Source organism: Blochmannia endosymbiont of Camponotus sp. C-003, from assembly GCF_023585685.1.
Classification (GTDB): Bacteria; Pseudomonadota; Gammaproteobacteria; order Enterobacterales; family Enterobacteriaceae; genus Blochmanniella.
Map to the genome: position 1 here is coordinate 634,384 of NZ_CP097764.1, position 115,343 is coordinate 749,726.

Genomic DNA, 115,343 nt, shown 5'->3' on the forward strand with positions numbered 1-115,343 from the left:
AGGAATGAGATCCGGTTGACGCGCAGCTCCCTCCAAAAATTTACTACCTAAAATTCCAATACCAATAGCTGCTCCTATTGCTGCTAATCCCATCATTATCGCTGCAGCTATATACAACATATCAAAATTTAAATGTTCCATAATTAATAACCTCTTTACATCTTCTGTATTATATTATTCATTTCAACACCGATCATGGGCTGTAGATAAATAAATCACCGTTAAAACCATAAAAATAAAAGCTTGTAATATAACAATTAAAATATGAAAAATAGCCCATGGTAAATTTAAAATCCATTGCCCCCACCACGGCAATAAACCAGATATCAAAACAAAAATCAACTCACCAGCATACATGTTGCCAAATAACCTAAGACTAAGCGATACCGGTTTAGATATCAAACCAACAACTTCAAGAATAAAATTAATAGGAATACATGTTGGATGGTTAAATGGATGATACACTAGTCCTTTAAAAAAACCACGAACACCATTAGTATAGATATTGTAATACACAACAAGTACAAATACATTTAAAGCTATCGAAGAAGTAATATTTACATCAGCAGATGGCACAACACGTAAAACAGGCAATCCTAATATATACTGAGCTATAACAGGCAATAAGTCTATAGGAAATAAATCCATAGCATTCATTAAAGAAATCCAAACAAAAACTGTCATAGATAACGGCGCAATTAGTTTATTTTTTCCATGAAACATGTCTTTCACGTTGTCATCAATAAACAATATCACTAACTCGATAAACACTTGGAGTTTTGTGGGTGCTTCATAAGTTGCCACTGTAGCCAAACGACCGAAAATCAATAAAAATAAAACAGCTAATAATATTGAAAAAAACATCGAATCTACATTTAATACCCAGAATGAAGAAATGTTTTCCGATCCTACTAACGAAAAAGTACTTAAATCAAATTGTAGATGATATAAATGATGTCCAATATATTCCTGGGAAGTGCCTTTGATTCCTGACATAGTCTACCTTTCAAAAAAAATATTGGTTACAATATCTTATATATACAAGAATACTATATTTAATAAAGTTATATACATTATATAATGTTTAAAAATGATGTTGTATTCGAATAAAAACAATAGAGCCTTCAATTAATATTATGAAATCAAATACTATCAGAAAATAATAAGAACACTGGTTTTTATACAAACCCACACTAATGTAATAAAAAAGAATTATAATAACACTATGAATTAGTTAATAAATTTTCATGTGACACACTACAATTTATAAAACAAAAAAAATCAAACTACAAGTTTGATGTGACATAAATAATCCTGTAACTTATTTTTGATAAATATTAATTAAGGTGTATTCATTAAAAATTACGAAATAATGAATCTGCTACATATAACTAAAAAATTTTGTATAATTCTGTTTTAAACAAATTCAAGACACAAAATTTAAACATATACCAAAAACAACCACATAGAACCTACAAACTAATGTCGTATATAACCAACTTATCTTAGTAGTATATCTACTACCATTACTTTATCCTATAGAAATGTTGAAAAAACATCACCATGTCACACTCTACACTCCCATTATCCTCTACATAATAACCACAACAAACACACGGTAATGAACAAGTATTACTTATATCAATAATAAAAATCCATTATTTAACAAAATTCACATGGTCTATACTTAACAAACCGTGTTTTTTTAACCAAACCAATAAATTAGAAATAGCGGCAGGAGTTATACCAGAAATTCTAGAAGCTTGCCCAATAGAATAAGGTTTATAATTATTGAGCTTTTCAATGACTTCCTTAGATAATCCAGTAACAAGATTGAAATCTATATCAATCGGTAATAATGTATTTTCATTATAAATATGTCTTGCTATTTCTTCTTGTTGATGACGAATATAGCCTTCATATTTTATTTGAATTTCAATTTGCTCGAATACTTGATGATCCAATATAGATGGACCAAAAGTACTTAGTTGGGATAACTTTATGTAATTAATTTCTGGTCTTCTTAATAGATCTTCACCATTTACTTCATGTATTAAAGGTGTTGTAAGAAAATTATTTAACTGAGCAACATCTACACTATACGGAAAAATATAAGTATTACGCAATCTCTGACGTTCTTTTTCAATATTTTCTTTTTTGCAACAAAAAGATCTCCATCTTGCTTCGTCAATTAAACCTAATTGTTGCGCTATTTCAGTCAATCTTAAATCAGCATTATCCTCACGCAAAGACAAACGGTATTCAGCACGAGAAGTAAACATACGATAAGGCTCTTTAGTTCCACGTGTACATAAATCATCTACGAGCACTCCTAAATACGCCTGATCTCTTCTAGGATACCATCCTTCTTTATTTTGAAAAAATCTAGCTGCATTAATTCCAGCCAATAATCCTTGGGCAGCTGCCTCTTCATATCCAGTAGTTCCATTAATTTGACCAGACAAAAATAACCCAGAAATAAACTTACTCTCTAATGTTAACTTTAAATCACGAGGATCAAAAAAATCGTATTCGATAGCATATCCTGGCCTAATTATATGAGCATTCTCTAATCCCTGAATTGATTTAATCATTTGTATTTGCACACAAAATGGTAAACTGGTAGAAATACCATTAAGATATATTTCAGGTGTCGTCAAACCTTCAGGTTCTAAAAAAATCTGATGAGCACTACGATCTGAAAAACGGATTATTTTATCTTCTATAGATGGACAATAACGAGGCGATATTCCTTTGATTAAACCTGCATGCATAGGACTTTGATGTAAATTCGATCTAACTATTTCATGTGTTTTATTATTAGTATGAGTAATAAAACAAGGCACTTGTTTAGGATGTTGTTGTTCCGATCCTATAAATGAAAAAACAGGGATGGGACTATCGCTATACTGTGCTCTCAAAGAACCAAAATTTATTCCTTTGGTGTGCACGCGAGGAGAAGTACCTGTTTTTAACCGGTTAACCCGAAAAGATAACTCTTTCAACCTCTTTGATAAAAACGACGATGACTCCGCATCTCCAGATCGCCCTCCTCTAAAATTATTCATCCCAATATGAATCTTACCATTAAGAAACGTTCCTGTTGTTAACACCACGGACGTACCAAAAAATTTCATTCCTATTGTTGGAGCAATTACCCCAACAACCTTGTTACCATTAATTATTAGATCTTCTACTGACGCCTGAATAATCAACAAAGATTCTTGATGCTCAAGAAGATTACGTATTGCTTGGCGATATAATATTTTATCTGCCTGAGCACGTGTTGCTCTAGCAGCAGCGCCTTTACTACTATTAAGGACTCTAAATTGAATTCCCGATTGATCTATAGCATAAGCCATCGCCCCACCCATAGCATCAATTTCTTTGACTAAATGTCCTTTCCCTACTCCACCAATAGCCGGATTGCAAGACATCTGACCAAGAGTATCGATATTGTGAGTAATCAAAAGCGTATTACATTGCATCCTAGCAGAAGCCAAAGCTGCCTCTGTCCCAGAATGACCTCCTCCCACAACAATAACATCAAAGTGAGTAGAATAAAACATACGCCAACCTCATTGCACAGTTAACAACAATCCCCAAAACTATTCCAAAAACTTTTCTTTTTAGAATAAAATCGTATACCTAATTATACTTACTAACATACAACTCCAAACGAACCTTTTTTATATCCTTCTATATCCTTAAAAACAATCCGCCTCAATGATCAAATATTTTTATAATTGTACTTGAAAAATTAAAAAATTCAATGAAAAAAATAGATTAAATCACTTGTTTATTGAGGACATCTGAAGTAATACTGATTACTGTAGGTAATTAGGATTATATTAGTGAGATTATTGTAATAGTATATAAGATTCAAAAATAGAATTTGAAACAATTGTTATTATTTATTAATTTTACTGCAATGACAAAGCTATGGAAACGCTTGAATTAATATTTCTAGTTATGCTATCGTAAGATGTGGTATTTTTACTATGTAAATAATAAACACGTGAGTTTAACTATACATTTCATTTTCAATAAAAAAAGCGGTTAAGCAATCAAAACTTACATATATCTCATGTGTTATGATTAAAAATTTTAAAAATTGATACATTTTATCATTGATATTACAGGCTTGTAGCTCAGGCGGTTAGAGCGCACCCCTGATAAGGGTGAGGACGGTGGTTCAATTCCACTCAGGCCTATAATAAAATCAATGCATTGAACTTAATTTAGATAGATAATGGAATGGTTAATATGCAATAAAATTTGCATATTTATGCATGCCTATAATACGTATATGCGATTGATCATTACAATCATTTTAACTATCTTAAATATATCGAGCGCAGATATCAGTAATCTTTAACTATGATTTTTCATTTTTTAAATTGTATTGAATATGTGTTAAATAAAAAAATCGATTTTTATGATTAAAATTTCATCTTTATAAGAAATAAATAGGAATTTGTGATATATATAGGTAATTAAACAATCTCAAATCAAATAAACTTAGCACATATGTATCCATATTAAGGTCGCAAACACTATGCCAGTTCGGGTATTAAGAAAATTGCCTGCGATAAAAATTTTACAGAACGAAGACATTTTTGTTATGCAAAAATCATGTAATACTTTTAAAGAACGAAATTCTTTAAAAGTATTGATTCTTAATTTAATGCCAAAAAAAATTGAAACAGAAAATCAATTCCTACGCGTACTATCAAATTCTCCTTTACAAGTTGATATTCAATTATTACGCATAGATAATCATGTTCCCAAACACACACCTGTCGAACATCTAAATAAATTTTATTGCAGTTTTCCAGATATCCAATATAAAAATTTCGATGGTTTAATTGTAACCGGAGCTCCTTTAGGGTTGATTGATTTTGAAGATATAACCTTTTGGCCTCAAATTAAGCAATTATTTTTATGGGCAAAAGAGCATATTAACTCAATATTATTTGTTTGTTGGGCAGTACAAGCAGCTTTAAAAATACTATACAATCTTCCTAAATTTACTCGACAACATAAATTAGTAGGAATTTACCAGCATAATACTATTAATTCACATGCACTTTTAACCAAAGGATTTGATGAAATATTTTTAGCACCTCATTCTCGTTATTCGGATTTCCCTAAGGATGTAATTTATCGGAATACAGATTTAGAAATTTTAGCAGAATCTGATGAAGCAGGCGCATATTTACTTATCAGTCAAGACAAGCGTTTAATATTTATCACTGGACATCCAGAATATGATGCGATGACTTTACATCAAGAGTATTATAGAGATTTAAAATTAGGATTAAGTCCGATGCTACCAGATCATTATTTTCCTCAAAACAATCCTAATTTAGCGCCTAAGATCAACTGGAGAAGTCACGCGTATTTATTGTTTGCCAATTGGTTAAATCATTATGTGTACAACATAAATATCACAAAACATTTCAGTTCTGTTTGAACAAATTGAATAAATAATAAATCATATTTTCTATTTTTAGAAAATCAACTTACAAAATCTAAGCTCAAAAAATTATAAATATTTCACACTCGTACAATTTATTCAAAACTACAGTTTTGTACTTATTGTTACTATAAGTGTAAAATAACTACGTATTTCAACTTTTATATGAAATTGATGATATCAATTAACTAAAAAATTATATTTATATATAGACAAGAACTCTTTAATTTATATAAATATGTGTGGAGATATGTATTATATTTATAAAAAAATAAATAGTTTTTCGTCATATTTATACATGATGCATAAGGTATGATATAGTTCTTTATATACATTACCCAACTCAATAGATATAGTAACGTCAACAAAGTATGTTGCGCCGAATAGCTTACTTTAAATTAAATTCTTATGCACTTACTTTTTACAATAGAACATAAGAAAATAAATCATGAAAAATATAAATCCTAGTCATACTAAATCCTGGCAAGATCTCAAACGTCATTTTGACGATATGAAGGACACATCAATTATCGATTTGTTCAATCAAGATAAATATAGGTTCAGTCGCTTCTCTAAAACATTTAACAATGAAATTTTAGTAGATTATTCAAAAAACTTAATTACAAACAAAACTATCATGAAACTAATATCCTTAGCTATTGAATGTGATCTGATAGCAGCTATTTCAGATATGTTTCGTGGTGAAAAAATTAATCGCAGTGAAAATCGTGCTGTACTACATATAGCTCTAAGAAACATAAAAAATACACCAATTTTAGTAGATGGATTTAACGTAATGCCACAAATAAATGTAGTACTAAATAAAATGAAACAATTTTGTAATCGGGTTATTCAAGGTAGTTGGACAGGCTATACAGATAAGATAATTACAGATATTGTTAATATAGGCATTGGAGGTTCCAATCTTGGGCCCTATATGGTCACTGAAGCATTAAAACCATATCAAAACCATTTAAACATGCATTTTGTTTCTAATATTGACGGTACACATATTTTTGAAACATTAAAAAATTTAAATCCAGAAAATACACTATTTGTAATAGCATCAAAAACTTTTACCACTCAAGAGACTATGACCAATGCGCTTAGCGCACGTAATTGGTTTTGTAAAGTTTCTTCCAATGCACAACATATATCGAAGCATTTTATAGCATTATCTACAAATACTATAGAAGTGCGTAAATTTGGTATTAATCCGTCAGACAATATGTTTAAGCTTTGGGATTGGGTAGGCGGACGTTATTCATTATGGTCATCAATTGGTTTACCGATAATGCTATCGCTAGGAGTTAGTAATTTTGAATTATTACTGACCGGAGCTCATGATATGGATATGCATTTTCATAACACACCGTTACATGAAAATCTGCCAGTAATTTTAGCGCTTATTGGTATCTGGTACAATAATTTCTTTCAATCAGAAACTGAAGCCATTCTTCCCTATGATCAATACATGCATCGTTTCACAGCATATTTGCAGCAAGTAAATATGGAATCTAATGGAAAATGTGTAGATCGAAATGGACGCCCTATTACTACATATCAAACTGGTCCTATTATATGGGGAGAACCTGGGACTAATGGACAACATTCATTTTATCAATTGCTTCATCAAGGTACTAAAATGGTTCCATGTGATTTTATAGCTCCAGCAATCAGTCATAACACTATATCTGATCATCATGAAAAATTAATATCAAATTTTTTGGCTCAAACTAAAGCGTTAGCTTTCGGAAATACACATGCAACATCAATTCAAAAATATATAAAATCTAAAAAAAATTACAGAAACGAACAATATGTCGCTCCTTGTAAGTTATGTAAAGGAAATAATCCTAGTAATTCTATTTTAGTTAAAAAAATCACCCCTTATACTTTAGGAGCTTTGATTGCTTTATATGAACATAAAATATTTACACAAGGTATTATTTTTAATATTTATACTTTTGATCAATGGGGGGTGGAATTAGGAAAGCAACTGGCTGACAGTATTTTACCGGAATTAAAATATGAAAATATCACCTCTAAACAGCATGACAGCTCAACTCGCGGTTTAATAGATTCTTACAAATTTTGGCGTAATCAATGTGGTTCTTGATTCATAAAATCGTGTTCAATTATATAGTTAAGACATTAGGAATAATTTGTCTTTATTAGTATTTTGTCATATTTAAAACATTCTATGATCTTCTCAGAAAAAGATAATACATGACATTCCGAGTAATTTTTTCACGATATAAAACCCAATGATTTGGAATTATACTAGCATTAAAAATATTTCTATTTTTAGAGGTTTCTATATAAATCCAAGATTTTTTTTCCAATAGATTACATGTTTCTAATAAAAAAAATAACCTCAGGTATGATATTGTCCTGAAAAGGAGGATCAAGAAAGATTACATTATAAGTCATAATTGATTGTTGTAACCAAGAGCGACAATCAGTATATATTATCTCACTGTTATATGCTGAAAAAGACTGCGTGACTTCCATCAACGCAGTGGTACAAATACGATTATTATCTAAAAAAGTTACTTTACTAGCCCCTCTAGATAATGATTCTAAACCTAATGCGCCGCTTCCAGCAAAACAATCTAAACATACCGCATTAGAAATAATAGGATTAAGCCAACTGAATAACATTTCACGCATACGATTAGTAGTTGGTCGTATCTTAGCATTCCGAAGGATTGGTATATTCCTTCCTTTCCATTTACCACCAATAATCTTGATTTTTCTGGATACACCTAAATGTAGTTTATTTTTCATGTATTCGCTATATGTCTAAGTTTAACAATAACGATTCATAAGATATCTTTATCTTTTAAAATAAATATTTTTATTATGAACCACAAATCATCAACTTGTTTTATTCCATATAAATCTAATTACTTATACATAAACTATAAAAATATTACAATTATAGTTTTTGATACTTCTTCATATATCTACCACCCATTTATTTTTGTTATACTTTCTATTAGTTGCATTTACGTTATATAATCATATGTGGCGTATTACATCTAAATATTTCGTGTTTTTAAAAATACAAAATAAACAATATCAATTAAAATTAATTAACAAAATATCTAAAAAAACATAAAAAATAATGAAAACAAAATCACATATGTTGATAATAATCATGAGGTAAATATATATATGAATCGTGCATATAATTTATTTAGCAAACTGAAGCAAAGTTTATTAAATACTCGAAAAAAATTAGGTGATAATATCATGGATTTAGTTCATGATAAAAGAATTGATACAGCTACGCTGGATAAAATTAAGAATCAGTTATTAATTGCAGATATAAATATACACACTACAAAAAAAATCATTAATAATTTGAGAAATTATATTAATGTTAATGGAAACTGTGATGAAAAATCTTTTCACGATACATTACGTAACGAAATGTTAAAAATAGTTACACTCGTCGACAAACCGTTTTTTTTACAAGAAAAAAAACCATTTATTATGTTAATAGTAGGAGTTAATGGTGTGGGAAAAACTACTACTATTGGAAAATTAGCACATTATTACCGATTAGAGAATAAAACTGTAATGTTAGCAGCAGGAGATACCTGTAGAGCAGCAGCTGCTGATCAATTAAAAATTTTAGGAGAACGTAGTGGTTGCGTTACAGTCATCAAAAAAAATACCACTGCAGATTCTGCTTCAATAGTTTTTGATGCTATTAAAATAGCTAAAATAAAATCTGTTGATTTACTTATTATAGACACCGCAGGAAGATTACAAAATAAAATACATGCTATGGAAGAACTAAAAAAAATTATCAGAGTAATAAAAAAAATTGATACAGAAGCACCTCATGAAATCGTATTAGTTCTTGATGCCAACATCGGACAAAATTCTATAAATCAAGTACGTATGTTCAATGAAGCTATTAAAATTACAGGAATAATTATGACTAAATTAGATGGTAGCGCTAAGGGAGGAACTCTTTTATCTATTGCTGATCATTTTTCAATACCAATAAGATATGTTGGAATAGGGCAAAATATTGATGACTTACAACCCTTTATATCACACAATTTTGTTGAAGCTATTTTAAAAGAGCAAACTCAATAACAAAAATACTCATAATTTATATTAGTATCTATTGAGAACAAGATACTAATATAAATAACAATAAAAATAATTACATCAACAATTATTAAAAATAATGTCATTAATATTTATTATGCTTACAAGCAGTTTCATCCAAACAGACCAATTTATAAGAATTAAAATCAGCACTTGTCATGCCTTTAAATAGAAAAAAAATCATAACACTAGCATATTGATTCAAAGACATCATTTAATACAATAGCACAAATTAATAACAATGAATCAAAAAATATAACCTCTAGGATACTGGATACTTTATACATAATCTACAATCATCAATGTTAATTGAAATTCAGATTTCATTGCTAAAATGATTTAACGAATTATTGGATGGGATTAAATGGGAAATAATTAATGATAACAGGTAATTTTATGATATTATATATATAATTTAAATTAATAATAGCATCAAATGATGATTGTGTTATTGCATATAATATTTAGTGTTATGTATCAGTTCTATTGTCGACACAAAATTTTTTAATAAAAGTTCTAATGCAATTGAATATGTGTGCATTAATGCACATATATTATCAGCATACGCATGGTTATTTTAGGAGAATAAATGCCTAAATATATACAAAAAAATATAACTTTAGTTCCTCAAGGGAACTTAGAAGCATATATAAGAGCCGCCAATGCCTACACTATGTTAACAGCAGAAGAAGAAAAAACGCTAGCTCAACGCTTATATTATCATGGAGATTTAGATGCTGCAAAAAAACTCATTGTATCGCATCTAAGATTTGTTATTCACGTTTCTCGTAATTATTCTGGTTATGGCTTAGCGCAGGCCGATTTAATACAAGAAGGTAATATTGGATTAATGAAAGCTGTCCGGAGATTTAATCCAGAATTAGATGTTCGTTTAGTATCATTTGCTGTGCACTGGATTAAATCAGAAATCCATGAATATGTTTTAAAAAACTGGCGTATTGTAAAAATCGCTACTACTAAAGCACAGCGTAAACTATTTTTTAATCTACGCAAAACTAAACAACGTTTAGGTTGGTTTAATGCAGGAGAAATAGAAGTAGTTGCAAAAGCACTAAATGTAACTAGCAAAGACGTACGTGAAATGGAATCTCGAATGTCAGCACAAGATATGAATTTTGAACAATCTTCAGATGACGATAATCGAGGAATATCAATAGCACCTATGTTATATTTACAAGATAAAATCGTTTCTTCTAATGAAGAAGATGAATGGATCGATCAGGTTGGTAATAAACTAAATGCAGCTATAAACACTTTAGATAAACGCAGCCAACACATTATTCGTGCCCGATGGTTAAATGTAGACAATAAAAGTACATTACAAGAATTAGCTAATCAATACGGTGTTTCCGCTGAACGAGTACGTCAATTAGAAAAAAATGCAATGAAAAAAATGAGATTAATCATACAAAATTAATTAGATTTTTTTAATTTGATTTACAAAACCAAACGATATAAAAAACCATTAGCACGTGTATATAATTTATTAATTTTAATTATTTGACTATAAGCTAAATTATTTGATACAATTCGCGATAATTAATAATTGCAATGTTGTGTATATTAAGTTTATAAAGTAATCATATAACTATATAATACAGAATCAACTGTAAATTTATTTTTCAATATCCAGATTGATTATTAGCACCTGACGCTTTTTTTAAATATTTTCTACTCTACATTTTTATGAACACCTCATATAATCAAATATGATCATGGAGTAAATTATGACAATTATCGGTCATACATTGGGATTTCCCCGTATTGGATTACATAGAGAACTAAAGTATGCTCTAGAATACTATTGGAATGGGAAGATAAAAGAAAATAAATTACTAGAAATAGGTCGTACATTACGCAGACGTCATTGGAAACAACAGAAAGATTCCGGTATCGATTGGATCCCAGTAGGCGATTTTGCATGGTATGATCATGTTTTGACTACTAGCATGATGCTCAATAATATTCCAAATAGACACCGAACTGATCAAGAAAATGATAATTTAACAACATTATTTAGAATAAGTCGAGGATATTCTTTCAACAAAAAACTAATACCGCCTGCAGAAATGAAAAAATGGTTCAATACAAATTATCATTATATAGTACCCGAATTTGTTCACACTCAAGAATTTAGATTGAATTGGATGCAATTATTCGATGAAATAGATGAAGCTTTGTCTCTAAAATATACAGTAAAACCAATACTACTTGGCCCAATTAGTTATCTTTGGTTAGGAAAAGTAAAAGGAAAAAAATTTGATCGATTATCACTATTACCTAATTTATTATCAGTATATCAAGAAATATTAGATATATTATCATCAAAAAATATTGATTGGGTACAAATTGATGAACCCATATTAGTTTTAGAGCTACCGTTCCAATGGCTAGAAGCATATCTAAGCACATATGAACAACTTCATGGTACAGTTAAATTGCTGTTAACTACTTACTTTGATAATATATATCATCAATTAGATATTATTACACAATTAAAAATAGATGGTCTACATGCAGACCTAGTTTCCAACTCTGATAACATACCTTTACTTCATGCACAATTACCAAAACATTGGGTACTATCAGCAGGAGTAATTAACGGACGTAATATATGGAAAACTAATTTACATAACTGGTTTACAAAATTATCCCCTTTAGTAGGAGAGCGTAAATTATGGATAAGTTCTTCCTGTTCTCTTTTACATAGTCCTATCGATCTCAATATAGAGACAAAACTAAAAAAACACATTAAAGAATGGTTTGCCTTTGCAGTACAAAAATGTTGCGAAATAAAAATGTTATGCACTGCTTTGAACGCTAAATACGAAGACGACTCGACACACGAAGATATACTTAATGAATATTACGTGTCCAATAATTTGAGATCTGGTTCCAGTACAATTCATAATATACAAGTTAAAAAACGTCTCGAAGATATCAATGAAATTGCACATTCTAGATGTGCTCCATACGCAACACGAGTTACATTACAGCATAAGAAGCTTAATTTACCATTGCTTCCAACAACTACTATCGGTTCGTTTCCTCAAACTAAAGAAATTCGTAAACTTCGTTTTCGTTTCAAAAATAATCAAATCAATAAAGAAGATTATCATCTTAATATCAAGAATTATATTAAAGAAATTATTATAGAACAAGAAAAATTAGGTTTAGACGTTTTAGTGCATGGAGAACCAGAACGAAATGACATGGTAGAATATTTTGGAGAAAATTTAAATGGATTTATATTTACTCAAAATGGATGGGTACAAAGTTATGGTTCACGTTGCGTAAAACCTCCAGTAATTATTGGAGATATTAGTCGCTCAAAACCCATTACTACAGAATGGATCAATTACGCTCAGTCATTGACTAAAAAACCAATAAAAGGTATATTAACTGGGCCTGTCACTATAATGTATTGGTCATTCCCACGCGAAGATATACAACGAAAAACAATAGCACTACAATTAGCATTATCGATACGCGATGAAGTAATCGACTTAGAAAAATTTGGCATTGGAATCATACAAATTGATGAGCCAGCCTTACGAGAAGGATTACCTTTAAAACATTCTGATCAAAAAAAATATTTAGAATGGGCAATTGATGTCTTTAGGATAACTGTATCGTCGGTGAAAGATGAAACTCAGATTCATACTCATATGTGTTATTCTGAATTTAGTGATATCATGGATAGTATTCTAGCATTAGATGCAGATGTAATCAGCATAGAAGCATCTAGGTCAGACGAAAAAATGTTACAATCTATACAATATGTAACCAAGAATTTAAACGAAATTGGACCAGGAATATACGATATTCATTCTCCAAATGCACCAACTCAAAACGAGCTTATCACAAAAATTAATCAATTGTTAAAATATATCCCAAAACAACGTTTATGGATTAATCCTGATTGCGGGTTAAAGACGAGATCATGGCCTGAAACTAAACAATCATTGAGTAATATGGTGTCTGCGGCTAAATTATTACGCAAACAATCATATTTACCATAAATTATCGCAATAATCTTATTCATTGATTGTATACAATTAATATCCAGATAAAAATTACCATTTTTACTAGTGAAATCATGGTCATTGAAATTATCTATTTAAAGAACGATTATTAGATAAGTTACAATTAATATTATTTAATTTATAAAATAAAAATTTGGAAAAATATTCCACTAATTTTAAATACTTGACAATAGCTCTTAAAAAATCACGCAATTAGATTTATTATGACTATAATTAATACATTTCACTTAGGTTTAAAGATCAGGGACCTTCAAGGAGCGACTTTAGCTATTCTTCCAGGCGATCCTAATAGAGTAAAAAAAATCGCTTCTTTAATGGACGAATCAAAATATATTTCTAGTCATCGAGAATTTACTACTTGGTCTTCAAAAATTAACGGAGATACAATCATTGTTTGTTCTACAGGTATAGGTGGTCCATCTACTTCCATTGCAGTGGAAGAATTATCCCAATTAGGCATACGCACATTCTTACGTGTAGGTACTGCAGGAGCTATTCAAAAACACATAAAAATAGGCGATATATTAATTACCACTGCAGCCGTTCGCTGTGATGGAGCAAGTCAACATTTTGCTCCATTAGAATTTCCAGCAGTAGCAGATTTATCGTGTACTATGGCTTTAATTAAAGCAGCTAAAAACATTGGGATTAAATCACATTTTGGTGTAACCGTATCTTCAGATACATTTTATCCTGGACAAGAAAGAGAGGATACATATTCTGGACGAGTTATTCAAAAATTGCGCGGATCCATGGAAGAATGGAAAAACCTGGGAGTTATAAGTTACGAAATGGAATCTGCAACACTACTAACTATGTGTTTAGCTCAAGGATTACGGGCAGGAGTGGTTACAGGTGTTATTGTAAACCGTACACAAAAAGAAACTCCAAACATTGATTTGATACACCATACTGAATACATGGCAATTAAAGTTGTAATAGAAGGTGCTCATATTCTTATGAATAAAAACAATACTTTACATAATTATTTAAAATAATATTAATTGTCACTTTTGAGATCTTTTAATTCATTCAAAATATATTTCATAACTTGAAAAATTTTTGAACAACATATTTTCTTTAAAATCAAAGAATCTTAAATAAAATTTAATATGTTGTATTATCTAAGAAAATATGTTGTTTAAAACATAATATAAACCTTATGTCGTCTAGTTGTATTCCTAGATTATTGATATATTGCATATCAATAATAATGCATAATTACTATAAGATTATGTATCAATATATTTTATAACAGAGAATATATGCCAATTACCTCATTTCACTTATATAACATAATTAGCATGTTCATAGGTTTCTTAATATCTGGAATATTTTTTCAGATTATAAGAAAAAGTTACATTAAAAAATACCATAATGACTACGCAGCTCATAAGAACGCCTTATCTGTCATGACACAAAATTTAAAAAATGAGTCTGCTTCACGTTATAATATAGAACAGAAATTGCAAAAAGAATCACAAATAGTATATGAACTACATGGTAAATTATCTACCGCCGAAGAACGTTTGAAATTATTAGATCATTATCATCAAAAATGTGAAAAACTAAATCACGAATTACATATGCAATTAAATTTAAATCATGCTCAAGAATTAAAACTACAGGAATTAAACATTCGGTTAGAAGAACATAAATTAGCAACAGAAGAAAAACAAAAATTATTTATCGATAATGAAAACCGATTAACTATGCAATTTGAAAATTTAGCAAATCGTATCTTTGATCAAAGCGGATATAAAATAGATAAGCAAAATCGAATAACTCTTGAAAAAACATTATATCCATTGCGAGAACAACTAGAAGGATTTAAAAGTCAAATAGAAAACAATTTCTCAAAAGAGGAGCAATCGAGACATGCTCTGACATATGAAATTCATAATTTACATCAATTAAACACGAAAATTACTCAAGAAACTATTAATCTAACACAAGCATTGAAAGGAAACAATAAAACACAAGGCAGTTGGGGAGAAATAATTTTAACTCGCGCATTAGAAGCATCTGGTATGCGTGAAGGTCATGAATTTCATGTACAAGTCAGCATAAAACAAACTGATGGAAACAAATTACAACCTGATGTGATTATACATTTACCCCATGGTAAAGATGTAATAATTGATTCTAAAGTATCCCTAGTAGCTTATGAACGTTATTTCAATAGCGATAACGAAGAAGATCAACGATCAGCTATTATTGAGCACGTACATTCATTACGTGCTCATATAAAATCATTAAGTAAAAAAGATTATCAAAAATTATCTGGATTAAACACATTAGATTATATTTTAATGTTTGTTCCTATCGAATCAGCTTTCATGTTAGCTATCAAAAAAGAAGCATCATTATTAACAGATGCTATGCGATATAATATTATGTTAATCAGCCCTACAACACTATTAATAGCTTTGCGCACCATAAATAATTTATGGCGTTATGAATATCAAAATTGTCACGCTAAAAAAATTGCTGATAAAGCAGGACGATTGTACGATAAACTACGGTTGTTTATGGATGACTTGAATAAAATTGGCCTCTATCTGAATAAAGCAGAAGTTATTTATAGCGCAGCAAAAAATAAATTTTCTGAAGGAAAAGGTAACATTATAAGCCAAGCAGAAGGTTTTCGAGCACTTGGAGTACAAATAAAACAACCAATTGTTGCTAATGTGATGTCGTCACATGACATATTTTTATGTGATAAACAAAATAATTCTTCTGATCCATCCAATTTTGAAGATAATCTCACTAAAAATACATCTCATAAATCTTTATCAAATCCTTGAAACAAGCATATTTACATATGTGACTTGATAAAACTATAATGCTATTTTAGTGAAATCAATATTTTTGATAAATAGAAATGTAGTTGGTAAATATTACGATATATAAACGAATATGAATAATAAATATGAAAAAGACATAACTCATTTTGGTTTTAAAAACGTTTACAAAAATAAGAAAGCATCATTAGTGTCTAATATATTCCACACTGTAGCATCGCAATATGATTTAATGAATGATTTAATGTCATTTGGGATACATAGAATATGGAAACAATTTGTGATTTATCACAGTGAAGTATATGTTGGATGCAATGTACTGGATCTAGCTGGAGGTACTGGAGATTTAAGTATTCCATTTTCCAGATTAGTAGGTAACACAGGAATAGTAGTATTAGCAGATATCAATTCTTCCATGCTACATATAGGACAAAAGAAACTACGCAATTTAGGCATACTAAATAATGTGTTATACATTCAAGCTGATGCTGAATCTCTGCCTTTTTCTGAAAATACTTTTGATTGTGTTGCTGTTTCTTTTGGATTACGTAATTTTACAAATAAAGAGCAAGCATTATTTTCAATACATAGAGTACTAAAACCTAAAGGAAAATTATTAATTTTAGATTTTGGGGTACCCGTGTTTAAAATATTAAATAAAATATATGATTTATATTCATTTCATATTTTACCAAAAATAGGTGAATGTGTAACTCAAGATATTAATAGCTATCGTTATCTTGTAGAATCTATTCGTATGCATCCAGATCAAGAAACTTTAAAAAATATGATAATAAAAGCAGGATTCAAAAATGTCGAATATTTCAACATGACTTTCGGAATTGCTGTATTACATTACGCTTATAAATGTTAAAATGATTTATATTAAGTAAGTTATGAAGATCAATAATATTGCTATTCGTTTATACTATTAAAACAATGAATATTTATTCGAATCTTACAAAAGTATTTCATATCGAGTTCACAAACCTATAATATCCAATTGTTTTATATATTAATAAAAAACAAATTATTTGTATCTTTATGTTTATAACAATAACATATAAAAACAGTGATACCATTACCGTATGAATACACACCCTACAATACAGTGCATGAAAAATATATTCATATTAAAATTAAATGAGATCTATAATAGGATGTGTAATAATAATAATAAATAAATAAATACGAAATTTAATTAAATAGGAGTACCTAATATTTAGTTTAAACATTACTAATATTCATTGTATGTACATCAAACTGATATTTCATAAGACAAATTAAATTGGCATTCAATACTCATAAGCTTCTATTAAAAATAAATATTAATTAAAAATATTTTCAATATAACTATATTTGATAGTAGTGTAGGAACACGAGATAAATTTATTGAACCGAAAGTAACCCTCATAAAGAGATATGCTTAATCATTTCAAACAAATTATAGGAAATCTGATGTTTTTTGATGAACTATATCGACTTTTTTCCATAATAAAAACAATATTAAATTATGGATTGAGTGATTTCGTTCCCACTCATCGACTAATTTTTCCATTAAGAATAGGTAATAGATTTCTTTTGCACTCTTTAAATAAACATTCCCAACTGACTTTAGGGGAAAGATTGCGTTTAGCATTACAAGAGTTAGGTCCAATATGGATCAAATTTGGTCAAATGCTTTCCACTCGACGAGATATCTTTTCAGATGCCGTTGCAGACCAACTATCAATATTACAAGATCGTGTGGCTCCTTTCGACGGAATTATTGCTAAAAGGTATATAGAACAATCTATTGGAAATTCATTGGAAACATGGTTTAAAGATTTTCAAGAGATACCATTGGCATCTGCATCTATTGCACAAGTACATTCTGCCAGATTAAAAAAAAACAATAAAGATATAGTAATTAAAATTATTCGACCAGGTCTTTTACCTATTATTAAAGTAGATATATGCTTAATGTATAGATTGTCCAAATGGATTTATAAATTTCTACCAGAAGGACGTAAATTTAAATTTTCAGAAGTTGTTGCAGAATACGAAAAAACTCTGTTTAACGAACTGAACTTACTAAAAGAAACAGCTAATACTATTCAATTAAGAAGAAATTTTAAAAAAAGTCAAATATTATATATACCCAAAGTATATGTAGATTTTTGTAATGAAAATGTTATGGTTATGGAGCGTATTTATGGTATACCTGTATATGATTTGGTTGCGTTAAAAAAACAAAAAACTAATATGAAATTATTAGCGGAACGCGGAATAGAAGTATTTTTTACTCAAGTATTTCGAGATGGTTTTTTTCACGGAGATATGCATCCTGGTAATATCTTTATTAGTTATAAACATCCAGGAAATCCAAAATATATTAGTGTTGACTGTGGGATTATTGGGTCTTTAAATAAAAAAGATAAATACTATTTAGCAGCAAATTTTATAGCATTTTTTAATCGTGATTATCGTAAAATAGCTGAATTACATCTTGATTCAGGTTGGATACCCGTTGATACCAAAATTGAAGATTTTGAATGCGCCATGAGAACAGTATTCGAACCAATTTTTGAACAACCATTAGAAAAAATTCCTTTTAGTAAAATATTGTTGTACTTATTTAATACCGCACGACATTTTAATATGGAAATACAACCTCAATTAATTTTATTACAAAAAACTTTATTATATATCGAAGGAATAGTTAGACAACTATATCCAAATCTGAATCTTTGGACATCTGCTCAACCTTTTTTAAAAAAGTGGATGCGGGACCAATTAAAATTATCAAAAACAGTATGTACTTTAAAAGACAAGATACCTTATTGGATAGATAAAATACCGGAATTACCTACATTGTTATCTAATGAATTTAAACGTTCTTATATCTTACAAGAAAAAATAGAAACATTAATAAGAGAATTAAGCATTCAGCGAACTAATCACGGTCAAGCATTATTTTTATTCGGTGTTGGCGCAATGTTAATTACTAGCAGTATTTTCTTATACATACAAGATAAATACTTAAAAATTTTTTCTATTTTTTTATTTTCAGTTGGCATCTTTATTTGGATAATAGGTTGGAAACGCATTATTTAAATCCACAATAATACTGTTACTGTTTTATTGAATTGTATTTTCTAATACAAGTTCATGTGAACATGCAAATAAATATCTTATTTTAAATAAATGTTAAAATAGAAAAATATAGCTAATTTCAATCATAAATTTAAAACTATATTTAATGACATCATGCAATATTTTCAATATTATTAATTGCAACAATATTTAATGATTATTAAAAAACTATGAAATATAAAGATTTACGTGATTTTATAACAATCTTAGAACATAGAGGAGAGTTAAAAAGAATTAAATTTCCTATTAGTCCTGATTTAGAAATAACAGAAATTGCTGATCGTACTATTAAATCTGGAGGTCCAGCGCTCTTTTTTGAAAATCCTAAAGGATATGCAATACCTGTTCTTTGTAATTTATTTGGCACCCCTAACAGGATAGCCTTAGGGATGGGAAAAGAAAACATTTTATCTTTACGTGATGTTGGAAAATTACTTGCATTTTTAAGAGCACCTGAATTACCGACAGGAATGCATGATTTTTTTTCTAAAATACCTCATTTTCGTCATATCCTACATATGCCCATTAAGCGTGTCAGTACAGCTCCGTGCCAAGAAAATGTTTGGTGCAACCAAGATGTAGATATCACACATATGCCAATAATGCGTTGTTGGCCTCAAGATATATCCCCTGTAATTACTTGGGGTATCACGATCACCCGTGGTCTAAAAAGTAAACGACAAAACCTTGGAATTTATCGTCAACAAGTACTATCTAAAAACAAAATCATTATAAGATGGTTATCTCATCGTGGTGGCGCATTAGATTTTCAAGAATGGCATAAAAATACTTCAGAAAAAAGATTTCCAATCACTATAGCATTAGGAGCTGATCCAGCTACTTTGATAGGAGCAGTAGTTCCTATTCCCGATACGTTATCAGAATATGCTTTTTCTGGTTTACTAAGAGGTTGTAGAACTGAAGTGATCAAATGCATTTCATGCGACTTAGATGTTCCAGCTAATTCTGAAATTATATTAGAAGGATATTTAGAACGAGATGAAATGGCAATGGAAGGTCCTTTTGGAGATCATACAGGATATTATAACACTACTAATAAATTTCCAGTATGTACTATTACCCATATTACCCAACGGAACAACCCAATTTATCATTCTACGTATACTGGGCGACCACCAGATGAACCTGCAATTCTTGGAATGGCGATGAATGAAGTATTTATCCCCATTTTACAAAAACAATTCCCGGAGATTATAGATTTTTATTTACCTCCTGAAGGTTGCTCATATAGATTAGCTATTGTGACTATAAAAAAACAATATATTGGACACGCTAAACGTATAATTTTCGGAATATGGTCCTTTTTGAAACAATTTATGTATACTAAATTTATTATTATATGTGACGACGATATTAATGCTCGAGATTGGAATGATGTAGTATGGGCGATAACCACACGAATGGATCCTGATCGAGATACCATAATAGTAAAAAATACTCCAATTGATTATCTTGATTTTTCTAGCCCAATTTCTGGTTTAGGCTCTAAAATAGGTATTGATGCAACAAATAAATGGTCAGGAGAAACTGAAAGAGAATGGGGTATTCCTATTCAAATGAAGGATACAGTGCGACATTATATTGATAGTATTTGGGACAAATTAGACATACTACTTTATAATAAAAAATAATACAGTTCAAATACACCAAATTAAATACATAGCAATATTTATAAATATTTAGCGATACAAATAAAAGATATACTGCAATTTATATGAATAAATCATCGCATATACATATGTATTGCTATATTAAAATAAATTTATATAAGCTCTCCATTCATCATAACATATAATCATTGCTCTGAAGTTCCAAGTATAATATTATGAATAGGTTTGTAATTATGTACTTTGTAACTACGAAAATATCCATGTATGCATACACATAGATAATAAATTTTAATTAAAATTATTATATAAAATAATCCATTTGCGAATATTACATTCTATCTCGACAATAAAATGATTTTTAACAATCATATTCAAACAAATACAAATATAATTTACTGTCTATATTTAGTTCATGCAACAGTCACATAAACTCTCATACAATACTACAAATAAATGTATTATACACAAAACCAACATCAATAATTAAATTAATTTAAATATTAAATAAATTAAAATAGTATTCTAATCATAATATTACAATATTTATATTTTTATATGAAATATTCATATACTTATTAGGAGGGGGTATGAAAAAATTGCATCTCATTTTGATAGTAATTTATTTGATATTTTCATTCAAAAGCATTGCCTCTTCAATTACAGAAGGCAGGCAATATGTTCGACTAAATAAACCTATTCACAATGCACCGCAATTATTAGAATTTTTTTCTTTTTACTGCCCACATTGCTATCAATTCGAACAAATTTATCATATTTCCAATAATATAAAACAAACATTACCTAAAAATGTAAATTTTTATAAATATCATGTAAATTTTTTAGGTAACTTAGGAAAGCAATTAACACATGCTTGGGCTGTAGCAATAGCATTAAGAATAGAAAATAAAATCAGCCCTATATTATTTACAGCAATACAAAAACAACAATCTATTCGCACTGTAGAGGATATTCGTGCAATATTCATTAAATCTGGTGTCAAAGAAGAAGAATTTGATATCGCTTGGGATAGTGTATTAGTAAAATCTTTAATTTTGGATCAAGAACAAGCAGCAATAAATTTTCGTTTAAAAGGAGTACCATCAATATTCATTAATGGTAAATATATGATAAAAAACGAGAAATTAGACATATCATCCGTTAATGCTTATATAAAACAATTTTGTGAGTTGCTAAATTTACTTATAGATAAAACATAATCCTTATATATTGCACATCATCATTACGCTAACATATATAAATAAGTATTTTATTTGTATTAAAGTTATTTCGAAAAATGACTTCATTGATTTTATTATTTTGTTGTTTATAATAACCTTACAGTTAATAGTTTTACTAAGTAACAATCTAATATTCTCTTTATTTTTCTGTAAAATTAAGTCGTATACAAACATTATTATGGCTACAATCATAAATAGTCCGATAATTCTAGTGGATGGATCTTTTTATATACACCGTGCATATCATGCCTTTCCCCCATTAATCACTAGCTCTGGCACCCCAGTGTGGGTAATATACGGGGTAATCAACATGATAAAAAGTCTATTGATACGATATCAACCTACTCACATGGTAGTTGTTTTTGACACAATAGGAAAAACCTTTCGTAATAATTTATTTGAACAATATAAAGCTAATCGTATTAAAACCCCTAAAAATTTATATACTCAAATTGATCCATTATGTGAAATAATACAAGCGATGGGGTTACCAATTCTGAGAGTGCCTGATGTAGAAGCAGATGATGTAATAGGTACATTAGCTGTATCTTGCGCGCGATCAGGAAATTCTGTATTAATTAGTACAGGAGATAAAGATATGGCTCAGATAGTATCCTCTCAAATAACTCTCATAAATACCATGTCGAATATTATTCTCACTCCTAAAGAAATAGAAAAACAGTTTGGGGTACCACCAACTTTAATAGCCGATTATTTAGCATTAATAGGAGATCGATCTGATAATATTCCTGGAGTTCCTGGAATAGGAAAAAAAACTGCTCAGATTTTATTAAATAAAATAGGTAACTTAAAAAAATTATACGATCATCTAGATAAATTTGATATATTAAATTTAGGTCTACGTGGTGCTAAAGCAATACAAAAAACATTGCAAATCAACAAAGAAGTAGCATTTCTTTCTTATAGGTTAACAACTATTCAAACGAATCTATCTTTAAATATATCTGATTATCAACTGTTAATACAACGGATAAATATGAACACTTTGTCATCTTTATTCACACAGTATGAATTTACAAATTGGTTAATAGATTTACAATCAGGAACATGGCTGGATAAATATCACCATTTTAAAAATACCCCATCACACCGACAATCCAATAATACACTGTTCTCTCAAAAAAATAATTTATTATTAAATTATTCCAAAGAACAAAAAACTATCAAAATAATACACAATATTGAAATGTTATATCATTGGGTTGAAAAAATTAACACATCCAAATTTTTCATATTTAGTATACATACAGATATATTTCATGTTTCTACAGCTAATATCATAAGTATATGTTTATCTATAGATACTAAAGAAAACGCGTATATCCCTATAAAAACTGATTCAATTAATAATCATCAGAATTTTTTATATCTTGAGGAAATATTATCAATTCTACAACCAATTTTAGAAAATGAAAAAATAAAAAAAGTTAGCCAACATCTAAAATTTAGCTACTCTGTTTTTAAACGTTATAATATAAATTTAGTTGGTATGGAATTTGATGTTATATTAGAATTATATACACTGTATGGTACTTCTAATTATCACGATATAAAAAAATTTTTAGATAAGGATACATTTGATGCTGTTACAAATTTTAAAAAAAATTATGAAAATTATAATAAAAAAAATATAATTTCAGATCTTCAAAATATACAATTACAGTCGCTATATGCCTCAAAATTCATCAAATCCTTGTTTAATCTACACCATACTTTATGGCCAAAAATAGAGGAAAATGACAAACTAAAAAAAATATTTGAAGAAATAGAAATGCCTTTAATATCTATTTTATCCCGCATTGAAAGTTATGGTGTATTGATTGATAAACAACTACTTAATACACATTCAGAAGAGTTAGATTCGCGAATTCATGCATTAGAGCTAGAAGCATATCAATTAGTAGGCACTCCTTTTAATCTTGCTTCAACTAAACAATTGCAAGAAATATTATATCATCAGCAAAAGTTACCAATTTTAAAGAAAACACCTAAAGGGGCTCCTTCAACCAATGAAGAAGTATTAAACAAATTATCAAAAAAATATCCAATTCCAAAAATTATTTTGCAGTATCGTGCTTTATCTAAATTACAATCTACTTATATCAACAAACTAATCGCTATGATCAATAAAAAATCAAATAGAGTACACACTTCGTATAATCAAACTAGAACTTCTACGGGACGACTTTCCTCTACTAGTCCTAATTTGCAAAATATTCCAAATAGAAATTACGATGGAAGAAAAATACGTCAGGCTTTTATTGCTCCTAAAAATTTTTTAATTGTAGCAGCAGATTATTCTCAAATAGAATTAAGAATTATGGCGCATCTTTCTCAAGATACTAAATTAATCAATGATTTTCTTTCTGAAAAAGATATTCATACTGCAACAGCTTCTGAAATATTTGTTACTGCATTACACTCAGTTACTGATGAACAAAGACAACGAGCTAAAACTATTAATTTTGGATTGATTTATGGAATGAGCGCATTTGGATTAGCACGTCAATTATCAGTAACATGTAAAGAAGCTCAAAAATATGTAGATCGTTATTTCAATCGTTATCCTGGTGTTATGAAATATATGCAACATATTCGAGAACATGTTAATAAATACGGTTATGTATCTACATTAGACGGACGAAAATTATATTTACCAGACATTTATTCCACTAATATTTCACAAAAGAAAAGCGCTGAAAGATCAGCAATTAATGCTCCTATGCAAGGGAGCGCCGCTGATATTATTAAAAAAGCAATGATATCCATCGATAATTGGTTGCAAAAAAATGAAATTCCAGCACGGATTATTATGCAAGTACATGATGAATTAGTATTCGAAGTACACCATGATCTTATAGACCCGGTTATAAGAAAAATTAAAACATTAATGGAAGAATGTTTTATTATGGATGTACCACTAAAAGTAGATATTGGTGTTGGAAAGAATTGGGAGCAAGCACATTAATACATAAATTTACATCAAATTAATATTAAAAATACAATGATAAATATCACTACATGTTGCATAACAATCACATTATAATAATTTATTTATGTAAATTATATTTTAAAAAATACACTATTTTAACCAATTATTGAGGACTTTTTTCAATGATTTTATTCCATATTTTCTTACGACAGAAAAAGGTTCAACCTGTATATGTGTTTCAAATATCATCTGCATATCTTGTTTTATTTTTTTATATGTAATTTGCAAAATATTTCTAGAAATTTTATCTGATTTGCTTAATAAAGCAAAAATAGGAACGTTTAGGGAAAGCGCACTTTCAATTGTTTTTTGATCTAAATCTTTTATTGGATACCTAATATCCATTATTAGTATTAATCCTCTTAAATTTTCTCTCTTTTTTAAGTATTCGCATATAGCATCGTGCCAATAGTTTCTTCTTTTTTTGCTTTTTTTAGAATAACCATAACCAGGAAAATCAATAAGACGAATACCCGGACTAATTTCAAATAAATTAATCAATTGTGTGCATCCTGGTGTTTTACTCACTTTAGTTAATTTTTTTTGATAAGTTAAAGCATTAATAGCACTAGATTTTCCGCTATTAGAATAACCAACGAAAGCTACCTCCATACTTGTTGTTTCGTTAGGTAAACAATAAACCGCAGGTACACTTATTAGAAAATAAGCAACACGATAATTATATGTCATAACACAGTAAATATTAAAATGAATTATTTAAATTAATATAATTTTGTTCATTCAAAAATCAAATAAATTAACAAAATTTATTTGATAAACCCTTCAAACAACCAATTTATATATGAATATGAAAATAATTGTTTTGTTCCTTGATAAAATTTTTTGTAAATTACTATCTATAGTCAATAAATAATGTTGTATTTTTATTTTTTTCACATATAATACAAAAAATTTTTAAACGCTATAATACAGATCAAATTCTACAGGATGTGGTGTAGCAGATACTAGTCTACTGTCTTCTTGACACAATGAAATATATGTATTGATATAATCTTGGGTAAAGACGTTCCCTCGGGTTAAAAACATATGATCTTCGTATAAATATTTTAGTGCTTCATCAAGAGATGAAGCCACATGTGGTATAGATAATGCTTCTTTTTTAGAAACAGTATATAAATTTTTATCTACAGGTTCTCCAGGATGGATGTTATTCATGATGCCATCTAATCCAGCCATAAGCAACGCAGAAAACGCCAGATAAGGATTGGCAGAAGGATCAGGAAAACGAACTTCAACACGGCATGATGCATCATTTCCTAATTTTTCCACAAACGATGGAATACGAATGGCACTGGACCGATTACCAGCAGAATAAGTCAACATTACTGGAGCTTCATAATTTGGAACTAAACGTTTATACGAATTGGTAGTTGGATTAGTTATAGCATTTAATGCTTTAGCGTGACGTAAAATACCTCCAATATAAAATAAAGCGATATCGGAAAGTTTGCCATATTGCAAACCTGAAAACAAATTAGTATCTTTTTTATGCAAGGATATATGACAATGCATTCCTGACCCATTATCATTTATAATAGGTTTAGGCATAAAAGTTGCGGTTTTTCCAGAATTATGAGCAACATTGTGGACCACATATTTGTATATTTGTATTTCATCAGCTTTTTTAGTAAGAGTGTTGAATCGAGTTGCTATCTCATTTTGGCCCGATGTTGCAACTTCATGATGATGAGCTTTTACGATTAACCCCATTTTTTCCATTGTTAAAGACATAGCAGATCGTAAGTCTTGAGAGGAATCTATTGGGGGCACTGGAGCGTATCCACTTCTTATTTTAGGACGATGACCTTTATTTCCGTCTTTATAAACCCTACCACTGTTCCATGAAGACTCTCGATCGTCAACAACTACATAAGATCCTGATATTGTTGTCGAAAAACGCACACTATCAAATAAAAAAAATTCTGGTTCAGGACCAAACATAACGTTATCAGCAATACCAGAATTATACAAAAACATTTCCGCCCGTTTAGCTATAGACCGTGGATCCCTATCATAATTTTTCATAGTATTAGGGTCAATTACATCACAACGAATAATTATTGTGGCATCTTCATAAAATGGATCTATCACGAAACTATCAAGATCAGGCATTAATATCATATCTGATTTATTAACATCTTTCCAACCTTTAATAGAAGACCCATCAAAAATTTTGCCATGATTAAATAAATGATCATTAACCTGTGTTGTAGGAATAGTAATGTGTTGTTCTTTTCCTTTGGTATCAGTAAAACGCAAATCGACAAATTTTATTTGATTCTCATTTATAACAGAAAAAATTTTTTCAATATTTTTCATATTTATTCTCTCAGCTATTATAGATCACATGATAATGATAATATTACTTGTATAAAGGCATTTAACAATACTCTTGTGAATAAGATTCTTGCGATCAAACAGTTTTCAAAACTTTATTTGATTAAGATATCTATATTCAAACTATACCATATTTTAGTACATAAAATATTTGAATCAGATCTGTTAATCCTTTATTGAAACCTAAAATTTGTTGGATATAACACTGATTTCTTATATTACTATTATCTTGATAAATAATTTAATATAATAAAAACAAACACACTTATATGCATAACGACTATCAATTATTTTTATCATTTCTATAATTCAACATAAAAAACAGTTAAAGCCCAAACATGCTATAATCATTTTTATGTATTTATATACTTCATGATATTTATAAAGTACACAAATATATATACATTTTTATTTTCATATAAATTTAAAAAATTCATCTATATTGTAAGCAGCATTGTCAATATCAACAATAGTTTTAGAGAATTAAACATATATTAACAATGATAACTGTTGTTTTATAAATAAAAAAATTATATATACTACATGCGATAATACAAACTTACATAAGAACAACATAACGATCTTATATTTTGATAGACTTTTATAATTATCATATTAGACATTCCTTTTGTCTTAAATATCAATTTCATCACTCAAAATAATATTGATTTTTTAATTGTATACATAGTCAATATTCATTTTTTGGTAATTAAATCTTCTTCTATTTCCCTTAACGCAAGTACGGTATGCTTATCATTATTATTTTTTTTAATCAACGTTTCTTTTCCACCAATTTGCAGTTGCCGCGCGCGCCGCGCGGCAACTAATATTAAATCAAATATATTACCAACTTTTTCTACAGCATTCTGTACAGTTATACGTGCCATTTTAATTTACCGCATATTAAAAATTTATTTATTAGTTTAAATTAATATTGATTGGGTATATATACTACTTTATTCTTTACATATCTGGTAATAATAAATTATTTATTAATGTTGCATAACGTATTTCTTGATGTGCTATTCGTAATTGTTCAGATAACATAATTGATTGTAAATGTATTAAAGCGACATCAAAATTATCATTTACAACGACATAATCATATTCTTTAAAATGGCTAATTTCATCCATTGCTTGCTTCATACGTATAGCGATCACTTTCTTTGTGTCTTGTCCTCTCAAATACAAACGGTGTGCCAATTCTTTTTTTGATGGAGGTAAAATAAAAATAGTATAGATGTTTTTTGATATTTTATTTCGAATTTGTTGAGCTCCTTTCCAGTCAATATTTAGTATAATATGTACCCCAGTATTTAGCATCATTTCAATATTACTTTTTGCAGTACCATAATAATAATTAAAAATTTTAGCATATTCAAAAAACATATTTCTATCAATCATATATTTAAACATTTTTTTTGAAACAAAATAATAATCCTTCCCATGTATTTCTCCAGGCCTTTGAATACGTGTGGTATAAGAGATAGATAATTTAGTTTGATAAATAAAACGATTATATTGTATTACAGTTTGAATCAATGTAGACTTTCCTGCTCCACTAGGAGCAGATATGATGCACAATATTCCTGAATTCTTTGTCATAAAATGATCATGTATATATATACATATATATATATTTAATTATATAAATAGTTAAAATTTATAAATATATATCGTATTAATATGTGTACACATATTTTTATTAAATATCAATTTAGTTCCCATTCATTTTCAAACCATTGTTTGCATGAATATATTGATATTATCTCAAAAGAAGATCCTTGATCAAAACATTTTCGTAATTTAATTATACTAAAGTATACATTGTCACCATGAAATTACTGAAAATTATTTAGTTTCATCGCGGATCTTCTTTGAATTAATAAAAATTTATAGCATAATATATGTATGTTGTATTGTTATTTTGTGACATTATTTTTTTGTTGTGTTTCAAGTAAATTACATACTTCTTTGAAACTTTTAAGTTGTACATCAGATAAAAGGGAAAATATACGGTCTAAAATAACATTGTGTGTATCTTCAGCAACACGTAATTTATCACGTCCTTTTTCTGTAATATAAACGTATTTTACTCTACGATCTGTAAGACTCTGTTGTCGCCGTAACATTTCATCTTTTTCTAATGCATCGAGAACTGTTACTACAGTTCTTGATGAAAATCCCATATAATTTTTTATGTCTGTTGCGCTGGTTTTGCCAGTAGTAATAAGATGTAAAATTTTCATCTTAGACATTGAAAGACCTTCATTAATTAATTGACCATTTATTTCTTTGCGTAAACGGTGATAAATACGAGATAAGGATTCTACCATGTTTGAAATATCTGTTGATCTATTCATAATTATTTGTCTCTATATTGAATCAATAATGATAATAGGACTGTATTTGGCAGTATCAGTTAATAATAGTCTAAAATAGTAATCATTATTTGAAGTATTGTTTACTAAGAACAATAAACTTTATAGACAATTATTTATATCTGATAATCAATTATATATTTAATTAACTATTACAGTGTACACCTCCTAACTTATTGCAATTTTACTAAATTAAAATTTTGATTTTATTAAAAAATAGAAAACATGATTCATTCAGAATATATATATATTCTGGTATTTAATTTGTTTTGTTTTCTATTTTTATTTTATCGGAGTTTTTTTAAATTTGAAATATGGCTATTGGAAAATAAAACTTCTTGTAGATTTATTAAAAATAATTTTTTTTATATTTTATGATTTATTTTTAATTTTATAATTTTATACATCTGTAAGTAAACAGATCTAAATCAAAAAAAAACAATATTATTATAAAATATAAAATAATTTTTTATTTTTTATAAAAATAAAAATAAAAAATTATTTTATATTTTATAATAATATTTTTTATTAAATTATATATTCTTTCTTTTAATTCACATGCACTCTTAAAAATAATAATATTAAAGGATATATATCAGTTTTTTTATAGTAAAATATTAACTATATAAATTTATGTAGTACTTAAATAAAATAAATTTGAGTATAAAAATTATTATAAAAATTTAAATTTTTAATAATTGAATCCACTCTATAGATCAGAGAATCTCCATAAAATTAAAATTTTAAGTACATTATATTTTTAGTATCAATTAATATGTTTAATCAAATTGATTCATCAGACTAAATTTCATGTGATGAAAATAAAAAATAATTAAGAATTATAAAATTGGAAGGTTATACAACAAATTCAGATTTTAAATATAAAAATTTTAAAAAGCAGATAGATATCTTATCTAAGAAGATATATTATATCATTCAATGTTCTGAGTTTGTTCTCGTATTTGTTCAATAAATATTTTTAAGGAGATTGCTAATTGAGTAATGTAAGAATTGATAGATTTGGAAGTTAATGTATTAGCCTCCCTATGTAGTTCTTGTATTACAAAATCTAATCGTCTACCAACAGCTCCGTTTTCATCAAGAATACGATGCATCTCTTTAATGTGAATCGTTAGACGATCTACTTCTTCTGAAATATCAATCTTTTGAGCTATCATTAATAGCTCCTGCTCCAGTCGTGCTGGGTCAGTATAAACGCAAACATCTTTCATGTATTCCAAGAGTTGTTTTCTTTTACACTCTAATACATTAGGAATATACTGGCGAATTTTATTCACTTCAGAGTACATTAGATGTAATCGTTCTATAATTTTATTTTTTAAAAACACACCCTCTCTTTTCCTATCTTGTATTAAATTATCTAATGTTTTTTTAAAACATATTAATAATTCAGAATGAACATTATTCTTCATATTATCCAAATTATTTTTTTCATACGTTATTACTCCTGGCCAAGATAAAATATCTATTGGATTAATTTCCCCTTCATTAGTTAATGTTTTTATCCATTTTGCATATAAAACGAGATTGTTCACTAATGGTTTATTAACAGAAACCGTCTCTGTATTACTGTCACAATTCTTATTTATTTGAATATGTAAAACACATTCTACTCTCCCTCTAATAAGAGAATCTTTAATATTTTTACGAATTACCCATGACAAACCATAAAGATATTTAGGTAAATCGATATGAATATCTAAATAACGTTGATTTAAAGAACAAATTTCCCAGGTAACATTACCCCATGTATATTTTTCTTCATTCTTTGAGAACGCAGTCATACTATGAATCATAATAATCACCTACATTTGTTAATATGTATAATTTAAAAAATACAATAATTTTATTTTGTCATCTATCCTGTCATTAGAATAGCCTCTCCACACACATATATCGGTGTAATTTTAAAAATTTTCAGAATTTATTTAATACCCATTCAATTTTTATTAAATTAATTGAATAGATAGTAGTATCTACAACACTATAATGGACTTATAATTTATAAAACTATTGTTCGTATCCAAAAATAAAAAAACTACAATTAAAATGCTTAATTTTTTTTCAAAAAATTTATTTTGCTATATAATATAGCATATATATAAATACTAAACACAATGGATTTAAAATATATAAAATAAAATCTGCATACGATATATACACATATATAAAAAGTATATTATGTTTATTTTTTTATGATCTTTTATCATTAAACTATTTGTGAACTTGTAAAAAATTATTGAAAAAATAAACGACTATTTAAAAATTTATATTAATAAAAGTTGCTATAAACATTCAGCATAATATAACTATAAATACTCTATTAATATGTATATAACTATATAAATTAAATAATTAAAGTTGTTTATTTGAATGACAATACACAAAAATTGCTATGTATAATTAACAGTATTTTACATTGAATGTCCAAAACCATTCGACCCACGTTCGGTAGGTATAAACGATTTAACTACAGAAAGCTTAACTTGAAGTATTGGTATAAAAATTAATTGTGCTATTCGTTGTCCGGGATATACAACATACTTTTTTAAACCACGATTCCATAAAGACACCATCAATTCTCCTTGATAATCTGAATCAATCAGTCCCACTAAATTTCCCAAAACAATACCACATTTATGGCCTAAACCTGAACGAGGTAAAATAACACCTGCTATTTCTGAATCAGCAATATGTACCGCAATACCAGTAGAAATCAAATGAGTTGTTCCAGGACAAATAGTCAACGGTTTATCCAAACAAGCTGATAAATCCAACCCAGCAGATCCTAATGTAGCATATTTTGGCAAAGAAAAATTCTTATAAACCTTATCATTAATAATTTTAATATTAATTATTTTCATTATAACGATTAATAATTTCATTAATAAGTTGTTGTGCTAATAATTTTTTTTTTCTTAAAGGTAATACAACACTTCCTTTATTCCAAAATAAATATAAAGCATTATCATCACTGTTAAATCCTTGGTTCATACGAGAAATATTATTGGCACAAATTAAATCCAAATGTTTACTAATTCGTTTGTCTTGAGCATATTTTTTTATATTATTAGTTTCAGCAGCAAATCCTACAACATAAGGACGTTTTTCAATTAAAGACCCCACTTCTGCTACAATATCAGGGTTTTTAATCATAATTATTTTTAAAGTATTTTTATTTTTTTTAATTTTTTTAAGAGAAGCATGACAAATACGATAATCTGACACCGCTGCACAACCAATGAAAATTTGTTGATTACAAATATCTCGCATAACTGCTTCTTTCATCTCTAATGCAGAGATAACATTAATACGATGTACTCGAATAGGGGTGCGTAGATTTACTGGACCTGCAATCAATGTAACTTTCGCTCCCTTATCTGCAGCGGCTTGCGCGATAGCAAATCCCATTTTTCCCGAACTATAATTAGTAAAAAAACGAACAGGATCTAAAGCTTCGTGAGTCGGACCAGCAGTAATCATGATACTAAGATGACTCAAAGAACTATCGCAATAGAAATAATGCTCTACATATTCAGCAAGTATTTTTGGATCTGTCATACGCCCATACCCAATATCATGACAAGCTTGACATCCATAATCTGGGCCCCATATTAAAACTCCTCTTTTTTTTAGAATGTTTAAATTAGTTTGAGTTGCAATAGCTTTGTACATTTGTTGATTCATAGATGGAGCAACAGCAATAGGAGCTGTTGTAGCTAAACATAAACTACATAGTAAATCATCAGCTAATCCTACAGCTAATCTAGCCAATAGATTAGCTGTAGCCGGAGCTAGTAAAACTAAATCGGCCCACTTAGCTAATTTTATGTGAGGCATTGTAGTTTCTATTTGAGTGGTTAAACGATTGTCTAATACTGGATGACATGATATTGTTTGAAGACTTAAGGGAGTAACAAATTTTTTTGCAGATTTTGTCATAATCACTTTAACTTCTGATCCTCGTTCTTTTAAACATCGAACAAGATCTATAGTTTTATATGCCGCGATACCACCGCTTACTCCTAATATGATATGTTTGTTAATTAATCCCGTCATATTACATTTCAAAATAAAATACTTAAAAAATTCATAATTACATTGTAATATAACATAAAAACTTCATATAATATATCTTAACTATTATATATAACAGCTAAGATATATGCGAGAATGTATATAGACAATGATGAAATAAAATTTCATAAATAAATCTACTATTTTACAACATATCTAGTGCTATAAATAATTTTTAAAAATTATTTAATTTTCTTATTTTAAATTGTGCAAAAATAAAACAAGTAAGTAATTATAATTATGTTTATAATCCTAAATTTAGGTACCTTAAGCAGTATCAAAACTAAAAAACCAAAAAATAAGAATAAATAAAAATATTTTATTTTAACTTTAAAACAATTATTCGTGACAAAAATAAAAGGAGAACGTATGGCGCGAATGTGTCAAATTACAGGAAAACGTCCCATGAACGGAAATAAACGATCTCACGCAATGAACGCAACGAAACGTTGGTTTTCACCTAATATTCATTCTCATCGTTTTTGGGTAGCAAGTAAGAAACGTTTCGTTGCGTTACGGTTATCTGCTAAAGGAATAAGATTAATTGATAAGTTTGGGATTGAACATTTTTTACTAAAATATATTCCAAAAAATAAATAATATTCAACAGGAATAATCTAATGGCCAAAGAAACACGAGAAATAATCCGGTTATTTTCTTCTTCTAAGAATGGACATTTCTATAGCACCACAAAAAACAAACGCACTAACTCTGAAAAAATGACACTAAAAAAATTTGACCCCGTTGTGCGAAAACATGTAAAATACATAGAAGGTAAGAATGGTTAAATAAATAAAAATCAAAACTCAACAATATATAACAACCCTGCACAGCCTCAATGTTTTTTGAGGCTGTGCAGGGTTGTTTAGTTTAACTATTATTTAAAATATCGCTATATGCATCTATCTGTATTTTGCATATTTATAGAGTAAAATGTTAAATCAAATCACATTATATTACATGTATAGAACTTTAGACCTACACAATTTTCTCTTTTTTAGAGAAAGAAGTATTGCTGTGTTTTTTTTCAGTAATACGTAGTTTTTCAATAACCTTCTTAGCAATAAAAGAAGGCATAAAACGATCTAATTCACCACCATATTGAGCAATTTCTTTCACTAATTTAGAAGAGAGTGACGCCCATATATCTGTGGATACCATAAATATAGTCTCTACTTCATTTGAAAAATAATTATTAATTTTTGCAAGTTGTATTTCATATTCCAAATCTGATCTACTTCTGAGACCACGAATTAAAATATTCACTTTTTTTTTTTCATCACATTTATGGTTAGGTCATTGAAACCAAACACTGTTACATGATCTAACATTGCAGTCGCCTGCTTCGCAAATATTACGCGTTCTTCAAGACTAAATAAAGGATGTTTTTGTGAATTTTCAGCTACAGCTAAAAATATTTTATCAAAAATTTTATGAGCTCTAATAATTATATCTAAATGTCCATAAGTTAATGGATCAAAAGTCCCTGGATACATAACCTGAATTGTCATGAGAATATTAATAATTATGTTTTATTACAATAAAAAGACCACAATATATATACGTATACATATTATATACCAAACATGGAAAACTCAACTTCGTCTATGTAGACTATAATTCTCAAATAAGAATAATAAAAAAAATGACTTATTCAACAATTGTTAACAATCGATACAATAGATATAAAAATAAATTATAACAACGTTTACAAATTAAATTATTCTCAATTTATATTTTTATGAATAAAAATATTTTTTAAAATTATCCATTGATAACAGCTATACCCCATGCAATATATAATAATACTTTTATCTATTATATTTTAGTATAATTTCATATCATAGTTAGAGTATAATGCTCTATCATTCATAAATATTTTAATATTAAAAATCTCAACTATCATAATCCAATTTATAACCATTATAAAATACCGCATAATAGGTTATCTTGTGCACTAATAAATAGTTTTGTCTAACAAATACAATAGTTGTTGTAGTGCTCCTTGATTATTTTGTAGTACTTTCATAGCTCTACAGCCATAACTTAAACGACATTGTTGATTTACCAGTAACATAGCAATAGCCTTCACTAAAGATTCCGTATCAGTTACTGTAATTAATCCATTTGATTTATATAATTTAACACAAATATCATTAAAATTAAAAGTGTATGGCCCCATAATCAATGGAATAGAATGTGCCGCTGGCTCCAACGGATTATGTCCTCCATGTTTTACTAAGCTACCCCCAATAAACGCTATATCTGAAACACCATATAATAACATTAATTCTCCTATAGTATCATTAATAATTACTTGTGTCGCTTTAGATGGAATAATCCCACTACTTCTCATGATATAAGAAAATCCAGCTTGTTCAGTAATGTTTTTAACATCAACAAAACGCTCTGGATGACGTGGAGCCAGAATCATCAATAAATCAGGAAACCTTGCCAAAAGATGTTTATGCGCTTTCAGCAATAATATCTCCTCTCCTGCATGAGTACTGCTAGCTATCCATACCTTCCGTTTTTTGATCCAATTTTTTTTTAAAAATGAAATTTTGTTTAATAAATCCTGATTCATTTCAATATCACATTTTAGATTACCCATAACAAACAATTGATTTTTTTTTAATCCTAATTTAAGAAATCGAGAAGCATCTTCTTTATTTTGAGCAGCAATTAACGTAATACGTTCCATAATTAGTGAAATAAAATGACTAAATCTTTTATATTTAATAAAAGAACGAAATGATAACCGAGCATTAGCAATAATGAAAGGAATCTCACGTTGATATAATATATTAATGAGATTTGGCCATAATTCAGTTTCCATGGTAATAACTAATCGGGGCTTAACTTGATCAATAAATCGTTTCATAGCACCAGGTAAATCATAAGGTAAATAACTGCAGTGTGCGTTATGATGAAACTTAGATCGTGCTAATTCTATTCCTGTAGGAGTCATCGCAGTTAATGTAATTGCTATTTCTGGATAACGCTGCTGCAAAGCACGTATCAAAGGGATCGCTGCTAATGTTTCTCCTAAAGACACAGCATGCAGAATAATACCATCAGATTGAATAGGTTTTTTGTAAAATCCATAACGCTCCAACCAATGTTTACGATACGATGGCGATCGTCTGCTACGCCATAATAATCGTATCCATATTATAGGTTGAGCAACATACATAATAATACTATATATTGCAATATATAGTTTAAACATATAATATCTCAAGTTAATTATTACATTTATAATTACTAATTTAAGCATTTTACATGTATTTAATTACATATCAATAATCATTGATGTCTTATATTAAATATTTTAATAGTTAATTCTTAAAAATTTAAAATAATTTTGTTTAAAAACTATCTCAAATAGACTACTATTTTCATTAATTATATTTATGAAATATTTTTTTATTTTATATTAAAAAAATAAATTATTAAAAATATATTTTAGAACTAAATATTATATTTTATATGTACAATTATTAATTACTGATTCAATATTTGTTTATCCATTCAAATAAATTTTTTTAATAATGATTAAAATTTAATTATCCACATCATTTTATACATGATGCTTATAATAAATAAATTATATAAATTAAAAAATCTAATTAATTTTCCGTACAACTAAAAAATAAATATTTATCCAGATAAATACACATAATAAAAACGCATCATTCTTTACTTGAAAGAATTTGTATTAACATCAATTTATTTTTTTTAAAATTAAATTTAAAAAAATCTATTCACTAACTATTATTAATATATAATAATCACAAATTGAAAATTTGTTGGCATATATCAAATACATTTAATAGAAATTTACATATATAATACATTTACTTATTTTAAACATTGATTAAAATTTAAATATCATAAAACCATTTTTTTTTAATATTAAATAATAGGATTAAACTAACGTAGATACTCTATTCTTCAATACTATCACACATTTGCCTAATTTCACCGTAATGATGAATTAATTCACTCTATTCAAAAAAATAAAAATCATGTTAAAAACAATTTTTATTTCTATAATTTTAATATTTTGAAGAATTTATTTTCTCTATATAAACAGATTTACATTTCTATTTTAAATTGAAAAAATAATTTATATTTTAATTATATAATTATGCATAATGAAATATATTTCAAAATATCGATGACTTCGGCGCATCATACATCAATCTTCATTGATACAGTAAAAATTTTAATTAACAACATCTCCCGATGTTATATATGAATTAAATATAAAAATAATTTTGATCACCTATCAGATTAAATTGTAAATTCATTTTTATTATATATAGACTCTGATTATATCTTATTTATTAAATTTATATTGATAGAAATTTTATAATAAAAATAAAACAGTAATTTATTTATAAAATATGAATTTTTTTGTAAAATGAAAATAATAAAATAGAAGTATCATTTATTTTTATTAATATATTTTTTATTTACTAATAAAATATATTTTATATTTAATAAAACATTAATATCTACTATTATTTAAAAATTTCAATTTCTATTAAATAAAACTAAACAATTAAAAATAAAAAAATAAATAATGAACATGTTCGAGCATTTAATATTCTAAAATCATATTTAAATTTTACAATCAATATGATATCAAGAAATATGACAGCACTAGAATAATGAAAATATTTTGATACTTTTTATTAAAAAATATATATAATTTGTTAATTATGGACTAATTATTTGAAGTGATATATAATCAGATGTTAAATAATCTCAATTAAAAAAAATAATGATATTCATCACCCACATATAATGTGTATCTATCATCCTTCTCAAATATATAATTATTTACTTTTAAACCACATCGAATACTATTACTTATAATAAACAAAGATAATTTAAAAACATTAATTTGTAATAAATCATTACAAATTAATTTTAAAAAAATTAATTTTAATAAGTACAAAAAAAGTGTTGAGGTATATTTTCATTTGATAATTTTTTGCAATGATTCCCAGACATGTGTAGGAGTTAAATGTTTCATTTTTTTAGTTGAAGACCGTAAAGCAACTTGATTTTGACCATATGTTCCAATTAATTTAGGGTTAGTTGGTCCATATAATGTCACATTAGGACATCCAAGAGCTGCCGTTAAATGACTAAGTCCAGTATCAACAGATATTACTGCAGTTGCCCCAGATATTTGACAGGCAATCTCTTGTAACGTTAATTTTGGTAATATTATTATTTGGTTACAATATAATCTTGCTAACTGATTAGTACGTAATTCTTCACTTTTCGTCCAAAAAGGTAATTTAATGAAATATCCCGCATTAATAGCGTATTGAGCTATAATACTCCAATTAAATTCCGGCCAAAGTTTTTGAAGTTTAGTAGTAGAATGAAAAAATATTAAATAAGGAACATTATTTTTTTGAAGTGGAAATAAATGCGCAATATTATATTTGCCTATGCAAGACGGGACAGGATATTTTAAACTAAAAGAAAACAGCTGTCGAATGCGTTCTACAGCATGTTGACTTTTTTTAATGTAATGTCGTTCATGATAAACAAAAGAACTCATGGGCTCTCGTACACTTGTATAATCCATACCATATTTTTTTCCACGTGTAATACACGTTATCAATAATGATGTCTTCAATAAACCCTGAGCATCAATAATTACGTCGTATCTCTTTTTTAATTGTATACAACATTCACGGTATCTCTTCCATGAAGAGAGTTTATACCAATTTTTTATCCAAAATCTAAGATTTATAGGAATAATTTGATGTATTGCGGGATGCCATCTAGGGATATCAGAAAAAGTTTCTTCTACAACCCAATCAAACAATATATTTGGTACAACATTCGATGCATCAGTAACTGCAGGTAAAGTATGTATAATATCCCCCATAGAAGAAACTTTTATGATTAAAACTTTCATGATGATTATAATATCTTTTCTTTAGTTAATCCATTAATAATGTTTTTAATTCCTTGAAAACTTGATCTGGAGTAATAGTCATTAGACTGCTATGATAACCATATAAACTATCTCCATTTCTTATTGCATAATATCCTTTCACATGACGAATCACAATAGATTGAGAAAACAAAGGGGGAGTAAACTTAGGATTACTAGGCCCATACAGTCCTATTACAGGACGTTTCAATGCACAAGCTATATGCATTAAACCAGAATCATTACTAACAATTCCTATACATGTCGCTATAATTGCAATCGCTTCGCCTAATGATGTGATTCCTATAAGATTGTTACAGTGTTGTTTCAAATTATTGAGAATACTATGTTTAATAAATCTATTAATTAATTGATCTTTAGGGGATCCTAATATTACCACATGATATCCATCACGAATCAATCGAACAGCTAACGTTATATAATGATAATGAGGCCAGCTTTTAGCTAATCCAAATTCTGCGCCTGGGCATAAACCAATCAATGATTTTCTATAAAAATACAAATTAAATTTGCATAATACATTTTCAATTTGTTTGTCACTCACGCTTAATCGAGGTAACGGCAACGGATCAGGTAAATTACAAAAATGTGTTGCAACATTATAATCGCATGCTAAAGCGGCGTAACGTTGTACCATCAACGGAAAGGATGTTTTGTTAAGTATCCTCAAATCATTTAAAATACCATATCTCATTTCTCCACGCCATCCAGTTCGAACTGGAATACCTGCAAAAAATGGTATTAAAGCAGATTTAAACGAATTAGGTAATATTATTGCTTGTTGATATTGCTCATTTTTTAAAAATTTTCCGAGGTGGTAACATTTTGATAACTCTAAAGATCCATGTCTATAAGGAATAAACAATGTTTGACTAATTTCAGGCATATGACTAAATAGATCCTTACACCATATTGAAGTAAGTACATCAATATTAATATTGGAACAATATTTCTTCATTAACAATTGATACATACTATGTGAGATCACGGTATCGCCAATCCATGAAGGACTAATAACTAATATTTTCATCGTGAAAATATTAGTTATTATTTACCATTATAATGATTAACATTATTGCAAGATAACCAATTTAAATAATGATATATACCTTGATTAATATTCATAAATTCCTTACAGTAACCTGACTTTCTTAACTGAGAGATATTTGCCTGAGTAAATATTTGATAATGATCGCTTATTTTTTTTGGCATAGCAATATATTTAATGTTCATATCTTGATTACAAAAACTTAATACAATACTAGCAACAAACTCAAATGATTCAGACTTGCCTGTTCCACAATCAAAAATTCCAGATATATTATTGTTCCAAACCCAAAGATTTATATCAACTATATCTTCAACGTGTATGAAATCCCGTTTTAATTCTTTACTTCCAATAAACAGTGTTGGATGTTTTTTGTTTGTAATTTTCCGATATAATTGAAATATTATACTAGCCATACTACCTTTATGTGCTTCATAAGGACCATAAACATTAAAATACCTTAATCCACAAACTTGAGATGCAACTTTTGGCAATACAGCGCGCACATACTGATCAAATAAAAATTTGGAATAACCGTATATATTCACAGGCTGTTCATATGTATGGGGAGGTACAAACGCGCTGGTATCTCTACCATACACTGATGCAGAAGAAGCATATATAAAAGGAATTTTATTGTTAACACAATAAAATAATAAATCTTTAGAATACTGATAATTATTCTCCATCATATACTTACCGTCCCATTCAGTAGTGGAAGAACAAGCTCCTTCATGAAACACTACATCTATGTCTTTAATATAAGAATTAACAGAACTATTAAGTATCTTATTAATGAAGTAATCCTTATCCATATAGTCCGCAATATGCAAACTGTTCAGATTTTTATATTTTTCCCCATTCTTTAAATCATCTACTACCAGAATATTTTTGTATTCAATTTTATTTAAAGATTTAACAATATTGCAACCTATAAATCCTGCTCCTCCAGTGACCACAATCATACATTCTCACATCGTTACATATATATTAATAAACAAAAATTCACACAATAATTTGAATTATTTTTTCAACAACGCAACATCATGAAAAATAATTCTAAATATTCAGTAAAAAAATATATTACTTTAAGTTATTTACTATGTACAATATAGCATATTTTATATTAATAATTTTATATTATGATTACTTTTTCTGAGTTCTGCGCTATCCAAAAACAAGAGTATATCATAAAGAACATGTATTTATTGAATTATTTATAACAAAGTGCACTAGTTTTTTATTTAAATGTAGAATATAATACATTTTCGCGATGTATTTGTGATATAGAATCGTATACATGTATTTATGTTAATTCATGATATTTATCATTTAACGCAATATCAATACTATCAAATCCAAAAAATATGCATTCAAACATAAATGATGTAATCATTCATAGATCACTAGTTTTATTAAAGCTGTGTGCATGACACTGTATAATATACACATAAATTTTATAGTATACTACATATAAAATTTATTTTTTTAAATAAGTTTACAACCCATGTATATATTAGAAATCATAACATTCTTACAGCAACATATAATACTTAGCGCAATATGGGTTCTTTTGTTCATTGCTACATTGTATACTGTGATTAACAATTGGTTATTCGGACATTCTGAAATATTACGTGATAAAGCAATTTATCTTATAAATAGAAAAAACGCGATGGTAATAGATATTCGTAGTCAAGATGACTATTACGCAGGACACATCACAAATAGCATTAATGTTTCAATAGAAGAAATTAAAAGTAATAATATTTGTAAATTAAAAGGATTAAAACAACATCCGTTGATTATTGTACACGATAATAATGTACTAGCACACTCAATTAAACAACATCTACTGCATGAACTAAAATTTAAAGAAATATATGTACTACACGGTGGTATAGTGGGATGGAAAGCTGATAATTTTCCTCTTTTATCAAAAAAATAAAATATAAAATAATGAGAACAAAGAATGGCTTATATTGAAATTTACACAAAAAAAAATTGTCCTTACTGTGAGCGTGCTAAAGCATTATTAGAAAAAAAATCTTTGGATTTTAAAGAAATTTCTATAGATTGCAGTAACTTGTCAGATAATATAAAAACAGAAATGAGACAACGATCTGGTGGTCGTTCTACATTTCCACAAATTTTTATAGACGGTCTACATATTGGAGGATCAGATGATTTAGTACTTTTAAATGATCAGGGAAAATTAGATCTAATCTTAATGAATAAAAAAGTTAGTAAATTATGATACTTATCAAATACTAAATGTAGTAGTACTAAAGGTGTGGTTGTGTTAGAAAACAACAGTAATAACGTCTTATTTCATGTACAAAGAATCTATACCAAAGATATTTCGTTTGAAGCTCCGAGCACTCCTGCAGTGTTCCAAATCAATTGGAGTCCAAAAATTAAGGTAGATTTAAATAGTGATGCTAAAAAGATTCATACTGACTTATATGAAGTAGTGTTGTGTATTACTGTGATTGCAAAAATTGGGGAAGATACTGCTTTTTTATGTCAAGTCAAACAAGCCGGCATTTTTCATGTTGCAGGGCTGAACAAAACACAAATGGTACGCTGTTTTAGCGCACATTGTCCGAGTATTTTATTTCCCTATGCCAGCGAATGCATTAGCAGCCAAGTGTCTAGAGGAACTTTCCCTCAAATTAATTTAAACCCAATTAATTTTGATACTTTGTTTATTCAGTCTCTATACAAAAAATATGATGATACATTTAAACTTTGATGTCTTAAAGTAAGCAGTTAAAAAATTATTGTGTCTATTATATATCCTACTATAACTGTACTTGGAGCAGGTTCCTATGGAACAGCTATAGCTATTGCGTTATCTAGAAATGGGCATACCATATTGTTATGGGGACATAATGTGACTCATATTCAACAACTCAAAACTAGTCGATGTAATCAAAACTATTTGCCTGATATCACTTTTCCGTCATCATTATACTTAGAAACATCATTATCTGCAGCTTTATCTACATGCCGAAATTTATTGATTGCAGTGCCCAGTCATGTTTTTAGTCATGTTGTGATGCGATTAAAACCAAATTTAAAGAACAATACTCGTATCATCATAGCATCTAAAGGTTTAGAACCAAAAACTGGACGTTTATTACAAGATGTAACACATGATATTTTAGGAAAAAACATTCCTATCGCAATTATATCCGGTCCAACTTTTGCTAAAGAACTCGCTATGGGATTACCCACAGCAATATCATTAGCTTCTAATGATACTAGATTAAGTTATGATCTACAAAATATACTGCATTGCAGTAAAAATTTAAGGATATATAGCAACACAGATACTATCGGTATTCAAATAGCTGGAGTAGTAAAAAATATTATTGCTATTGGGGCAGGTATTTCTGATGGCATAGGATTTGGATCCAATGCGCGAACAGCATTAATTACCCGAGGCTTAGTAGAAATGTCTCGCCTCGGCATAGCGATTGGAGCTATGCCGGATACTTTTATGGGTTTATCTGGATTAGGAGATTTGATATTGACTTGTACGGACAATCAATCACGTAATCGTCGCTTTGGTGTGTTATTGGGACAGGGTTTCAATATACATCATGCTCAAAAAAAAATTGGGAAAACAATAGAAGGATTCTGTAACATAAAAGAAGTATATATGTTATCCGTTAAATACAAAGTAGATATGCCTATTACTGAACAAACATATCAGATACTATATCAAAATAAGAATGTTCATGATGCAGCTCACTCTTTATTAGAACGCACACAAAAAGAAGAAAAAATTAATAGATAGTTAAAATCATTAATAATAGATTTGAATTATCATTCATACTATAACAATCAGGTAAATGCATGACTTTAAATATATTAGAAATAGTTTGGAGCAACATTAAAATCGAAGCAAGACTACTAATTGACTCTGAGCCTATATTGACTAGTTTCATACATACGGTCTTATTAAGACATGCAAACTTTAAAGATGCATTAATTTATATATTATCCAAAAAATTAACCACTCCAGATATATCTACTCTTTCTGCAACTAAGATATTAGAAGACATATGTAGAACTGATGACAATATCATTACTTCTGCTGCACAAGATATTTATGCAATACGTTTTAATGATCCATCTATTACTAAATATTTTACTCCTTTTTTGTATTCAAAAGGATTCCATGCATTGCAAACGCATCGTATTTCTCATTGGTTATGGAATCATAATCGTAAAGAATTAGCTATGTATTTTTATAACCACATTTCCACCACTTTTAATGTAGACATTCATCCTGCTGCAAGCATCGGATATGGCGTTATGATGGATCATGCAACCGGAATAGTGATTGGAGAGACATCAGTTATAGAAAACAATGTATCTATAATGCAATCTGTGACTTTAGGTGGAACCGGAAAAATAAGTGGAGATCGTCATCCTAAAATTAGACGAAAAGTAATGATTGGAGCCGGTTCTATTATTTTAGGTAATATTGAAGTAGGATATGGAGCTAAAATTGGAGCTGGTTCTGTTGTACTACACTCTGTACCACCTTATGCTACAGTTACAGGAAAACCTGCTAGACTTATAAAAAAAATCAATAAATTACAATAAATTAATAACATATTACATAAAAATATATGTTGTATTATATACATTTCTATTAGGAACCATAATCTAAAACACCACTGTACATATCAAGCCCTAAGAATAAATATATTTCTATAATGATTAGTATATTAAAAATATACTTATATTTTTAACTATAAAATATATAATTGTACATTAAAATGAAGATATATGTGTATCTTAATATGTAATTGAAATTACACATAATATATACCATGGTCATCTACATATCATGGATAATATCTGCTTTCATATTTCAATATTTTAAAAAACAATCCTCATGATATAATTCGTATAATTAAGATCATTTATTGAAATAATCACCTTATAACTTTAAGAAAGATATATAAATTTAAAACTAATCTACTCCAATACCAATGATATATGGGTATTGTTATTGTACATCAATAACGCTTCCAATATTCAATATTTAGAAAACATATTGGATAATTTTTTTAATTTAATTAAAATATCAATAAATTAAAAACTCGCAGCAATTTTATATATAACTATCATGTATATTTAATATTATCTTATATTTTATACAAAACATAGTTGTAGTCTGCTGAAAACAACAACATAATAGAGTTCTGTATTTATGATAAAAAAAATAGGAGTATTAACAAGCGGCGGTGATTCACCAGGAATGAATGCGGCTATTCGAGGCGTAGTACGGACAGGCCTTTCTGAAGGACTGGAGATTTATGGAATATATGATGGTTATTTAGGATTATTTCAAAATCGAATGATACCATTGAGTCGTCGTAGTGTTTCAGATATTATCAACCGTGGAGGAACGTTTCTTGGTTCTGCTCGTTTTCCTGAATTTAAAGAGGATGCTATTAGAGCAACAGTTATTAACAATATCCATCAACATAGCCTTGACGCTCTCATAATCATTGGAGGAGATGGATCTTATTTAGGTGCTAAAAGATTGAGTGATATAGGATTTCCTTGCATCGGATTACCTGGAACTATCGACAACGATGTTGCCGGAACTGATTACACCATTGGGTATTTCACCGCTTTAGAAACAATCGTGGATGCAATTGATAGATTGCGCGATACATCTTCTTCACACCAACGTATTTCTATTATAGAAGTGATGGGTCGTTGTTGCGGGGATTTAACTATGGCAGCGGCGATAGCTGGAGGTTGCGAATTTATTATAGTTCCTGAAGTAGAATTTAATCCACAAGATCTAGTGGATGAAATTAAATCTGGGATTTCAAAAGGAAAAAATCATGCAATAGTAGCTATTACAGAACGTATTTGTAATGTATTTTATTTAGCTCAATATATTGAAGAAAAAACCGGTAGAGAAACCCGCGCTACCGTCTTAGGATACCTCCAACGTGGAGGTAAACCTGTTGCATATGATCGTATTCTAGCATCTAGGATGGGAGCGTATTCTATTGATCTACTATTAAAAGGTTATACAGGACGTTGTATTGGGGTACAAAATGAAAAACTGGTACACCATGACATTAATGATGCTATACAATATATGCAACGCCCATTTCGACAAGATTTATTAACAACAGCTAAAAAATTATTTTAAATTTTATAAATTAGCATGCATAACTTATCTCCTCTAATCATATACTATTAGATCAACAATATCGTATTATGTAACACGATATTGTGTAACTTATGTATAAGAATCGCTTATTTAATGTACAAAACCATTAAATATCATTGTTATGCCAACGAATATACTGCTTTCTTACACATTTTTAAGAAAGATATAATTTCTTGTGTTTTTCAGCAGTTTGTACTATCATGGCGAAACTGTTAGCGTTTAAAGAAGCGGCTCCTACTAATACACCATCGATATCTTTTTGATCAAAAAATTGAGTAACATTTTCTGGTGTTACAGAACCTCCATACTGAATTATTATTTCATCGGCTACAGATACATCATAACTTGCAATATAATCCCGAATTGATTTATGCACCATTTGCACGCTTTCTGGAGATGCGCTCACACCGCTTCCTATAGACCATATAGGCTCATAGGCAATAACTGAATTCTTCAATGCTTCTATACCAAGTAATTTGATGACTGTTTTAATTTGATTAATACATATTGATTGCGTGCATCCAGAATCATATTCTCTTTTATTTTCTCCTATACACAAAATAGGAATTAATCCGACCTTTTTTAAGATAAAAAATTTTTTAGCAATATATGCATCATTTTCTTTATGATGTATTCTCCGTTCAGAATGACCTATAAGTACATATCGTACGTTACAATCTTGTAACATTTCTGCAGAAATTTCACCGGTAAATGCTCCAGATAAATGAATATCAACATTTTGAGCACACAACTGAATATGAGTATTATTTAATAAATAACGCTTAACTATATCTAAATACATCACAGGAGGAGCTATGGCTACACTACATTTAGAAATGTTACAAAATGTATTGACTAATGTAATAGTTAAATTAGTTATAGTATTTTTATTGCCATTTAATTTCCAATTTCCTATTACCAATAGCCGCCGCCTCACATTTTTTTCTCCTACAGAAATCACTTAATAATAATGATTATAACACATTAATACTAATGAGCATTAAATAAAATAAAATAAATCCTTGTTAATTCACGATTAGTACTGTTTATAAAATTAAAAGATGGACAATTATATATACATTGCAACATACTGCAACCTTGAAAAAGATGCAGAAATAATAAAAATTTTGTAGTATGCTGTTTTTTTAGTTATAATTATAGAAATCATAAATTATAACCTATTCATGTTACCAATAACGTTCTTGAGTCATATGACCTGGGTTGCATCGTAAATGATCTTTCATTCCGTATTTTTTACTCAATATTTCTTTCGTATCTTGTATCATTTGTGGGTTTCCACATAACATTACGTGACTATCGTTAATATCCAATTGTAATCCTACTTCTTTTTCTAAAGTATCATTTTCTATCAAAGTAGGTATGCGACCAAAAAGAGAACTAGAAGATTCTTCTTGACTTATGATGGTTTGCACACGCAATTTACCACTATAAAAATTTTGTAATTTTTTTATTTGAGATAAATAATTCAAATTTTTATAAAATCGTACTGCGTATACTAATATAATGTTTGTAAATTGATGTAATCTTTTATCATGATCTTCAAGTATTGATAAATATGGGCCAATTCCTGTACCACTAGCCAACATCCATAAATTTCTACAATTTGGAATTTCATTGAGTATAAAGCGTCCATATGATTTTTTAGTAAGCATGAGAGTATCACCGGGACGTAAAGTACATAATAATGGGGTGCATTTTCCTTTTAGTATAGTGGTGATATAAAACTCTAAATTTGGATTATGCGGGGCATTAAGATATGAATAAGCCCGTTGCACGATTATATTATTTATATTGATCCCTATTTTAGTAAATTGTCCAGCAACAAATGTATTTACTGGAGCTCGTACGACAAGACTAAACAACCAATCCGTCCAATGTTTTACATCAATAATTTTTCCAGTGACCCATGTAGACATCAAGTTTACCTGTATCCAGTATCAGTTGTATTCAAATATTTAATATTATTAAATTAACCTCATTGATATAATCAAGAATTAGTAATTGAAATTCGTAATTTATTACTATCTAACTTTTTAACATTAATATAAAACGCTGACATCTAATTTTTATCCAACAACAACCAACAAAAACATATCATAATTATTATTTATTCAATGAACATAATTTTGATAGCACTAACATCATAACCACTTCATCAGAGATACCTGAATATTATAATTTCTCACAAAATCATTTTATATATAAGATTTTTATTGATAAAACCAAACACAATATAATAACCATTATATCGCAATGCATGTATAATAATGTTTTAACTATGGTAATATACCATGGTTACAGACTAATCTATAATGAAAAAATCTACAATATCCAATTCAACCTTACTTTAATTATTCGATTATTTTTATAAAAAATTTTCGTGATACGTATAATTCAATTATAATTTTAGCATTATATCATCATTAAAAAATTATACATTGCTATGTATATCAATAAAATTATTAGTATCATGAAAATACACAAAAATTTTACAAGTTATTCATGAACTTATAATCATTAATAAACACATACCTAGCTCTCTTTGAACGTAACTACGCTGCACACTTTCTAAAAATTTAGTTTACTAAATATAATAGTTTATTTTAAATAACTGTAAATACTGTTTATACTTCATACAACCAATTGTTATATTTTAAATTTCAACTATAATTTTTTCAAAAATATGTCAATTGTACGTTAATTAGGAATTAATATCCTATTATTATACATTTACATATATTGTGTTTACAAAAAATAAAAGATACAATTCTTGTATGTTTTATTAAATCTACTTATACAGTGTATACGCAATTATTTGTAAATATCCTATATTTCATTTTAAATAATCCAAATAATTATCATATATCAAAAAAATTATATCAAATAAATATTTGAATTACTTGATGAGATTAAAATGTTACGTATTTACGCATGTAATTATATAAATTCTCGTGTAATTACGTAAAAATATCAATAAATTATAGTAATCATAAACAAAAAATAATAGTTGTGATTATCGATCAGAATCGATATTGATACGTACGATATAAAAATATTTCTATTTCAAACATATACAAATAAGAATTTTATTAACTATCACTAATATATAACATGATAAATTATAGATTACTTTTTATTATTGATGATATTTGGGCGTATATATTTGCAATACGTGCAACAATATTGTGAATTTTTATACAATTTATCATGACCCACGCATTTAAATAGTTAAATATACAACAATTGTTGTTAACAGTCAGAAACATTTGATTATACATAAACACTCAAAAAAATCTAATCCTATTAAGGATTGTGAAATAAATTTATAATTTACATTTATTGTGATATTATATTAGTTTATCAAAATATAATATTTGAATGATATAAGAATACATTATGAAAAAAAATATTCATCCAAAATACAACGAAATATCTGCATATTGCTCATGTGGAAATATTATTAATACTAAATCTACTTTAAATCATAACTTGAACATAGACGTATGTAATTTGTGTCATCCATTTTACACAGGTACACAACGTATACTAGATACGCGTGGGCGTGTAAACATTTTTAACAAGCGCTTTGATCTTTCTGTTAACACTAATTTCTTACCTATTGACAAAAAATCAAATAAAAAATAAACATAGATCTTATTGACTTAAAAAACATGCAACACAATAGTAATAAAATATCGGTATTCTGATAGACAATAGATATGAGTGAATTAAGTTTTATTGATATAGATGATTTGTATCAAAACACATGTAAATTATAGTTATTACCAGAAAATTATATTAATAATATCACTATCATTAGATAAAGCCATATTAAATATGGTCACTAAACCATTAGTGCACATAAATACAATTTTCTACACTTAAAAAAACAAAGATGTTTTAGCAACATAGGTAGGTTTAGTTATTATTATGAACATAAAAAAATCCACAATTAGTGTTAGAAGTGGTTTAAATAGCGACGAACAACATGGATGTGTTGTACCTCCCATTACTCTTTCAACAACTTATAATTTTTTTGGACTAAATCAACCTCGTCCTTATGATTATTCACGACGTAAAAATCCCACTCGTGATGTAGCTCAGCAAACTTTATCAGATTTAGAATATGGAAAAAACGCAATCATGACAAGTAGTGGTATGTCTGCTATTTATTTGATATGCTCTGCTTTGCTTGAACCAAACGATTTATTAATAGCGCCTTATGATTGTTATGGAGGTACTTATCGATTATTAGATGCCTTAAGTAAAAAAGGTGCATTCAAAGTACTATTTATTGACCAAAATGACATACAGATTTTATTAAAATCATTAACATACAAACCTAAACTAATGTTCATAGAAACCCCAAGTAATCCTATGCTTCGCGTAGTAGATATTCATACTATCTGCAATTTCAAAAAAGATATCTTATATGTCGTAGATAACACATTCATGACGCCAGTATTTCAAAATCCATTAACTTTAGGTGCAGATTTAGTAGTACATTCTTGTAGTAAGTATTTGAATGGACATTCAGATTTAATAGCAGGAGTAGTAATATCAAAGGATACATACATTTCTGACAAATTAACTTGGTGGGGCAACACGCTTGGTATTACTGGAAGTGCTTTTGATAGTTATCAGTTATTGCGTGGCATGCGTACTTTAATGCCGCGTGTTCATCAACAACAAAATAATACAAAAAAAATTATTGATTTTTTTCAAAAACAACCCCAAATCAATGCGTTATACTATCCGGGATTACCAACTCATCCTAGATATAATATTGTTTGTCAACAACAAAGTGGATTTGGATCAATATTTAGTTTCGAACTTAAGGGGACTACAAATGTATTGCCACAATTTTTAAGATCATTAAAATTATTTACATTAGCAGAATCATTCGGGGGGGTAGAGAGTTTAATTGCTCACCCAGCCACTATGACGCATGCTGCTATGCCAGAAAACGCTCGGAAAAACGCTGGAATCAGTGACATGTTGCTGCGTGTGTCAGTAGGATTAGAAGATAGCGACGATCTTATTGAGGATTTAAAACAGGCATTTGCGTCAATACAATAAAATATCTTTATACTACTATTAGGTACATTATTGCAATAGTCTTGTTGTGAATAAACTTTAATGAATGTATGCTATAAATTTTTATTGATCAATTAAGTAATCACAACATTTATATATAAATTGATATTTTCAATAAATATTGTTGAACGTTTAATTAATGGAACTGTATCTATCTAGATCTTATTTGCAACACAAACACATATAATTAATTTAATTTACTAAAGTAATAACATATAAACGGACATTTTTTCAATTAGTTATATTCATTAAAATACCCACAATACAGTTTTTTAAAAATTATTAATTTCAATGGTTATACATATAATGATGATTTTTATTTTAAAACTAACATATGGTATATGATTATTACAATTGTCAATATTGACATGGATAGCTTCTATTTTATAGTTTCAAGAGGGAAAAAATGAGTATGTTCCATGCCACTCAACAAGCCATATTAAATCAATATTTAGCTGAGTTACAAGAAGGAAATATCAATGTTTCATTTGAATTTTTTCCTCCACGCACTGATGAAATGGAACAAATTTTCTGGAAAACTATAAACAAATTAAGTAAATTAAATCCTATTTTCGTTTCTGTAACATATAACGCTAATTCTGGAACACGCAATCATACTGATAAAACGATCAAAGATATAAAAAAACATACTGGATTAATAGCAGCTCCTCATTTAACATGTATTAACGAAACCCCTCAAGCGTTACAAATTATTGCTCAAGAATATTGGAATAATGGTATTCATAATATTGTTGCATTAAGAGGCGATCAAATGAAAAAAACTTATCAATCGTCTATGTACGCTGCAGATTTAGTATATTTATTAAAAAAAATTGGAAATTTCGATATTGCAGTGGCTGCTTATCCAGAAGTACATCCAGAAGCAAAGAGCGCTCAATCAGATTTAATCAATTTAAAAAAAAAAATAGACGCCGGTGCGAATCGTGCAATTACTCAATTTTTTTTTGATGTAGAACAATATTTAAGATTTAGAGATCTTTGCGTATCTGTAGGAATTGATATAGAAATTGTTCCTGGAATATTACCTATTTTTAATTTTCGTCAATTACAACATTTTATTACTTTTACTAAAGTAAAGATCCCGCATTGGATATATGTAATTTTTAATGGATTAGATCATGACTTAGAAACACAGAAAATGCTTGGAACATTCGTAGCAATAGACATGATCAGAGTCCTTCTTAAAGAAGGAGTAAGAAATTTTCATTTCTATACTCTTAACAGATCAGATCTAACATATGCAATATGTCATACTTTAGGAATAAAAAATAACAAATATAATGTATAAACAATCCTGTCAAATTAATTAAACAATCACACCCACCCCAAATCATGCATTTAAAAATGATGATTTATTTATTAGATTCTCTTAAATATACGTATCTCGAAGATCTGAACTTTTAAATAAATAATCAACATTGTACTATATTAACCATCAATCAAACACACTATATATTTTGTATATGTATTATGTAATGAATCTATATCAACATTGTTCAGTTATAAATGGAACTCTTGAGCATATATATTTATAAATATTTACGTTACAATACGAAGAATGAAGTTCAACATAGCATGTGTGTAAAACAAAAAGGATTCTTTGAATGAAGATATGTACTACTCTACATTAAAAAATAATTATACCTAAATTATAGGGTACATTACGTATATATTTAAATTTATGTATATTTTATATATGGCGCATAAACTGAATAATTAATAAAACATATGATTTATTTTAAAAATACATGTAAGCAACCAACAATATTAATATTAGACTCTGGGGTGGGTGGTTTATCTATTTATACTGCGATACAAAAATTGTTACCACATGTACGATATTTATATTTTTTTGATAATCAAGCTTTTCCTTATGGTGAACACTCAGAATTGTTCATTATAAATCGCGTAATTTCTATAATTAAAGCTGTACAAAAACAACATCAATTAGATCTTATAATTGTTGCTTGTAATACTGCTAGTGTAGTATCATTAAAAATATTACAAAATCATTTTCTATGTCCCATAGTTGGAGTAATCCCCGCTATTAAATTGGCGTCTAAATTAACTAAAAATGGCATTATTGGAGTATTGGCGACACATCGTACTGTGAATCATGATTATACCTGGGGTCTTATACGACGCTTTGCCAATAAATATAAAGTCATGTTATTAGGTACATCTGAACTAGTAAACTTGGCTGAATCCAAGATATATGGAAAAAAAATACCAATATCAATCCTTCGGAATATTCTCACCCCCTGGTTAAACATGAAACAACCTCCTGACACTATAGTACTAGGATGTACTCATTTTTCTTTATTAAAAAAAGAACTAATCACAGTATTATCCTCAAATAGCTACTTAATAGATTCGAGACACTCAGTGGCTAAATATAGTTTACGTTTGCTAAAAAAGAATATAAATGAACCTACAAAAAATTTTTATTTTTGCAAACCAAATAAAATCTATTGTTCTATGAACACAGAAAAAACTATCAAATTAAAATCCATTTTATTATCTCATTACAATTTTTTTTCTCTAGAAATTTTATCAATATAATCTAAACACATTGTTATATTCCTATGCAAAACATATAATATTTGTTGGTTAAATTAGTAATCAAATAATTTAATTATTATACTCACGGATACAAAATATATATTCATATTGAACAGTAAATCATAATTTTCTCTGTCAAATTATTTCATCCAAATTTATTATAGAATATGAAAACTTTTATATTAATAAATTGATATGTATTCGTATCATATATATACGTCTATTAAACTCGATTAATCCTATTAACCGCACGTGTAACACATTCACAACAAATCATAAATTAATTTTTCAAAAAATATGTTTCTATTCAATTATATTAATATTACTTCACCATGCTAATTTTAATGTTGATAACACAAAATCAATTACATTGCATATATTCAAATATTATTCAAAATTATTTAGTTGTGAAAAACTAAACTTGAATAATTATATTGTTTTATTTGCATGTTTACGTAAAACTTGTTACAATATAGACGATTTTTGGTGTGGGGCTATAGCTCAATTGGGAGAGCATCTGTTTTGCACGCAGAAGGTTAGCGGTTCAATTCCGCTTAGCTCCATGATGAATGCATATATAAAGTAATTATATATTTCCTGATAGGAAATAATAAAAATATCAAAAATCTCACATGTAATATTATCTTAACAAATTTTAAATTATGTCAAATCGATTACTATGAGTTTTTTTATCTATATAAAATATTATTTATAATAGGGTGCGGTAGTTCAGCTGGTTAGAACATCGGCCTGTCACGCCGAGGGTCACGGGTTCAAGTCCCGTCCGCACCGTATACTTGATCATCGCAATACAAGGGGTGTAGTTCAAATAGGTAGAACGTCGGTCTCCAAAACCGGGTGTTAGGAGTTCAAGTCTCTTCACCCCTGTAAAAGATACAAATAGTATTTAAACTTCACCATTCATATTAACATACATAGGCATGTATAATAGCTTTATAAAGAATATAGGATGTTGTTAACCTATTTATCTATATTTGTGCTTTATTTGTGATATTTTTATTTTCGATTAGATATCAATTTACAATATCACACTGAAGAATGAGTATATCGTTAAATCAATACCGTATTCACACTATGGTTACCCATTTTGTAAGCTATATAAAATCCGCACCAATAATTTAATAAACTGAAATCTTGCTTATGTTCTATGATCTTGTAATAAACTAAATTTATAATCTAAATGTTAAATATTAAAAATATACAGTATAATGATGCAATTCACCTATTATTTTATTTCAAATAAACAGATTTTATTAAACAAATTTAACAATAAAATTGATCGTCTTTATTCAAAAAAAAATAACAATTATTACCACAATAACGAGAAACAAATAATAACAAAATTAATTTACAATCATAATCAGTAATTGAGAAGAAATAACATTATTTCAAAAATATTATTGCCAAATATCGTCATATATGATACATAAAACATAACTCAGTTACATCATATAACTGAATCGAATGTATGGTTATATAACATAAAAAGTATCTACTAAAAATTTTAAACACAAAATAAAGTGCTTTAATATTTTTCTAATATCAACAAGTTACACATTTCTACTCTTAACGCATGATTGAAACCAATTTTGGCATAAAACAAATACAAAACCCCAAAAATAATATTCACACATAATATTCTTAACTCTTATGCTTATAAGAACATAAAAATTAATTTCTTTAAAAAATTATTGTTAATTTTTAATACAATATGTAATAGGATGGTCATTTGAAGGTTAGCTGTAATTATACGATATGCAACTAAGTGTATATATACGCAACAGTGTTTCACTGTACACTAAAAATATTATTATATTATTTAATTTTAAAAATAGAAGATCTTCTATAGAATTAACACAATAATAGACTTGCATCTATATTGTTATATATAGCCGGAAATACATAGTTATTTTAAAAATAAAAAAATTATTTTTTAACATTATTATGCAACGTTGCAAATATTTCAGTTCTACTTGAATCTAATAAACAATATGTAATTTCCATATACTTTACAATTGATTCAAAAATCGTTTTATTTATACAGGTGTTTTAATTAGGTTGTTATTTCATTCATTAAATCATACGAGGAAAAAAATATGAACGGAGCTCAGTGGACCATAAAAGCACTGAGAGACAAAGGTGTAGAAGTTATTTTTGGTTATCCAGGTGGAGCAATTATGCCGATATATGATGCATTATTTGGTTCTGAATTAGAGCATTTATTATGTCGACATGAACAAGGAGCAATCATGTCTGCTATAGGATATGCTCGAGCTACTGGAAAAATTGGTGTATGTTTTGCGACTTCTGGCCCAGGAGCTACTAATCTCATCACTGGATTAGCGGATGCATTATTAGACTCCATCCCTATAGTAGCTATTACTGGACAAGTAGGATTAGAATTTATTGGTACTGATGCTTTTCAAGAAATAGATGTACTAGGTTTATCTCTAGCTTGCACTAAACATAGCTTTTTAGTTTATTCATTAAAAATGTTACCTAATATTATTGATGAAGCATTTTTTATTGCTGCTGAAGGAAGACCAGGTCCAGTGTTGATAGATATACCAAAAGACATTCAATTATCCACTGGAAAATTAATATCAAACTACTGTATTAATAAAAAATATATGTGTAGTATTGCAAATGATATAGAAAAAGCTCGGGTGCTAATGCTAGAAGCATACCAACCAATCCTTTATGTAGGAGGAGGGGTAGGTATGGCTGGAGCAGTCACTTCACTACGTACATTTATTTCTAAAACAAAAATACCTACTGTAGTAACATTAAAAGGACTAGGTGCACCGGATTATACAGAAGACTGTTATTTAGGAATGTTAGGAATGCATGGAAATCAAGCAGCTAACTTAGCAGTACAACAATCTGATTTATTAATTGCAATAGGAGCTCGATTTGACGATAGAGTAACTGGCCGATTACATAATTTTGCTCCGCAAGCAAAAGTAATTCATTTAGATATTGATCCTTCAGAATTTAGTAAGCTGCGATTGGCGCATGTTTCATTATCCGGAAACTTAAATGATCTATTATCTGCATTAACACAATCCTTGTCTATTAGTCCATGGAGAAAAAAAGTAAAATCTTTAAAAATGAAGTACCGTTGGTCTTATCAACCACCGGATGATAAAATTTATGCACCAACCTTGTTGAGAACAATCAGTGAAAATGCTCCTTACGATACTGTAGTAACCACAGATGTTGGGCAACATCAAATGTGGGCTGCTCAACATATGCAATTTAGTCGTCCGGAGAATTTTATTACTTCTGGAGGTCTTGGAACTATGGGATTTGGCACACCAGCAGCCATTGGAGCTCAAATTGGACGACCCAATCATATGGTGATCTGTATTTCTGGTGATGGATCATTTATGATGAACATACAAGAACTCGCCACTATTAAACGCAAAAATTTACCTATTAAAATTGTTTTATTAGATAATCAACGTTTAGGAATGGTGCGTCAATGGCAACAATTATTTTTCAACAAACGTTACAGCGAAACTACGTTAACAGATAATCCCAACTTTCTTGTTTTAGCTAAAGCATTTGATATTCATGGGATATGTATTACTCGTACATCTCAAATTTTAGATGCGATCAATATGTTATTTACATACACAGGACCTTTTTTACTACATGTATTAATTAATGAATACGAAAACGTTTGGCCATTAGTGCCACCTGGCGCTTCAAATGATGCTATGTTGGAGCAGTAATATGACACATTATTCGTTATTGATAAAAGCCAGATTTTGCCCAGAGGTACTTGAACGTATTCTTCGAGTCATTCGTCATCGTGGATTTGAATTACATACATTAAATATGCTGTCATATAGTAAGTTCAGCAAAAAAAAAATAAACATTTTATTAACTGTTTCCAGCAAAAAAGCAATATATTTATTATCTACGCAACTAAATAAATTAATGGATATATATTATATTAAAATTGAATGAATTAAAAAACCATAATTTAAATTTCATACTTTATTCAACTATATTACCGCGGAAGATATCAGATGAATACATCAAATTTTATTTGGTTTAATGGAGAAATCGTACCATGGCAGGAAGCTAAAGTACATGTAATGTCTCATGCTTTGCACTATGGATCATCAGTATTTGAAGGTATGAGATGTTATAATTCACATAAAGGTCCCGTTATATTTCGTCATCGCGAACACATACAAAGATTGTATAATTCCTCAAAAATTTATCAGATACCTATTTCTTGGAGTATTGATGATTTAATGCAAGCCTGTAGAATTATTATTCGAAAAAATAATTTAATTAATGCATATATCTGTCCTGTAGTATTTATTGGAAATGTAGGCATGAAAATTAATCCGGATCCCGGATTTACCGCCGACATTGCTATAGCAGCTTTTTCTTGGTTACCTTATTTGGGAGAAAACTCTTTGAAAGAAGGAATTGACGTTATGGTATCTTCTTGGAATAGGGTTCCAGCAAATACTCTTCCAAGCACAGCAAAAGCTGGTGGAAATTACTTATCATCTATGTTAATTAGTAATGAAGCTCATCGAAATGGTTATCAAGAAGGAATAGGCTTAGATATATACGGTTATATTTCAGAAGGTTCCGGTGAAAATTTATTTGAAGTTAAAAATAATGTTATTTTAACACCACCATGTGCTTCTTCTATATTACCCGGAATTACACGCGATGCTATCATTAAATTAGCAGTAAATATTGATTTAGAAGTACAAGAACAAATATTGCCCCGTGAATCTCTATATATAGCCGATGAAGTATTTATGTCTGATACTGCTGTCGAAATAACTCCAATACGTAGTGTAGATGGAATTAAAATAGGTACTGGTGCGTGTGGACCCATTACTAAAAAATTACACAACTTATTTTTTAATTTATTTACCGGAATCACTAAAGATCAATGGAATTGGTTAGATCCAATTAACTAACAATACTAAATTAGTGTAAATATTAGTGCTTAAAATAATCAATATTCAATAACATCATCATAATAGGATAACTTGGAGTTGAAATATGCCTGAATATCGCTCCTCTACTACTACGCGCGGTCGTAAAATGGCTGGCGCTCGAGCATTATGGCGTGCCACGGGCATGACTACTGAAGACTTTGGTAAAATGATTATCGCCGTGGTTAATTCTTTTACTCAATTTGTTCCTGGTCATATACATTTACGAAACGTAGGAGCATTAGTGTCTGAACAAATTAATATTCATGGAGGAGTTGCAAAAGAATTTAATACGATCGCAATAGATGATGGAATTGCTATGGGCCATAGCGGCATGCTATATTCTTTACCATCTAGAGATCTTATTGCTGATTCTGTGGAATATATGATTAACGCCCATTGTGTTGATGCTATGGTATGTATTTCTAATTGCGATAAAATAACACCTGGAATGTTAATGGCAGCACTGCGTTTAAATATCCCAACTATCTTTGTATCCGGTGGACCAATGGAATCTGGTACAATAACTTTATCTAATCAAAATGTTAAGTTAAATTTAATTAATGCAATCACTTGTTCCGCAGATCCTAACATTTCTGATACTGATCAGCAAAAAATTGAATCCGAAGCATGTCCTACATGCGGATCCTGTTCAGGGATGTTCACTGCTAACTCCATGAATTGCTTAACAGAGGCATTGGGGTTAGCACAACCAGGTAACGGATCGTTGTTGGCTACCCACTCTGATCGTAAAAAATTATTTTTAAATGCTGGAAAATATATTGTTCACCTAGCTAAATCTTATTATGAAGAGAATGATTATTCTGTTTTACCGCGCAATATAGCTAATAAATCTTCTTTTGAAAATGCAATGATGTTAGACATTGCAATGGGTGGTTCTACTAATACTGTATTACACCTACTTGCAGCTGCTCAAGAAGGAGAAATAGATTTTACTATGGCAGATATTGACAAATTATCTCGAAAAGTACCACATTTATGCAAAGTAGCCCCAAATACTCAACAATATCACATGGAAGATTTTCATCGAGCTGGAGGAGTAATGGGTGTACTTGGCGAACTACATCGTTGTAATTTATTACATCAAGATACACGCACCATATTGAATAAATCTTTATTAGAGACGTTATTAAATTATGATATTGTTTCGTGTAATAATTTGGAATCAAAAAATATGTATGCTGCGGCACCGGCAGGAAAACGTAGCATACAAGCTTTCACTCAAAAAAAATAGATGGATTTCGTTAGATTTGGATCGTTGCTCTGGATGTATTCGTTCTCGTGAGTATGCTTACAGTCAAGATGGAGGTTTAGCAGTATTATATGGTAATCTTGCTGCAGATGGGTGTCTTGTAAAAACAGCTGGAGTTCATACAAACCTTAAAAAATTTAGTGGACCAGCTAAAGTTTACGAGAGTCAAGAAGAATCTGTTCGAGCAATTTTAACAGGAAATATACATTCTGGTGATATTATTGTAATTCGATATGAAGGACCAAAAGGTGGACCAGGTATGCAAGAAATGCTATATCCAACATCCTTTCTTAAATCTATGGGTTTAGATATGTGTTGCGCTTTAATTACAGACGGTAGGTTTTCAGGAGGAACATCAGGACTATCCATTGGCCATATATCTCCAGAAGCAGCTAATAAAGGATTAATTGGATTAGTACACAACGGGGACATAATTAGTATCAATATCAACATGCGCAGCATCACCTTGGAAGTCTCTGAAGATATACTAAAAATACGACATGCAACGGAAATTGCTCGAGGAACTAAAGCATGGACCCCAATCAACAGAAATAGAAACATATCTACTTCTTTAAGAGCATACGCCCACTTAGTAACAAGCGCAGATAAAGGCGCGGTTCGTGACAAATCTAAATTATTAGGATAACATCCTGAATGAAAAAATTTTATTCTTTTTCTCATGCACCATGTCCTGCAGAATATCTGCGCACTGCTTTGCGTTCCCATGTATACGAAGTAGCTCAAATAACTCCATTGCAAATTATGAATAAATTGTCAGAACGTCTTGAAAATACAGTGTTAGTTAAACGAGAAGATAGACAGCCGGTACATAGCTTTAAACTACGTGGAGCTTATGCTATGATATCGAGTCTTAATGAAACACAAAAATCTTCTGGAGTTATTACCGCGTTAGCAGGTAATCACGCTCAGGGGGTAGCTTTTTCTTTTTACTCATCTAGGTATTACATCTGTGATTGTGATGCCTATAAATACTGCTGACATAAAAATAGATGCGGTACGTGATTTTGGAGGAAAACCGTTATTATGTGGAGCTAATTTTGATGAGGCTAAAATTAAAGCTATGTATTTAGCTGATAAACATCAATTAACTTTTATTCCTCCATTCGATCATCCAACGGTAATCGCAGGACAAGGAACATTAGCGATGAAATTGTTGCAGCAAGATGCTCATTTAGATCGTATTTTTGTTCCAGTAGGAGGAGGGGGATTAGCTGCAGGTGTGTCTGTATTAATTAAACATCTTATGCCTCAAATAAAAGTTATAGGAGTTGAATCAGCAGAATCGGCTTCTTTATGCGCCGCATTATCAGTTGGTATGCCAGTATGGTTGCATAAAGTGGGTCTATTTGCTGAAGGAGTAGCTGTACGATGCGTTGGCAACGAAACATTTCGTTTATGCCAGGAATACCTAGACGATGTAATTACAGTAGATAATGATGCAATTTGTGCTGCAATAAAAGATTTATTCGAAGATGTACGTGCTATTGCTGAACCCTCAGGTGCTTTAGCGTTAGCTGGAATGAAGAAGTATATTCAAAAACATTCAATCCGCGGTGAAAGATTAGCTCATGTTCTTTCGGGTGCCAATATAAATTTTCATGAACTACGTTATATTTCAGAACGTTGTGAATTAGGAGAACAACGAGAAGCATTAATGGCGATTACTATCCCAGAAAAAAAAGGTAGTTTTTTGGAATTCTATAAAATATTAGGAAACAGATCAGTAACGGAATGTAATTATCGATTCAATGGATCTAAAAACGTTTGTGTTTTTATTGGTATACGTTTAAAACAAGGGCATTCCGAAAGAAAAACGATAGTACAAGAAATACTTTCTAATGGTTTTCACGTGGTAGATTTATCTGATAACGAAATGGCTAAATTGCATGTTAAATACATGGTAGGAACACGTTTATTTCAACCTTTACAGGAGCGAATTTTTAGTTTTGAGTTCCCAGAAGCTCCGGGAGCGTTATTGAAATTTCTTCATACTTTAGGTGCTAATTGGAACATTTCTTTATTTCATTATAGAAATCATGGCACTGATTACGGACGTGTTTTAGCCGGATTTGAACTATCCAATCAAAAAGAACCAGAATTTAAAGAATATCTATCTAAATTAGGATACGAATGGCACGATGTTACAACTAATCCAGTATTTAAAGTATTTTTAAATTAATAAAACATTGCGATAAAAATCATCAAATTATTTTAACATTATTTAAAGAGACATTTTATGAATAAAAATTATTTTAATACATTAACTTTTATGCAAAAATTAAAACATTTGAAAAAATGCCGATTTATGAGTAACAATGAATTTTCCAATGGAATTCAATCTTTATTATCTAAAAAAGTAGCCATAATAGGCTGTGGTTCTCAAGGTTTGAATCAAGGTTTAAATATGAGAGACTCAGGTATAAACGTTGTATACGCTTTACGTCGTGAATCTATTATTAATAAAAAAGAATCTTGGGAAAAAGCGACACGAAACGGATTTTCTGTAGGAACTTATGACGAAATTATTCCCAAATCAGATGTAATTATTAATTTAACTCCAGATAAATATCACACATCAGTGATACAAGAAATAGAACCCTTAATGAAACATGGAGCTACATTAGGGTATTCACATGGATTTCATATTGTAGAAGTTGGAGAAAAAATTCGTCAAGATATTACAGTTATAATGGTCGCTCCAAAATGCCCTGGTACAGAGGTTCGTCAAGAATATCAAAGAGGATTTGGAGTACCTGCTTTAATTGCTGTACATGAAGAAAACAATGCATATGATATGGGCATGACGTTAGCAAAATCTTGGGCATTTGCACTTGGTAGTCATCGAGCTGGGGTATTAGAATCTTCGTTTATAGCAGAAGTGAAATCAGATCTTATGGGAGAACAAACTGTTTTGTGTGGAATGTTACAAGCCGGATCTATTCTTTGTTTTGATTACATGATTAATAATGGTGTTGATGCTGCATACGCAGGAAAATTTATTCAATGCGGATGGGAAGTCATAACTGAAGCATTAAAACAAGGAGGCATTACATTAATGATGGATCGATTATCTAATTCCGCTAAAATACGTGCTTTTATATTATCTGAAAAACTAAAAAATATATTAAAACCAATTTTCGAACAACATATGGAAAATATACTTAATGGAATATTTTCTAAAGAAATGATGTTAGATTGGGAAAATAACGATTCTAAATTACTTAATTGGAGAAAACAAACCAGTCAACTTCCATTAGAACAAGCTCCAAACTATCAACAAAAAATTCAGGAACAAACGTATTTTGATTATGGAGTATTAATGGTAGCTATAATCAAATCAGGTGTAGAGCTATCTTTTGACACGATGATAAAATCTGGAATAGCACCAGAATCAGCCTATTATGAATCATTACATGAATTACCATTAATCGCAAATACTATAGCTCGTAAAAAATTATATGAAATGAATATGGTAATTTCTGACACCGCAGAATACGGTAATTATTTATTTTGCGACACAGTAGTACCTTTGTTAAAAAAGACTATAATACCTAATTTAATACGAGGTGATTTAGGTATGTCATCCGAAAATATTAATGTTGATAACATTGTTTTACGCAACACCAATAACATGATTAGAAATCACAAAATAGAAAAAATTGGAACTCAACTAAGAAGCTATATGCAAAACATAAAAAGTCTATCATTTAATTAATAGTTAAAAAATAAACTTTCCATAATTATAACGACAGTATTGCAATGAAAGATTATTACATTAACTTCTGAATAAACATGAATTCTTTTTGAATAAAAAACAATGAAATCATTTTGTATAACTACTGATACAAATGAACTTTAAATGTTCAACAACATATATAACAACAAATACACTCACAATAATTATTGTAAAATCATCATAAAATAAATTGTAAGGAGGATAAATGAATCAAATTATCGTACAACTGACCGATTCTAATTTTAAAGAAACAGTGTTAAACTCTACTAATAATCAAAAAAATAATCTTTTTTTAATTGATTTTTGGGCCAACTGGTGTAATCCCTGTAAAGCAATGATACCCATTTTAGAAGATATTGCTGTTGAATTTAGTGACATACTAAAAGTAGCAAAATTAAATATAGATGAAAACCCAATAACTACTAAACACTACGGAATTAAGAGTATCCCAACTTTATTATTAATTCGTCATGGAACAGTGTTATCCACTCAAGTAGGGTTGCTGTCTAAACAAAAATTACAAGAATTTTTGAAGATATATACAAACACAGATACTGGTTTAAAACATTCATAATTTTTGAAATTATTTTATATGTTAGTAGACGTTTCTTTGAGATTACAGTAGAATGATAGCTCACGTGTATATGATTAATCATAAATATTTAAATTTATAATGGAATCTAAACGTATTGCTACTATTACATGGTGGCAATACAGGTAACACAATTTAATTTGCACAATTAATTATAACCATAGTTTCAATATGATTGAAAAGATTACCGATAAATTTTTGTAAATCTATTTTCTGTAATAATCCGATAGTAAATATAACACTTGACGTGTGTTCGTGCTCGATATTGCGAGCTTAGAATAAGCAATTCCAATATGGGTTATAAAGGAAATTATTACATTATGTTGCATGTATACTTTATATCTGTAATACCAACAGTATTATATAACTCCAATTTAAGAATCCATAATGATGAATCTTACGAAATTAAAAAACATACCAGTTTCTGAATTAGTACATCTCGGAGAAGGTATGGGTCTAGAAAATTTAGCACGTATGCGTAAGCAAGATATTATTTTTGCTATTTTTAAACAACATTCTAAAACTGGAGAAGACATTTTTGGAGATGGCGTATTAGAAATATTACAAGACGGTTTTGGATTTCTTAGATCAAGCGATAGTTCTTATCTTGCTGGACCAGATGATATTTACGTGTCTCCCAGCCAGATTCGTCGTTTTAATTTACGCACTGGAGATACTATTTCTGGAAAAATTAGACCCCCAAAAGAAGGAGAACGTTATTTTGCATTACTCAAAGTCAATGATGTAAATTATGATAAACCAGAAAACGCTCGTAATAAAATTTTATTTGAAAACCTTACTCCACTACATGCCAATTCACGATTACGTATGGAACGAGGAAATGGCTCTACAGAAGACCTAACCGCAAGGGTATTGGACCTAGCATCACCGATTGGGCGCGGGCAACGCGGTTTAATTGTAGCACCCCCTAAGGCTGGAAAAACTATACTTCTTCAAAATATTGCACAAAGTATTAGTCATAATCATCCAGACTGTGTATTGATAGTACTTCTAATAGACGAGCGTCCAGAAGAAGTTACTGAAATGCAACGCTTGGTACACGGGGAAGTAATCGCATCTACTTTCGATGAACCAGCTTCTCGTCATGTTCAAGTATCCGAAATGGTAATTGAGAAAGCTAAGCGATTAGTGGAGCATAAAAAAGATGTTATTATTTTGTTAGATTCTATTACTCGATTAGCGAGAGCTTATAATACTATAGTACCTTCATCCGGAAAAGTGTTGACAGGAGGAGTTGATGCCAATGCTTTACATCGTCCAAAACGCTTTTTTGGCGCTGCTCGTAATATGGAAGAAGGAGGCAGCTTGACTATTATAGCCACTGCTTTGATAGATACTGGATCAAAAATGGATGAAGTAATTTATGAAGAATTTAAAGGCACTGGTAATATGGAACTACATTTGTCAAGGAAGATAGCTGAGAAACGTGTTTTCCCAGCTATTGATTACAATCGTTCTGGAACTAGGAAAGAAGAACTATTAACCACTCAAGATGAACTTCAAAAAATATGGATTTTAAGAAAAATTATTCATCCAATGAGTGAAATTGATGCCATGGAATTTATGATGAATAAATTATCTATGACTAAAACCAATGATGAATTCTTTGATATGATGAAACGCTGTTAACTTATTACGATAATTATTATTTACTATATTAAACACATATTGTAAAACAGACTATTTACTATTTTTTTATGTCCACGATTTGTCAGATTTTTACATAAAAATTTATTTTAATGATTATTTGTATAAAATTTTGATTATTCTATGCAATAGAATATTGTTGCTCCATGTATATTCTTTACAATAATTTATTTTCATGAATTAAATGATGCGGTAGAATCAATAATTATACAGCTATATATTTCTCATATCTTCATGTATCAGTAATAAATTTAATTAATTATTTTAGTATATATGTATATTACACAAATATCGATATGTGATAAAATATGCGTACACTGATATTGAAGATATATATTTACACATTGTATCCTTTCGTCTACTATATAGATTTATGTATACAGCAATGTATACAAATATTTTAAAAATACATTATAACTATAAAACATTCTGTAATTTTCATAGATTTCTTTCTACGTGTTGTTTGTAATAAAATTCAATGAGCAGTATATATGTAGGAAAAATTATTAGCACAAATTGATCGATTCATATTCTTATTAATATAAATCTGAATATCTACTCATGTAGATTTAGGCGTTCGTAGCTCAACTGGATAGAGCATCGCCCTCCGGAGGCGAAGGTTTCAGGTTCAAATCCTGTCGGACGCATTGATTGATTCAAATTTTTATGAAAAATTGAAGTTGATCTATGGTGATTGTAGCTCAGTTGGTAGAGCTCTGGATTGTGGTTCCAGAAGTCGTGGGTTCGAATCCCATCAATCACCCCATTAAAAATAAATGAAATACAGCGAAGGTGGCGGAATAGGAAGACGCACTAACTTCAGGAGTTAGTGTCTTATCAAGACATGAGGGTTCAAATCCCTTCCTTCGCAGCAGGATAACTGCAATCATATTATCAATGTAATATGATGTGATGTATTATTTATTAGTATTTTAATATTCTTCAATAAAGAACATATAATACAAAAATCACATGAAAGTTTAATAAACTATCGGCGAGTAGCGCAGCTTGGTAGCGCTCCTGGTTTGGGACCAGGAGGTCGGAGGTTCAAATCCTCTCTCGCCGACTCTTATAAACCTTACAATGATGAGAATCATTGTACGTTTTTATTGCATTTTTTTAATTTTTAAAAATTTTACATGCCTATGTTCATAAAATGATTGTTAAATACAAATTAGAAACATAAAATTACGAATGTTTAATCAAAACATGAACTAATGCTTCATTGTTTGCTGACTGCGCTATGATGATATCTGTCCAACCCAAACGTCTAGCTAATTTAGCTAGACGTAAACTTACCACGATTAATTTACATCGTAGTAACCAAGATGTGCGATAGAATTCAGGAATTAAGTAATACAGTTGTTGTAGTATTTCTCCAGAAGTAACTACTACTATTTTAATATTTAATTCTAACAACTTAGATGATTGTTTTTCCCCGTCATACTGCAATGGCAGTCTACTATAACATTCACAGGATGCAACAAATACTCCTCTTCTTTGAAGGGTATAGTCTAAAATAGTACGTCCATTATTACCTCTCAAAATAAGAGCACGTTTTCCATAACTATACATTAATTCAGGTAATCGTAATAAATTTTCACTAGTTTCCTGATATTTAGGATATTTCACCAATATCCCTGATAACTTGTGCATCATTATACTAGTCGCTTGACCAATAGAATAATATGATAATTTAGTAGGCCAAGATATTCCTACATCAAGTAACTGATTGTGAGCATATTTAATTGCATTCTGTGATACAATACATAACAAATCTCCTTCAGAAAGTAGATTTAACTGATATTCTAATGACGACAATGTTTTTCCTGCAGAAAAAAAAATTAATGGTAAATGATACGCAAATTTACCAAAATAAAGTAATTTCTTCACCAATTGCTCTCCATGTGGAGAAGGACGAGTAATTAAAATATTCATAGTTTTTGTCAACTACATTAAATTTTATTTGACACACAATTACATCAAATCAAATCAAATCAAATCAAATCAAATCAAAAACATATTATTGTTTAAATTTAATTAATAAATCTTCAGCAAGAAGAAAACCTAATTTTTCTGCTTGATCCAAAGGTGCTCTTCCTTCGGTACGAATAATTTTACTACCATCAGGTAACCCGATAAGTGCTCGTAACCACACTTGATCCTCTTTAATTTCAGCATAACTAGCAATTGGTAAGTGACAATAACTTTCTAAATAAGTAGTAACCGCGCGCTCTGCTCTAACGCACAATGAAGTTTCTCGATGATATAATGGAGATAATAAGGATACAATATCAATATCATCTGAACGACATTCAATAGCTATGACACCTTGTCCCATTGCTGGTAATAAATCAGACGGATCAAAATAAACGCGAATATACTCATGTAAGTGTAACCGTTTTAATCCAGCTACAGCTAAAACTATTGCATCATACTGTCCGTATTGTAATTTTTTTAATCTAGTATCTATATTACCTCTCAAATTACCGATGACCAGATCTGGGCGTTGCGCTCGTATTTGACATTGTCTACGTAAACTTGATGTACCTATTGTGCTGCCAATAGGCAATGTATCCATATTAGGGTATTTTACGCTAACAAAAGCATCACGTGGATCATTGCGTTTACACAGAACTGGAAGAGTTAATTCATTTGGCACAGGCACCGTAATATCTTTCATAGAATGGACAGCAATGTCAGCGCGAAAGTTTATTAAAGCGTATTCTAATTCTTTAATAAATGCGCCTTTTTTAATTTTATTTTTTGAATCAATATTTAAAAATTTATCTCCTGTTGTAATAATAGGCATTAATTCTATGTGTAATGTTGGATGATAACGTTTTAATTCGTCATAAACATATTGAGCTTGAGAAATAGCAAGTCGACTTTTTCGTGTAGCAATTTTTAAAATTTTACTTTTCATTAATATAATTATGTTAAAATATATAAATCTAATCTTCAATTAATATAAATATTTTTACATATGCAATTTTATTATAAGAAATAACATTTATTAAAAATTCGTAAAACAAATAAATAATTTGATTAATTCAATCAGTTTTACTTTTTTTGTAATCAATTATTAAAATAAATCGTTAAGTTCAGATTGCTAATCTTGTACACATCATAATTTTTTGATATTTGAAAGATTAATATTCCAATAAATAGTTATTCGATGAGTTATGTAAGAAGTTCTTTCCAGATGTTATTACTTATAATTATTTTAATAATACCACATTCAATACTTTTAATTTTATATTATTTTTTGTCAATATTAAAAATAAAGAATTCTGCATAAAATAGTTTGATCATTATTAATGAATAAATTAATTCCATTTATTTAAATTCAATACTTCGATTATTGATAAAAATAAAAAAATACTATTTGTGACATAACACAGATTTAAAAATTTTTAGTTATTTAAAATACTATCAATTTTATTATAATAGTGTCAAAAAAAATACTTTTAACAAAAACTGTACTCTTAAAAAATGATGTTTTTATTTTAGATAAAAATACATCTTTATAGATCATTCCAACATAATCATATTTATAATGATTCAAAAATTAATTATAATTTAAATATGTTAATCATTTGTAAAATTTATAAAATTAAAATAGATAACAAAAGATAGATATTATGAAAATAATATTATTTCTTGAAATTTACATAAGATATTTTCTAAACAGAACGAGCTATATTCTTTTTATACATGATTATATATTATGTAACCATATTTATTCATTCTATTTTACAATGTAACCAACAATATTTTCATTTTTTTTGAAGAGATTGCATAAATACAATAAAATCAAACAATAATTGAATACAATAAAATATTAAAAAATTTTCAAAAATTAGTGAGTGATGCACATTTAAATTTTTAATATCATGTGGAGGGAATATGCGATTTACCAAAATGAATGGATTGGGCAATGATTTTGTCATCATAGATGCTATCACACAAAATATACATCTTACTGCTGAAAATATCAAACATTTAGCAAATCGATGTTATGGAATTGGATTTGATCAATTATTAATAGTAGAGCCTCCCTATGATCCAACAATAGATTTTCATTGTAGAATTTATAATGCGGATGGAACAGAAGCAAACCAATGTGGTAACGGTATGCGTTGTTTTTCACAATTTGTCTACTACAAAAAATTAACTAATAAAAAACAAAATATTCATATTAGCACTCGCACCAATCACATCATTTCATCCATCATGAATGAAAATCACGTATCTATCAATATGGGCTCACCTATTTTTGATCCGACACTTATTCCATTTTATACGTCACAATATCAAAAAATTTATATTTTATTCTTACCTACAGAAATCATACTATGTGGAATGGTATCCATGGGTAATCCTCATTGTATTATTTTAGTAGAATCAATAAAAACTATCCAAGTTACTTCATTAGGATCAGCATTAGAAAATCATCACTGTTTTCCAGAACGAGTTAACGTAAGTTTTATGCAAATAATCAATCGTAATAACATTCAATTACGAGTATATGAACGCGGCGTAGGAGAAACTCAGTCTTGTGGAACTGCCGCCTGCGCGGCAGTTGCCGTAGGTATTCAACAAGGGTTATTATATGAATCAGTAAACGTAAACTTGCCCGGAGGTACTATATCAATAAATTGGAAAGGAGCAAGTAATGCATTGTACATGATTGGATCAACGTCTTATGTATATGATGGGCACATTAATTTACAAAACATACAATAAACCTGCGACAAATATTATTTTTCAACGCACATATTTTTATATTTAAAATTTAATTAATACCTAATTTTATGTGTATGATGATCGTATATATACATCTTTCATTGACGAAAGATATAACGATTCTAATTTAACAACATTAAAGGTACAACTTATGCATTTTTACCGTACATTACAACCTTTTCATGCTATAACTCTAGATTTAGATAACACATTATACGATAATTATCCAATAATAAATCAAGCTGAAGAAAAATCACTATTGTTTTTACAACAATATCATCCCGCATTATCTAAAATACAAAAAAAGGATTATTATCAAGCACGTAAAACACTTCGACTTACGGAACCAGATATTTACCATGATGTAAATTATTGGCGTTGGAAATCTTTAAAAATAATTTTACTACAATCAGGTTTAACTAAACATGAAGCACAATTAGGAGCTGATTATACTATGGAAATTATTATACATTGGCGCAACAAAATCAGTATCTCTTTTAGTACACATGATGTATTATCAGCATTAAGTTCTAAATGGCCATTAATTGCAATCACTAATGGTAATGCAAATCCTGTTTTTTGTGGATTACAAAAATATTTTCAAGATGTATTACGCGCTGGAATTCATGGCCGCGCTAAACCTTATACAGATATGTATTATTTGGCTTCTAAGCGTTTTGGAATATCCTGTAAAAATATTTTACACGTAGGAGATGACTTAAATACAGATATAAAAGGAGCTATGCATGCTGGGATGCAGTCTTGTTGGATTAGTCAATACAATTTAAATCATTTTTTTTCAATTGATACAACATTGTTACCACATTTGAAAATTTCAAAATTAGCATCATTAACATATTTATTATAATGTTCATAGTTGTATTGAATTCACATATTCATAAACGATTATTTACCATGCGTGTAATATTTTAATTAATATTTATAATCTTCTTGATCAACTAAATAATAGATAGCAAGAAACAGTAACTTCTAATAATTTTAAAAATATATTGGTGTTATCTAAAATAGTAACGGACCACTCGAATATTAATAATAATCGTACTCCTTAGTTACAATTAGTAAAAAAACATATACCATAATTAATAATGGCAATGATTTTTATGAATACACAATCGTATCACTGCATACGTATTTTGGTATTCAAAAAAAACAAATAATTTGTGGACTAATACTTTTGTGGATTGTCACATAGATAACTACGTACTCGTTTACATATGATGTAAATTTATTACCAAAAATTTTCAAATTCTTGATAAGAACTACCAATATTCAACTTTTTAAAAAACTAATACGCACGTTTACTTAAATTAAATAAAAAATAAATGCAGCACATGCAATCTATGTGTTCTATCAATACAAAGAAAGATAAGATTGGGATAATCTAAGTACAACATTAATAGAAATTCAACATAAATATCATAGCTCCGAACTTAGAATCTTGACTACACAATATATAATCTATGCCGGATTAGTAGATTTTCATAAATTATTCATATATATATTATTTTAAAATTATCCAGATGTTTTACATTATCAAAAACAATTGTTAATATTTTGGTTGGTAGATGAATTTCAAAATATTAATACACCTCAATATGATAAATTTACACCTGTTATCAGGGATAATAACAATTTTAATGGTTGTTGGGATGATGATTGTTTATTTATAGTTGAAAAGGAACATAATTAAAAAATTTTTTAAAGATTTTTAGAGGATTTTGAAGATATAAAATTAGAACAAAACTACCGATCTACTGATAATATCTGAAGAACTACAGATATTCCCATTTTTTAAAACGACATACGTTTTAAAAAAAATTTATAAACACGTAAAAGATTTTTATCGTTCTGATAACGTAATAGAAGAAGTTATATTCATAGAAAATAACTTAATCAATTAAAAAAGAAAAATGAAATAGTTCACTAAATGCGCATATTGTTTTATATTGAAATAATTTTAAAATCTTTTTTATAAAAAAATTTTTTATTAAAAATAATGTATCTCACCAAATATACAGAGGGACAGGATTTTTTGAACACAAAGAAATTAAAGATATTATCATAGCTTATTAAAATTTATTGTTCACGAAATAGTAACACTGATTACATACGAAGTATGCACACCTAATAGAAGAATTAGTCAACATACTGTAGAAATTATTTAATAAATAATATCCGCTCATTTAAGTCACTTAAGCTTGTGGAAAGCAGCTTATTTATTTCAAACAAAAATTTTTTAAAGGAAGATCTGCTATTGCCTTTAAAATAATTTATTATGTTGATAGATTCTTTAAGAAGTCAAATACCCACCAATTATACCTTTTCATGAACAAATTGTTGTATTGTTAGACAAATTGGATTATGGGATATGTATAAAAATACATCAACACCAGCATATTATGAAAATATACAAATGTTGAAGAGTTGATAGCAATGAATGAACAATACAAACATTCTATCAGAATTAACAATAAATACGCATCCGTTACAACAATTTTTATCGTATATTTATTTTTATAATAATTTGAATAAAATTCATCTAACACTTATCCAGATGCAGTACAACACATGATGCTACATCCTTCAAAAGGATTAGAATTTTCCCAAGTATTCATTATAGGCTTGATTTTCCAAATTATTATTTCTTTAACTAACAAGGATTTATTAAAAGAAAACCATAGATTCATTTATATTTGACATCACACGTTCTTACATAAATTAACAATTAGTTTATGCTGAAACTCGTTATATTTACAGAAAAAGGTCATTCAATCACTATCTGGATTTTGTTAAAATAAATTACCAATAGGACTTTTTAAAAGTATGTTGACATCATTCATCAGGAGCGCAGCCCTGTTATTGGTAGGGGCTTGTATTGCTATTTTATTAAATTTTCAGAGAGTTATTACTCTAATCCTCATTAAGATTATTATATAATTCAAACATATCTATATTGAGATAGAAAATGTTTATAAATATTTGACAACCTTTTCATTCTAGGCGTAACATGCCCGCTCTAATCTGAAGATTAGACTTATAATATCTCAGTAAATAACATCCACAGATATATTTAAATATATTATCATAATTGAATTATATTTATTAAATAAATAAAAAACCTTACGAATTATTTACACGTTACAGATATTTAATACCTCATGGCGACTATTTATAACTGTTCTTTTGTGTTATGTAATGCATATTATCGACATTATGTGACAAAAAATAGTTATTGGGTTATCTAATTTTAGTTATTGTGATCATAGCGTATGACTAATTGTATTCTTTAAGGAAACAATAATATATGTTTAATATATTTCAATTAAAAAATAATCATTTATTTCGTATTAATGAAAAAGATAAAACATCATTATTAAATAATATTATTTGGATTGATATAATAGATTCACATGACGATAACCATAATTATATGCCAAATATATTACTTCACCAAAAAATAAAATTTTTTAAACTGAAAGATATCAACAAAACTGAACGTTTTTTTAAAGATAAAAATGGATTACACATTCATTCTTTTTTCCTTACATATAACAACCAAAAACAAATGGATAACTCTAGTGTGTTCTTTACCATTCACAATGGATGTCTATATACCTCACGTAAAAAAGAATTTCCGGTATTTTATATGTACCAAAAACATTTACATAATCATTTGTTGATTAATGGAAATGCTTATGAATTATTATTAAATTTATTTGAGGTAAAACTTGATGATCTAGCAAATAAAATAGAACATATTTATTCCACTTTAGAAACATTGAGTTCTGTCATTATGAACGGTCAACAAATCGAAGAATACGATCATGCACTTTCTGATTTAGCTATATTGGAAAATATAGGTTGGAAAATCCGTGTTAACTTGTTAGATACTGAAAGAGGAATAAAATTTTTAATACGTAAAGTAAAATTATCTGTAGTACAACAACAATATGCTAATAATATTTTAAGTGAAATTACATCGCTATTACCTCATAATGAATATGTATTTCATCAAGTAAGCTCTTTAACTCAATCAGCAATGGGATTTATTAATATCGAACAAAATAGAATTATAAAAATTTTTTCAGTTATTTTTTTACCCCCAACTTTGATAGCATCTAGTTACGGCATGAATTTTAAATTCATGCCAGAATTACAATGGTCATTTGGTTATCCTAGCGCCATTATTTTAATGATTCTATCAGGACTTGCTCCATACATCTATTTCAAATATAAAAATTGGCTATAAATATTAATAATATGATGATTGGTATCAATATACATAATGTTCATTATAAACAATACTAATGTGATTAAGCTGAAATACTTTAACATCGCATTCTGAATGTATCTTTACAACGTAAAGATACAATAAAAACTCGATATTTTTAAATATGTATATTAATTATCATCAGTTAATAAACTTGTAAAATATTTTCAAAAATAATTATTTATTTTACAATTAAAAATTTTCATATTTAATTATTTTTAAAAAAAAATTCGTTTAACAAAATTATCATTCAAAATAATATCTATAATGTATTAACTTTTAATTGATATAATGTGAAATCACATTGATGTATAATATCAGTTATTGCTACATTTCAGTAAAACAAACGAGGTAACTAATGTTTCGCGTCGTTGTGTCTGATTTAGATGGTACCCTGCTGACGCCGGACCACCGATTAACATCTTTTACTAAAAAGATTCTAAAATTGTTAACTGCTCGTAATATTCATTTTGTTTTTGCTACTGGTCGACATCACACGAATGTCATGCAAATACGTGATAATTTGAAAATTAATTCTTATATGATCACTTCCAATGGAGCTAAAATACATAATGCCAACGGAAAATTAATTGCTTCTTATGATTTACCTACAGAAATTACAGCTGATTTATTACGTATAGTACACCATGATTCTCAAATTATTACTAATATTTTTTATAATGATAAATGGTTGATCAATCGATCAAAACCACATCAAAGTTGTTTTTATAACGGATATGCATCTGATTATCACATATATCAGAAAGATACATCACCCTTGCATGGTATCTATAAAGTATATTTCACAAGTAATAATTACAAACGATTGCTATCTTTAGAAAAAAAATTACATGCACGATGGAATCATCGAATCAATATTAGTTTTTCACTCCCTACATGTCTTGAAGTGATGCCAGAAGGGGTTTCTAAGGGACAGGCTTTAGAGAAGGTAGTTAAATTATTAGGATATCAACTAAAAGATTGCATTTCATTTGGAGATGGCATGAATGATCGAGAAATGTTAGAAATGACAGGAAAAGGATGTATAATGAGCAACGCACAACAAAGACTAAAAGACGCCCTTCCTTCCCTAGAGATCATTGGAAGCAATAAGGATGATGCAGTACCTCATTATTTACAATATATTTATTGCCAATAAATAATCCATTTCTTCATTAACGAGTAATATTAAACCATAATATTTTTCAAAAATATTATGGTTTAATATGTAGTATTACTCAATGAGTAACCATGCAAATTTACTACACGAAGTATCATGTATATGATCCTATATCTTGCATTCATATATAATAAAATATTTGCATCATTTTAATAAACAATAAAAACATAATTTTAATAATCGATAAAATTTTTTAAAAAATCACATTTTTAACATGAAATATTATACACTACAGTAGTGAATGCATGGAATATATATTATTCTATTAAAATCAGATTATTGTATTTTAACGAAACATATAAATATATAAAATTTTATATATTTATTTTTTTAAACAACCATGCGCATTAGTTAATATGATAAAAATCTATTAAAAATAAAAATTAAAATATCCAATATATTTACATATGAAATAAATTAATTTTTTAATTAATCATTAATCATACACATAAATAACTATGTATTCCATCGAGTAACATTTGAGTAGAAATCATTACTAATAACAAACCCATTAACCTTTCCAATGCACCAATACCTTTACTACCCAATAAACGCGAAAATATATTAGACAACATCAAGATCAACATAGATAATCCCCAAGCCACAATTAATGCCAAAATTAAAAAATTAGTTTTTTGGGGATATTGATGAGACAATAATAACAACGTTGCTAGAATTGAAGGACCCGCGACTAAAGGAATAGCAAGGGGTACTAAAAAAGGTTCTTCTCCATCTAAAGACCCAGTAGCATTGCCTTCTTCTGAAGGAAATATCATTTTTATGGCAATTAAAAACAACACGATACCTCCGGATATTGAAACTGTTTCAGTATGTAAATTGAGAAATATTAAAATATATTCACCAACGAATAAAAATCCTAACATTAGTAATAAAGCGATTACCATCTCTCTAATTATTATAACTTGACGTCGTTTTGGTTCTAAATCTTTTAATATGGACATAAAAATTGGTAAATTTCCGATAGGATCCATGATTAAAAACAATAAAACTGTAGCTGATATCATTTCATTCATTATTATTTTCCCAAAAGTTATTTGCGTTTTATGTACACCGCGCTTTTTATAGCGTAAATTATAAATATTAATTATAAACATAATTACAATATATTACTTATAATACATGCATGACATAGTATGTATGTGTAATTTTTTCATATAATATGCAGTGTATTATATGAAAATGTTCAGTATTTTATACTACTTGAGATGCATATATTTTGATACTTAATAATAACTGTGAGATTGACAATGAAAAATGTTGGGTTTATTGGATGGAGAGGAATGGTAGGTTCAGTATTAATGAATCGTATGAAAGAAAAAGATGATTTTAACCATTTTCACTCAATATTTCTCTCTACATCTCAAATAGGAGAACATGCTCCAAATATTCAAGGATCACAAGAATTATTTTTACAAGATGCTTATAACGCCGATCTACTTAATTCTTTAGATATTATTATTACATGTCAAGGCAGCACGTACAGTAAAATTATGTATCCAAAATTAAGAAAAATAGGATGGACAGGGTATTGGATTGATAGCGCTTCATTTTTAAGAATGCATGATGATGCAATTATTGTGTTAGATCCTGTTAATCAAAGATTAATAGAACAAGGTATAAATAACGGCATCAAAACATTTGTAGGTGGTAATTGTACTGTAAGCTTAATGTTGATGTCTCTAGGTGGATTATTTGCTCATAATTTGATCGAATGGATCTTCACATCTACTTATCAAGCGGCTTCTGGATGTGGAGCGCTTGCCATGCGTGAGCTATTAATACAAATGGGTCAAATATACAATATAGTGACTGATTTATTAACACCTCCTTCAACAGCTATTCTAGATATTGAACATATAATCACTAAGTTTAGTAAAACTAATTCCTTGTTAGTAGATTGTTTTAAAGTTCCTTTAGTAGGCAACGTTATTCCTTGGATCGGTGATTATATGTTCAATGGTCAAACTCAAGAAGAATGGAAAGGTCAATCAGAAACTAATAAAATTCTCAATACTTCTAAAATCATAACAGTAGACAGCCTATGTGTACGTGTAGGTGCATTACGTTGTCATAGCCAAGCATTTGTTATAAAACTAAAAAAAGATATTCGTTTAATAGAAATAGAAGAATTACTCCGATCTCATAATAAATGGGTAGAAGTTATCTCAAACGATGTTACGCAATCATTAGAAAAATTAAATCCTGTTATGGTGTCCGGAACACTTAAAATACCTATTGGCCGGCTAAGGAAACTGCATGCAGGCAACCAATATATTTCAGCTTTTAGCGTAGGTGACCAATTACTTTGGGGCGCCGCTGAACCATTACGCAGGATGTTACGTCAATTATTATAATTTTTATTTATTCTTACAAAATTAAATTTACAAATATATAATTAAAATAAGAAAGTAAATAGTACATACAAATACCAAAAACTATCAATAAACTAATTGATAGATGCACCTATAGTTCTATCTTATTAAGAATATTTTTTATTAAAATAAAAATAAAATATTTAATAAAAAGAGTGCGTTCCACGTTGATGCTGCGTTGTATCTAATACCCCTTTTAATTCTGGAAAAAGTTTCTTTAAGGTAGTTTCAATTCCTTCTTTTATGGTATAGCTAGCCATTGTACAGCCATTACATCCCCCGTAAAATTTAATAACAGCTAATAGATCTTCGGTAATACGTATTAAAGATACACTGCCTCCATGTAGCTCTAACTGAGGATTAATCTGAAATTGCAATACACGTCTCACTCGCTCTTCCAATGAATCATCGTTCATCTTGTTGTTTGTATTATTGAATTCTTTAGTAGCGTTAGGAGCTTTAATAGTAAGTTGAGAATCTAATGAATTCATCATTACATCAATTTTCGCAGATTTAAGAAAAAATGCATATACTTGATCAATGCGTACAGAAAAAAACTTAAGATCAATAACTATATCGCTGGATTTAAATTCTTCTGGCGGACAAAAACAAACACCACATTCTGCATGAACTGTACCTGGATGAACTACAAACACTCGTATTTGAGTTCCTGGTTTTTTATCCACTAGCAATTTAACAAAATGTTTTTGAGCAATTGGGGTTATATAAATCATATGATATGATACCTAATTATTTTAAAGATATAATAATCCATAGTATATCGCGTATATACGCATAAACTGTATTTTATACACCTTCAATATATATATTATTATTTTTATGTGTTTGATTTACAAATTCATATTACACAGTTGTGTTTATGCGCATAAATTAAAAAATCCATTAACTATATTAGTGATATTTCAAAGTTATTATAACAAATTCATTCCAACATATAAATAATATAAAACTTAAAATAAATATAATACAACATATTTTATATATCTTAGTACTTTAAAAATTTGATCTCTATTGACAGCAAATTAATTATTATATTTTTTTCAAAAAAATTAACAAAAAATGTTTTAAAAAATAAAATATATAATACAAAAAACCAAAAATTGTATCTTGTATAAATAATTATTAATTCATACAAATATCATATTTTAATAACAGATATTTACGAATAATTAAATCCACGAATAGATAGTTATGATATCTACGTCTAATCTATAAAACACCTTTATCATGTAAAGATATACAGTGTAAAAATTTGAATAACAATCATTTATTTTTCTGACAGCAACAATTAATTCTAATAAAATATTTTATAATACTACTAATCACAAATTAATAAAAGTTTAAAGAATCTTAATATTAAATTTTTAATTTTTTATCATTAAAAATCTAATGAGACCTTTCTTTCTTTTTCAATTAGACTAGTATTGCTCATGATTAAGAAACCTATAGCTCAATATTTATCAAAATAATTTATAATCATAATAATTAATACGACCAACTTCATACATACATTGCATATATGTATTCCAAATTCTCAACATACTACATTAGTATAAATTTTAAAACGGGATAACTTATAATTTTATATTATTTAATGAAAGAAATACATGATTTTAATTATATAAGTATAACAGTGATTAATTATCAATTATGGATAAATGTCAATGTAAAAATGAGGTAAAAACTATAATACACAATGTTTTAAACCAATTCTTTATCTCTTATAAATAAAAACATTCTGTATCCTAAAACAATAAAATGTTATAAATCACTAATTTTAAACATAATTACATTGTATCAAAAACACTTCATCTATATAAAACTTAAATTAATTTCTGTACCCGTATGTGATCGTATTCATTGATCCATTATTAAATTTATTCTGCTCTATAAGAATAAATAAGTTTCTGAGTTGTATCTGGATAAAGATTTGTACTACAATAATAACATGTTGTCATGTGCTGAGAATAAATAGTATTATTGTAATCGTTTATATATATTATATATTGGACGTATATTTATAAAAATACGATGATTTGAACGCTTCATATTTTTATATCTGTGCATTTATCGATCAGTTAGATCCTTCATATAAAGTGATGAAACGTATAAAATGAAGAAATCATTTTCATATCATAATAATATGTTTAAAAAAAATAATGTTTTTTTAATTGGCCCTATGGGAGCTGGAAAAAGTACCATTGGGCGTCAACTAGCAAGTCAATTAAATATGGAATTTTTTGATTCTGATCAAGAAATTGAGACTCGTACCGGAGCAAATATTAGTTGGGTCTTTGACGTAGAAGGAGAAGCTAAATTTCGTGATCGTGAAGAAAAAATCATCGATGAATTAACGAAAAAACAGGGAATTGTATTAGCTACTGGAGGTGGTTCTGTCAAGTCTTACATAACACGAAATAATCTTTCCGATCGTGGATTAGTAGTATACTTACAAACAACTATTGACAAACAATTAATGCGAACACAACATGATAAAAGGCGTCCATTGCTAAAATCACCATCGGTGTCAAAAAATACTCGCGCATTATTAGAAGTGTTAGCAAAAGAGCGTAATCCGCTATACGAAGAAATTGCAGATATAAGCATCTCTACTAACGAACAAAATATCAGGAGTGTTGTTAATAAAATTATTGCTCTTCGCGCCCAAAGTGGTATATGACGTTCATTATTATCAATTAATCATTGTAATATTAAAAGTTTTCACGATTTTATTATGGAAAAAATTATCATAAAATTACAAACAAGAAGCTATCCAGTGATTATTGCGGACAAATTGTTTAATAATTTTTCATCCTGTTGGCCATTAAATGTTGGGGATACAGTAGTTGTAATTACCAATGATCGAGTAGCACCTATTTATTTAAATATATTATCTAATTTATTGATCAAATCAGGGATCAATACTGATCAACTAATTTTGCCAGACGGTGAACAAAATAAATCTCTAACTACATTAGACACAATATTCACTAAATTACTGAAAAAAAATTATGATCGCAGTACAATACTTATTGCTCTTGGTGGAGGTGTCATTGGAGATATAACTGGATTTGCAGCTGCAATATACCAACGTGGCATACGTTTTATTCAAGTTCCAACAACATTACTTGCGCAAGTAGATGCATCCATCGGAGGGAAAACTGGTATTAATCATACACTTGGTAAAAATATGATTGGGGCTTTTCATCAACCTATTGCAGTTATGATTAATCTAGACGTCTTGAGTACGTTGACGACGAAAGAGTTTTCTTCTGGGTTATCTGAAATCATTAAGTACGCCATAGCTCTTGATTCTAGATTTTTTAGTTGGCTAGAATCCCATTTAGATGATTTGTTAATTTTACACTTGCCATCTTTAGTATACTGTATTCGTCGTTGTTGTGAATTAAAAGCATCTATAATTACAATTGATGAACGAGATCAGGATATTAGAAGTATTTTAAATCTTGGTCATACCTACGGCCATGCCATTGAATCATACTTAGGTTATTCACAATGGTCTCACGGAGAGTCTATAGCCGCAGGTATCATGATGGCAGTAAATACTGCATTGCGTTTAAATCAATTTAATTTTAGTGACGCAAGACGTATAAAAATATTATTAACGCGAGCAGGTTTACCCGTTCGCGGCCCAAAAGAAATGACATCAGAAAACTATTTGGAATATATGACGCGCGACAAAAAATCAACATCAGGACAGATCAACTTAGTTTTACCTGTTTCTATAGGCAACGTAAAAACCGTCTCTAACGTAAACCATGAGTTAGTGTCTTTATCCATTGAAGATACTAACACTAATAACTGTATTTAGTGATTAAAAGTATTAAAATTGAATATGATCAATATATGAATAATATCGACATATATGTTATTTTTTTATAGTGCAACTCAATTCAATAATCATCAACAGTAACATTTAATTAGGTTCTTTATTCTAAATTATGTTTGGGATCCATGTATACATTATACGATATAAAAATATTAGTAATCTACACCTACAGTTAATTGCTCCCATACACAAACTATATAAAATCTAAATCCTTGTTGGCAACAATTCTGTCTTGATAGATTTACGAAAATTAAAATATTTTTATGTACAATATCGCAATATCATCCTCCAATTTATCTGACTATTTGATTGATTAAATTAAAATAAAAAACTATTGTATAGGATACCATCTTTAATGGAAATTACATGAAACGTTTCTTAATAGCTCCATCTATTTTGTCAGCTAATTTTTCTAAATTAGGAGAAGATATTACCAATGTGATATCTGCTGGAGCAGATATTTTACATTTTGATGTTATGGACAATCATTACGTTCCTAATTTAAGCCTAGGATCTATGGTGTTACGGTCACTACGTAATTACGGCATTAATATCCCTATCGATGTACATTTAATGGCCAAACCAATAGATCGATTAATTTCGGATTTCGCTGCTGTTGGAGCAAATTATATTAGTTTTCATCCAGAAGCAACAGAACATATTGATCGATCACTACAATTGATTAAAGAATACGGATGTAAAGCGGGATTAGTTTTAAATCCTAGTACTACCCTTAACTGTCTGGAATACGTAATGCATAAAATAGACCTAATTGTATTAATGTCAGTCAATCCTGGTTTTAGCGGACAACTATTTATTCCTATGATTTTAAATAAAATACGTCAAACACGTCAATTCATAGATAATTCCAATTATGATATTGATCTAGCAGTAGATGGAGGCATTAATATAAAAAACATACATTCAATTTTAAAAGCCGGAGCAAACACGTTTGTTATAGGGTCAGCCATCTTTGGATCTTCAAATTATTACAAGGTTATGCATGATTTTCGATCTGTTTTGAGAAATCAATAACGAAAGATGTTTAGTATTTTATTCGTAGATAAATAATTAAAGGCAACATTATATGTTGTTACCATAGTTTTCTATGTAAAAAAAAATTATTTAATGTATTATTTATTTATTTTATAAAATAATTCTATTTTTAAGTTATGTAATTTAATAATCATACAAATTACATGTTTTTATTATGCAACCTTACAATAATAACATTTTATTTGTTTTATTATAAACACTATGGAACATATCTGTATGAATAAACCAATTTTATTTAGTGGGGCTCAACCATCAGGTAAACTTACTATCGGTAATTATATCGGAGCGATACGTCAGTGGGTTAAAATGCAGTACGATTATCAATGTATCTACTGTATAGTAGATTTACATGCAATTACAAATCGGCATAATTTACACCAATTATACGAAACATCATTAGATACATTAGCTTTATATTTGGCATGCGGCATTGACCCTAATAACAGTATAATATTTATTTAGTCTCATGTTCCAGAACATAGTCAATTAAATTGGTTATTAAATTGTTATACGTACTTTGGAGAACTAAATCGTATGACCCAGTTTAAAGAAAAATTAAAACAACAAAAAGAAAATCTTAATATCGGGCTATTTAACTATCCAGTATTAATGGCGTCAGATATTTTATTATATCAAACTAATTTAGTTCCAGTTGGTTTTGACCAGAAACAACATTTAGAATTAACACGTAACATTGCCGAACGTTTTAATCATGCATACGGAAGAATTTTCGTTATTCCAGAAATATTTATTCCTACACGTGGTTCTCGTATTATGTCTTTATTAGAACCAAATAAAAAAATGTCCAAATCAGATAGTAGACCTGGTAATACGATTACTCTTTTAGACGATATTAATATAGTATCAAGAAAAATTGAACACGCTGTTACCGATACTGATGAACCCCCCATGATTAAATATGATCCTGTTAACAAACCGGGTATTTCTAATTTATTAGAAATACTTTCTGGAATAAGTGATCAAACTATTATGTGTTTAGAAGAGGTTTTTAAAGACAAAACGTATTCCCAGTTAAAAAATGAAATTATTAAATCAGTATCATCGATGTTAAAAAAATTACAAAGTCGTTATTATACTGAACGTGTTAACGAAGACAAATTACGTAATATATTATATGTAGGAGCAAAAAAAGCACAAAAAAGAGCTAATGCTACTTTAAACAAAGTGTATAAAGCAATAGGATTGAGAAATTAATTAAAATAATCAATTTAAAATTATCATATTAATAACGGCAATATGTATATTTGTTAAAATTTATCAAAATACACATGTAACAATATCTTCATCAGATTATTAATTTCATAAATTAATATCTATTACAGAACACACAAATTAATCATCCATACTAATTTTGGTTATTGAAAATAAATAAAAAATTTAATGTACCAATTACAACTGTATTTAATTTATATTATTTATATGTAAATAAATTGTATTTTATGTATTCATTATTATTACCTTTAACGCAATAAATATAAAATACATTTTTGAGTACTATTGTTTACTTAATGATTAACTTAATCTGTAAGACCATGATCTGAAACTTTTAACTACATGACCATGACATAATTAAACCTATTATTACATCTAATTATAGAACTATAATGAATAAGATCCTTATCATTGATAATTATGATTCTTTCACTTGGAATCTTTATCAATACTTTAGAGAAATGGGCGGTATCGTGGAAGTTAGAAGAAACGATTCTTTAAATACTACAGATATCGATCAATTATCTCCCGAACGTTTGGTAATTTCTCCTGGACCTGGTACGCCAGACAACGCGGGTGTTTCCTTAGATGCAATTTATTATTTTCATAAAAAAATACCCATCCTTGGGGTATGTCTTGGACATCAAGCTATAGCTCAGTTTTTCGGAGCTAAATTAAAATATGCACAAAAAGTAATGCACGGTAAAATTTCTTTAATTCATCATAATGGGAACGGAATATTTAATGAGGTAACACAACCTTTAAATGTAGTTCGATATCACTCCCTAGTAATAGATCCAAACACTATGCCATCATGTTTAGAAATAACTGCATGGAACAAAGTTGATGATAAATGTATCGAAATCATGGGTATTCGCCATTGTAATCTATTCGTGGAAGGTGTGCAATTTCACCCAGAAAGTATCTTAAGTGAACAAGGATATCAGATATTAAACAATTTCATGAAGTATTAACTTCATAATATTTTTTCAAATTTGTTAAAAACTTAAATGTGATTGTTGTTATTTGCAGTAATTATAAATCATGATGCTACACTCCAAAAACATATTTAGTATATTTGATAAATAAAAATAAATGTTTATCTTCATACATTCATCTTATTTTTAAAATAAGATGAATGTATGACTTTTATACTAATCTTTAGTGTAACTTATTTAATGAAATATTAAAAATTGTCCTTCATTTAAAATTGAATTCAATCATACACTGCATATACATTTTATAATTAGTTTATTTATTAAAATTTCAAATTAATTATGCTATTTCCTTCACTAATGAAAAATATAAATCAATCGATTGTATCTAATATATGCATAGATAACAGTAATTTTAATATAATATACAATACATAATGTTTAATATAAAATACAATACATAATTTTTCATTTTATGATCTGAATACAAAAATTTATACAAACAATATATTTTTAAAATATGTTGAAGATTATAGTCATATTAATCTTTAGACACAAAATATGCCATAAATAACTTATAATTCAATTTATAAACAATTATATTGATTATAAATTATACAATGATACTCCAAATTAAAAATACTATAACTCATCTGAGTTAAATAATAAAAAAAATTTTTTAATTTTAATTACATAATTGTACCATTTTAATACGTAATTACAACTGATTATCAAAACAGTTGCGATGTTAACACTAAAAATCACAAAATATAAATAATTAAAATTAAAAAATTTTTTTATCATTTCCTAATACACATAGGAAATACTTTCAATTCATAATCTGTCAATATATATATTTACAATATTTCAGTTCTAATATTATAAAATATTTAAATTGTATTCACCTACAATAAATATATCATTATATTTAAATGATTAAATTTCAAAATATTGAAATGTCTCGTGCATCTTCATCATAAACTAAAAAATTTTTAAAAAATATAAATCTGTTAAATCATTGATGCAAAATGCATTATGCCACATTTTATATTCATAAAATGAATATTATTCAAATATTTAAATTTGTATATTTAGATATGTATATTTAAATGTATATACTCAAAAATTAATAAAATCATACAGTAATCGTAATTATATAAAACATAAAATTATCTTATAATAGGTATAAACTATGAAATCATTTTTTGTTAAATTCATTTTATTCATTTCTATTATTTCTCTTGCTCTTACCGGTATTATCTGTTAATCTGATAAAAGAAGTTTAGGAAATGTTAGGGTGATTTATTCCTAAAATCTGATGAATATTACATATTAATATGCTTTGCCACAATTATTTACATTTCTATAAATTTTTAAAAATGTGATTAATTACCGAATATGTTGTTATTACGATATAACTAAATAAACAAGGTAAAAACACAATGCTATGTCTGGCCCACAACTGTTCTTTAACATAAAATACAGTATTATTATTTACAACACTACTTTGTTACAAATACCATATAGTATGGTCAATGATGTTATATTTATTAAATAGTCATCTTCTCATGTTCCTAAAATAGGGAAAATTTTATTAAAATACTCGTTTTTAATAGTTATTTATAAAAAGATGAATACATTAACATCGTTTTTGTTTATGCAGTGTGTGTTCTTAACCAAACTTAGTGGATAATCATACCACTTCTTGCTATGATTTTTATTGAACTACAATTCACTAACAATAGTATCGTTGTTTGTTATTAAAGCTATAGGAAGGAATAACAACAAATAAAAATCAATACACATATATTTATTTGAGGTATAGTTTTATCAAAAAAGTGGAGATTTTAATAATGACAACAGTCAATCAACTTGTTCGTAATGCACGTCCAATAAAAACTTTTAAAAGTAATGTACCAGCGTTGGGAGCCTGCCCACAAAAAAGGGGGGTATGCATGCGCGTATATACTACTACCCCAAAGAAACCAAATTCTGCATTACGAAAAGTATGTCGTGTTCGTTTAACTAATGGATTGGAAGTAACTTCCTATATCGGAGGAGAAGGCCATAATCTACAAGAGCACGCTACAATTCTTATTCGAGGGGGGGCGAGTTAAAGATCTTCCAGGTGTTCGGTATCATGTTATTCGTGGCGCTCTTGATTGTGCAGGAGTGAATTCCCGTAAGAAAAGTCGCCGAAATACGGAACAAAACAACCAAAATCATAGCTTGAAATATTAAATCTTTTTTATTTTTTTAATTTAAACTAAATTAAAGAACGGTTCAGTTAGTTAAAATATAATAATTTTTTATTAACTATTTTTAGTTGAAATAAAGATATTTATTAGTCCAATAGGAATTATAATTAATGCCACGTCGTCGCATCATTACAAAACGCAATATTCTTCCAGATCCAAAATTCGGATCTGATCTTTTGGCAAAGTTCATCAACATTTTGATGTTAAACGGGAAAAAATCTATTGCAGAGTCAATAGTATACTCTGCCTTAGATATTCTATTTACACAATCTAATAAAGACCGTTTAGAAGCATTCGAGATAGCTCTAAACAATGTGCGCCCAATTGTAGAAGTAAAATCTAGACGTGTTGGTGGTTCTACTTATCAAGTGCCAGTAGAAGTGCGTCTCGTACGTAGAAATACTCTAGCGATGCGGTGGATTATTGAAGCTGCTCGAAAAAGAAATGATAAATCTATGGAATTACGTTTAGCGAGTGAACTTGTAGATGCTATAGAGGGTAGAGGGCATGCTGTTAAAAAACGTGAAGAAATACATCGTGTTGCAGAATCTAATAAAGCTTTTGCCCATTATCGTTGGTAATAAAATTTTCTGAATAAACATCATCTGATTTTTTTTTCACCTCTAATAATGATTGAACTGTTAAGTGTTATTTATTCAAACATATTGAAACGCTGCATAAAACAATAATCTTTCAAAATAGAGCAACATTTTTCTTTAAATTATAACAATATTATTGAGGATATTAATGACTCGTGTAACACCGATCGTGCGGTACCGTAACATTGGGATAAGCGCACATATTGATGCTGGAAAAACTACTACTACTGAACGAATTTTATTTTATACAGGCGTAAATCATAAAATTGGAGAAGTTCATACTGGTTCTGCAACTATGGATTGGATGGAACAAGAACAAGAACGGGGCATCACAATTACTTCTGCAGCTACTACCTGTTTTTGGTCAGGAATGGCTAATCAATTTAAGTCGCACCGTATTAATATTATAGATACTCCTGGACATGTGGATTTCACCATTGAAGTAGAACGTTCTATGCGTATACTTGATGGGGTAGTAATGATTTATTGTGCTGTAGGAGGCGTACAACCTCAATCTGAGACAGTGTGGCGTCAAGCAAATAAATATAAAGTACCACGTATTGCATTTATAAACAAAATGGATCGAGTAGGCGCAGATTATCTACGAGTTGTAGAACAGTTAAAAACTAGATTATTTGCTAATCCCGTTCCTATTCAATTAGCTATAGGTTCAGAAGATAAATTTACTGGCATTATAGATTTGATCAAAATGAAAGCTATTCACTGGAATGAATCAGATCAAGGCGTCACTTTTAGTTATAGTGAAATACCTGATAATTTAATAGAATTATCAGATGTTTGGCATAAGCATTTAATAGAATCTGCTGTTGAAGCATCTGAAGAATTAATGGATAAATATTTATCTAATAAAGGTCAATTGACAGAACAAGAAATTAAACAAGCGTTACGTCAAAGAGTATTAAGCAACGAAATCATATTAGTAACATGTGGATCCGCTTTTAAAAACAAGGGGGTACAAGCTATGCTAGATGCTGTTGTAGAATACTTACCATCCCCAAGTGATATAACATCTATCACAGGTGTACTAAAAGACGGATCTACTCAAGTGCAGCGTCATGCCAATGATAGCGAACCGTTTTCGGCCTTAGCTTTTAAAATAGCTACTGATCCATTTGTAGGAAACTTAACTTTTTTTCGAGTTTATTCAGGCGTAGTGAGCTCCGGAGATAGTGTTTTAAACCCCATAAAATCAAAACGTGAACGATTCGGTCGAATAGTGCAAATGCATGCAAATAAAAGAGAAGAAATAAAATCCGTTCATTCGGGCGATATTGCTGCAGCTATTGGTTTAAAAGATGTTGATACTGGAGATACTTTGTGTGATCCATCTTCCCCAATTATACTTGAACGTATGGAATTTCCAGAACCCGTAATTTCTGTGATGGTTGAAGCTAAAACTAAATCAGATCAGGAAAAAATGGGTTTAGCTTTAAGTCGTTTAGCTCAAGAAGATCCATCGTTTCGTGTATGGATCGATAAAGACTCCGGGCAAACTATCATCGCTGGAATGGGTGAATTGCATTTAGAAATTCTTGTAGAACGTATGAAAAGAGAGTTTAATGTTGAAGCTAATGTAGGTAAACCTCAAGTTGCTTATCGAGAAACCATTCGAACTAGTGTAAAACAAGAAGGTAAATTTATTCGTCAATCAGGAGGTCGAGGTCAATTCGGACATGTTTGGTTACGCATTGAACCTATGCATTCACATGAAGAAGAAAATTATAAATTTTTAAATGAAATTGTAGGAGGAGTCGTACCTAAAGAATACATACCTGCTGTAGATAAAGGTATACAGGAACAAATAAATAACGGTATTCTCGCTGGATACCCAATTGTAGATGTTTGTGTAGCTATTTTTGACGGTTCTTATCACGAGGTTGATTCTTCAGAAATAGCATTTAAAATAGCAGGATCTATAGCATTTAAAGAAGGATTCATGAAAGCTCATCCCGTATTATTAGAACCTATTATGAATGTAGAAATTGAAACACCTGAAGATTACATGGGAGATGTTATTGCAGACTTAAATCGCCGAAGAGGAATGATCAGCGGTTTAGAGAATTCTACAATCAGTGGCAAGATAATTTGCGCTCAAGTTCCTTTATCTGAAATGTTCGGTTATGCTACCGGTTTACGTTCACAAACTCAAGGACGTGCTCCTTATTCCATGGAGTTTTTAAAATATAACGAAGTGCCTAACAGTATAGCGCAAATTATCATAAATTCTCGTCAAATTAAACAATAATAAATAATATTTAGGTTCAATGATTTTTGAAAAATTATAAAAATAGACCTAAGGAGTTTAGAGGTGTCCAAAGAAAAATTTAAACGCGTAAAGCCACATATTAATGTAGGCACTATTGGCCATGTAGATCACGGAAAAACTACTCTAACTGCCGCTATAACCACTGTTTTATCCAAAAAATATGGTGGTTATACACGTGCTTTTGATCAAATTGACAATGCTCCAGAAGAAAAAGCATGAGGAATTACCATAAATACTTCTCATGTTGAATATGATACGGCATATCGACATTATGCGCACGTTGACTGCCCCGGGCATGCTGATTATATCAAAAATATGATAACTGGAGCTGCGCAAATGGATGGCGCAATTTTAGTAGTAGCCGCCACTGATGGACCCATGCCACAAACCCGTGAGCATATTTTATTAGCTAGGCAGGTAGGAGTACCTCACATTATTGTGTTCATGAATAAATGCGACATGGTAAATGATGAAGAATTATTAGAATTAGTAGAAATGGAAATGCGAGAATTACTATCTCAATACGATTTTCCAGGAGACAAAACACCAATTATTCGAGGATCTGCTTTAAAAGCATTAGAAAATGACGAAATATGGTCTAATAAAATTTTAGAATTATCAGATGTATTGGATAATTATATCCCAGAACCTAAACGTGTTATAGACCAACCATTTTTGCTCCCCATTGAAGATGTATTTTCTATTTCTGGTCGGGGTACAGTTGTAACTGGTCGTATTGAACGCGGTATTATCAAAGTAGGAGAAGAAATAGAAATTGTTGGTATAAAAGATACAATAAAAACCACATGTACTGGAGTGGAAATGTTTAGAAAATTATTAGACGAAGGGCGTGCCGGAGAAAATGTTGGTGTTTTATTGCGTGGTACTAAACGAGATGAAGTAGAACGCGGGCAAGTTCTATCTAAACCTGGATATATCAAGCCGCATTCGCATTTCGAATCAGAAGTGTATATTTTAAATAAAGATGAAGGAGGAAGACATACACCATTTTTCAAAGGGTATCGTCCTCAATTTTACTTTCGTACTACAGATATTACTGGTACCATTGAATTACCAGAAGGGGTAGATATGGTGATGCCTGGCGATAATATTAGAATGATGATTCATTTGATCGCTCCGATAGCTATGGGTGACGGTCTTAGATTTGCTATTAGAGAAGGTGGTCGTACTATAGGAGCCGGCATTGTATCTAAAATTATATTTTAATTATATAGTGATATATATGATTCTGTAATCATATGATAGCTATATATTATAATAATATAGTAATGTATTGATATGCATGGAAAGAATGAAAATAAAAAAAAAAATGTTTGCATCAGAAATAACTAAATGGATTAGCATTGCAGGATTAGTTGCGATATCTATTATTGGAAATTACGTATGCCACAATTACAGTGTTGTAGCGAGAAGCATAGTAATTCTTGTTATCATTATTGCTGCTATATACATTGCGTCAACTACTAAAATAGGAAAACTAATAATCATATTTGGAAATGAATCACGTACTGAATTCCGGAAAGTAGTATGGCCTACTTATCAAGATGGCTTCAACACTACTCTAATCGTAATAGGAGTAACTATAATTATGTCATTATTACTATGGGGATTAGATACTATTTTAATTCATGTGATATCATTTGGGCTGAGGCTGTAATATGACTGAAACTTTAAAGAAACGTTGGTATGTTATTCAATCATTTTCTGGATTTGAGAATCGTGTAGCTCATTCCTTACGTGAGCATATTAAACTACATAATATGGATGCAATGTTCGGTGAAATTATGGTCCCAACAGAAGAAGTAGTTGAAATGCGATCTGGACAACGTAGAAAAAGTGAACGTAAATTTTTTCCCGGCTATGTACTGGTGCAGATGATCATGAATGATTCTAGTTGGCATTTAGTAAAAGGTGTACCACGTGTTATGGGTTTTATTGGAGGAACATGTGATAAACCTGCTCCTATTGGAGATAAGGAAGTTGATGATATTATGAATCGATTACAACAAATAGGTGATAAACCTCGCCCTAAAACGTTATTTGAACCTGGTGAACTTATTCGCGTCAGTGATGGGCCTTTTTCTGATTTTAATGCGGTAGTAGAAGAAGTAGATTATGAAAAAAATCGGCTAAAAGTATCAGTTTCTATTTTTGGAAGAGCCACTCCAGTAGAATTAGATTTTTCTCAGGTTGAAAAATCTTAATATACAATTAGCAGATAAAAATGATATATTTAACTTACACAGAAAAAATAATCATTGTTTCGTGGTTATAATTAACATGTCATCAATCAAAATAAAACCCGAAAATATTATTGGCTAGGACAATAAATATGGCAACAAAAAAAATAAAATCATACATTAAACTGCAAATTTCTGCTGGAGCTGCCAATCCCAGCCCTCCTATTGGACCTGCTTTAGGACAACAAGGCGTTAATATCATAGAATTTTGTAAAGCATTTAATGAAAATACCGCACAACTTGAAACAGGATTACCAATACCAGTTGTCATTACTGTTTACAGTGACCGTTCTTTTTCATTCGTTACTAAAACTCCTCCTGCTTCAATATTATTGAAAAAAGCAGCAAATATTCAATCTGGATCCAAAAAACCAAATATAATAAATATTGGGAAAATATCGCGCACTCAAATTTATGAGATTGCAAAAATTAAAGCTGTTGATATGACAGGAGCTGATATAGAATCAATATCGCGTTCTATCATAGGTACAGCACGCTCTATAGGGCTCGAAGTGGAAGATTAATTGATATGACGGATAAATTAAGCAAAAGAATGCGTATGATGCAAAATTGCGTAGACACATCTATACAATACAATGTGTTAGATGGATTAAAATTATTAAAAAAAATGAAAAGAGTTAAATTTATTGAAAGTGTTGATACCGCTATTAATTTAGGAATTGATGCGCGTAAATCTGATCAAAATATACGTAATAATGTGATTCTGCCACATGGTATTGGTCGCAATATTCATGTTGCTGTTTTCACTCAAGGAGACAATATAGTATCAGCTAAAAATGCAGGAGCTGATATAGCTGGACTAGAAGATTTATATGATCAAATAAAAAATAAAAAATATCGACCAGATGTAGTAATTGCATCGCCTGATGTCATGAATATAGTAAGCAAATTAGGCCCTATTTTAGGACCAATAGGATTAATGCCTAGCCTTAAAATGGGCACTGTATCTCATGATATAGCAGAATCAGTCAAAAATGTTAAACTGGGTCAAATACGTTATAAAAATGATAAAAACGGAATTATTCATTCTACTATCGGAAGAATTAATTTTGATATCATACAACTTAAAGAAAACTTAGAAGCATTAATAGTATCCTTAAAACAATCTAAACCAGTCCTATATAGAGGAACATATATTAAAAAAATAACTATTGCCACTACTATGAGTAAATCTATATCTATAGATCAAAACAGTCTTTGTGTTACAACCTAATTAATATTGATAGTTTTATTAATAAGATTCTTTACATGATCTGCAAATTAGTTTAAAATCTCATTGAAAATGCGGAGACCGTTGTGTTATGTTAATGGATGTTAACATAATTTTTTGGGATTTTTATTATTATGAGACATGTATTACACATATTCACGATTATTAATTATCCTGAATTTATATAATTACATTTATTACCTATCCGATAGATACAGACGATTAACACTAATTTAAAAAATTTTTATATTTAATAACACATAGTTTGAATTAGTTTTATGAACATGCAATAAATTTATGATTAGCTCATTCATGTATCTATACGTATAGATTTACAGAACGGTGTTTATTAATGGCATTAAATCTGAAAAAAAAAGAAGAAATTATCTGTACAATCCATAAAACAGCAAAAAGAGCTTTATCTGCCGTGGTGGCATCTTTGAGTGGTATTGCTGTTAATGAAGTAACTAAATTAAGAAAAGAAGCGCGTGATCTTAATGTGCACATACATGTTGTTCGAAATACGCTCATGCAAAAAGTAATTGAAAATACGTCTTTAACATGTTTGCGAGAAGTTCTAACAGGGCAAAACATTATTGCATTTTCTGTGCATCAACCTCGTGATGCCGCGCAAGTTTTTGTAAAATTTACTAAAATATATGAGCATTTTAAAATAAAAGGCGCAGCTTTCGAAGGGAAATTTATTCCTGCGTCTCAAATAAATCTCTTGTCTAATTTACCTAATCGTAATGAATCTATTATTAGATTCATTACGATTATAAAAACAAGTGGTATAATAAATTTAATACATATTTTACATATATTATCTCATCAAAAAAGATAAATGATAATTTAAGTTGTTTAATAAAAAATATTGTAGGTATTTTGAATACACAATGATTTTAATTATGTAATATTTTCAATATTTTATATTTTTGGAAATTTTTATGTCTCTTACAAAAGAAGAAATTTTAGATGCTATTTCCAATATGTCTGTTATGGATATAGTCCGGCTGACCTCTATGATGGAAGAAAAATTTGGAGTATCTGCAACTTCATTAGCTACTGTTACACCTGATACTTCTTCAGCAACAATCGTAGAAGAGCAAACCGAATTTAATGTGTTTTTAACTGCTATTGGCAGTAACAAAATTCCTGTCATTAAAACTGTGCGTAGTATCACTGGTCTAGGATTAAAAGAAGCTAAAGAATTAGTAGAATCTGCGCCTGTCATTTTAAAAGAATCAATAAACAAAGATGACGCTGAAACCCTAAAAAAAACTCTAGAAACAATAGGTGCATCTGTCGAAATAAAATGAAAACAAATCCAACAATTTATTATTGATGTGTTTGTTGGCTATATATAAGATTTTATTTCCATATATATGGAAATGGTATTTAGTATTTAACAAATAATAAAATATGATACTTCTAAATTATATATTCGTTTAGAAAATAAAATACATACATGATTTATATGTCTACATCTTAAAGTAAGACATAGTAAGTTCATCACTATATTATTTATTATATAGCAACAGATAGCTTGTTTCTTAAAAAACAATCACCCATATTAACTATCGAGGGAACTGTATGGTGTATTCTTATACTGAAAAAAAACGTATTCGTAAAGACTTTGGAAAACGCCCTCAAATTTTAGATATTCCATACCTGCTTTCTATTCAAATTGATTCTTTTCAAAAGTTTATTAAACAAGATCCAGAAAGACAATGTGGATTAGAAGCGGCTCTTAGATCTGTTTTCCCCATTAAAAGCTATAATGGAAACGCTGAATTACAATACATCCAATATCAATTAGGAGAACCAACATTTGATGTAAAAGAATGTCAAACACGCGGCGCCACTTTTTCTGCCCCGTTACGCGTGCGTCTATGTTTAATTATTTATGAACGCGATGGTTTAAATAACATAATAAAAAACACTAAAGAACAAGAAGTATATATGGGTGAAGTTCCTCTTATGACTAACAATGGTACTTTTATCATCAATGGTATCGAGCGAGTTATTGTATCTCAATTACATAGAAGTCCCGGTGTATTTTTTGATAGTGATAAAGGAAAAACACATTCATCTGGTAAAGTATTATATAATGCACGTATTATTCCATATCGTGGATCTTGGTTAGATTTTGAATTTGACTTAAAAGACAATTTATTTGTTCGCATTGATCGACGACGCAAGTTACCAGTAACAGTAATATTACGTGCTTTAAATTACACTACTGATCAAATTTTAAATATATTCTTTAACAAAGTAATATACGAAATTCAAAATAATACATTATATATGCATTTGATCCCTGAAAGATTACGTGGTGAAACAGCATCTTTTGATATTACTGTTAATGGTGTTACATATGTCAAAAAGGGACGTCGTGTTGCAGCTAAACACATCCGTCAATTAAAAAAAGACAAAATTTCAAAAATTGAAGTACCCATAGATTATATAATTGGAAAAGTTGTTATCAAAGACTATTTTGATAAAAATACAAATACCCCTATTGTCACAGCTAATACAGAAATATCTACTGATATATTACACAACCTAATTCAATCAGGATATGAATCCATAGAAACATTATTCAGCAACGATCTAGATTATGGTAATTATATCTCTGAAACTTTACGTATTGACACAACTACAAATAGAGTTGATGCATTAGTAGAAATTTACCGTGTAATGCGTCCAGGAGAACCACCAACTAAAGAAGCTGCTGAACATTTATTTGAAAACTTATTTTTTTCAGAAGAACGTTACGACTTGTCGTCTGTAGGAAGAATGAAATTCAATCGTTCATTACAACGAGCACAAATAGAAGATTTAGGGATATTAAAAAAAAATGATATTGTTGATGTAATAAAAAAATTGATTGATATTAGAAACGGTAAAGGAGAAGTAGATGATATCGATCATTTAGGAAATCGACGCATTCGTTCTGTAGGTGAGATGGCAGAAAATCAATTTAGAATTGGATTAGTTAGAGTAGAACGTGCAGTAAAAGAACGATTATCTTTAGGTGACTTAGATATGTTAACGCCTCAAGACCTCATTAATGCTAAACCAATCTCAGCTGCAGTAAGAGAGTTTTTTACTTCTAGTCAATTATCGCAATTTATGGACCAAAATAATCCATTATCAGAAATTACTCATAAACGTCGTATATCTGCTTTAGGGCCAGGAGGTTTAACTAGAGAACGCGCAGGATTTGAAGTATGTGATGTCCATCCCACGCATTATGGTCGAGTCTGCCCAATCGAAACTCCAGAAGGACCAAATATAGGTTTAATTAATTCATTGTCTGTATATGCTCGAGCTAATAAATACGGATTTTTAGAAACTCCATACCGAAAAGTCCAAAATGGTGTTGTCAGTAATGACATTCATTATTTATCTGCAATTGAAGAAGGTGATTTCGTTATTGCTCAAGCAAATACAAACCTAAATTTAAAAGGAGAATTTATTAACGATCTGGTAACTTGCAGAAATAAAGGTGAATCTGGTCTTTTTAAGAAAGACCAAGTTGATTACATGGATGTATCCACACAACAAATAGTTTCAGTTGCTGCTTCATTAATCCCTTTTCTTGAACACGATGATGCTAACCGTGCTCTTATGGGTGCAAATATGCAACGCCAAGCCGTTCCTGTTTTATGTAGCGAAAAACCATTAATAGGCACTGGAATGGAACGCGCAGTAGCGATAGATTCCGGTGTTACTGTGGTAGCTAAGCGCGGCGGTACCGTTAAATATGTAGATGCATCACGTATTGTAATACATGTTAATAAGAATGAAATACATACTGAAGAATCAGGAATTGATATCTATCACTTAACAAAATATATTCGATCTAATCAAAATACCTGTATAAATCAACATCCGTGTGTGGCTTTAGAAGAATCAATAGAACATGGAGATGTTATAGCAGATGGTCCGTCTACTGATTTAGGAGAACTAGCTCTAGGTCAAAATATGCGGATTGCATTTATGCCTTGGAATGGGTATAATTTCGAAGATTCGATGTTGGTCTCAGAACGCGTAGTACAAGAAGATAAATTTACCAGTATACATATTCAAGAGTTAACCTGTATATCTCGTGATACTAAATTAGGACCTGAAGAAATCACAGCTGACATTCCAAATATAGGAGAAATAGCTTTATCTAAATTAGATGAATCTGGAATTATCTATATCGGAGCAGAAGTCATAGGAGGAGACATCCTCGTCGGAAAAGTTACACCCAAAGGAGAAACTCAATTAACGCCGGAAGAAAAATTATTACGCGCTATTTTTGGTGAAAAAGCATCCGATGTAAAAGATTCATCTTTACGTGTCCCCAACGGAGTTTGCGGCACCGTAATTGATGTACAAATATTCACTAGAGACGGTATTAATAAAGATAAACGTTCATTAATAATTGAATCCGATAAGTTAAAACAGATTAAAAAAGATTTACATGAAGAATTACAAATCTTTGAATCCGCTTTATTTGATCGTGTCTACGATGTATTAATAGCCAGTGGAATTGATAAAAAGAAATTGTTTGAAACTAATCGCAATACTTGGTTTAATATGGTCTTATCAGATGTAGAAAAACAATGTCAATTATCGCAATTGGCTAAACAATATTTTGATTTAAAACACGAGTTTGAAAAAAAATTAGAAATTCAACATCGTAAAATCACTCAAGGAGACGAATTAGCCCCCGGTATTTTAAAAATAGTTAAAGTATTTTTAGCTGTAAAACGCCAAATACAACCTGGTGACAAAATGGCAGGAAGACATGGAAATAAAGGAGTAATCTCTAAAATTAACCCCATCGAAGATATGCCATACGATCAGCACGGAATACCGGTAGACATTGTACTCAATCCTCTTGGAGTGCCATCTCGAATGAATATTGGTCAAATTTTAGAAACACATCTTGGTATGGCAGCAAAAGGTATTGGAGATAAAATCAACTTTATGTTGCAACAACATAAAGAAGCCAATCAATTAAGAAGATTTATGCAACAAGCATATAATTTAGGAGAAGGTTTACGTCAACACATTGATCTTAATTCATTTTCAGATGTAGAAATATTAAAATTAGCTAAAAATTTAAAAAAAGGGATGCCTATTGCTACTCCAGTATTTGATGGCGCTACAGAAAAAGAAATTAAGGATCTTTTAAAATTATCTGGATTACCTGCCTCTGGTCAGATTACATTGTTTGATGGGTGCACAGGAGAAGCATTCGAAAGACAAGTTACTGTGGGTTATATGTACATGTTAAAATTGAATCATTTAGTCGACGATAAAATGCACGCGCGTTCCACTGGTTCTTATAGTTTAGTAACTCAACAACCCTTAGGTGGGAAAGCTCAGTTTGGAGGTCAACGTTTTGGTGAAATGGAAGTATGGGCGCTAGAAGCTTATGGTGCATCATATACTTTACAAGAAATGCTAACTGTAAAATCAGATGATGTAAATGGACGAACTAAAATGTATAAAAATATTGTTGATGGCAATCATACGATGGAACCTGGAATGCCTGAGTCTTTTAATGTTTTATTAAAAGAAATTCGTTCTTTAGCCATTAATATTGAACTAGAAGATTAATGTTTTAACATAATCTCTATATAATAGACATATTTATCAGCATACAGTATTTATCGTATTTAACAGGTATAACTCTAATAAAGGCTCATCTGTGAAAGATTTACTAAGATTTTTTAAAATACAACATACTCAAATAGAAGAATTTAATGCAATTAAAATTGCACTTGCTTCTCCAGATATGATTAGATCATGGTCTTTTGGTGAAGTAAAAAAACCGGAAACTATTAATTACCGTACTTTTAAACCTGAACGAGATGGTTTATTTTGTGCACGTATTTTTGGCCCTATTAAAGATTATGAGTGCTTATGTGGTAAATATAAACGTCTAAAACATCGTGGAGTAGTTTGCGAAAAATGCGGAGTAGAAGTAACACAAAGTAGAGTACGACGTGAACGTATGGGGCATATCGAATTAGCTTCTCCTACTGCTCATATTTGGTTTCTCAAATCATTACCATCACGTATTGGTTTATTATTAGATATGCCACTACGTGATATAGAACGCGTTCTATATTTCGAATCCTATGTAGTAGTTGAAAGCGGTATGACTAACCTCGAATGTCGTCAGATCTTAACTGAAGAGGAATATTTAGATGCATTAGAAGAATTTGGAGATGAATTCGAAGCGAAAATGGGAGCCGAAGCCATTCAAATTTTATTAAGAAATACAAATTTAAAAAATGAATGCGAATACTTACGAGAAATATTAGAAGATAGTAATTCTGAAACGAAACGAAAAAAAATAACAAAACGTATAAAATTAATTGAAGCATTTATATATTCTGAAAATAAACCTGAATGGATGGTTTTAAATGTGTTACCAGTATTGCCTCCAGATTTAAGACCATTGGTTCCATTAGATGGAGGACGTTTTGCTACTTCTGACTTAAATGATCTGTACCGCCGCGTCATCAATAGAAACAACAGATTAAAACGATTATTAGATTTATCTGCTCCAGACATCATAGTACGCAATGAAAAAAGAATGCTACAAGAAGCGGTAGATGCATTGTTAGATAACGGGCGTAGAGGACGCGCAATTACTGGTTCTAATAAACGTCCTTTGAAATCTTTAGCTGATATGATTAAAGGTAAACAAGGTAGATTTCGCCAGAATCTTTTAGGAAAACGTGTTGATTATTCTGGTCGTTCGGTAATCACTGTGGGGCCTTATTTAAAATTACATCAATGCGGATTACCAAAAAAAATGGCTTTAGAATTATTTAAACCATTTATTTATGGAAAATTAGAATTGCAAGGTTTTGCTAATACTATTAAAGCAGCTAAAAAAATGGTAGATCGAGAAGAAGCTGTGGTATGGGATATTCTGGATAACGTAATTCGAGAGCATCCAGTAATGTTAAATCGTGCCCCCACATTACATAGATTAGGAATTCAAGCTTTTGAACCAGTGTTAATAGAAGGAAAAGCCATCCAATTACATCCATTGGTTTGCGCCGCCTATAACGCTGATTTTGATGGCGATCAAATGGCAGTGCATGTACCATTAACATTAGAAGCTCAATTAGAAGCTAGAGCTTTAATGATGTCTACTAATAATATTTTATCTCCTGCTAATGGAGAACCTATTATTGTCCCATCTCAGGATGTAGTATTAGGTTTGTATTATATGACTCGTGAACGTTTAAATGCTAAAGGAGAAGGAATGATATTAACTGGTCCAAAAGAAGCAGAATATCTGTATCGTTTAGGTTTAGCTGAACTACATGCTCGCATTAAGATACGTATTACTGAATACGAATATGATGATAAAAATAGAGAATGGTCAGAAAACACAAATCTTGTCAATAGTACGATAGGACGTTCTATATTTTGGATGATTGTTCCGAAAGGATTACCATTTATATTAGTCAATCAAGTATTAGGAAAAAAAGCTATATCCACAATGTTGAATAGTTGTTATCGTTTACTAGGGCTGAAGGCGACTGTTATCTTAGCCGATCAAATTATGTATACTGGATTTGCATATGCTGCTCGTTCTGGAGCTTCTGTCGGTATCGATGATATGATGATTCCTTTGAAAAAAGCTGATATCATCGATGAAGCTGAATCTGAAGTGGCAGAAATACAAGAACAGTTTCAAACTGGATTAGTGACAGCAGGAGAACGCTACAATAAAGTTATCGATATTTGGGCTGCCGCCAATGAACGTGTTGCACAAGCAATGATGGATAACTTAGCTACTGAGACAGTGATAAATCGTAATGGACAATCAGAAAATCAAGCGTCATTTAATAATATTTTTATGATGGCAGACTCTGGAGCTCGTGGATCAGCAGCACAAATTCGCCAACTTGCCGGAATGCGTGGTTTAATGGCAAAACCAGATGGATCAATTATTGAAACACCTATCACTGCAAATTTTCGGGAAGGATTAAATGTATTACAGTATTTTATTTCTACGCATGGAGCACGTAAAGGATTAGCTGACACTGCTTTAAAAACAGCTAATTCTGGTTATTTAACCCGTCGTTTAGTAGATGTCGCTCAGGATTTAGTAATTACTCAAAACGACTGCAATACATTGTCCGGTATCGTAATGGGCCCTGTTATTGAAGGTGGAGACGTAAAAGAACCGCTACGAGAACGTGTATTAGGTCGAGTTTTAGCGGAAGCTGTTCTAGAATCCAATAATTTAGGTAATAATAAAGTATTGATAGAACGTAACACTTTATTAGACGAATATTGGTGCGATATTTTAGATGAACATTCCATTGATACCGTGAAAGTACGATCGGTTGTGACTTGTGATACTGATTTTGGTGTCTGTTCCCAATGTTATGGCCGAGATTTAGCTCGAGGGCAACTTGTAAATAAAGGAGAAGCAATTGGTGTTATTGCTGCTCAATCTATAGGTGAGCCAGGCACCCAATTAACTATGCGTACCTTTCATATCGGGGGAGCTGCCTCCCGATCTGCTTTAGAATCAAGCATTCAAATTAAAAATACAGGTACTGTCCATTTAAAAAATATCAAATCCGTAATTAATGGAGAGGGAAAATTAGTAGTAATATCGCGTAACACCGAGCTTAAAATTGTTGATCAATTTTCTCGTACCAAAGAAAGCTATAAAGTACCATATGGAGCTATAATAACTAAAAAAAATGAAGAAAAAGTCGTACATGGAGAAATAGTAGCTTATTGGGATCCACATACTATGCCAGTAATTGCTGAAGTAAGTGGATTTGTCCAATTCATTGATATGGTAGATGGCCAAAGTATTGTTAAACAAACAGATGAATTAACAGGATTGACTTCCATTGTCATATTGGATACCTCTGAACGTGTAAGTGGCGGTGGCGCTAAAGATTTAAGACCTACATTAAAAATAGTAGATGTTAATGGTTATGATATTTTTATTCCAGGTACAGATGCGCCTGTTCAATATTTTTTACCTGGTAGAAGTGTAATTCAATTAGCTGATAGATCCAGAATTATTTGTGGAGATATATTAGCAAGGCTACCGTACGAAAGTAGCGGTACTAAGGATATCACTGGCGGCTTACCGCGTGTTGCCGATCTCTTTGAAGCACGTCGTCCAAAAGAATCAGCGATTTTAGCAGAAATTAGCGGGACTATTTCTTTTGGAAAAGAAACCAAAGGAAAACGTCGTTTAATGATATCTCCTATTGAAGACGGTGACATTTACGAAGAAATGATTCCAAAATGGCGCCATCTTAATGTTTTTGAAGGTGAATATGTAGATCGTGGAGATATCATTTCTGATGGCCCAGAATCTCCACACGATATTTTAAGATTACGTGGAGTACACGCTGTAACTCGTTACATTGTAAATGAAGTACAAGATGTTTATCGTCTACAAGGAGTAAAAATCAACGATAAACATATAGAGGTTATTGTGCGTCAGATGTTACGCAAAGCCACTGTAATCCGGTCAGGAAGTTCTGATTTTTTAGTAGGTGAACAAGTAGAATATTCGCGCATTAAAATTGCTAATCGAAAATTAGAAAATGAAGGAAAAGTAAAAATAAGTTTTATACGTAATCTATTAGGAATAACCAAAGCTTCATTAGCGACAGAATCATTTATTTCTGCGGCATCTTTTCAAGAAACAACACGCGTACTGACAGAATCAGCTGTAGCCGGAAAGCGAGATGAACTACGCGGTCTTAAAGAAAACGTCATTGTTGGTAGGTTGATCCCGGCTGGAACTGGCTACTCTTATCATCAAGAACGCATACATCATCGCCATACCAATAATAAGAAAGAAACAGAAAAATATTCAATAACAAATTTTTCTGCTCAAATTACAGCAGATGAAGCATCGACGAACTTAACTGAACTATTAAATGCAACTTCTACTAAATAAACAGAATTTTTAGAAATATGATAACCAGAAAACTATATTGCAAAATTACGTTATCAGCATAAATTTAGTATTATATGAACTGACATTATTACTAAGCTATACTTTAATTTTAAACTACAATTTCATATGTTAAAACTAAATATGAATGTACAGTTTTTATTCTCTCAAGACACTCTTTAATCCATATAAAATGAACAATTTATAATTATGTAGCCATCTAACTTTATTGACACAATAAACTATATTTATAGATACATAAACAAACATACATCTCCTAATGTATATTAAAAGTTATAATTTGAAGCAATATAAATACTTGTTTATCTAGCTAATGAACAATAATATAAATCAAAATAAAAAAATAAATATTATCATCACAACGTTTACATTTTTTGTATGCAAAAATTCCTCCTTTTCACCAATCTTGATAAACTAAAATGAATTCTATTCGATATGTCCTTAAAAAAATATTACGTTACAAATTTTAAATAATAAAAAACAATACTAATTACTAATTTTAAATTTACGCATATTCAGATAATCCATGATTATGTATCATAATCATGGATTATCAAAAATATCTAAGCAATCACATGCTCTGAATAAAAATAAAATAATTTTTTAAACAATTAATGCCTAAAATGACGAATATGTGTAAAAATCATCGCAATATCATATCGATCAGCAGTTTTAATAATCTCCTGATCTCGAATAGATCCTCCTGGTTGGATAATACAATTGATACCTATTTCGGACGCAATATGCAGCACATCAGAAAAAGGGAAAAAAGCATCAGAAGCCATCACTGACCCTTTAACATTCAGTATGTCTTGTCGTTCTTGAAAAGAAGTAGCTATTTTTACTGCAGACACTCGATTCATTTGACCAGTTCCAATACCTATAGTTTGACAATTTTTCCCACAAACGATTGCATTAGATTTAACAAATTTAACCACTTTCCAACAAAACAATGCATCTTTCATTTCTTCTTTTGTTGGTTTCCGAATAGTAACTATCTCTAAATGTTCTAAATTCGTCATAACATCACAATCTTGTATTAACAATCCTTCATTAATTCGTTTGAAATCTATATCTGATATTCGTGGGCGCCACATACCACATGTCAATACTCGTATATATTTTTTACTAGATATAACACTAATACAATCTTGATTAATGTTCGGAGCAACAATTGCATCGACAAATTGTTGACTAATAATAGCTTGAGCTGTTTTTTTATCTAGAGATCTATTAAAAGCGATAATTCCTCCGAATGCAGAAATTGGATCTGATTGATAAGCTTTAACATACGCAGCACAAATAGTATCAGATGTAGCTACAGCACATGGATTAGTATGTTTCACAATCACACAAGTTGGTTCATCAAACATTTTTACACATTCTAATGCTGTATCCATATCTATTATATTATTATAAGATAATGGTTTTCCTTGTAATTGATGAGCAGCTGCAATAGATCCTGTCTTTTTTTTGCATATATCCACATATAATGCTGCGCGTTGATGTGGATTTTCTCCATAACGCATATCTTGTTTTTTTATAAAATTTAAGATTCATAAAAGTTAAATTTTTAGGAAAACAAGAATAAGATTGACTGTAATTATCATCATTAGTAATAGATTTGTGATAGTTACTTTGTAACTGATGATTAAAATAATCAGAAATTGTATTGTCATATTCAGTAACATATTTAAACGCTTTTACTGCTAAATGAAAACGAGTGTCTAAACTGATGAATCCATTACAACAATTGATTTCATCCAGAATTTTTTTATAACTATCACTATTGACTACAATAGCTACATGTTTATAATTTTTTGCTGCTGCCCTCACCATACTTGGGCCACTGATATCAATACGTTCTAACATTTCTTCTTGAGAATATTTTTTATTTTTTATAAGAAGGGAGCTAAATGAATAAAAATTAACTACTACCATATCAATTGGTGAAATATTATATTGATGCATAACAGCATCATCTAACCCTCTTCTCCCAAGAATTCCAGCATATACTTTATGATGCAATGTTTTAACACGTCCATTCATGATTTCAGGGAATGCAGTATAATCAGAAATTTTAATTACTGGCAATCCAGCATCAGACAATATTTGAGCAGTACCCCCAGTAGATAACAATTGAATGCCCCGTTGAATTAATGACCGCGCAAATTCTAGAATATCGGATTTATCAAACACACTAATCAATACACGACGAATTAACAATGATGACTGCACCATAATGTCCTCACAAACAATAGTTGAACTACACTATGAATATAGCTTCATGAATATTTACACAAATATATATAATCATTATATTATTATATAACATTTCTTAAAACATAAAATAATCTGAATATTTTTGTAGTGATAAAAATATCATGTAAATGTTTTACACAAAACCTATCACATTATAAAATAATATAAATACTATTGACATCAGTCAAAATCAATGATAATGATGTACTTGTTTTATTTTTTAATACTATGATTAGCAAGATAGCTCTTTAACAATCGAATTTTAGATAATTTATGTGGGCACTTGAGCAAATATGAGATATAAGTATTATTCCATTGTAAAACATAAAAAGTTAATTCATTAATAGCTGTTAATTAAAATTAACAAACTTACTTTTACAAATGGAAACTAAATTAAAATTGAAGAGTTTGATCATGGCTCAGATTGAACGCTGACGGTAAGCTTAACACATGCAAGTCGAGCGGCAACAGAGAGCTGCAATTTTTCATATGTGGCTCTGTCTGGCAAGCGGCAAACGGGTGAGTAAAGTCTGGGGATCTGCCCGATGGAGGGGGACAACTATTGGAAACGATAGCTAATACCGCATGAAGTCTTTACGACCAAAGTAGGGGATTTTTATTTTTTATTATAATAAAAACCTTATGCCACCGGATGAACCCAGATAGGATTAGCTAGTAGGCGGGGTAATAGCCCACCTAGGCTACGATCCTTAGCTGGTCTGAGAGGACGATCAGCCACACTGGAACTGAGACACGGTCCAGACTCCTACGGGAGGCAGCAGTGGGGAATATTGCACAATGGGGGAAACCCTGATGCAGCTATACCGTGTGTGTGAAGAAGGCCTTCGGGTTGTAAAGCACTTTCAATGGGGAAGAACTTAATATTGCTAATATCAATATTAATTGACGTTACCCATACAAGAAGCACCGGCTAACTCCGTGCCAGCAGCCGCGGTAATACGGAGGGTGCGAGCGTTAATCGGAATTACTGGGCGTAAAGAGTACGTAGGTGGTTTGTTAAGTCAGATGTGAAATCCCTAAGCTCAACTTAGGAACTGCATTTGAAACTGGCAAGCTAGAGTTTCGTAGAGGGGGGTAGAATTCCAGGTGTAGCGGTGAAATGCGTAGAGATCTGGAGGAATACCAGTGGCGAAGGCGGCCCCCTGGACGGAAACTGACACTCAGGTACGAAAGCATGGGGAGCAAACAGGATTAGATACCCTGGTAGTCCATGCCGTAAACGATGTCGATTTGAAGGTTGTGGACTTTGAGCTGTGACTTTCGGAGCTAACGCGTTAAATCGACCGCCTGGGGAGTACGACCGCAAGGTTAAAACTCAAATGAATTGACGGGGGCCCGCACAAGCGGTGGAGCATGTGGTTTAATTCGATGCAACACGAAGAACCTTACCTACTCTTGACATCCAAAGAATCTTATAGAGATATGAGAGTGCCTTCGGGAACTTTGAGACAGGTGCTGCATGGCTGTCGTCAGCTCGTGTTGTGAAATGTTGGGTTAAGTCCCGCAACGAGCGCAACCCTTATCCTTTGTTGCCAACGAGTCAAGTCGGGAACTCAAAGGAGACTGCCGGTGATAAACCGGAGGAAGGTGAGGATGACGTCAAGTCATCATGGCCCTTATGAGTAGGGCTACAAACGTGCTACAATGGCGTATACAAAGAGAAGCAATCTCGTGAGAGTAAGCAAACCTCACAAAGTATGTCTTAGTCCGGATTGGAGTCTGCAACTCGACTCCATGAAGTCGGAATCGCTAGTAATCGTGGATCAGAATGTCACGGTGAATACGTTCCCGGGCCTTGTACACACCGCCCGTCACACCATGGAAGTGGGTTGCAAAAGAAGTAAGTGGCTTAACCTTAGGGAGGGCGCTTACCACTTTGTGATTCATGACTGGGGTGAAGTCGTAACAAGGTAACCGTAGGGGAACCTGCGGTTGGATCACCTCCTTACTTTATCAAAATAGCATCGGCAAAAGTGCCCACATCAATTATCTAACGTTCTTATGTTAATTAAGACAACTATATTATAATTTTAATACCAGTTTAAATTTTATTGATTGCTAGGACTCGGTCCCCTTCGTCTAGAGGTCTAGGACACTGCCCTTTCACGGCGGCAACAGGGGTTCGAAGCCCCTAGGGGACATTATAGGTATAATGTGTTTTCAAATTAAAAATAAGAATTGTTTTTATAAATAAAAATTTAGTATTTTCGTTCTTTAACAATTAGGAAAAACTTAAAAATATTAAGATCAAAATATTTTTATTAAACAAATATACTGTTTTATAATTACCTTAAAAATTATAAGGATTGTATGATTTTGTTGAATACAAAAAATTATAAATATACCCTATACTGACGTACTCCAAAAATATAATTAGGGGTTTCTGCATCACAAAATAGTTGTAATTTGATAAAACTTAAAAATCTAAAGGATTGCGAAGTTAAGTAATTTAAGCGTACACGGTGGATGCCTTGGCAGTCAAAGGCGATGAAGGACGTGCTGATCTGCGAAAAGTATCGGTAAGCTGATGTGAAGCGTTTGAACCGGTGATTTCCGAATGGGGAAACCCAATGCAATTTAAATTGTGCATTATTATTCAGTGAATTCATAACTGAATAAAGCAAACCAGAGGAACTGAAACATCTTAGTACTCTGAGGAATAGAAATCAATTTGAGATTCCCTTAGTAGTGGCGAGCGAACAGGGAACAGCCCAGAGTTACATAATGTTGTTAACATATTAAGAGAATAATTTGGAAAAATTAGCAATATAGAGTGACAGCCTCGTACCTGAAAATATGTTAATTACCGTAACTCAATGAGTAGGACGGGACACGTGGTATCCTGTTTGAAGATGGGGGGACCATCCTCCAAGGCTAAATACTCTTGACTGACCGATAGTGAACCAGTACCGTGAGGGAAAGGCGAAAAGAACCCCGGCGAGGGGAGTGAAATAGAACCTGAAACCGTGTACGTACAAGCAGTAGGAGCGTGAATGTTGTTTATTTGCGTGACTGCGTACCTTTTGTATAATGGGTCAGCGACTTATATTCTGTAGCAAGGTTAACTGTAAAATAAGGGAGCCGTAGGGAAACCGAGTCTTAACTGGGCGCTAAGTTGCAGGATATAGACCCGAAACCCGGTGATCTAACCATGAACAGGTTGAAGGTTAGGTAACACTGACTGGAGGACCGAACCGACTAATGTTGAAAAATTAGCGGATGATTTGTGGTTAGGGGTGAAAGGCCAATCAAACCGGGAGATAGCTGGTTCTCCCCGAAAGCTATTTAGGTAGCGCCTCGTAAATTCATCTTTAGGGGTAGAGCACTGTTTCGAATAGGGGTCCATCCCAGACTACCAACTCGATGCAAACTACGAATACTAAAGAATGTTATTACGGGAGACACACGGCGGGTGCTAACATTCGTCGTGAAGAGGGAAACAACCCAGATCGCCAGATAAGGTCCCTAAGTCATGATTAAGTGGGAAACGATGTGAGAAGGCTTAGACAGCCAGGATGTTGGCTTAGAAGCAGCCATCATTTAAAGAAAGCGTAATAGCTCACTGGTCGAGTCCGCTTGCGCGGAAGATGTAACGGGGCTAAATCATGCACCGAAGCTGCGACAATAGAATTTTATAATTAATATTCTAAATTTATAACAATTTATAATTATTAAATATAACAACTATTGGGTAGGGGAGCGTTCTGTAAGCCTGAGAAGGTGTGTTGTAAAACATGCTGGAGGTATCAGAAGTGCGAATGCTGACATAAGTAACGATAAAGCGGGTGAAAAACCCGCTCGCCGAAAAACTAAGGATTCCTGTCCAACGTTAATCGGGGCAGGGTGAGTCGACCCCTAAGGCGAGGCCAACAGGCGTAGCTGATGGGAAACAGGTTAATATTCCTGTACTAGATATAACTGCGATGGGGCGACGAAGCAAGCTAGGTTCTCCGAGGATCGGTAGTCTCGGTTTAAACGTATAAGTGGAAAGATTTGGAAAATCCATTCTTTTAACACTGAGGCGTGATGACGAGTCATTAATATGACGAAGGAATTAATGCTATACTTCCAGGAAAAACCTCTAAGCTTCAGGTTATATCTAATCGTACCATAAACCGACACAGGTGGTTAGGTAGAGAATACTCAGGCGCTTGAGAGAACTCGGGTGAAGGAACTAGGCAAAATGGTGCCGTAACTTCGGGAGAAGGCACGCTGGGATGTAAGTGAAGGAACAACATATTGCTTCTGGAGCTGAAACCAGTCGCAGATACCAACTGGCTGCAACTGTTTATTAAAAACACAGCACTGTGCAAACACGAAAGTGGACGTATACGGTGTGACGCCTGCCCGGTGCCGGAAGGTTAATTGAGGGGGTTATCTTCTTAAAAAAAGAAAAGCTCTTGATCGAAGCCTCGGTAAACGGCGGCCGTAACTATAACGGTCCTAAGGTAGCGAAATTCCTTGTCGGGTAAGTTCCGACCTGCACGAATGGCGTAATGATGGCCAGACTGTCTCCACCCGAGACTCAGTGAAATTGAATTCGCCGTGAAGATGCGGCGTACCCGCGGCAAGACGGAAAGACCCCGTGAACCTTTACTATAGCTTGATACTGAATATTAAATATTGATGTGTAGGATAGGTGGGAGGCAATGAATTAAGAGCGCTAGCTCTTATGGAGCCATCCTTGAAATACCACCCTTTAACATTTGATATTCTAACTTAGATCCGTTATCCGGATCAAGGACAGTGTCTGGTGGGTAGTTTGACTGGGGCGGTCTCCTCCCAAAGAGTAACGGAGGAGCACAAAGGTTAGCTAATCACGGTTGGACATCGTGAGGTTAGTGCAAAGGCATAAGCTAGCTTAACTGCGAGAATGACGGTTCGAGCAGATGCGAAAGCAGGTCTTAGTGATCCGGTGGTTCTGTATGGAAAGGCCATCGCTCAACGGATAAAAGGTACTCCGGGGATAACAGGCTAATACCGCCCAAGAGTTCATATCGACGGCGGTGTTTGGCACCTCGATGTCGGCTCATCACATCCTGGGGCTGCAGTAGGTCCCAAGGGTATGGCTGTTCGCCATTTAAAGTGGTACGCGAGCTGGGTTTAGAACGTCGTGAGACAGTTCGGTCCCTATCTGCCGTGGGCGTTGGAAGATTGAGAGGGGCTGCTCCTAGTACGAGAGGACCGGAGTGGACGCACCACTGGTGTTCGGGTTGTCATGCCAATGGCATTGCCCGGTAGCTATGTGCGGAAAAGATAACCGCTGAAAGCATCTAAGCGGGAAACTTGCCTCAAGATGAGTCTTCCCTGAGGATTAAAATCCTCCTGAAGGGACGTTAAAGACGATGACGTTGATAGGTCGGGTGTGTAAGCGCTGAGAAGCGTTAAGCTAACCGATACTAATAGCCCGTGAGAACTTAACTTCGCAATCCCGAAATTTTTAAACAACCAATTCACAACTATATAAAACAAAACACAAACATACAAACAACAAACATACTGAATCATCACAAAATATGATTAATTAATCTATCAAATCGAACTTTATGTATTCTATAAAGTAACTGCCCTACTCTTGTAGGATAATCGGATATATGCTGTAATGAAGTATAATGCATTACATGATTCGTATGCATACGAATCATGTTTAATTCTTTATATTGTTGATGAAACAAAAATTTACATGGATCATGTACAAGCAAAGCATTCTCTAAATCAAATCTTACAGATCTAGGATTTAAATTATTTCCCGTAATCAACTGCCATTCATCATCTACCCAAATGCCTTTAACATGATACCCATTATTACCTTCTCTCCACATCCGCACCAATAATTGCTTATTATCAACATATTTTTGTAACTTTTTTAAAAAATAACGCAAATTCAATTCGTACAAATACGGTAAAACACTAATTAGTGTAAACGGATGATGTTCAGGAACATAAAAATCATTAGCAATCTTATCTCCTACGATAATTTCTATCTTTATTCCTCGACGTAATAAAAAAACCAAAGCACGTATTAACACGGTAGGCATATTAAAATAAGGTGTACACAATACAACTTTATTTTGTGCTGAATAAATCAAATGATAAATAGTTTTATTAAGATCACTATTCTTACCTAACCCAACTAATGGAGTAATCGATAATTCATGAAACGTAGCATTACCCTGATAGCAATAACAAGCTCTTCGTAAATTACGACGTAGTAACCGAATATTATTCCTACTTTTACTTAATTTTTTTAAAGAATCTCCATATCCCAAATTATTAGTTACTTTTGAAGACAACAACTCTTTATCAATATAATTCAGCATGATATCAGATAATTTCTGATTACGTATTACGTGATATCGATCATATCGATATTTAGTATGCACATGCAAATACTCATTACTTAAATTAGCGCCACTATACAGCACCTGATCATCGATAATAAAACCTTTGAAATGAACAACCCCCAATGCTTCATTTATATTAATTGGTATTCCGTGTATTGCGATATCAGAATAAGGGTACTGTTTTACGATATCTACATACCAATCAATATTTGTGTATTTTTTAGACACACCACCAATACGCCCTCTTCGAGCACGATGCCAATCTACTAAAATTCTAATTTTAATTTGAGGGCGCAATCGTTCAACTTGAAGCAAAGCATCAATAATCTCTTTACCACCTTGATCATCATCTAAATAAAGCGTAACTAAAACAATATGATCACATGCTCTATAAATAGCATGCAACAATTCATTCCTAAATTCTTTAGGACTATATAAAACCTTAAAACAATCTACTCTCTGAATAATTTTAGGCAATGCTCTAAGAAATATTTGATGATCATCATATTTATTCAAGTCGTCATGTTTTCTTTTTTTATCATAACAAACAAAATATCTTATTTTAATTTTTAAAATACACATTTTAAAATATAACAATCACACATAATATCAATAACTCAACAAATTAATCCAAATTATCAAAAAAACGAACAACTATAATATTCTCAATACGATTGATAAATCATTTTGTATCATAATTAAGCATCATTTTTATGGTGCTTAATTATTTAATTATTTAATAATATACTCATAGATACATATCTCAATCTAAATGACAGCATTCAACGAATAAAAAAACACATTACA

General features: G+C 29.9%; 74 protein-coding genes, 9 tRNA genes, 2 rRNA genes and 7 pseudogenes (1 of these 92 running past the window's edge). 66 read left to right on the forward strand and 26 right to left on the reverse strand.

Features of this window, described 5'->3' with window-relative positions:
* The 3 genes from atpE to mnmG all read right to left on the reverse strand — a co-directional run.
* Window positions 1-141, reverse strand: the 5' portion of a protein-coding gene (atpE, locus tag M9397_RS02670) for a F0F1 ATP synthase subunit C (RefSeq protein WP_011282559.1). The gene continues 99 nt to the left of window position 1, outside the view; 141 of the gene's 240 nt are visible here — the first part of the coding sequence; it begins with the start codon at window positions 139-141; the stop codon falls past the left edge of the window.
* Window positions 142-183: 42 nt separating this feature from the next.
* Window positions 184-996, reverse strand: coding sequence for a F0F1 ATP synthase subunit A (gene atpB / locus M9397_RS02675; RefSeq protein WP_250259652.1), 813 nt, complete (start codon window positions 994-996; stop codon window positions 184-186).
* A 662-nt stretch (window positions 997-1,658) separates the two neighbouring features.
* A complete protein-coding gene (gene mnmG / locus M9397_RS02680; protein ID WP_250226847.1) occupies window positions 1,659-3,569 on the reverse strand; it encodes a tRNA uridine-5-carboxymethylaminomethyl(34) synthesis enzyme MnmG in 1,911 nt (636 codons plus the stop codon).
* A gap of 571 nt (window positions 3,570-4,140) precedes the next feature.
* Here mnmG and M9397_RS02685 point away from each other — a divergent pair.
* The 3 genes from M9397_RS02685 (at window position 4,141) to pgi (ending at window position 7,598) form a co-directional block, all read left to right on the forward strand.
* Window positions 4,141-4,214 (forward strand) — tRNA-Ile (locus tag M9397_RS02685).
* Between the two features lie 344 nt (window positions 4,215-4,558).
* The gene (locus tag M9397_RS02690; RefSeq protein ID WP_250226848.1) at window positions 4,559-5,476 is read left to right on the forward strand and encodes a homoserine O-succinyltransferase; all 918 of its coding nucleotides are present in this window, start codon (window positions 4,559-4,561) and stop codon (window positions 5,474-5,476) included.
* Between the two features lie 451 nt (window positions 5,477-5,927).
* Window positions 5,928-7,598, forward strand: coding sequence for a glucose-6-phosphate isomerase (gene pgi, locus M9397_RS02695; protein WP_250226849.1), 1,671 nt, complete (start codon window positions 5,928-5,930; stop codon window positions 7,596-7,598).
* 230 nt (window positions 7,599-7,828) lie between these two features.
* Here the strand turns inward: pgi and rsmD are convergent, their stop codons facing one another.
* Window positions 7,829-8,269 carry a 16S rRNA (guanine(966)-N(2))-methyltransferase RsmD gene (rsmD, locus tag M9397_RS02700; protein ID WP_250259654.1) on the reverse strand — a complete coding sequence of 147 codons (441 nt, stop codon included), beginning with the start codon at window positions 8,267-8,269 and terminating at the stop codon, window positions 7,829-7,831.
* A 390-nt stretch (window positions 8,270-8,659) separates the two neighbouring features.
* Here rsmD and ftsY point away from each other — a divergent pair, with 390 nt between their 5' ends.
* The 10 genes from ftsY (at window position 8,660) to polA (ending at window position 25,474) form a co-directional block, all read left to right on the forward strand.
* Window positions 8,660-9,595 carry a signal recognition particle-docking protein FtsY gene (gene ftsY / locus M9397_RS02705; protein ID WP_250226851.1) on the forward strand — a complete coding sequence of 312 codons (936 nt, stop codon included), beginning with the start codon at window positions 8,660-8,662 and terminating at the stop codon, window positions 9,593-9,595.
* Window positions 9,596-10,199: 604 nt separating this feature from the next.
* Window positions 10,200-11,048, forward strand: coding sequence for an RNA polymerase sigma factor RpoH (gene rpoH / locus M9397_RS02710; RefSeq protein WP_250226852.1), 849 nt, complete (start codon window positions 10,200-10,202; stop codon window positions 11,046-11,048).
* Window positions 11,049-11,358: 310 nt separating this feature from the next.
* On the forward strand, window positions 11,359-13,653 hold the full coding sequence (gene metE, locus M9397_RS02715) for a 5-methyltetrahydropteroyltriglutamate--homocysteine S-methyltransferase (RefSeq protein ID WP_250259656.1): 2,295 nt from the start codon (window positions 11,359-11,361) through the stop codon (window positions 13,651-13,653).
* Window positions 13,654-13,880: 227 nt separating this feature from the next.
* Window positions 13,881-14,675 carry a uridine phosphorylase gene (udp, locus tag M9397_RS02720; RefSeq protein WP_250226854.1) on the forward strand — a complete coding sequence of 265 codons (795 nt, stop codon included), beginning with the start codon at window positions 13,881-13,883 and terminating at the stop codon, window positions 14,673-14,675.
* A 306-nt stretch (window positions 14,676-14,981) separates the two neighbouring features.
* Entirely contained in the window at window positions 14,982-16,484 is a 1,503-nt protein-coding gene (gene rmuC, locus M9397_RS02725; protein WP_250259658.1) for a DNA recombination protein RmuC, read from the forward strand.
* 112 nt (window positions 16,485-16,596) lie between these two features.
* Window positions 16,597-17,355: a bifunctional demethylmenaquinone methyltransferase/2-methoxy-6-polyprenyl-1,4-benzoquinol methylase UbiE gene (gene ubiE, locus M9397_RS02730; protein ID WP_250226856.1), complete on the forward strand. Its 759-nt coding sequence runs from the start codon at window positions 16,597-16,599 to the stop codon at window positions 17,353-17,355.
* A 584-nt stretch (window positions 17,356-17,939) separates the two neighbouring features.
* A complete protein-coding gene (gene ubiB / locus M9397_RS02735; protein WP_250227210.1) occupies window positions 17,940-19,577 on the forward strand; it encodes a ubiquinone biosynthesis regulatory protein kinase UbiB in 1,638 nt (545 codons plus the stop codon).
* Between the two features lie 209 nt (window positions 19,578-19,786).
* Window positions 19,787-21,268: a 4-hydroxy-3-polyprenylbenzoate decarboxylase gene (gene ubiD, locus M9397_RS02740; protein WP_250226857.1), complete on the forward strand. Its 1,482-nt coding sequence runs from the start codon at window positions 19,787-19,789 to the stop codon at window positions 21,266-21,268.
* A gap of 566 nt (window positions 21,269-21,834) precedes the next feature.
* A complete protein-coding gene (gene dsbA / locus M9397_RS02745; protein ID WP_250226858.1) occupies window positions 21,835-22,464 on the forward strand; it encodes a thiol:disulfide interchange protein DsbA in 630 nt (209 codons plus the stop codon).
* A 199-nt stretch (window positions 22,465-22,663) separates the two neighbouring features.
* On the forward strand, window positions 22,664-25,474 hold the full coding sequence (polA, locus tag M9397_RS02750; RefSeq protein ID WP_250259660.1) for a DNA polymerase I: 2,811 nt from the start codon (window positions 22,664-22,666) through the stop codon (window positions 25,472-25,474).
* A gap of 114 nt (window positions 25,475-25,588) precedes the next feature.
* Here the strand turns inward: polA and yihA are convergent, their stop codons facing one another.
* From yihA to coaBC, 8 genes and pseudogenes are all read right to left on the reverse strand, one after another.
* Window positions 25,589-26,188 (reverse strand): ribosome biogenesis GTP-binding protein YihA/YsxC, encoded by a 600-nt coding sequence (yihA, locus tag M9397_RS02755; protein WP_250226860.1) that lies wholly within the window; start codon window positions 26,186-26,188, stop codon window positions 25,589-25,591.
* A 225-nt stretch (window positions 26,189-26,413) separates the two neighbouring features.
* Window positions 26,414-27,838, reverse strand: coding sequence for a type I glutamate--ammonia ligase (gene glnA / locus M9397_RS02760; RefSeq protein ID WP_250259662.1), 1,425 nt, complete (start codon window positions 27,836-27,838; stop codon window positions 26,414-26,416).
* A gap of 716 nt (window positions 27,839-28,554) precedes the next feature.
* Window positions 28,555-28,743, reverse strand: a pseudogene (gene rpoZ, locus M9397_RS02765) (DNA-directed RNA polymerase subunit omega); the annotation flags it as partial.
* A 76-nt stretch (window positions 28,744-28,819) separates the two neighbouring features.
* Entirely contained in the window at window positions 28,820-29,461 is a 642-nt protein-coding gene (gene gmk / locus M9397_RS02770) for a guanylate kinase (protein WP_250259664.1), read from the reverse strand.
* Between the two features lie 317 nt (window positions 29,462-29,778).
* On the reverse strand, window positions 29,779-30,219 hold the full coding sequence (locus M9397_RS02775; protein ID WP_250226863.1) for a MarR family winged helix-turn-helix transcriptional regulator: 441 nt from the start codon (window positions 30,217-30,219) through the stop codon (window positions 29,779-29,781).
* 950 nt (window positions 30,220-31,169) lie between these two features.
* The gene (locus tag M9397_RS02780; RefSeq protein ID WP_250259666.1) at window positions 31,170-32,054 is read right to left on the reverse strand and encodes a YicC/YloC family endoribonuclease; all 885 of its coding nucleotides are present in this window, start codon (window positions 32,052-32,054) and stop codon (window positions 31,170-31,172) included.
* Window positions 32,055-32,672: 618 nt separating this feature from the next.
* Entirely contained in the window at window positions 32,673-33,125 is a 453-nt protein-coding gene (gene dut / locus M9397_RS02785) for a dUTP diphosphatase (RefSeq protein ID WP_250259882.1), read from the reverse strand.
* Entirely contained in the window at window positions 33,109-34,317 is a 1,209-nt protein-coding gene (coaBC, locus tag M9397_RS02790; RefSeq protein ID WP_250259668.1) for a bifunctional phosphopantothenoylcysteine decarboxylase/phosphopantothenate--cysteine ligase CoaBC, read from the reverse strand. The genes dut and coaBC overlap by 17 nt, the downstream gene beginning before the upstream one ends.
* 387 nt (window positions 34,318-34,704) lie before the next feature.
* On the opposite strand from coaBC, the gene rpmB reads away from it, so the two are divergent.
* Together rpmB and rpmG are read left to right on the forward strand one after the other, a co-directional pair.
* A complete protein-coding gene (gene rpmB / locus M9397_RS02795) occupies window positions 34,705-34,935 on the forward strand; it encodes a 50S ribosomal protein L28 (protein ID WP_250226866.1) in 231 nt (76 codons plus the stop codon).
* 20 nt (window positions 34,936-34,955) lie between these two features.
* Window positions 34,956-35,123 carry a 50S ribosomal protein L33 gene (gene rpmG, locus M9397_RS02800; protein ID WP_250226867.1) on the forward strand — a complete coding sequence of 56 codons (168 nt, stop codon included), beginning with the start codon at window positions 34,956-34,958 and terminating at the stop codon, window positions 35,121-35,123.
* Between the two features lie 190 nt (window positions 35,124-35,313).
* On the opposite strand, the gene M9397_RS02805 is transcribed toward rpmG, so the two are convergent.
* The 6 genes from M9397_RS02805 to rfaD form a co-directional block, all read right to left on the reverse strand.
* Window positions 35,314-35,601 (reverse strand): nucleotidyl transferase family protein, encoded by a 288-nt coding sequence (locus M9397_RS02805; RefSeq protein ID WP_250259669.1) that lies wholly within the window; start codon window positions 35,599-35,601, stop codon window positions 35,314-35,316.
* A complete protein-coding gene (locus M9397_RS02810) occupies window positions 35,598-35,846 on the reverse strand; it encodes an adenylyltransferase/cytidyltransferase family protein (protein WP_250226869.1) in 249 nt (82 codons plus the stop codon). Before M9397_RS02810 ends, M9397_RS02805 begins: the two co-directional genes overlap by 4 nt.
* 446 nt (window positions 35,847-36,292) lie before the next feature.
* Window positions 36,293-37,567, reverse strand: coding sequence for a lipid IV(A) 3-deoxy-D-manno-octulosonic acid transferase (gene waaA, locus M9397_RS02815; protein ID WP_250226870.1), 1,275 nt, complete (start codon window positions 37,565-37,567; stop codon window positions 36,293-36,295).
* A gap of 1,758 nt (window positions 37,568-39,325) precedes the next feature.
* Window positions 39,326-40,285 carry a lipopolysaccharide heptosyltransferase I gene (gene waaC, locus M9397_RS02820; protein ID WP_250226871.1) on the reverse strand — a complete coding sequence of 320 codons (960 nt, stop codon included), beginning with the start codon at window positions 40,283-40,285 and terminating at the stop codon, window positions 39,326-39,328.
* 25 nt (window positions 40,286-40,310) lie between these two features.
* Window positions 40,311-41,354, reverse strand: a complete 1,044-nt coding sequence (gene waaF / locus M9397_RS02825; protein ID WP_250226872.1) for a lipopolysaccharide heptosyltransferase II — start codon at window positions 41,352-41,354, stop codon at window positions 40,311-40,313.
* Window positions 41,355-41,371: 17 nt separating this feature from the next.
* Window positions 41,372-42,337, reverse strand: coding sequence for an ADP-glyceromanno-heptose 6-epimerase (gene rfaD / locus M9397_RS02830; protein WP_250259672.1), 966 nt, complete (start codon window positions 42,335-42,337; stop codon window positions 41,372-41,374).
* A gap of 542 nt (window positions 42,338-42,879) precedes the next feature.
* Between rfaD and M9397_RS02835 the strand changes: the two genes are divergently transcribed.
* From M9397_RS02835 to pfkA, 6 genes are all read left to right on the forward strand, one after another.
* Window positions 42,880-43,320 carry a rhodanese-like domain-containing protein gene (locus tag M9397_RS02835; protein WP_250226874.1) on the forward strand — a complete coding sequence of 147 codons (441 nt, stop codon included), beginning with the start codon at window positions 42,880-42,882 and terminating at the stop codon, window positions 43,318-43,320.
* Window positions 43,321-43,344: 24 nt separating this feature from the next.
* Complete coding sequence (gene grxC, locus M9397_RS02840; protein WP_250259674.1) at window positions 43,345-43,629, forward strand: glutaredoxin 3; 285 nt, start codon at window positions 43,345-43,347, stop codon at window positions 43,627-43,629.
* Window positions 43,630-43,671: 42 nt separating this feature from the next.
* Window positions 43,672-44,127: a protein-export chaperone SecB gene (gene secB / locus M9397_RS02845; RefSeq protein ID WP_250226876.1), complete on the forward strand. Its 456-nt coding sequence runs from the start codon at window positions 43,672-43,674 to the stop codon at window positions 44,125-44,127.
* 30 nt (window positions 44,128-44,157) lie between these two features.
* Window positions 44,158-45,177, forward strand: a complete 1,020-nt coding sequence (gpsA, locus tag M9397_RS02850) for an NAD(P)H-dependent glycerol-3-phosphate dehydrogenase (RefSeq protein WP_250259676.1) — start codon at window positions 44,158-44,160, stop codon at window positions 45,175-45,177.
* Between the two features lie 59 nt (window positions 45,178-45,236).
* Window positions 45,237-45,992, forward strand: coding sequence for a serine O-acetyltransferase (gene cysE, locus M9397_RS02855; RefSeq protein ID WP_250226878.1), 756 nt, complete (start codon window positions 45,237-45,239; stop codon window positions 45,990-45,992).
* A 613-nt stretch (window positions 45,993-46,605) separates the two neighbouring features.
* The gene (gene pfkA, locus M9397_RS02860; RefSeq protein ID WP_250226879.1) at window positions 46,606-47,568 is read left to right on the forward strand and encodes a 6-phosphofructokinase; all 963 of its coding nucleotides are present in this window, start codon (window positions 46,606-46,608) and stop codon (window positions 47,566-47,568) included.
* Window positions 47,569-47,743: 175 nt separating this feature from the next.
* On the opposite strand, the gene tpiA is transcribed toward pfkA, so the two are convergent.
* Together tpiA and M9397_RS02870 are read right to left on the reverse strand one after the other, a co-directional pair.
* The gene (tpiA, locus tag M9397_RS02865; protein WP_250259678.1) at window positions 47,744-48,526 is read right to left on the reverse strand and encodes a triose-phosphate isomerase; all 783 of its coding nucleotides are present in this window, start codon (window positions 48,524-48,526) and stop codon (window positions 47,744-47,746) included.
* A 250-nt stretch (window positions 48,527-48,776) separates the two neighbouring features.
* Entirely contained in the window at window positions 48,777-49,526 is a 750-nt protein-coding gene (locus tag M9397_RS02870) for a ferredoxin--NADP(+) reductase (protein ID WP_250226881.1), read from the reverse strand.
* A 1,480-nt stretch (window positions 49,527-51,006) separates the two neighbouring features.
* Here M9397_RS02870 and rpmE point away from each other — a divergent pair.
* From rpmE to M9397_RS02965, 19 genes and pseudogenes are all read left to right on the forward strand, one after another.
* Complete coding sequence (rpmE, locus tag M9397_RS02875; protein ID WP_250226882.1) at window positions 51,007-51,255, forward strand: 50S ribosomal protein L31; 249 nt, start codon at window positions 51,007-51,009, stop codon at window positions 51,253-51,255.
* Window positions 51,256-51,540: 285 nt separating this feature from the next.
* Window positions 51,541-52,689 (forward strand): cystathionine gamma-synthase, encoded by a 1,149-nt coding sequence (metB, locus tag M9397_RS02880; RefSeq protein ID WP_250226883.1) that lies wholly within the window; start codon window positions 51,541-51,543, stop codon window positions 52,687-52,689.
* Between the two features lie 424 nt (window positions 52,690-53,113).
* A complete protein-coding gene (gene metF / locus M9397_RS02885; RefSeq protein WP_250226884.1) occupies window positions 53,114-54,016 on the forward strand; it encodes a methylenetetrahydrofolate reductase in 903 nt (300 codons plus the stop codon).
* A gap of 440 nt (window positions 54,017-54,456) precedes the next feature.
* Window positions 54,457-55,290 carry a glutamate racemase gene (murI, locus tag M9397_RS02890; RefSeq protein WP_250226885.1) on the forward strand — a complete coding sequence of 278 codons (834 nt, stop codon included), beginning with the start codon at window positions 54,457-54,459 and terminating at the stop codon, window positions 55,288-55,290.
* A gap of 490 nt (window positions 55,291-55,780) precedes the next feature.
* A tRNA-Ala gene (locus tag M9397_RS02895) sits at window positions 55,781-55,853 on the forward strand.
* A 155-nt stretch (window positions 55,854-56,008) separates the two neighbouring features.
* Window positions 56,009-56,082: transfer RNA gene (locus tag M9397_RS02900), tRNA-Asp, on the forward strand.
* A gap of 22 nt (window positions 56,083-56,104) precedes the next feature.
* Window positions 56,105-56,178: transfer RNA gene (locus tag M9397_RS02905), tRNA-Trp, on the forward strand.
* Window positions 56,179-57,407: 1,229 nt separating this feature from the next.
* The gene (gene ilvG, locus M9397_RS02910; RefSeq protein ID WP_250259680.1) at window positions 57,408-59,048 is read left to right on the forward strand and encodes an acetolactate synthase 2 catalytic subunit; all 1,641 of its coding nucleotides are present in this window, start codon (window positions 57,408-57,410) and stop codon (window positions 59,046-59,048) included.
* 1 nt (window position 59,049) lies between these two features.
* Window positions 59,050-59,286 (forward strand): acetolactate synthase 2 small subunit, encoded by a 237-nt coding sequence (gene ilvM, locus M9397_RS02915; protein WP_250226887.1) that lies wholly within the window; start codon window positions 59,050-59,052, stop codon window positions 59,284-59,286.
* A 62-nt stretch (window positions 59,287-59,348) separates the two neighbouring features.
* The gene (locus M9397_RS02920) at window positions 59,349-60,269 is read left to right on the forward strand and encodes a branched-chain amino acid transaminase (protein ID WP_250259682.1); all 921 of its coding nucleotides are present in this window, start codon (window positions 59,349-59,351) and stop codon (window positions 60,267-60,269) included.
* 85 nt (window positions 60,270-60,354) lie between these two features.
* Window positions 60,355-62,206: pseudogene (gene ilvD, locus M9397_RS02925) on the forward strand (dihydroxy-acid dehydratase).
* Window positions 62,207-62,214: 8 nt separating this feature from the next.
* A pseudogene (ilvA, locus tag M9397_RS02930) lies at window positions 62,215-63,760 on the forward strand (threonine ammonia-lyase, biosynthetic).
* Window positions 63,761-63,817: 57 nt separating this feature from the next.
* Complete coding sequence (gene ilvC / locus M9397_RS02935; protein ID WP_250259683.1) at window positions 63,818-65,296, forward strand: ketol-acid reductoisomerase; 1,479 nt, start codon at window positions 63,818-63,820, stop codon at window positions 65,294-65,296.
* 226 nt (window positions 65,297-65,522) lie between these two features.
* A complete protein-coding gene (trxA, locus tag M9397_RS02940; RefSeq protein ID WP_250226892.1) occupies window positions 65,523-65,891 on the forward strand; it encodes a thioredoxin in 369 nt (122 codons plus the stop codon).
* A 408-nt stretch (window positions 65,892-66,299) separates the two neighbouring features.
* Window positions 66,300-67,559 (forward strand): transcription termination factor Rho, encoded by a 1,260-nt coding sequence (gene rho, locus M9397_RS02945; RefSeq protein ID WP_250227212.1) that lies wholly within the window; start codon window positions 66,300-66,302, stop codon window positions 67,557-67,559.
* Between the two features lie 591 nt (window positions 67,560-68,150).
* A tRNA-Arg gene (locus M9397_RS02950) sits at window positions 68,151-68,224 on the forward strand.
* 43 nt (window positions 68,225-68,267) lie between these two features.
* Window positions 68,268-68,343, forward strand: a tRNA-His gene (locus M9397_RS02955).
* Window positions 68,344-68,363: 20 nt separating this feature from the next.
* Window positions 68,364-68,448 (forward strand) — tRNA-Leu (locus M9397_RS02960).
* 121 nt (window positions 68,449-68,569) lie between these two features.
* Window positions 68,570-68,643: transfer RNA gene (locus M9397_RS02965), tRNA-Pro, on the forward strand.
* Between the two features lie 122 nt (window positions 68,644-68,765).
* Here the strand turns inward: M9397_RS02965 and hemD are convergent.
* Together hemD and hemC are read right to left on the reverse strand one after the other, a co-directional pair.
* Complete coding sequence (gene hemD / locus M9397_RS02970; protein ID WP_250259685.1) at window positions 68,766-69,515, reverse strand: uroporphyrinogen-III synthase; 750 nt, start codon at window positions 69,513-69,515, stop codon at window positions 68,766-68,768.
* Window positions 69,516-69,600: 85 nt separating this feature from the next.
* Window positions 69,601-70,503, reverse strand: a complete 903-nt coding sequence (hemC, locus tag M9397_RS02975) for a hydroxymethylbilane synthase (RefSeq protein WP_250226894.1) — start codon at window positions 70,501-70,503, stop codon at window positions 69,601-69,603.
* Window positions 70,504-71,486: 983 nt separating this feature from the next.
* Between hemC and dapF the strand changes: the two genes are divergently transcribed.
* The 5 genes from dapF to yigL all read left to right on the forward strand — a co-directional run bounded on the left by dapF (window position 71,487) and on the right by yigL (window position 77,776).
* On the forward strand, window positions 71,487-72,326 hold the full coding sequence (gene dapF / locus M9397_RS02980; protein WP_250226895.1) for a diaminopimelate epimerase: 840 nt from the start codon (window positions 71,487-71,489) through the stop codon (window positions 72,324-72,326).
* A gap of 151 nt (window positions 72,327-72,477) precedes the next feature.
* On the forward strand, window positions 72,478-73,194 hold the full coding sequence (yigB, locus tag M9397_RS02985; protein WP_250259687.1) for a 5-amino-6-(5-phospho-D-ribitylamino)uracil phosphatase YigB: 717 nt from the start codon (window positions 72,478-72,480) through the stop codon (window positions 73,192-73,194).
* Window positions 73,195-74,918: 1,724 nt separating this feature from the next.
* Window positions 74,919-75,044, forward strand: a complete 126-nt coding sequence (locus M9397_RS03335) for a hypothetical protein (protein ID WP_420022200.1) — start codon at window positions 74,919-74,921, stop codon at window positions 75,042-75,044.
* Between the two features lie 607 nt (window positions 75,045-75,651).
* Window positions 75,652-76,596 carry a magnesium/cobalt transporter CorA gene (gene corA / locus M9397_RS02995; protein ID WP_250226897.1) on the forward strand — a complete coding sequence of 315 codons (945 nt, stop codon included), beginning with the start codon at window positions 75,652-75,654 and terminating at the stop codon, window positions 76,594-76,596.
* A gap of 379 nt (window positions 76,597-76,975) precedes the next feature.
* Window positions 76,976-77,776 carry a sugar/pyridoxal phosphate phosphatase YigL gene (gene yigL / locus M9397_RS03000; protein WP_250226898.1) on the forward strand — a complete coding sequence of 267 codons (801 nt, stop codon included), beginning with the start codon at window positions 76,976-76,978 and terminating at the stop codon, window positions 77,774-77,776.
* Window positions 77,777-78,237: 461 nt separating this feature from the next.
* Here the strand turns inward: yigL and M9397_RS03005 are convergent, their stop codons facing one another.
* On the reverse strand, window positions 78,238-78,831 hold the full coding sequence (locus M9397_RS03005) for a YhgN family NAAT transporter (RefSeq protein ID WP_250226899.1): 594 nt from the start codon (window positions 78,829-78,831) through the stop codon (window positions 78,238-78,240).
* A gap of 234 nt (window positions 78,832-79,065) precedes the next feature.
* Between M9397_RS03005 and asd the strand changes: the two genes are divergently transcribed.
* Window positions 79,066-80,172 (forward strand): aspartate-semialdehyde dehydrogenase, encoded by a 1,107-nt coding sequence (asd, locus tag M9397_RS03010; RefSeq protein WP_250226900.1) that lies wholly within the window; start codon window positions 79,066-79,068, stop codon window positions 80,170-80,172.
* Window positions 80,173-80,333: 161 nt separating this feature from the next.
* Here the strand turns inward: asd and M9397_RS03015 are convergent, their stop codons facing one another.
* Window positions 80,334-80,924 (reverse strand): NfuA family Fe-S biogenesis protein, encoded by a 591-nt coding sequence (locus M9397_RS03015; protein ID WP_250226901.1) that lies wholly within the window; start codon window positions 80,922-80,924, stop codon window positions 80,334-80,336.
* Between the two features lie 1,430 nt (window positions 80,925-82,354).
* Here M9397_RS03015 and aroK point away from each other — a divergent pair.
* The 17 genes and pseudogenes from aroK to rpoC all read left to right on the forward strand — a co-directional run bounded on the left by aroK (window position 82,355) and on the right by rpoC (window position 105,891).
* Window positions 82,355-82,891 (forward strand): shikimate kinase AroK, encoded by a 537-nt coding sequence (gene aroK / locus M9397_RS03020; RefSeq protein WP_250227214.1) that lies wholly within the window; start codon window positions 82,355-82,357, stop codon window positions 82,889-82,891.
* A 54-nt stretch (window positions 82,892-82,945) separates the two neighbouring features.
* Entirely contained in the window at window positions 82,946-84,043 is a 1,098-nt protein-coding gene (gene aroB / locus M9397_RS03025; protein WP_250259689.1) for a 3-dehydroquinate synthase, read from the forward strand.
* A gap of 384 nt (window positions 84,044-84,427) precedes the next feature.
* Window positions 84,428-85,096: a ribulose-phosphate 3-epimerase gene (gene rpe, locus M9397_RS03030; RefSeq protein ID WP_250259691.1), complete on the forward strand. Its 669-nt coding sequence runs from the start codon at window positions 84,428-84,430 to the stop codon at window positions 85,094-85,096.
* Between the two features lie 237 nt (window positions 85,097-85,333).
* Window positions 85,334-86,332 (forward strand): annotated as a pseudogene (gene trpS / locus M9397_RS03035) (tryptophan--tRNA ligase).
* A 410-nt stretch (window positions 86,333-86,742) separates the two neighbouring features.
* The gene (locus M9397_RS03040) at window positions 86,743-87,324 is read left to right on the forward strand and encodes an anthranilate synthase component II (RefSeq protein ID WP_250226905.1); all 582 of its coding nucleotides are present in this window, start codon (window positions 86,743-86,745) and stop codon (window positions 87,322-87,324) included.
* A gap of 1,814 nt (window positions 87,325-89,138) precedes the next feature.
* A pseudogene (gene rpsL / locus M9397_RS03045) lies at window positions 89,139-89,513 on the forward strand (30S ribosomal protein S12).
* Window positions 89,514-89,653: 140 nt separating this feature from the next.
* Window positions 89,654-90,124: a 30S ribosomal protein S7 gene (rpsG, locus tag M9397_RS03050; RefSeq protein ID WP_250226906.1), complete on the forward strand. Its 471-nt coding sequence runs from the start codon at window positions 89,654-89,656 to the stop codon at window positions 90,122-90,124.
* Window positions 90,125-90,290: 166 nt separating this feature from the next.
* The gene (fusA, locus tag M9397_RS03055) at window positions 90,291-92,408 is read left to right on the forward strand and encodes an elongation factor G (RefSeq protein WP_250259693.1); all 2,118 of its coding nucleotides are present in this window, start codon (window positions 90,291-90,293) and stop codon (window positions 92,406-92,408) included.
* 63 nt (window positions 92,409-92,471) lie between these two features.
* Window positions 92,472-93,656: pseudogene (tuf, locus tag M9397_RS03060) on the forward strand (elongation factor Tu).
* 76 nt (window positions 93,657-93,732) lie between these two features.
* Window positions 93,733-94,107, forward strand: a complete 375-nt coding sequence (gene secE, locus M9397_RS03065; protein ID WP_250259695.1) for a preprotein translocase subunit SecE — start codon at window positions 93,733-93,735, stop codon at window positions 94,105-94,107.
* 1 nt (window position 94,108) lies between these two features.
* Complete coding sequence (gene nusG, locus M9397_RS03070) at window positions 94,109-94,654, forward strand: transcription termination/antitermination protein NusG (protein WP_250226910.1); 546 nt, start codon at window positions 94,109-94,111, stop codon at window positions 94,652-94,654.
* Window positions 94,655-94,782: 128 nt separating this feature from the next.
* Window positions 94,783-95,214 (forward strand): 50S ribosomal protein L11, encoded by a 432-nt coding sequence (gene rplK / locus M9397_RS03075; RefSeq protein WP_250226911.1) that lies wholly within the window; start codon window positions 94,783-94,785, stop codon window positions 95,212-95,214.
* A 5-nt stretch (window positions 95,215-95,219) separates the two neighbouring features.
* Window positions 95,220-95,924: a 50S ribosomal protein L1 gene (rplA, locus tag M9397_RS03080; RefSeq protein WP_250226912.1), complete on the forward strand. Its 705-nt coding sequence runs from the start codon at window positions 95,220-95,222 to the stop codon at window positions 95,922-95,924.
* 349 nt (window positions 95,925-96,273) lie between these two features.
* Window positions 96,274-96,765: a 50S ribosomal protein L10 gene (gene rplJ / locus M9397_RS03085; protein ID WP_250226913.1), complete on the forward strand. Its 492-nt coding sequence runs from the start codon at window positions 96,274-96,276 to the stop codon at window positions 96,763-96,765.
* Between the two features lie 103 nt (window positions 96,766-96,868).
* Window positions 96,869-97,240 (forward strand): 50S ribosomal protein L7/L12, encoded by a 372-nt coding sequence (gene rplL, locus M9397_RS03090; protein WP_250226914.1) that lies wholly within the window; start codon window positions 96,869-96,871, stop codon window positions 97,238-97,240.
* Between the two features lie 274 nt (window positions 97,241-97,514).
* Window positions 97,515-101,540, forward strand: coding sequence for a DNA-directed RNA polymerase subunit beta (rpoB, locus tag M9397_RS03095; RefSeq protein WP_250259697.1), 4,026 nt, complete (start codon window positions 97,515-97,517; stop codon window positions 101,538-101,540).
* A 91-nt stretch (window positions 101,541-101,631) separates the two neighbouring features.
* A complete protein-coding gene (gene rpoC, locus M9397_RS03100; RefSeq protein WP_250226916.1) occupies window positions 101,632-105,891 on the forward strand; it encodes a DNA-directed RNA polymerase subunit beta' in 4,260 nt (1,419 codons plus the stop codon).
* Window positions 105,892-106,520: 629 nt separating this feature from the next.
* Here the strand turns inward: rpoC and purH are convergent.
* Window positions 106,521-108,147: pseudogene (gene purH / locus M9397_RS03105) on the reverse strand (bifunctional phosphoribosylaminoimidazolecarboxamide formyltransferase/IMP cyclohydrolase).
* Between the two features lie 420 nt (window positions 108,148-108,567).
* Here purH and M9397_RS03110 point away from each other — a divergent pair.
* The 3 genes from M9397_RS03110 (at window position 108,568) to M9397_RS03120 (ending at window position 113,616) form a co-directional block, all read left to right on the forward strand.
* Window positions 108,568-110,140, forward strand: a 16S ribosomal RNA gene (locus tag M9397_RS03110).
* A gap of 120 nt (window positions 110,141-110,260) precedes the next feature.
* Window positions 110,261-110,333: transfer RNA gene (locus M9397_RS03115), tRNA-Glu, on the forward strand.
* A 298-nt stretch (window positions 110,334-110,631) separates the two neighbouring features.
* Window positions 110,632-113,616 (forward strand): 23S ribosomal RNA (locus tag M9397_RS03120).
* The 16S and 23S rRNA genes sit together here with 1 tRNA gene alongside, the layout of an rRNA operon.
* Window positions 113,617-113,699: 83 nt before the next feature.
* Here the strand turns inward: M9397_RS03120 and pssA are convergent.
* Entirely contained in the window at window positions 113,700-115,118 is a 1,419-nt protein-coding gene (gene pssA, locus M9397_RS03125) for a CDP-diacylglycerol--serine O-phosphatidyltransferase (protein ID WP_250259699.1), read from the reverse strand.
* Window positions 115,119-115,343: the final 225 nt, after the last annotated feature.

Coding starts and splice junctions, on each gene's coding strand:
- waaC (WP_250226871.1), bottom strand. CDS start 40,285: ATGAAAGTTTTAATCATAAAAGTTTCTTCTATGGGGGATATTATACAT.
- ubiE (WP_250226856.1), top strand. CDS start 16,597: ATGAATAATAAATATGAAAAAGACATAACTCATTTTGGTTTTAAAAAC.
- fusA (WP_250259693.1), top strand. CDS start 90,291: ATGACTCGTGTAACACCGATCGTGCGGTACCGTAACATTGGGATAAGC.
- murI (WP_250226885.1), top strand. CDS start 54,457: ATGATTTATTTTAAAAATACATGTAAGCAACCAACAATATTAATATTA.
- metE (WP_250259656.1), top strand. CDS start 11,359: ATGACAATTATCGGTCATACATTGGGATTTCCCCGTATTGGATTACAT.
- glnA (WP_250259662.1), bottom strand. CDS start 27,838: ATGAAAAATATTGAAAAAATTTTTTCTGTTATAAATGAGAATCAAATA.
- rpmG (WP_250226867.1), top strand. CDS start 34,956: ATGGCCAAAGAAACACGAGAAATAATCCGGTTATTTTCTTCTTCTAAG.
- rpsG (WP_250226906.1), top strand. CDS start 89,654: ATGCCACGTCGTCGCATCATTACAAAACGCAATATTCTTCCAGATCCA.
- yigL (WP_250226898.1), top strand. CDS start 76,976: ATGTTTCGCGTCGTTGTGTCTGATTTAGATGGTACCCTGCTGACGCCG.
- rpe (WP_250259691.1), top strand. CDS start 84,428: ATGAAACGTTTCTTAATAGCTCCATCTATTTTGTCAGCTAATTTTTCT.
- ubiD (WP_250226857.1), top strand. CDS start 19,787: ATGAAATATAAAGATTTACGTGATTTTATAACAATCTTAGAACATAGA.
- rpmB (WP_250226866.1), top strand. CDS start 34,705: ATGGCGCGAATGTGTCAAATTACAGGAAAACGTCCCATGAACGGAAAT.
- trxA (WP_250226892.1), top strand. CDS start 65,523: ATGAATCAAATTATCGTACAACTGACCGATTCTAATTTTAAAGAAACA.
- nusG (WP_250226910.1), top strand. CDS start 94,109: ATGACTGAAACTTTAAAGAAACGTTGGTATGTTATTCAATCATTTTCT.
- aroB (WP_250259689.1), top strand. CDS start 82,946: ATGGAAAAAATTATCATAAAATTACAAACAAGAAGCTATCCAGTGATT.
- rmuC (WP_250259658.1), top strand. CDS start 14,982: ATGTTCATAGGTTTCTTAATATCTGGAATATTTTTTCAGATTATAAGA.
- hemC (WP_250226894.1), bottom strand. CDS start 70,503: ATGAAAAGTAAAATTTTAAAAATTGCTACACGAAAAAGTCGACTTGCT.
- M9397_RS02780 (WP_250259666.1), bottom strand. CDS start 32,054: ATGATTCATAGTATGACTGCGTTCTCAAAGAATGAAGAAAAATATACA.
- ftsY (WP_250226851.1), top strand. CDS start 8,660: ATGAATCGTGCATATAATTTATTTAGCAAACTGAAGCAAAGTTTATTA.
- ilvG (WP_250259680.1), top strand. CDS start 57,408: ATGAACGGAGCTCAGTGGACCATAAAAGCACTGAGAGACAAAGGTGTA.
- rsmD (WP_250259654.1), bottom strand. CDS start 8,269: ATGAAAAATAAACTACATTTAGGTGTATCCAGAAAAATCAAGATTATT.
- pgi (WP_250226849.1), top strand. CDS start 5,928: ATGAAAAATATAAATCCTAGTCATACTAAATCCTGGCAAGATCTCAAA.
- yigB (WP_250259687.1), top strand. CDS start 72,478: ATGCATTTTTACCGTACATTACAACCTTTTCATGCTATAACTCTAGAT.
- waaF (WP_250226872.1), bottom strand. CDS start 41,354: ATGAAAATATTAGTTATTAGTCCTTCATGGATTGGCGATACCGTGATC.
- ilvM (WP_250226887.1), top strand. CDS start 59,050: ATGACACATTATTCGTTATTGATAAAAGCCAGATTTTGCCCAGAGGTA.
- coaBC (WP_250259668.1), bottom strand. CDS start 34,317: ATGACGGGATTAATTAACAAACATATCATATTAGGAGTAAGCGGTGGT.
- rplJ (WP_250226913.1), top strand. CDS start 96,274: ATGGCATTAAATCTGAAAAAAAAAGAAGAAATTATCTGTACAATCCAT.
- cysE (WP_250226878.1), top strand. CDS start 45,237: ATGACTTTAAATATATTAGAAATAGTTTGGAGCAACATTAAAATCGAA.
- rpoH (WP_250226852.1), top strand. CDS start 10,200: ATGCCTAAATATATACAAAAAAATATAACTTTAGTTCCTCAAGGGAAC.
- dapF (WP_250226895.1), top strand. CDS start 71,487: ATGCGATTTACCAAAATGAATGGATTGGGCAATGATTTTGTCATCATA.
- ubiB (WP_250227210.1), top strand. CDS start 17,940: ATGTTTTTTGATGAACTATATCGACTTTTTTCCATAATAAAAACAATA.
- gmk (WP_250259664.1), bottom strand. CDS start 29,461: ATGACAAAGAATTCAGGAATATTGTGCATCATATCTGCTCCTAGTGGA.
- M9397_RS02775 (WP_250226863.1), bottom strand. CDS start 30,219: ATGAATAGATCAACAGATATTTCAAACATGGTAGAATCCTTATCTCGT.
- yihA (WP_250226860.1), bottom strand. CDS start 26,188: ATGACATATAATTATCGTGTTGCTTATTTTCTAATAAGTGTACCTGCG.
- metF (WP_250226884.1), top strand. CDS start 53,114: ATGAGTATGTTCCATGCCACTCAACAAGCCATATTAAATCAATATTTA.
- rplK (WP_250226911.1), top strand. CDS start 94,783: ATGGCAACAAAAAAAATAAAATCATACATTAAACTGCAAATTTCTGCT.
- mnmG (WP_250226847.1), bottom strand. CDS start 3,569: ATGTTTTATTCTACTCACTTTGATGTTATTGTTGTGGGAGGAGGTCAT.
- rpmE (WP_250226882.1), top strand. CDS start 51,007: ATGAAAAAAAATATTCATCCAAAATACAACGAAATATCTGCATATTGC.
- M9397_RS03335 (WP_420022200.1), top strand. CDS start 74,919: ATGCTACATCCTTCAAAAGGATTAGAATTTTCCCAAGTATTCATTATA.
- ilvC (WP_250259683.1), top strand. CDS start 63,818: ATGAATAAAAATTATTTTAATACATTAACTTTTATGCAAAAATTAAAA.
- udp (WP_250226854.1), top strand. CDS start 13,881: ATGACTATAATTAATACATTTCACTTAGGTTTAAAGATCAGGGACCTT.
- atpB (WP_250259652.1), bottom strand. CDS start 996: ATGTCAGGAATCAAAGGCACTTCCCAGGAATATATTGGACATCATTTA.
- M9397_RS02835 (WP_250226874.1), top strand. CDS start 42,880: ATGTATATATTAGAAATCATAACATTCTTACAGCAACATATAATACTT.
- asd (WP_250226900.1), top strand. CDS start 79,066: ATGAAAAATGTTGGGTTTATTGGATGGAGAGGAATGGTAGGTTCAGTA.
- M9397_RS03005 (WP_250226899.1), bottom strand. CDS start 78,831: ATGAATGAAATGATATCAGCTACAGTTTTATTGTTTTTAATCATGGAT.
- M9397_RS02690 (WP_250226848.1), top strand. CDS start 4,559: ATGCCAGTTCGGGTATTAAGAAAATTGCCTGCGATAAAAATTTTACAG.
- rfaD (WP_250259672.1), bottom strand. CDS start 42,337: ATGATTGTGGTCACTGGAGGAGCAGGATTTATAGGTTGCAATATTGTT.
- secE (WP_250259695.1), top strand. CDS start 93,733: ATGGAAAGAATGAAAATAAAAAAAAAAATGTTTGCATCAGAAATAACT.
- M9397_RS02870 (WP_250226881.1), bottom strand. CDS start 49,526: ATGTCTACATGGGTCACTGGAAAAATTATTGATGTAAAACATTGGACG.
- corA (WP_250226897.1), top strand. CDS start 75,652: ATGTTTAATATATTTCAATTAAAAAATAATCATTTATTTCGTATTAAT.
- hemD (WP_250259685.1), bottom strand. CDS start 69,515: ATGAATATTTTAATTACTCGTCCTTCTCCACATGGAGAGCAATTGGTG.
- polA (WP_250259660.1), top strand. CDS start 22,664: ATGGCTACAATCATAAATAGTCCGATAATTCTAGTGGATGGATCTTTT.
- pfkA (WP_250226879.1), top strand. CDS start 46,606: ATGATAAAAAAAATAGGAGTATTAACAAGCGGCGGTGATTCACCAGGA.
- aroK (WP_250227214.1), top strand. CDS start 82,355: ATGTTTAAAAAAAATAATGTTTTTTTAATTGGCCCTATGGGAGCTGGA.
- dsbA (WP_250226858.1), top strand. CDS start 21,835: ATGAAAAAATTGCATCTCATTTTGATAGTAATTTATTTGATATTTTCA.
- M9397_RS02920 (WP_250259682.1), top strand. CDS start 59,349: ATGAATACATCAAATTTTATTTGGTTTAATGGAGAAATCGTACCATGG.
- grxC (WP_250259674.1), top strand. CDS start 43,345: ATGGCTTATATTGAAATTTACACAAAAAAAAATTGTCCTTACTGTGAG.
- rho (WP_250227212.1), top strand. CDS start 66,300: ATGAATCTTACGAAATTAAAAAACATACCAGTTTCTGAATTAGTACAT.
- metB (WP_250226883.1), top strand. CDS start 51,541: ATGAACATAAAAAAATCCACAATTAGTGTTAGAAGTGGTTTAAATAGC.
- rplL (WP_250226914.1), top strand. CDS start 96,869: ATGTCTCTTACAAAAGAAGAAATTTTAGATGCTATTTCCAATATGTCT.
- rpoB (WP_250259697.1), top strand. CDS start 97,515: ATGGTGTATTCTTATACTGAAAAAAAACGTATTCGTAAAGACTTTGGA.
- M9397_RS03015 (WP_250226901.1), bottom strand. CDS start 80,924: ATGATTTATATAACCCCAATTGCTCAAAAACATTTTGTTAAATTGCTA.
- pssA (WP_250259699.1), bottom strand. CDS start 115,118: ATGTGTATTTTAAAAATTAAAATAAGATATTTTGTTTGTTATGATAAA.
- waaA (WP_250226870.1), bottom strand. CDS start 37,567: ATGTTTAAACTATATATTGCAATATATAGTATTATTATGTATGTTGCT.
- M9397_RS02810 (WP_250226869.1), bottom strand. CDS start 35,846: ATGACAATTCAGGTTATGTATCCAGGGACTTTTGATCCATTAACTTAT.
- rplA (WP_250226912.1), top strand. CDS start 95,220: ATGACGGATAAATTAAGCAAAAGAATGCGTATGATGCAAAATTGCGTA.
- M9397_RS03040 (WP_250226905.1), top strand. CDS start 86,743: ATGAATAAGATCCTTATCATTGATAATTATGATTCTTTCACTTGGAAT.